Origin of the sequence: Streptomyces djakartensis (assembly GCF_014651075.1) — a bacterium.
Lineage (GTDB): Bacteria > Actinomycetota > Actinomycetes > Streptomycetales > Streptomycetaceae > Streptomyces > Streptomyces djakartensis.
Genome location: NZ_BMWE01000023.1, coordinates 1 through 100,813 on the forward strand (window position 1 = coordinate 1; position 100,813 = coordinate 100,813).

Below are 100,813 nucleotides of genomic sequence, written 5' to 3' on the forward strand. Positions count from 1 at the left end.
GGGGGCCTGGGCCGGGGCGGCCTGCGCGGCCGGCTGAGCGGTGGTGGTCCCGGCGGCCCCCGCGGCCGCGGTACCCGCCGGAGCCGGGACGGCGGCCGCCCCGGGCTTGTAGTCGGCGAAGAAGTCCCACCAGGCTCGGTCTACCGAGTTCGGGTCCTGGAGGTACTGCTGATAGATCTCGTCGACGAGCCACTCGTTGGCACCGAACGACGCTGCGGGATTCTTCCCCGCTTGGTCGGTGTCGGTCGAGATGCTCGAGTTACTGGGGGACTGTGGCGACACGGCGGCAACCGCCCTCTTCCGCTTCACAAGATGATGGACAGCGGGAATCAAGGCTACGCCTCCCTGACCGTGAAGGTCAGGTCGGGCCCGTTCATCGTCGTGTAAGTCACATCGCGAACCGCGTTTCAGGGCTTGAAATGGCGGGAAACAAGCGTAGTTCCGCTTCAGGAGGGAAGGGCGGGGCAGGGCCCGGTACGCCGATGGCGCGGGCCTGTGCCTGATCACACGTGTCCGTCAGCGCGGACGCCCGTGGATCTTGTGGCTCCGCTTCGAACTTTACGTCAACTTGGCACAGAAGGCAGTCCCGGAAGAGTGACAAGGATCCGGCAACCTCGCTCGGATTCGGCCACTCCGATCCTGCCTCCGTGCAGATCCACCGCCCAGCGGGCGATCGCCAGGCCCAGCCCCGTGCCGCCGTCGCTGCCCGGCCCCTGCGGCCGCTTGGCACTGCCGCGGTTGAACCGCTCGAAGACGCGGTGCCACTCCGACTTCGGAATGCCGGGGCCCTCGTCCAGGACCTCCAGCTCCAGTGACTCCGGCAGCGCGCCGCGCCGCGCCTTGACCGTCACCCGGCCGTGCGGCGGGCTGTGCTTGACCGCGTTGTCGATGAGGTTGGCGACGACCTGGTGGATGCGCTCCGGGTCCGCGTGCGCGGTCAACTCCGGTGGGTGGACGTCGAGGTGCAGATGAACGTCCGTACGGGTGTGACTGCCCGAGCCGGTGGCGATGCCCGCGCGCACCGAGGCGACCATGTTGGCCTCCTTCAGCACCCCCGACAGATACGGCCACACCTCGAAGCGCCGCTGTTTCAGCGGTACGACGCCGTTGTCCAGGCGGGACAGGTCCAGCAGCGTCTCCACCAGCCGGCCGAGCCGCTCGGTCTGCTTCAGCGCCGTGCGCATCGTCTCCGGGTCGGCCTGCGTGACACCGTCGACGATGTTCTCCAGCACCGCGCGCAGCCCCGCGATGGGCGTGCGCAGCTCGTGCGAGACATTCGCCACCAGTTCCTTGCGCTGCCGGTCCTGGGCCTCCAGCTCGTCGGCCATGGCGTTGATCGTCACGGCCAGTTCGCCCATCTCGTCACGGCGGTTCTCGCGCGTCCGGCGGGTGTAGTCGCCCTGCGAGATGGAACGCGCCACCGCCGTCATCTCGTCCAGCGGCGCGGTGAGCGAATGGGCCACGAACTGCGTGATGAGCAGCGTGGCGATCATCGAGAAGACCGTGATGAAGCGCAGCTCGGTCTTGGTGTGCACCGCGATCACCGACAGCCCCGTGGTGATCAGCACCGAGATGACGACCAGCGCGCCCAGCTTGGTCTTGATCGAGAAGGGACTCACTCCGCCCCAGGGTTCCGGGTCCCCGGGGCCTCGCCGTGCGGCCGGCCCGCCGCTCATGGCGTCGGGGTCTCCAGGGCGTAACCCACGCCGTGCACCGTACGGATCCGCTCGGCGCCGATCTTCCGGCGCAGCGCCTTGATGTGGCTGTCGACCGTGCGTGTGCCGGAGGCGTCGGCCCAGTCCCAGACCTCGGCGAGCAGCTGCTCGCGCGAGAGCACCGCACGCGGGGTGTTCGCCAGGCAGACCAGCAGGTCGAACTCGGTGGGCGTGAGGTGAACGTCCTCACTGCGCACCCGGACCCGGCGCTGCGCGTGGTCGATCTCCAGCTCGCCGAGGCGCAGGATGCCGCTGCGCGGCGTCGCGGCGGCGATCGCGGCCCGTTCCACCCGGCGCAGCAGCACGTGCACACGTGCCGCCAGCTCCCGCATCGAGAACGGCTTCGTCATGTAGTCGTCGGCGCCGACCCCGAGTCCGACCAGCATGTCGGTCTCGTCGTCGCGCGCGGTGAGCATCATCACCGGCACCGGCCGGGCTGCCTGCACGCGGCGGCAGACCTCCAGACCGTCGAAGCCGGGCAGCATGATGTCGAGGATCAGCAGGTCGGGCTGCCAGGCCTCGGCCGTGTCGACCGCGGCCGGACCGTCGCCCGCCGTTTGCACGAGGAATCCCTCGGCGCGCATACGGGTCGCGATGGCGTCCACGATCGTGGCGTCGTCCTCGACGACGAGAACCCGACGCTGTGCGCCCGGAGTAGCCGTCGCCGAACCGTTGTGGGAGGTGTGTGTCTGCTCCATCGCCCGCCCCTGGGGTGTGCTTTCCGGAATCAGTGGGGTGATTCCTTCTGACTGGCTGTGCCTGCGCATGGTTGCGATTGACGCTTGAATGATCGGCGTCAGAGGAGCAGCGTACGGGGAGGCAGTACGCCTTTGCTATCCAGGGCTGATAGCGAGGTGCACGACGTCGGGAGCGCCCCGGGCAACCGGGATCTCTTCGGTACGCACCTGCTGGAACCCGGCATTCCGCAAGGTTTCCTCGAATTGCGGAGAGGGCTGGGCGGACCAGACGGCGAGAACCCCTCCGGGCCTCAACACCCGTGCGCAGCTTGCCAGTCCGGCCTCACGGTAGAGATTTCCGTTGCCCTCCGTGACCGTCCATCCGGGGCCGTTGTCGATGTCGAGACACAGGGCGTCGAACGTGTCGGATGTCTCATTGACGTAGGCCACCAGATCGGCTTCGACGATATGTGCGCGCGGGTCGGCCAGGGCCCGGGCGGAGATCGCGGAGAGCGGGCCGTCCTGATGCCACTCGACGATCGCCCGCTCGCGTTCCACCACCGTGATCCGTCCCCAGCGAGGGTCCGCCGCCGCGTGTGCCAGCGAGAAGCCGACGCCGAGCCCGCCGATCAGCACGTCGGGGTCGGTCCGGCCGGCCAGGGCGTCCAGTGCCGCGTCGACCAGCCGCCGCTCCGAACGCCCGTCGGAGGTGTCCATCAGGAAGCAGCCGTTCGCGATGATCTCCAGTCGGCCGCCGTGCCGCCGCAGCACGACCTCGCCGTGCGGGCCCTCGCGACGGTCCAGTACGTGGGGAATGTCGTTCGAGGTGGGCATGGGGGCATCCTGACAGGCGTGGACGGCGCGGCGCGAAGGATTTCCGCCCGGCCATGAGGTCGCTGTGAACCGGCTTTCGTGTGGCGCCCGTCGCGGACAGCGGGACGGGCGGCGAAGGCTGTGACATGACGGAAGGAGCGCCCCGCCGTGGACCGCACCGCACCGGCCGGTGAGACGGCCGGCCCGACGCCGCCGCACGCGCCCGGGTCCGAGATGTCCGGGCTGCTGGACGGGGTGCCGGGGCCACGGACCCGCCGGGCGGACGGCTCCGGGGCCGACGCCGTTTCCACGGCCCCGGGGCCGGTGGACGGCACGCCGCGGGCGTCCCCGGTCGGGCGCCCGGGCGAGTCGGCCGGCAGGGACGTACGGGAACCGGCGGGCGCCGTCGCCCCGGCGCGGACGTCGCGGTTCCGGCACGGGCTCGATGCGTCACGGCCCTGGCTGCTGCTGCCGACCCCCACCAGCACGCCGTTCACGTTCGCATACGCGGCCCTGCTCTGTATGACCTCGCTGATCTCCGCCTACGCGGACCCCGCCCTCGTGCACGCCCTGCTGCAGGGCTCCAGCACCGATGTGGCGCACCTGGTGCGGGCGCCGGCGTTCGTGCTGGTCGGCAGTGCGCTGTGGGTGGCGGGCGGGGTGACGTCGCCGTTCGTCATCGGTTTCGTGCTCGTGTTGACCGCGCTGGAGCGTCGGATCGGGGGCCTGTCGACGGCCGGCGTCTTCCTGCTCGGTCATGTCCTGGCCACCCTGGCGACCGAGGTCCCGGTGGGGCTCGCGGTGCTGGCCGGGCACCTGCCCGACAGTTCGCTGCACCGCCTCGACTACGGCGTCAGCTTCGGTGTCGCCGCCGGCACCGGCGCGCTGGCCGGTCTGCTGCCGCTCTGGCAGCGCGTTCCGCTGCTGGCCGCCTTCGGCGGGATGCTGCTCCGGGATCTGCTCGCCCTCGGCGACCCGATGACGGACTGGGGGCATCTGATCGCCCTGGCCATCGGGGTCGCGACCTGGCCGGTGGTCCGGCGGTGGCGGGTGCCGCGGGCCGACGGGGCGTCAGGACGGGGCAGCGGTGGTGTGCCGGGCGCTGGTGAGCGGCGCCACGACCTGCCAGCCGAGTGACGCGTAGAGCCGCCGGCCCGCGGGGGTCCCGGCCAGGACGCCGGTCCGGGCGCCCTGCCGGGCGGCGGCGTCCTGCAGGGTCCGCATGACGAGCCTGCCGAGCCCTCTGCGGCGGTGCTCGGGGGTCGTCTCGATCTGGTCCGCCACCGCGGTCGCCCCCGTGGGGGCGATCTGGCCGCGCGCCGCCAGAGAGCCGTCGGGCGCGGCGATCAGTACCCGGGTCACCCCGCCGCGCGACCAGCGGCGCATCCGGTAGCCGGGTGGCACCTCGGTGACGTCCGGAGCGTCGTCCGTGGTCAGCGGGACGGTCATCAGATAACCGGGCTCGGGATCGATCCACCAGCTGTCGTCCAGCCAGCGGGCGACCACCGCCGGATCCCGGAACGCCTTCAGCCACACTCCGTCGCCGGTGACCGCGCCGGCCGTCTTGCGGACAGTGGCCTCGTCGAGCCCGTCCCCGGTCGCGCCGAACACATGCCGGGTCACATGGCCGATCGCCCCCACGTCGATCGTGCAGCCCCACGCCTCGGCCACCGGCGGAGCCGCCCCGCGGGAGACCACCCACCCGTCCACCCATGCCCGCACGGTCTCGTCCATGCCATCCCCCCGCAAAGCGCTTGTAATAACCTCATGCGGCATTCGCCCATTACTTTGAGGGACTCTACGCGCTCCTGCGCTCCCGATGTGACCCGTGATCGCTGACAGCGAACGGCCCTCGGGGAACATTCGCCGGGCCCTGCGCATTGAGTCGGCATAGCTCAACTTGACTGCCGAAGGGGAGATCATGGCTTCGACGTCCACACCGCTCACCCTGCCCGTTCTGCCGCTCGACGACGAGGTCGTGCTGCCCGGGATGGTGGTCCCGCTGGACCTGAGCGACAACGAGGTCCGGGCCGCGGTGGAGGCCGCCCAGGCCGCTGCCCGGACAACACCCGGAAAGCCCCGGGTACTCCTGGTGCCGCGCATCGACGGGACGTACGCGAACACCGGCGTGCTCGGCACCGTCGAGCAGGTGGGCCGGCTGGCCGACGGCGACCCGGGCGCGCTGATCCGCGGCCGGGGCCGAGTGAGGATCGGTGCGGGGACCACGGGCCCCGGCGCTGCCCTCTGGGTCGAGGGCACCAGCGTCGACGAGACCGTCCCGGAGCCGCTGCCCGGGCAAGTGACGGACCTGGTCAAGGAGTACAAGGCGCTCGCCACCGCCTGGCTGCGCAAGCGCGGCGCCTGGCAGGTCGTCGACCGGGTCCAGGCCATCGACGACGTGTCGGCGCTCGCCGACAACTCCGGCTACTCGCCGTTCCTCACCACCGAGCAGAAGGTGGAACTCCTGGAGACCGCCGACCCGGTGGTCCGTCTCAAGCTCGCCACCCAGCAGCTGCGCGACCACCTCGCCGAACAGGACGTGGCCGAGTCCATCGCCAAGGACGTCCAGGAGGGCGTCGACAAGCAGCAGCGCGAGTTCCTGCTGCGGCGTCAGCTGGAAGCGGTCCGCAAGGAGTTGCGCGAGCTGAACGGCGAGCAGGAGGGCGAGGAGTCCGACGACTACCGCGCCCGCGTGGAGGCCGCCGACCTGCCCGAGAAGGTCCGCGAGGCCGCGCTCAAGGAGGTCGACAAGCTGGAGCGGTCCTCCGACCAGTCACCCGAGGGCTCCTGGATCCGCACCTGGCTCGACACGGTCCTGGAGATGCCGTGGAACGAGCGCACCGAGGACGCCTACGACATCCAGGGAGCCCAGGCCGTCCTCGACGCGGAGCACGCCGGCCTGGACGACGTGAAGGAGCGGATCACCGAGTACCTGGCGGTGCGCAAGCGGCGCGGCGACCGCGGGCTCGGCGTCGTCGGCGGGCGCCGCGGAGGCGCCGTGCTCGCGCTCGTGGGGCCGCCCGGCGTCGGCAAGACCAGCCTGGGCGAGTCCGTCGCCCACGCCATGGGGCGGAAGTTCGTGCGCGTGGCCCTCGGCGGCGTCCGTGACGAGGCCGAGATCCGCGGCCACCGGCGGACCTACGTCGGTGCCATGCCCGGCCGGGTCGTCCGCGCCATCAAGGAGGCCGGGTCCATGAACCCGGTCGTCCTGCTCGACGAGATCGACAAGGTGGGCTCGGACTTCCGGGGCGACCCGGCCGCGGCCCTGCTCGAGGTGCTCGACCCGGCGCAGAACCACACCTTCCGGGACCACTACCTGGAGGTCGAGCTGGACCTGTCGGACGTGGTCTTCCTCGCCACCGCCAACGTCCTGGAGGCCATCCCCGAGGCCCTGGCCGACCGCATGGAGGTCGTCCGCCTGGACGGCTACACCGAGGACGAGAAGGTCGTCATCGCCCGCGACCACCTGCTCCCGCGGCAGCTGGAGCGGGCCGGGCTCGACCAGGACGAGGTGGCCATCGACGAGGGAGCCCTGCGCAAGCTCGCCGGTGAGTACACGCGCGAGGCGGGCGTGCGCAACCTGGAGCGGTCCGTCGCACGGCTGCTGCGCAAGGTCGCGGCCCAGCACGAGCTGGGCGAGCGGGAGCTGCCCTTCACCGTCCGCGACGAGGACCTGCGCTCTCTGATCGGCCGGCCGCACCACGTGCCCGAGTCCGCCCAGGACCCGGCCGAGCGCCGGACCTCCGTGCCGGGCGTGGCGACGGGCCTCGCGGTGACGGGCGCCGGTGGTGACGTGCTGTACGTGGAGGCGTCGCTGGCCGACCCGGAGACGGGTGCCGCGGGGCTGACCCTGACCGGTCAGCTGGGCGACGTGATGAAGGAGTCCGCGCAGATCGCGCTGAGCTTCCTGCGCTCCCACGGCGCCGAGCTCGAACTGCCGGTGGCCGACCTGAAGGACCGGGGCGTGCACATCCACTTCCCGGCGGGCGCGGTCCCCAAGGACGGCCCCAGCGCCGGCATCACGATGACCACCGCCCTGGCCTCGCTGCTCTCCGGCCGCCTGGTGCGCACGGACGTGGCGATGACCGGCGAGGTCTCGCTGACCGGCCGGGTCCTGCCGATCGGCGGCGTGAAGCAGAAGCTGCTCGCCGCGCACCGGGCGGGGGTCACCACCGTGATCATCCCCAAGCGCAACGAACCCGACCTGGACGACGTCCCGGCGGAGGTGCTGGACAAGCTCGACGTCCACGCCGTCACCGACGTCCGCCAGGTCCTGGAGCTGGCGCTCGCCCCCGCCACCGCGGGTGTGGCGCCGGAGGTTCCGGTGGCCGCGTGACGGAGGTCATCGGATGAGGAAGGCCCGGGCCCCGTGAGGGAGGCCCGGGCCTTCACCGTGTGGCCGCCCTGTGCAACGGGAACGGCCTGGCCTGCGGAATACTTGCCGAGCTGCGGCGACGGCGGCAGGTGGCGGAGAATTCCAGGTACCGGGATCGGGTACCGGGCGAGAACCGAGGCAGGGGCTGACGTGCACGAGGAAGGCAACGACGCCGGACACCGGGATGCCGGTCCGGCCGGGAGCGGGGTGGACCAGCCCGCGTTCCTCGCGTTGGAGCGGGAGCTGACCGTGCTGCTGCGGCGCGCCCGGGCCAGCCAGGGCGAGATGGCCCGGGAGGTCCATCCCGACCTCGAGTCGTCCGCGTACGGCATCCTCGTCCGGCTGGACGAGTACGGCGGGCAGCGGGCCACCGAGCTCGCCGCCTACATCGGCGTCGGCAAGGCCACGATGTCCCGCCAGTTGCGCGCCCTGGAGGAGCTCGGCCTGGTCGCCCGCGAGCCCGACCCCGCCGACGGCCGCGCCTGGCTCGTCGCCCTCACCCAGGAGGGCCACGACCGTGTCCGCCGGGTGCGTGAGGCCCGCCGCGCCCGCTACGCCGGCCGCCTCGCCGACTGGGACACCGGCGCGGTGACGGAACTGGCCCGGCTGCTGCACCAGCTCAACCGCAGCATGGAGAAGTAGTCCCGAAGCAGCTTTGAAGCAGCTTTGAAGCAGCTCTGAGCAGCTCTGAAGCAGCTCCGGAAACGCGCCCGGCGCCGGTCGTCAGAACTCTACGAAGACCACCGTCGCGTCGTCGTGCGTCTTGCTCCGGCCCAGGAAGGTCCTGGCCGTGTCCGCCCTTTCCAGTGTCCGGACCCGGTCCACCAGTGCCTGCGGTCCCTCCTTGCGGACGAGCTGGAAGCAGTCCGCCCAGTCGCCCTCCCCGAAGCGTTCCACCCAGCGCGCGGCTCCGTCCGTGAGCACGGTCAGCGCGCGGACCTCCCGGCGGGGCACGGTCCCGGTCACCGCCCGCGCGGACACCCCGGGGTCGGCGGCGGCCGTGAAGAAACCGCCTTCCCGGTTGCGGACCGTGGAGTCCACCAGCGCGTCCGTGGCCAGCGCGGAGCGGGGCAGCAGGGACAGGCGGTCGTCCAGGACCGGCGTCACCACGCCGTCCGGCGACTCCACGAGGAGAGCGGAGTCGGACAGAACCAGGTACTCGACCGTCTCGGGGGACCAGCGGGCCACGACCACCGTGGCCTGAGGCGTACGCGGGTGAGAAAGATCACAGGTTGAGGCATGCGCCTCGGCGGTACGCGCGATGGCGAGGGACAAGGCGTCGGCCAGGGGGGTATCCGGGAGTGAAACGGTCAGTTCGGTCAGGGCTCCCCCGAGGCGGGCCGTGAACCAGGGGACGGAATGCAGACACCCCGTCCCGTTCTTCGGCGGCGTGACCCCGTCCAGGACGACGACCGAACCACCCTGTCCGGAGGCCGGTAGTCCGACACTCGCGAAGTCCTCGTTGGGGCGGTCCGCGTCTCCGGGCTCCGAAACGAGTTCAGTACGCATCCAGCCAGTCTGCACGAGCCCTTCACAAAGTCCGCAAGGGGCTGGCAATGGTCGCCGGACCCGCGCAGTCGCGCAGGTCAGACGCCCCGTTTTGGGTGGAATGATTTGTTCCGGGAAGGCGTGGTGGCGAATACTGCCACCGCCCGCCCCCGGCGTCCAACCGGCGTACTGCGCAAGGCCCCTGCAAGGGCCGGCGGAACTTGCCCCTCAACTCCCCTCCGGGGTTCACTCCTTCGAGTGGCGGGTCAGGTGATGCGCGCGTGCGCTGCCCACCGGCGCTGGGAGGGTCGGGAAGCGCACCTGGAGTACGCGTCAGTTGACGGAGCGTCATCCGGGCCCATGAGTTCACGAGTCAGGAATGCGAGCACCGGTGCAGAAGACGCGGCCTCGTCGCACAGGCAAGCAGACGGCCCCCGTTCAGGGCGCTGAGCCGACGCCCCCCACCGGCAAGGGCCGCCCCACCCATGTACGCAACCGGCTCATCGTCGCGGTGGCCGTGGTCGCCGCGGCCATAGCCGGTGCCGGTACCCCGTCGGTCCTCGCCGCCTCCGGGCAACTCCACGACTCGCAGGAGCTCGTGACGCTCGCCGGGCAGACGCAGGACGCCCTCGCCCTCGCGCACTCCCTCGCCGACGAGCGCGACGACGTCACCTCCTTCATCGCGGCCGGCCGGCCCAAGTCCAAGGCGCCCTCGGAGCAGCACAGCGCCCGCGTGGACCGGCAGGTGGGGGAACTGCGGGCGGACACCGACACGCCCGCCGCGCTCCGCTCGGACCTCGACGACATAGCCGCCATCCGCCGAGCGGCGCTCACCGGCAAGAGCAGCGCCCTCGAAGCACACCAGGCGTACTCCGCCGTCATCACGGAGCTCCACCGGCTCGCCGAACAGCTGGCAGAGCAGACGCCGCCCCGCGCCGGCTCCGGCAGCCACGCCCTGGCCGAACTGGACTCCGCGGTCCAGCAGGCCGCCGCCGCCCGGGGCCTGCTGCTCGCCGCCCTCAGCGTGCCGCGCGGCACCGACACGGTCATCGACCCCGTCACCGGCCTGCCGGCCGAGACGTCCACCTCCTCGGACGCCGACGCCCGGCAGCGCGACGCCCTGAGCGCCGCCGCCCAGCAGGCCCGGCTGCGCTCGGACGCGGCCCTGGCCGACTTCCGCGCCACCGCCCCCAAGGCGGCCCGCACCTCGTTCGACAACACGGTCACCGGCACCGAGGTCAACTCCGCTGAGAAGTACCTCGCCACCCTGACCGACCAGCCGAGCCTGTCCGGCGGCGAACTCTCCACCGGCACCAAGAAGCTGGACGCGGCCCTGTCCGCCCGCGTCGACGTGATGCGCGGCGTGGAGTCCGCCCTCTACGACCGCCGCACCAACGACCTGGAGGCGCTGCGCGACGACGACGTCACCGCGCTGGAGATCCGCGTCGCCGTCCTCGGCGCCCTCATGCTGCTCGCCGTCGGCGTCGCCACGGGCATGGCGCGCAGCCTCACGCGCCCCCTCGCGGTCCTGCGCCTGGGCTCCAAGCGCCTGGCCGAGGCCGAGGAACCGGCGGCCGAGGAGCCGGTGAAGTTCACCGGCCGCAACGACGAGTTCGCCCAGGTCGTCCGCTCCGTCAACGCCCTGCACGCGCACGCCGCCGCCCTCACCGAGCGGATCACCACGCTGGAGGCAGACCGCAAGCACCTCGTCGGCCAGCGCCAGAAGATGGCCGACGCCCGCGAGGAACTGCGCGGCGAACTCGCCGAGTCCGCCGCCCAGCTGGAGCGGCTGCGCACCGCCATCGGCGGCACCTTCGTCAACCTCGCCCTGCGCACCCTCGGCCTGGTCGAGCGGCAACTGGCCGTCATCGAGAACCTGGAGGAGCGCGAGCAGGACCCGGAGCGCCTCGCCACGCTCTTCAAACTCGACCACTTCGCGACGGTCATGCGCCGGCACAGCGAGAACCTCCTGGTCCTGGCCGGCACCGAGCACGTCCAGCACGCGGCCGGGCCCGTGCCGCTCGTGGATGTCGTCCGCGCCGCGGTCAGCGAGATCGAGCGGTACGAGCGGGTGCGGATCGCCGCGCTGCCACCGCACGCGCACATCGCCGGGTTCGCCGCGGACGACCTCTCCCACCTGCTGGCCGAACTCATGGAGAACGCCACCTCGTTCTCCCCGCCGGACCTGCCCGTCGAGATCTCCGGCTGGCTGCTGGAGAACGGCGAGGTCATGCTCTCCGTCCTGGACGAGGGCATCGGCATGACCGAGGAGCGGCTGGAGCGGCTGAACACCCGCCTCACCGACTTCGACCCGGAGGCGCCGTACGACCAGGAGGGCGAGGACGGTCTCGGCCTCGGACTCTACGTCGTGGCCCGCCTCGCCCAGCGCCACGGCGTGCGGGTGCAGCTGCGCGAGCAGAAGCAGGGTGGTGTCGCGGCCGTCGTCGTCCTGCCCCGCTCCCTGCTCGCCGCCGCCCCGGCCGCCGCCGTCCCGGCGTCCGGCCCGGTCTCGGGCGCGGCGCCCGGCTTCTCCCTGCCCGGCGCCGACGCCGAGGCCAACTCCAACGTCCTGTACGGCCGCACGAGCAGCGGGGATCCCCTGGTCGCGGCCGCGGAGAAGGCGGTGCGGAGGGAAGAGACGGCTGGGGCGGCGGACTCTGCCGAGTCAGAGGGCACTGCCGTGGCTGAGGGGCTCTCGGAGCCCAGGGAGTACGCGGAGCCCGGGCAGGTCGCGGACACCACGGAGGCCGCCGGGCATCCGGAACAGACGGAGCAGGCGGGCCCCGCGGCCCCGGCAGGGACCGACCCGGCGGCCCCCTCCGGAGCCCGAACGCCGGCCGCCTGGCCGGAAGACAATCCGCCAGCCCCCGCGCAACCGGCCCCACCGGCCCCGACGAGCATCGCGCCGACCGCACCTGAGGAGTCCGGCCCGGCCGCCCCCGCGGATGCGGCCCTGGGTGGTCCGGAGGGTGTCGGGCCGATCGTGCCTGGGGTGTCGGACCCGGCTGCCCCCGCAGATTCGACCCTGGGTGGTCCGGAGGGTGTCGCGCCGACCGCACCTGGGGTGTCGGATTCGGCTGTTCCGGCGGATGCGGCCCGGAGTGGCCTGGCGGGCGTCGGGCCGATCGCGTCTGGGGAGTCCGACCCGGCTGCCCCCGCGGAACCGGCCGGGGCTGTCCCGGGGGGAATGGAACCGAGCGCACCCGAGGAATCCGGCCCGGCCGCCCCGGCGGATGCCGAAGGCCCGGCCGCCCCGGCGGAGACCCCCGCCGAGACCACGATGGAGCTGCTGATCCCGCTGCAGTCGGCGGAGTCGCCCGGGGCACCGCAGGGAGCGGCGGACATCGCGGCACCGCGGGAACCAGGCGGGGCCCCGCAGGGCGGGACGGAGCCGGCATGGCAGGCGGAGCCGCACCCTGCCCACCACGACCCCGCAGCCGCCGACGGCGAATCCGCCCCACAGGGGCCACCCGCACCCGGCGACGAAACCCGCACGGGGGGTGCGGGTGGGAACGACGACGCCGAAGGCGCAGCCGAGGCCGACGTCGAACACGAGCGCGTCACCGACAAGGGCCTGCCCAAGCGCACCCCGAAGATCACCGCTCCGACCACCGAGCCCCGCCGCCGCAGCGGCTCCGTCGACGCCGAAGCCCTCCGCCGCCGTCTGGGCGGCTTCCGCCAGGGCGCCCAGGCCGGCTACCGCGAGGTGGAGGCGGAGATCGCCGAGAAGACGGCCTCGCACAAGCGGCCGGCCACCGGCACATCTGGACCAGCTGTATCCGAAGAAGCCACGGGGGGCACAGTCGAGGAGGCAAGCAGTTGACCGCGCCCAGTACCTTCGGACTGATCGGACTGAGTAGTGAGGCCCGCAACCTGCACTGGCTGCTGACCAATCTCGTCGAGGAGGTACCCGGCATCCTCTCGGTCGCGGTCGTCTCCTCCGACGGACTGCTACTGCTGTCCTCGGACGACCACCGCAACCAGCAGGCCCGGCAGGCCCTCCACGCGGGCGGGACCCGACCGCGCGGCCCGCGCGGCTCCGCCGCCGACCTCGCCACGATCGTCTCCGGCATCGGCAGCCTCACCATCGGCGCCGCCAAGCTGATGGACTTCGGCGGCGTCAAGCACACGATGGTCGCGATGGACGAGGGCAGCCTGTTCGTGATGTCCATCAGCGACGGCTCGCTGCTCGGCGTCCACGGCTCCGCCGACTGCGACATGAGCGTGGTGGCGTACCACATGGCCCTGTTCGTCGGCCGCGCCGGACACGTCCTGACGCCCGAACTCCGCAGCGAACTCCGCAAATCCCTGGAGCATTCCCAGACGACGGGGAGGGCCCGATGAGCAGCACGCCCAAACAGCACCTCCCGGTCCGTGGCGGTGACCGCAAACCCGCCCGGGTCCGCCCCTACTCGCTCACCGGCGGCCGCACCCGCTTCGGCCACGTCCTCCTGGTGGAGACGTTCGTGGCGAGCACGGCCGCGCTGGACGCCCCGGAGGAGCGCAAGGAACTGACGAACGGCTCGCTGTCCACCCGGGTGATGCCGGAGCTGCGGGCCATCGTCGAACTGTGCCGCCGGATGCGTACGGTGGCCGAGATCGCCGCGCTGCTGAAGATGCCGCTCGGCGTGGTCCGCGTGCTCCTCAGCGACCTCGCGGACCAGGGAAAGATCCGTGTGTACGGAACGGGCACCGGCCACGGCACGGGCCGCCCGGACCGAGCTCTGCTGGAAAGGGTGCTGAGTGGACTCCGTCGTCTCTGACGCCGCTCACGGCGTCTCCGCTTCCTCCCCGTTCGTCCAGCCCGACGACGGCATGCACGCCTGGCAGACGGACCGCACCCGGGCCCCCATCGCCACGAAGATCGTGGTGGCGGGTGGCTTCGGGGTGGGCAAGACCACGCTGGTCACGGCCGTCTCGGAGATCACGCCCCTGCAGACCGAGGCGCTGATGACCGAGGCGAGCGAGGCCACCGACGACCTCACCGCCACGCCGGGCAAGTCCACCACCACCGTGGCCATGGACTTCGGGCGCATCACGCTCGACGACGACCTGGTGCTCTACCTGTTCGGCACGCCGGGCCAGCAGCGCTTCTGGTTCATGTGGGACGACATCGTGCGCGGAGCGATCGGCGCCGTCGTCCTGGCCGACACGCGCCGCCTGAAGGACTGCTTCCCGGTCCTGGACTACTTCGAGAGTTCGGGACTGCCGTACGTCGTCGCCGTGAACCACTTCGACGGCAGTGAGCGGTTCGAGCCGGAGGACGTGCGGGAGGCCCTGACCATCCCGCGGCACATACCTGTCATGATCATGGACGCGCGTCGCCGGATCTCCGTGATCGAGACCCTCCTGGCCCTGGTGGGCCACGCGCTCGACGAAACCCCCGAGTAGAGGACAACCCCGCATGCGGAAGATACTCGTCGTCGGAGCCGGTCAGTCCGGGCTCCAGATCGCTCTCGGCCTCCAGTCCCAGGGGTACGAGGTCACCCTGATGTCCAACCGGACGGCGGACGAGATCCGCACCGGCCGGGTCATGTCGACGCAGTGCATGTTCCACACGGCCCTGCAGCACGAGCGCGATCTCCAGCTGAACTTCTGGGAGTCCCAGGCCCCGAAGATCGAAGGACTCGGCGTCTCGGTCGCCGCGCCCGGCTCCTGGGCCGAGGGCCCCGCGGCCCGCGCGATCGACTGGCTGGGCCGGCTCGACGGGTACGCGCAGTCGGTCGACCAGCGCGTGAAGATGGCCGGCTGGATGGAGACGTTCGCGCAGCGCGGCGGCCAGCTCGTCATCCACGGCGCGGCCGTCGGCGACCTCGACTACTTCTCCCGTGCCTACGACCTGGTGCTCGTGGCGGCCGGCAAGGGCGAGCTGGTCCAGATGTTCGCGCGGGACCCGGAGCGGTCCCCGTACAGCGAGCCGCAGCGCGCGCTGGCCGTGTCGTACGTCCACGGCCTCGGCCCGCGCCCCGAGCACCCGGACACCGAAGGGGTCCGCTGCAACCTCGTGCCGGGTGTCGGCGAGCTGTTCGTGATGCCCACCCTGACCACGTCCGGCCGCGCGGACATCCTGTTCTGGGAGGGCATACCCGGCGGCCCGCTCGACGTCTTCAACGGCGTCAAGGACCCGGCGGAGCACCTCTCCCTGACCCTGGAACTCATGGAGCGGTACGTCCCCTGGGAGTACGCGCGGGCCACCAAGGTCGAGCTGACCGACGCGGGCGGCACGCTGGCCGGCCGCTACGCCCCCACCGTCCGCAACCCGGTCGGCCGCCTCCCCGGCGGCGGGCTCGTGCTGGGCGTGGCGGACGTCGTCGTGGCGAACGACCCGATCACCGGGCAGGGCTCCAACTCGGCGTCCAAGTGCGCCGCGGCCTACCTCTCCTCGATCGTCGAGCACGGCGACAAGCCGTTCGACGAGGAGTGGATGCGGGCCACCTTCGACCGCTACTGGAACACCGCCCAGCACGTCACCAAGTGGACCAACGCGATGCTCGCGCCGCCGCCGGAGCACATCCTGAACCTCATCGGTGCCGCCGGTGAACTCCAGCCGGTCGCCGACCGCTTCGCCAACGGCTTCAACGACCCTTCCGACTTCGAGAACTTCTTCTACGAGCCGGCGAAGGCGCAGGCCTACCTGGTCGAGGCGTCCGGCGCGGGCGCCGCGTAGCCCCCTTCCGGGTCGTACCCCTCGTCCGATCCGTCCGTGGCGCCCTCGGGGAGCTCCGGCGGCACGTACCGCCGCAGGGGCTTCCCGTCCGGGTCGGGGCGTACGGCGCCCAGGAGCGGGTTGGCCGCGATCGGTGACACCTTCACCTGCGCGCCCGGGCGGGGCGCCTGCACGACCATGCCGTCGCCGAGGTACAGCGCCACATGCGTGGCCTGAGGGAAGTACACGACCAGGTCTCCCGGGCGCAGCTCGGACAGCGGGACGGGCCTCAGCCGCTTCCACTGCTCCTGGCTGGTCCGGGGGATGGGTGTCCCGGCCTCGGCCCACGCCTGCGAGGTCAGCCCCGAGCAGTCGTACGACTTCGGGCCCTCGGCGCCCCACTCGTACGGCTTGCCGAGCTGCCGTACGGCGTAACGCACGGCCCTCTCGCCCTCGGCCGACGGCCGGCGTGCGCCGCTGAGCGCGCCGGACGCCATGAACCTCTCCTGCGCCCTTTGGGCCCCCATCCTCTCGAACTCGGCGAGGGCGGCGAGCTGGTCGCGGTTGAGGGAGGCGAGCAGTTCCTCGACCTCGCGCAGCCGCTCGCGGACCTCGTCCCGTTCCTTCTTCCGCCGCTCGGCGAGGGCGAGCTGCTCGTCGAGCGCCTCGCGGGCCTTGCGAGCCAGGTCGTGGGCCTTGCGCTCGCTGCCGGTCAGCCGGCCGATGATCGCGGCCCGCTCCCGCGCCAGCCGGCCGATCACATGGCCCTGGTCGACGGCGTGCTGCGGGTCCCGGGCCAGGAGCAGGCGCAGGTACGGGGAGAGGTCGGTGCTGCTCTGGTACTGCTGCCGGGCGAGCCGGCCGGCCGCTCCCCGGCTGTCGTGGAGGGAGAGCCGGGTGCGGGCGAGGTCGCGGTTCAGGCGGTCGGTCTCGGCCCGCTGCCTCCTCAGTGCCTCCTCGGTGGCGTTGTAGGCCTCGGTGGCCTTCTCCGCGTCCCGGTAGAATCGCTGAAGGTCCGTCAGGAGAGCGGCCATGGAGGCGGTGTCCCGTACGGGGCCGGGCCGCGGAACGGGAACGGGAACGGCCGTGGCGGGTACGGGCGCGAGGGCGGCTCCGGTCGCCGTCGCCGCGATGCAGACCAGAACCAGACGTGCGAGCCTTCCTGACATGGCGTCACCTCCGATGTGAGGGTGGCCGTTCGCCACCGGACACCGTGAGGATCGGGGGTGTGCGCGCGGTGTGCGCGCCAAGTGTGCGCGGTTCGGCGCAACGGAGTCACCCGTCGGCGTCGTCCGGCTTGCGGGGCGGCGTGGCGTCTGGCTTCGACCAGGGCCAGTTGAGCCGTCGGGTGGGGGCGCCCTCGGGGTCGTACTCGTACTTCCAGCGCTGGGTCAGTCCGACGCCGCCCTGCCGCCGGGGTACGCGGCGGTAGACCAGGACGGTGGGCGGTCCGCCCTGGGGGTCCGGGACCGGGATGCGGTACGTCTTGGGCGGGTGGCCGGTGATGCCGAGCAGGACGGGCAGGACCCTGCCGTCCATGGGGCCGCCCTCGAAGGGGATGTCTTCGCTCTTCACGCCATCAGTGTCAGACATCCTCGGTGAGCGCCTGGACCAGGGCGTCGGTCCGCGGGTCGCGGCGGGCGGTCACGCTCAGCATGGCCACGAACTGCTCGACGAGCCAGTCGCGCAGTTCCTCGGCCGGGGGCTGCTTGTCCTCGTCGAGCCAGATGAGCGACGAGGCCTCGACGGCGGTGATCCACATCCGGACGGTCATGCGCAGGCGGGGGCCGGGCTCGGTGACCTCGAGGTGCCGGAAGATGTGCTCGGCGGCGGCGCGGCGCACGCCGTCGACTATGGCGGTGGTGCGCGACGTCTCGACGACGCTGCCGCCCTGGAGGAGGGCGCTGAAGCCGGCGGCGTGCTGGTCGACGAAGGTGAGGTAGCGGTCGAGGGCCCGGGACAGGCGGGGGAGCAGGGGGCCCTCGAGGGGTTCGTCGAAGCAGTGCCGCAGCTCGTCGGCGGCCGAGCTGAGGGCTGCCTCGTACAGTTGCTGCTTGCCGCCGGGGAAGTACCGGTACACCAACGGCCGCGACACCCCGGCGGCCTCCGCCACGTCGTCCAGGGACACGTCCTCGGGGGCGCGGTGTGCGAAGAGGTCCAGCGCGGAGGTGAGGAGCTGACTGCGGCGTTCCTCGACGCTGAGTCGCCGGTAGGCGGGTGTTGGGGCGGATGGCGTCATGACCGGCAGCGTAACCGGGCCTTGGGGCCGGGTGTGCGTGCGTGCGTGCCGCTGGGTGGGGGGTCGGGGACGTGTCGGGGGGTGTCCGTCCTCGGAACGGCGCGATGGAGTCGGATACCGAGTGACTGTCCGTTGACGCGCCAACCGCTGCGGGCGGACACCCCCCGACACGTCCCCTTCCGTGCGTACGCGGCTGCCGGCCGTCCCAGCTGCGGGCAGTCGTGGCCGCCCTAGCTGCGGGCAGTCGTGCCGCTTGGGCGGCACGGGTGGGCGCAGCGGCACCTCGTCGCGCCGAGTTGCGCAACGCCCCGGCCCCAGCACCCACGCCGCGCACCCCGCAACGCCGGGCTGAGCAACCCCCGGCGTGCTTCAGAGTCGACGGCGGTGATGCCGCTATGCCAGCAGCCCCGATGACTTCCACAGTCGCCGCCCGGCACCCCTCAGTACTCCGATGTCGTCGAGGAAATCCGTCAGGCGCCTGGAGCCGTTCCGCATGACCTCGCGGCGGTGGCCGCTGGCCCGTACCTGGGCGACGGCCTCACGTTTGTCCAGGCCGACGTTGGTGTAGACCTCGGGGTTCACGAACGCCACGGAGAAGACCCGGGCGAACTCGCCGGAGGTGATGCGGGTGAACTCCTGGGACCACCGGGGGGCCGTCACCATCTGGCGGCGCAGTTCCTCGCGGGCGTAGCGCACGTGACGGGCCTCCTCGATGACGTGGATGCGGGTGACGCCCCGGATGAGGGGCTGGACCCGCTCGTCGGGGAACGTCAGGCGCTGCATCCAGTCGAGGACCTCCTCCCCGAGCAGGGTGGCCGTGAAGGAACCGGGCGTGGTGGAGATGGTCTTGAAGAGGCGGCCGAGACGGTGGTGGACGCGGCTGACCGGGTACCAGGGCGTGCCGCCGTGGGATATCAGCCGGGCGAACATCTTGGAGTGGCGGCACTCGTCCTCGATCTCGGTGAGCGCGTAGCGGACGTGGGCGCTCGTCGCCGCCTTGTCGTAGACGTGCCGGACCAGCAGCTGCATGAGGATGATCTCGAACCAGATGCCGAGGGAGGCCAGGGCCGCCGCCTCGTGCCGGGAGAGGATGATGCGCTGCTCCTCGCTCATCCGCTTCCAGAGCGGGGTGTCGTAGAGCGACACCAGCTCCGGGGGCCAGAACCACTTGCCCTCCTCGAAGGGCGCGTCCCAGTCCAGTTCCCGGTCCGGGTCGAAGGAGTGCCTGGCGGAGGAGTCGAGCAGCCGCTGGGCCACCTGTTCCCGGTCCTTGAGCAGGCCCAGGGCATCGCGCAGGCCGTCCAGCGCGTCGGCTTGTGTCGGGGTCGTCATGGCTGCCCACCTCGTTGTGCACACGTCATCGCCCCCTTATGAGACTGCTTGTCAGCAAGCCCGTCAAGCCTCCGCGCGGGACTCTCTGCGGGGCCGGCGTCTTCCACGGCAGGATCGGGCCGACGGGTTCCGCTCCCCGCCGGCACCGACATCGGCCGCCGCCGCTACACCGAACAGCCCAGCCCCTCCGGCACCTCGCCGAGCAGCGGCGTCGCCCCCTGGGGCGGGAACGAGGTGCGCAGGGTGAAGGCGTACGGGGTCGGGCCGTGGGCGCGCAGGTGGAGCAGCCGGGATTCCGCTTCGGCGACCGTGGGGCGGTGGCCCGCCGGGACCCACCAGAGGGTGGCCATGGCCTCCTGGACGCGCTCGAACCACTCACGGCGGCGGGCGAGCATCTCCCGGTGCCTGCCCTGGTACATGAACGCGGTCAGGGCGTCGGTGTCACGCCACACCGACATGTTGATGATGAGCCAGGAGTCACCGAAGACCGAGATGTCCGTGGCGTCACCGTTGTCGTCCTGCAGGCGCCAGACGAAGCCGTCGGCCGCGTCGGCGTCCGCGTTCACCGGGTCGAGGCTGTCGACGAAGTCCTTCAGCAGCGGGGTGTCCAGCGGGGCCTTGAGGCGGGCGATGTTGACCTGGGCGAGTTCGTACGCGGTGGCGGTCTGAGTCATGACCGAACGTTAGGTCGGGAGTTCGCTGTCGTGGTAGGCCCGTCTCACTGACTGGGCGTCCGTTCCCGGGAGTTGAGTACCGCCTTCATCACCGCTCGCGCGATCGGCGCCGCGTCGCCGCCGCTGATGTGTCCGCGGTCCGACCGCGCGTCCTCCAGGACCACGGCGACCGCCACCCGCGGGGCGGGCTCGTGGTCGCCCTGCGCCCAGGAGACGAACCAGGCGTACGGCGTTCCGGAGTTGCCGAGGCCGTGCTGGGCCGTGCCGGTCTTGCCTCCCACCTTGGCGCCGCGGATCGCCGCTTTGCGTCCCGTGCCGTTCCTGACCGCGTCCCGCATCAGTGCCCGCAGCCGTACGGCCGTCGAGGGGGACATCGCCTGGCGGGCCGGGCGTGAACCGGCTGCCGCGAGGGTGCTGCCGCCCGGCCGGGTCGTCCGCTCCACCAGATAGGGCTCGCGCACCTGACCGCCGTCCGCGACGGCCGCCGCGACCATCGCCATCTGCAGTGGCGTGGCGCGTGTGTTGTACTGGCCGATCGACGACAGGGCGAGCTGGGCCAGGTCGAGCGATGTGTCGAAGGTGGACCGGGCCACCGGGAAAGGGATGTGCGTCCCGCCGTTGTCGAAGCCGAAGGCGCGTGCCGTCCGCGTCATGTCCCGCGCGCCCACGTCCACGCCGAGCTTCGCGAACACCGTGTTGCAGGAGAACGTGAAGGCCTCGCGAAGCGAGGCGTCCGCGCAGCCCTTTGACTCGTTCACCAGCCGTGTCCTCGTTCCGGGCAGCGTGTAGGGGTCCGGGGAGTCGGTCGGCGCGTCCAGGTTCCTGACCACGCCGGCGTCCAGCGCGGCTGCCGCGGTGACGATCTTGAAGGTGGAGCCCGGTGGATACGTCTGCCGTACCGCCCGGTTCAGCATCGGACGGTCCGGGTCGGCGGTCAGCCGCGCCCACGCCCTGGACGCCGCGGTCCCGTTGCCGGACAGCGGCTGGGGGTCGTAGGACGGGGCGGAGAACAGGGCCAGGATCCGGCCGGTCGACGGCTCAAGCGCCGCCAGCGCGCCCTTGCGCCCGGCCAGCCCCCGGTACGCCGCCCGTTGCGCGGCCGGGTCGAGGGTCGTCACGACGTCGCCGCCCCGGTACGGCGCCCGGGCGAAGTCGCTCCACAGCGGGAACGGCGCCAGCATCGGGTGCGTGCCGGACAGTACGGCGTCCTCGGCGTCCTCCAGGAGCGTCGTCCCGTACAGCTGGGAGGCGAAGCCGGTGACCGGCGCGTACAACGGGCCGTTCGCGTAGGTCCGTTCGTAGCGGAGGTGCTCGCGGGTGTCCTCCGAGCCGGTGACGGCCCGGCCGCCGACCAGGATGTCGCCGCGCGGCTGCGCGTACCGGGCGATGTCCGGCCGCCGGTTGGCGGGGTTGCCCTCGTACGCCGGGGCCCGCACGACCTGGACGAGGGCGGCGTTCAGCAACAGGGCCGCCAGCAGCAGGGCGCAGAAGAACCCGGCGTGCCGGATGTGCCGCGTCACCGGGCGTCCTGCCCGTCGTGCTGACGGCGCGCCGAGTCGCTCACCCGGACCAGCAGCGCCACGATCGCCCAGTTGGTGACCACCGAGGAGCCGCCCTGCGCCAGGAACGGCATCGCCATGCCGGTCAGCGGGATCAGGCCGGTCACGCCACCCGCGATCACGAACACCTGGAGCGACACGAGTGAGGCGAGGCCGACCGCGAGCAGCCGGCCGAAGGGCTCGCGCAGCGCCAGGCCCGCCCGGAAGCCGCGCTCCACCAGCAGGCCGTAGAGGAGGAAGATCGCGGACAGGCCGGCGAAGCCGAGTTCCTCGCCCGCCGTGGCCAGGATGAAGTCCGACTTCACGGCGAAGCCGATGAGGACCGAGTGGCCGAGCCCCAGGCCGGTGCCGAGGACGCCGCCCTCCGCGAAGGCGAACAGTGACTGCGCGAGCTGGTTCGCGCCCTCGCCCGCCTCGATGGAGCTGAACGGGTGCCGCCACGTCTCGATCCTGCTGTGCACGTGCGGCTCCAGCCGGCCCACGGCGACCGCCCCCAGCGCGGCGAGCAGCAGGCCGACGGCGATCCAGCCGGTGCGGCCGGTCGCGACGTAGAGGAGAACCACGAACAGCCCGAAGAAGAGCAGCGACGTGCCGAGGTCGCGTTCCAGCACCAGGACGCAGACGCTCACCAGCCAGACGGCGACGATCGGGCCCAGGACCCGGCCGGTGGGCAGCTGGAGCTTCCAGACGCGGCGGCCGGTGTAGGCCAGCGCGCTGCGGTTCGCGGCCAGGTACGCGGCGAAGAACACCGCCAGCAGCACCTTCGCGAACTCGCCCGGCTGGATGGAGAATCCGGCGATCCGGATCCAGATGCGGGCGCCGTTCACCGCCGGGAACAGGATCGGAAGGGTGAGCAGCGCGAGCGCGGCGACGACGCAGACGTACGCGTAGCGCTGGAGCACCCGGTGGTCGCGCAGCAGCAGGACGACCAGGATGAACAGGGCCACGCCCAGTGTCGACCAGATCAGTTGGGCCGGTGCCGCCCGGTCGCCCGGGGTCTCCAGGTCGAGCCGGTAGATGAGCACCAGGCCGACTCCGTTGAGCAGCACGCCGATGGGCAGCGGCAGGGGGTCCGCGTACGGCGCCCGCAGGCGCACCGCCAGATGGGCCAGCAGGGCGAGCACGCCGAGCCCGGCGCCGTAGCCCGCGGCGCCGGGCGGGAGAGTGCCGTGCTGGGCGAGGCCGACGGCGCAGTAGCCGTACACGGACAGCAGTACGGCCAGGACGATGAGGGCGAGTTCGACGCCGCGGCGCCGGGGGAGGTGGCGGGCGGCGGGTGCGGGCGGGTCCGCCGTCGCCACGGTGATTCCGGCGTTACTCATGTCCGGAATCTACCTAAACGGGATGTGTGGGGTGCTGTGGTCCGCCCGAGTGTCAGCACCGGCGTGGTGTGCGGTCGACGGGCCCGGGGGCCTGGCTGGGGCGCTGGGGCCTATTGCGCCGTCAGCCTCAGCGTGGCCACGGCCCCACCGTCCGCCGCGTTCGCGAACTCCAGCCGCGCCCCCAGCACCTCCGCCTGCCCCGCCGCGATGGTCAGCCCCAGCCCATGCCCCTTCGCGCCCCCCTCCGTGCGGAACCGCTGCGGCCCGTGCGCCACGAGGTACTCCGGGAAACCGTCCCCGTGATCGCGAACGGTGACCACCGGCCCGTCCACGGTCAGCACGACCGGGCCCCGCCCGTGCCGGTGCGCGTTCACCACGAGGTTCCCCAGCACCCGCTCCAGCCGCCGCCGGTCCGTCTCCACACGCACATCCTGTACCACCCTGACCTCCGTGCCGCTCCCTGTACCCCGCACCACCCGTTCGGCCAGCGGCCCCAGCTGCTCGGTGTCCAGCTCGAGCCGCTCCCGGCCGGTGTCCAGCCGGGAGATCTCGAGCAGGTCCTCCGTGAGGGTGCGCAGCGCCGCGACCCGGTCCCGCACCAGCTCCGTCGGGCGGCCCGGCGGCAGCAGCTCGGCCGCCGCGTGCAGCCCGGTCAGGGGGGTGCGCAGCTCGTGCGCCACGTCCGCCGTGAACCGCTGCTCGGCGAGCAGCTTGCTCTGCAACGACGACGCCATGGAGTCCAGCGCCGACGCGACCGCGGCCACCTCGTCCTGGGGGCGCGAGGGGTCCTTCGCGCGCCGCCGCGCACCCGGGTCGTTCACGCGTGCGTCCAGGTCGCCCGCGCTGATCCGCCGGGCCACCCGCGCCGTGCCGTGCAGCCGTCGCGTCACCCGTGTCACCGCGAACGCGCCGACCAGCAGCGTCGCCCCGATCGCCAGCCCCGACGACCAGAGGATCGCCCGGTCCAGGCCCTCGATGGTGCGCGCCTGCTGGGAGTAGTCGACCGCCACCGCCAGTGCCCGTCGGCCGTCGGCGGGGCCGGCCGCCCACATGGTGGGGCGTCCGGCGAGGTCGGCGACCATGGTGCCGCGCTTCCCGGCGACCGCCATCTCCCGCAGCTGCCGGGGCAGGCCCGGGGGGTCCAGACCGGCACTGAGCCTGAGCGGATCCCCGGCCTCGTACCGCTCCGTCGCCGTCGCCAGCCGTTGCAGCGCCTGGTCGCGTGCCTGGTCGACGGTCTGGTTCGTCACCTGCACATGCACCAGGACGCCGAGCAGCGCGGCCAGGGCGCAGCACATCACCGTGATGAACGCGGCGGCCTTCACGGCGAGCGTCCCCGACCACCGGGGGAGGGAGGGTCTCATCCGGTGCCCGCCGAGGGGGAGACGGATGGGGCGACGGACGGGGAGGGCGAGCCGGAGGGGCGGCGGGAGTGGTGCCGCGGGCCGGTGGGCAGCATCTCGTCGTGGGTGAGGAGCATGGCCCGCTGGTCGGGGTCCCAGGTCCACTGCAGGCGGTACTCGTACCCCGCGACCTCCGAGGGCGAGCGGATGACGAGGGAGCGTCCGGCCAGCTCGACGCCGCTCAGCGCGTCCTCCCAGGCCATGACCTGCGTGAGCCGGTGTTTCTCGACGGTGTAGACGCGCACGGCGGTGGTCTTGCCGGGCAGCAGCGGGAAGCCGAGGGCCAGGTCGTCGCGCCCGTCGCCGGTCAGGTCCCGGTAGTACGGCCTGAGGACCGGGCACCGTCCGTGTCCGGGCCCCTTGCCGCAGTCGGCCACCCGCCGGGCCGTGTCGCGGTAGGGCGCCTTGTCACCCTCGTAGTCACCCGGATGCGCGGCGATCTCGGCCCGGACGATGCCGACCGGGTCCACGCCGCGGATGTCGTCGTCGCGGGGGACGGTGACGCCCTTGACCACCTCGGTGTTCACCTCGCCGATCTCGAAGGCGGGACTGGACGCCGGTGTGAGTTCCGGCCAGAGCCGGGCCGGACCGATCGCCGTAGGCGTGGCGCCGGCGCCCTCCAGCCCACCGGCGTCACCGCAGCCGGCGGCGGAGCCCAGCAGGAGGGCGAGCGCTGCGGTGCGGCGGGCGGCTCTTCCGAGGCGGCTTCGGGGGCGGCGGGCGGGCACTGGACTCCTGCTGTTCGAGGATGATCACGCCTCTCGGGCCGAGCGGCGGCCCCGCCCACCTTATTCGCGGGGAAATCCCATTTGCGCACGAGGGAGCCCTTCGCCTTCACGCGGGAGGGAGCCGGTCGCCCATGCGGGCCGGGGAGCCCGTCGCCTTCACGTGTGAGGGAGCCCGTCGCCTTCACGCGGAGGGAGCCCGTCGCCGCGCTACTCGGTGAGCTCCTCCAGCAGCCGGGCGGTGGTCAGCCCGGCCCGCAGGTACTCGACGAACAGCTCGTTGTGCAGCGCCCAGGGCGAGCGGCGGGCCCGGATCAGCCGGATCGCCTCGTCGGCGGAGCTGCCCAGGCGGACCAGCGCGTGCGCGACGACGAGACCGGAGCGGTTGTACCCGTGGTAACAGCGGACGAGGACCTTGCGGTCCTCCTCCAGCGCCTCGCACGCGGCCTCGGCCAGCCGGATCACCCCGGCGAGCTGCGTCCCGTCGAGCGGCCCGTCGGGAATGGGCCACACGTGGTGCGCGACGCCCGGGTCGGGCCCGTGGCCGGGCAGCCGCAGCAGCGTCTGCACGAGATCGAACTCGTCCCGTACGACAGCGAACGCCAGGTGGCCCAGGGTGGCCGTGTACTCGTGGCCGCCCATCCAGAGCCCGGGGACGACCTCGTTCCACGGGTTCTCCGGAGCCGGCACATCGGGTTTCCTGCGGGTACGCAACGGCGCCTCCCCACCATCACCGCCCAACTCCTTCCAAAGGTAGCCGGGTTCTTGCCCCCGCAGCACCCCGCCTGTTCCCATGGACTGGGGTGATGGTGCATGGACGGACTGCGCGTCATACCGACCTGGCGGCACGGGCAGGAGCGGCTGTACGTCTGCCTCCCGGACGGCCGGAACATCGCCTGGTACGACCCTGAGGCCGCCCGGGTCAACCTGCTCGCCGAGGACCACGAGGACGGCGTGCTCCGGGCCCTCGGGCCGTTCGTCACCGGCCCGGTGACGGTGGGACCGCCCCCGGTGCCGACCCCCGCCGAACTCGCCCGTCTGACCCTGCACCCCGACGACGACCTGGCCCCCAACCGTCCCGGCGAAGCCCTCCTCGTCGCTCTGGACCGCGATCCCGGCCCGGCCCGCCGGCTGCGCCCCGACCCCCGCCGCCGGGCCCTGGCGGCCGAACAGAGGGTCGGGGACGCCCTGGACCGCCTGGACGGCGGCGGCTGGCACGCCCTGCACTCCGTCCCGCTCCCCGGCGGCAGCCGCGTCCACCACCTGCTGATCGGCCCGGGCGGGTTGTTCGCCCTGCACACGCTGTACGCCCGCAAGCAGCGGGTGACGGTCGAGGACCCCCTGGTCACCCTGGGGCGCCGCGAAACGAACCCCCTGCTCCGCCGCGTCCGCGCCGACGCCGACCGCGCCTCGCACGCCCTGATGGCGGAGGTCCGCCCCGTCCTCGCCCTGGTGGAACCCGCGGCCCTGTCGGTCCCCACCGCCCCGGGCGAGGTCCGCGTCCTGACCGACACGGACGTACCGGCTCTGGCCCGGCAGGGCGGCGTCCTCAAGCCGGCGGACGTGGAGGCACTGCACGCCGTGGCACGGGACCGGAACACCTGGACGCGCCTGTAGGAGGTTCCTGCCTCCCGAGGGCGGGCGTGCCCCGGCCGGGCGGAGCTACGGCAGCCGCCCCGCCCGTTCCGGATCGAGCAGCGGGGCGAGCAGATCGCCGTAGTCCTGCACCCGGGGGGCGATGTCCGTCGCCCGGAGGTCCAGGCGGCCGGGCGAGCCGCACTCCTCGACCTCCTCCCAGGTCACCGGGGCCGAGACGGTCGGCTCGGGACGGGCCCGGAGGGTGTAGGGGGCCGCGGTGGTCTTGCGGGCGGCGTTCTGGCTCCAGTCGACGAAGACCTTCCCCGGCCGCAGGCTCCGGGTCATCCGGTGCAGCGCGAGCCGGGGCATGGCCTTCTCCGCCTCGACGGCCAGTTCCTTGGCGTACTCGGACACCCGCTCGGAGGACGCCCCGCGCACGGCGGCGAGCAGGTGCAGCCCCTTCGAGCCGGAGGTCTTTGCGTAGGTCTCGATGCCGTCCCGGGCGAGCCGTTCCCGCAGCCACAGCGCGACCTCGCAGCACTGCACGATGCTCGCGGGCGCCCCCGGATCGAGGTCGAAGACGATCCGGTCGGCCTCGTCCGGCGTGCCGACGAGCCACTGGTGGGTGTGGAACTCGGTCACCAGGTTGGCCGACCACATCAGGCTCGGCAGGTCCTGCACCAGCACCATCCGTGAGGGACCCTCGACCCGCGGCACCTCGGCCGTGGTGACCCACTCGGGCGTACCGGGCGGCACGTTCTTCGTGAAGAACACCTGGCCGTCCGGCCCGTCCGGATACCGCAGGAAGGACACCGCCCGGTCGCGCAGATGGGGCAGCAGGACCCCGGCGACGGTCGCGTAGTAGTGCAGCACCTCGCCCTTGGTGAAGCCGGTGGCGGGATACAGCACCTTCTCCAGATTGCTGAGCGCGAGCCGTCGCCCCTCCACCACTGTGATAGGCGCCATACGATAAGAATCCCAAAGAATCCCACGCAAACCACGACGAACACTCCCCACAGTGACCGGAAGGGTGCTGCACGTGAGATCCATCTGGAACGGCGCCATCTCCTTCGGCCTGGTCAGCATCCCGATCAAGCTGGTGAACGCCACCGAGAGCCACTCGATCTCCTTCCGCCAGATCCACACCGAGGACGGCGGCCGCATCCGCTACCGCAAGTTCTGCGAGCTGGAGGACCGCGAGGTCACCCAGGGCGAGATCGGCAAGGGCTACGAGGACGCGGACGGCACGATCATCCCGATCACCGAGGAGGACCTGTCCAGCCTGCCCATCCCGACGGCCAAGACCATCGAGATCGTCGCCTTCGTCCCGGCCGACCGGATCGATCCGCTCCAGATGGACGCCGCCTACTACCTCCAGGCCAGCGGCGCTCCGGCGGCGAAGCCGTACACCCTGCTGCGGGAGGCGCTGAAGCGCAGCAACAAGGTGGCGATCGCCAAGTTCGCCCTCCGTGGCCGGGAGCGCCTCGGCATGCTCCGGGTGGTCGGCGACGCGATCGCGATGCACGGCCTGCTGTGGCCGGACGAGGTCCGCGCCCCCGAGGGCGTGGCCCCGGACGCGAACGTCACGGTCCGCGACAAGGAACTGGACCTGGCCGACGCCCTGATGGACACCCTCGGGGAGGTCGACCTGGAGGACCTGCACGACGAGTACCGCGAGGCCGTGGAGGAGGTCATCGCCGCGAAGGCCGCCGGAGAGGCCCTGCCCCAGGCGCCGGAGCCCGCGGCGGGCGGCAAGGTCCTGGACCTGATGGCGGCCCTGGAGAGCAGCGTCCGCGCGGCACGCGAGTCCCGCGGTGAGGAGGCCGGCGAGCACGCCGAGGTGAAGTCGCTCCCCCAGGGCAAGACGGCCCCTGCCGCCCCCAAGCAGACCGGCGGCAAGAAGTCGACGGCCGCGAAGAAGACGGCGGCCAAGAAGACCGCGGCATCGGCGAGGAAGTCGACCGCCAAGTCCGGGCAGGGCACGAAGAAGACCGCGGCCAAGAGCACGGCGAAGAAGACGGCCGCGAAGAAGTCGACGTCCCGCAAGCGCTCGGCCTGACCTCGGCGGGCGCTCACGGCACACGGGTCCGTGCCGCCCGCAGGAGGTGCGGGACGTCGGTCGACAGCGGACCGCGGCTGGTGCCGCTCCGGGGGGGGAGCCTCAGGCCACGCGCCGCTCCGTCTGCTCGGACTCGTCCTGCTCGTCCGGGAGATGGACGTCGTCGACGGCGATGTTGACCTCCACGACCTCCAGGCCGGTCATCCGTTCCACCGCGTTGACGACATTGGTCCGGACGTCCGCGGCGGTGTCGGTGATGGCGGCCCCGTACTCGACGACCAGGTCCAGGTCGACGGCGGCCTGCCGCTCACCGACCTCCACCTTCACACCCTGCGTGACACCGCCGCCGCCCGGGCCCGGCACGCGCTGCCGCACGGCACCGACGGCCCTGGCCATCCCGCCGCCGAGGTTGTGCACCTCGGGAACCTCCCGGGCCGCCATGCCCGCGATCTTCGCCACCACGGCGTCCGCGATGGCGGTGTTGCCGCGGGTCTCCGCGGGAGCGCCGGCGCCTCCCCGGCCCTGCGTGGCCCCCTCCTGCTTGCCCGCCCTGGTGGCGGTTGCGGTGTTCGTGCGCTGTGTGGTCTCCGTCATGACCGTCACCTCGATGCTCGGTGCGCAGATTATGAGCGGCTCGCTCCTTTCCACCGTAGAGCAATGGTGCGTAAGGGGCGAAAGTGATGAAAAGTCCACGCGGCGCGCACAGGGTGCCGAGTCGGACGGCCTGGCCCCGGCGGGCCACCGTGCCGATCAGTCCCGAGGCAGCAGGGTTCCCAGCGGCCCGAGATCCAGGTTGAGGTCCTCCGGCCGCAGCCCGTGCTGGTCGCACAGCTCAGTCATCCGCTGCTCGAGCATCATCAGCGTCACCCCGATGCGCTCGACCTGCTCATCGCTGAGGTCGCCCTGCTCCACCCTGCGGATCGCCTGCCGCTCCATCAGCTGCCGCAGCAGTTCCACGACGGTCAGTACCAGAGCCAGCAGATCATGCCCGACGGCGTCGGGGTCGACATCGAGCCGGTGGCCCGTCACAGCGCCCCCGAGTCGGCCCAGGGAGCGGGCACCCGCTCGGAAACCGATGCCAACAGGGCGTGCAGCGACAGCCGGACCAGTGGCACGTCCGCGATGGCGATCACCAGGTCCCCGCTGATCACCACACCCGTGGCCATCAGCCTGTCCAGCAGATCCACCAGCGGCACGCCGATCGGCCCGTCCAGCGGCTCACGTTCCTGCCAGGGCACGGGTTCAACGATCCCCATGGAGCGCGTCCTCCCCTGCGAACGATGCGAACGAGTAGGGCACCCACGGCCCGGAGAGCTCGATCAGCGCACCGGTGCGCTCCCGCAGCGCGGCCACGGCTTCCCTGAACCGCGCCGTCCGGCCCTCCTCCACCAGATAGGCGCCGTTGAGGACCTGGGCGCGGTGGCCGTCCGTCAGCTGCTGGTCCTGGAGCCGGAGCCGGCGTGCGGCCACGGCCAGGCCTCGCAGCTCCGCGTCCGTCTCCTCGGCGGCGAGCAGCGCGGCCCGGCGGCTCTCCTCCCGCGCCCGGTGTGCGCCTCGTACCCGCTCGAGGTAGGCACGTCCGGCACCGGACGCCGGCGACCCGCCCGGCACGGAGGCCGGGACGGCGGTGCGGCCCGCCCCGGCCGCCGAGGACACTCCGGCCGCCGAGGGCACGTACACCTTGACGCCCCACTCGACCCGCCCGTCGACGCGCTCCAGCACGGTGTGGAAGCGGGCGGCACCGTCGCCGAGCGCCTGCCGTGCGCGCTCCTCGCTGCTGTAGATGGTGGCCAGCGCCATCGGCACGGCGGGCCCGTGCGCCGCGACGGCCGTCACGACCCGGTGGTGGGCTCGCACGCATCGCTCCAGCTCACCCGGATCGGAGAGCCGCTCGGTCCAGGACCCGCGGCCGGCCTCGGCCGCCGGCACCTCCTGTACGACAGCGCGCAGCCGCTCGAACGGCAGCGCCCGCACCGGGGCGGTGGTGATGCCCGGCAACCGGGCGAGGACGTCCTCGTCCACGCGGCGACACACGGCGAAGACGTAGGTCGCCGCAGTGGCGGACGGCACCGCCGGGACGGTCTCTGTCATGGCACCGGTCGCTCCTCCGCTCGCCGGGTCCGCGTGCCCGGCCGGCCCTCCGGGGTCTCCTCACCTGTCTCCGGTGCGGCCGTGCCGCCGCCGGGCAGCCCCGCACCCCGCGAGGACGTGGGCGCCGCGAGCTGCTCGCGCAGCCGTCGGTTCTCCTCCACCAGCTCGTGGTGCGCGGCGCGGGAGGAGAGCGCCGGATCGGTCTCCCACCAGTCGATGCCCGCCTTCTTCGCGGTGTCGACGGAGGCGACGAACAAGCGGAGCCGGATGGTGAGCAGCTCGATGTCCAGAAGGTCGATCTTGATGTCGCCCGCGATGACGATGCCCTTGTCCAGCACGCGTTCCAGGATGTCGGCGAGGTTGCCGGTGGAGGGGCCCGGCAACTGGTCGGCCCGCCGGTGGTCGACCTCGGTCACCGGGTCACCTCCGGGCCCGTTCTCGCTTCCAGCCGATCGAGCAGCCGGTCCTCTTCCCGCTCGAACGCGGCCAGGTCGATCTCCCCGTCCTCCAATGCCTGGTTCAGCGCGGTGAGCCGCGCGCGGATCGCAGCCGGATCGTTCACCTCGCGGTCGGCGGCTTCGGCGAGCTGGTCGGCGACCCAGGACACCCCTCGCACAGGGGCCAGTGGCGCGGTCAGCAGCGCGGAGAGCAACCCCATGTCAGCCCCCCGTCCGCACCGCGGCAGCCGCCGCCACCTCGGGCTCGGCGGCGAAGCTGTAACAGGGCAACGGCCCGGCCACACGCAGCTCGACCCGGTCCCGGTACCTGGCCGACAACCGGTCGACAGCCGCCCGGAACTCCACGACCTGCTCGCGGGCGACCAGGAACGACAGGTTCAGCACGGTGCCGTCGACGTGCGGCCCGGTCGAACAGGCCCCGGCCAACGCCGCCAGTTCCGGCTGGATCTCCTGTGCGGCGTCGGCCGCGCGGCGCTCCAGGGTGCGGACCACCGCCTCGCCCAGGCGCACGTTCGCCTCATATCCCGGGCGTCGGTGCGCGGCCTCCCGCAACTGCCGAACGCGGGGCTCCTCGGCGACCAGCGCTGCGAGCGCCCCGGTGGCGGGCAGCGCCTTGACGTTCATCTCCACGCGGCCGGCCAGTCGGTCCAGCGCGCGCAGATTCCGCTCCTGGCCGGCTTCCAGTTGCTCGCGGACCGCATCGGCGTCCGGGGCCACCATGCCGAAACGCATCGGCAGCACCGGCCCGTCGAGGGCCAGCGCGAGCAGCACCTCCTGATGGGCCAGCAGATCCCGCCGCCGGGCGCGCAACGGAACCGGCGCGGCACTGACCACGGCCGCGGTCGCACCCACGGTCAGCACCTCCGGAACCGCCTGCGGCATGCCCACCCCGCGCAGTCCCGACGGCACAGGGTGGCCGCACGCCACGATGCCGTAGACGTAAGTCCCCGCCGCGGTCATCGCTCACCCTCCCGCCTGCGGCGCCCTTCTGCGGACTGAGCCTTCGCGCCGCGCCGCCGCGGCCGCGCCTCCGGCTCCTCCTCTTCCGGCTGCCGGTCCTCCGGCTCCTCGTCGCCCTCCTCGGAACCGCCGACGACGTCGCGCAGCTTGTCGCCCACCGACTCGATGGTCTTCCTGACCTTGCGCTTCCCCACGCTCTTGGCCGCCGCCCCGCCGAACATCTCGGGGACGGTGGTACTGCGCGAGGTCGCCTCCAGGTCCAGCCGGTTGCACGCCTCGGCGAACTTCAGATACGTGTCCACACTGGCGACCACGATGCGCGCGTCTATCTTCAGGATCTCGATGCCGACCAGGGAGACCCGGACGAAGACATCGATGACCATGCCGCGGTCCAGGATGAGTTCCAGGGTGTCGTACAGCGTCCCGGCGCGCGGTACGTACACGACCTCGCTGCTGGAGTAGGTGGTGGTCGTGGCCATGGTCAGGTGGTTCCTCTCGGAAGGCTTCCGGTGGGCGCCGGCAGGGCGGACCGTCAGTTGTGGACGGCGCCTCGGTGGTAGCGGCAGACCCTGCGGTACTCGGCAGGCCGGCCCGCGTCATCGAGCACCACCTCGTATGTGGCGAGCAGGCTGGTCGTATCGGGGATGCGGGGCACCTCCAGCACATCGACGGCGACACACCAGCCGTCCTCGGTGCGCCGCACGGCACACACGCCCTCGACGCGGTGGACGATGAAGCCCTCCAACCAGTCGCGGGCGGTGCGGGCGGCCTTCTCGGGCCCGACCTGGGCGACCGTCCCCCGGCCGGCGTCCGCCGAGGTACCGCGGGCACGCTCGCCCTTGGAGGGTTCGTCCTTGGAGGGTTCGCCCTTGGAGGGTGGACTGCTACCGGTTCGGCGTTGCTCTGGCATGACGCCAGCGTCACCGCGCGCCCCACCGTCCGCATCTTCGCAGCGGCCGATCCGGCGAACGCGCCCATACGGAGTCCGCGGAACGGAATTCTCCGTTCTGGGCTGATTCGAAATCCAAACTCATAAATGTGCAGATCTTCGTGATTGCTCGGTTTCTCCGGAACGATCCTGCGGTCCCAGCCGTCTCCTGGGGTGTGGCGCGCGCTGAGCGCCATTCACGGGAAACACGGGGGATTCACATGAGCGATCGTCGATTTGCCGCGCGCGAGGCACGGGTCCGGGCCGCCGAAGTCGAGTTCGAGCGCGACATTCCGCTGCACAGGGCCAACGGGGAGGAGACGGACCACCCGTTCGTGGCCAACTACTCCAAGGCCCTGCCGCACAACAGGTTCGGTGAGGTCGACCCGGCCGCCTACCACCAGCTGCGCCGGGCGCTGGCCACCGGCAGTTACGAGGACTTCGAGCGGATCCCGCTCGGGGACACGCGCAAGCTGGTCAACCCGCAGGCCGGCGCCTCGTTCGACCTTCAGGGCCCGGACGCCCAGGCGCTGACCATCGCGCCGGCACCGCGCATCGACAGTGCGCAGAACTCCGCCGAGGCGGTCGAGCTGTACTGGATGGCCCTGTGCCGCGACGTGCTGTTCACACGCTTCGGTGACAGTGAGCTGGTCGCCGAGGCGGCCACCGAGCTCAGCGGCCTGTCCGACTTCCGGGCGCCCAAGCAGAACGGCCAGGTCACCCCGCAGACCATCTTCCGCGGCGACACCCGGGGCGACCTGGCCGGGCCGTACGTCTCGCAGTTCCTGCTCAAGGCCATCCCGTACGGCACGCTACTCATCCCGCAGCGGCAGGACACCCTGGTCCGCCCGGTGGACCACCTGACCACCTGGGGCGACTGGCTCGAGGTGCAGAACGGGTCGCAACCCGAGCCGGACGAGCGCGACTTCGCCACTCGGCGCCACATCCAGACGCCCCGCGATCTGGCGCACTACGTCCACTTCGACGCCCTGTACGAGGCGTACCTCAACGCGGCCCTCATCCTGCTCGGCCTGAACGCGCCGGTGGATCCGGGCAATCCGTACAACTTCTCGCGCAACCAGATCGGCTTCGGGACGTACGGAGGCCCGCACATTCTCTCGCTCGTGACCGAGGTGGCCACGCGTGCCCTGAAGGCGGTGTGGTTCCAGAAGTGGTACGTGCACCGGCGGCTGCGGCCGGAGGAGTTCGGCGGCCGGGTCCACCAGCAGCTGCGCGGGCAGCGCGAGTACCCGATCGATGGCGAGGTGCTCGACTCCGTCGCGGTCAAGCGGGTGTTCGAGAAGTACGGCAGCTACCTGCTGCCGCAGGCGTTCCCCGAGGGCAGCCCGACCCACCCCTCCTACGGCTCCGGACACGCCACGGTGGCAGGCGCGTGCGTCACGATCCTCAAGGCGTGGTTCGACGAATCGCACATCCTGCCCGACCCGGTCGTCCCCACCACCGACGGCACCGCCCTGGAGCCCTACACCGGCCCGGACGCCGACCGCCTCACCGTCGGAGGCGAGCTGAACAAGGTCGCCGCGAACATCGCCACCGGCCGCAACATGGCCGGTGTGCACTGGCGCACCGACTTCACCGAAGCGACGCGGCTGGGTGAGGAGATCGCCATCTCGGTCCTGCGCGAGACAAAGGAAGCCACCCTGGAGGACGCGGCGTTCACCCTCAGCCGGTTCGACGGCACCACCATCACCGTCTGAGGTGACCCGGGCCCTCATGGAGGAGGGCCCGCCTGTCCATGGGCATCCGGACGGCCAGCCCCACGGGCCGCGGCAGCCGGAAGACCTCATCCACCCGGCGGCCCTGAGTCAGGGCCCGGACAGGCGGGCCCTGACCACTGTCGGCGGCTCGCCGACGACGGGAGAGGGGGCGAGGCTGCTGCGGCAGCACCAGTGCCCGTGCTCCTCTGGCTGCGCGCGCAACAGGCGGCACCATCCGCTCGGCCCTGTCGCCAGGGACCGGCCGAAACTCCCGCCAAGCATGGTTGTCAGTGCCCGGCCCTAGGGTGCACACGTGACCACATTTCGATCCGGCTTCACGCTCTGGCAGATGGTCCGGACGGCACGCGAGCTCACCGCGGATGAGCGCGTCCGGGAGCGCGTTGACACGGTGCTGCACATCATGGGCGGCCTCGGTGGAACGTATGGCAAGGGCAGGTCCCTGGTGGATGCCCTGGAGGATGTGGCCCAAGAGGCAATCCTGCATGGAGACTTCGCGCTCGCTCAGCGCTTTCAGCGCTTCGCGGCCTATGCAAGAGGCGACCTGTTTCTTGAGATCCTGGAGAACTACTACGACGACGAAGCCCGGCAGCGCAGCGAGGAACACATGCGGAGGATGGCTGCCATGGGTGCTGACAGGGCGGTCGCCGCCCTGGACGTTCTGTGCCGCGACCGACCCGACGCGACCGCAGCAGACGCTCGTGACCTCTTCCGCGGCATTGCCCGGTCCGCCGACTACCTGAGCCTTGGGGACGGCGAGGGCGGGATCCGGCTGTCAACCCGGGAGGTGAGGCGACTTCAGCAGTACGGGCACATGGAGATGGTCCTCCGCAACCTGCCTCGGCCCGCCTCCGCCGAGGCCGCACGGATGATGAACGACGCCCTGGCCGATGTCGACGCAGGCATGCTGGCACAGTTGCTCGAACTGAGGGCCAGACAGGCCGGCCTGGCGGCCTTGCGTACCGTGGTCGAGGACCCTGACAGTTCCGAGAGTGCCCTCCACGCCTGCCTGAAGAACCAGGAATGGATCTTCGGCGGGGCTTACGTGGCCGAGCTGGCACGTCGGCAATACACCCCGGAAACGATCCTCGACATCCCGCTCCTGCGCGGCGACGGCTCTCTCCATGTGGTGGAGCTCAAGCGCGCCAACATCAAGGACCTGGTCATACGGCGCTCTGGTCACCTCATGCTGGGTGCCGCGGCGCACCGCGCGGTCTCCCAGGCTCAGAACTACCTCCGGGCCATGGACGAGAACCGTCCGAGCATCCTGGTCGAGCACGGCGTCGACACTCGCCGGGCCTCGGCGACGGTAGTGATCGGACACCCGCCGTACGTGACCGGCGGCGTGACCTCTCGGGAGATCGCGGAGACGCTGCGCACCTACAACGCGCACCAGGCACGCATAGAAGTCATCACATACGAGACCCTGCTGAACTCAGCCTCACGCATGCTGGCCCTGTCGTCGGCACGACAGGAAGCTGACCCGGACGAGGAGCCTGCCGCATGACTGACGCGCCGACCGCGATCGAACCGCTCCTGGCCCGCCTGTGCGGCGGTGAGATCACCGACAAGGACTACGTCGGATACTTCATGAACGAGCACGGAGAGGAACTCGTGTTCGCCCAGCGCCGGGGCGAGAAGACCGCACGCCTCTGGCACAGCGACGCGGACTGGGAGATGTTCCTTGTCGGTGACCGCTCGATTCGGCTCGACGGCCCGATGGACGGGATGATCACTGTTGCCGGCCTGATCATCAACCGCGAGGAGGCGACATGGTTGTCCTCCTGTCTTGCCGCCTCCCGCCACCTGCGGCAGGGGCGCGCCTGACTACTTCCTGTCGCTTGACGGCCGTCGACGCGGCGGCGGCATCTCCTGTGAAACCGCAGAAACCCGTCAGCGGTTGGTCACGCCGTTTTGGTGCGGTTGCGGTGGCGCAGCCGCACCACTGGCTCGCAAAACAAGGAGACCCCGGGACCCCGGGTCTTTGACCTGGGGTTGTTTACGGAGCGGGTGAAGAGAACCGAACGCGCGCTCTCAGCTTGGGAAGCTAAGGTGATCTAGGGTTCGCTGTGGTGCTGGCCTGCGGCGGAGTGCTCGCAGTATTTGGCTGGCCGTCGCTCGATACCTCGGTGTACCCCGTGATTCGCCGCTGCATCTGGCACACGTCTGGCACGTCAGTGTTGATGCTGACGGCCGCCATTGGGCCGTTCGTCGATCGTCGCGTGCGCCCACTGGGTGTCAGTTCATGTTCCGCGAAGTGGTCGCAAAGAGCGTCCCCGTCTCTGATGATGTTGGGATGTCCGACGCCTTATGGAGCAAGCTCATCGGAACGGTTCCCGCGGTACTGTGGGTGGCCTTCGCCGCCACCGTGTACTTCACTCTGCGAGGGACAATCGTTCAACGCATGGTGCCGCGGCTGACCGCTGTACGTGCACTCGGAGTTGAGGTCGAGCTCGCTGGCGAGTTGCTCGATCGCGCTCAGGATGAGAGCACGACGACTGTCACTGCGACTGCCAGGCGTACGGCGTTGGGCAGGCTAGAGCATGCCGCCGACGTCCTGAGAGGCGGCAAGTTGCTGTGGGTTGATGACCGCCCTGAGGGCAATGCCCCACTAGTCGAGCTTTTTCGCACCGCTGGCATGCATATCGATGTGGCCCTGTCGACGGAGGAGGCCACACCCCTGTTCCGCCGTAGGCCGTACGACATCATCGTGAGCGACATTGACCGGGACGGCGATCGGCAGGCAGGGATCAAGATGCTGCGCCTGCTGGAGCAACACAAGATCGACGTTCCCGTACTGATCTACACAGGGCGGTTCGATCCAGAGAGGGGCGTTGATCGCAGGATCTTCGCGGCAACTACCGCACCTGTCGAACTGGTCCATTACGTTATCGATCTCATGGAGAGGGCGCGGCTGGGGTCACTCTGACCTCGCGGTTGGTGTCTCTGGGCACTGGCGAGAAGCACCTCCTCTCGCCTGAACGCTACTCCTGGGGGCACGCAGATGGCGTGGTTCCTCTGACCTGGGGTTTCGCTGTCTGCTCTAGCTCGACCGTCAGTGCCGGTCGCGCTTGGTCCGCGTCGGGCGCCCGCGCACGGCCCAGAGACGGCCCAGACTTCGAACCCGATCGGGTCTGCCCCGCGGATCAACTCGGCGTCATCAGTGGCAGTATGCAGAGCTATGGATCAGGGGGTAGCGGCCGTTCTGGGCGCAGCCGTAGGCGTTGCAGGCGCCGTGGGAGCGGCGGCCATGACCTACCTCGGGGTGCGACATCAAGCGGCCGTCACGGCCGAGAGCGAACACCGCCGAGCTGTCAGAGCTGAAAGAGTCGAAGCGTTCTCCGCCTTCATCGAGTCAGTCCAAGGCGCATACGCCGCCCTGATCGCTGCACGCGTTGAGCTAGAGGCGCTTGGTAGTGCGTCCGATGAGACTGAGGCGCTGGAAGACGCGGAATCAGTCCTAGAGCACATCCAGACAGCGAGCTCTGCCATCGCTATTGCGGCCAAGTGGCAGGCAAAGATTCTCATTCCGGGTCCTCAGGGGCTCGTATCCGGCTCCATCGATGTGCTCCAAGCGCTACGTGCCTGAGCCTCTGCGATGGGCCACGCCACACCTATGATCACGAACGGGGTGGAAGGTGCCGACCATTGGCAGGAGCGAGAGAGCGAAGCCAGTCGTTCCTGGACCGACGCCTTCGGAGCGTTCACCGCCAGGGCGGCGCACACCTTGGAAGGACGGGAGATACCGATGCTCTGGAGCGAATAAATTCGTGTGAACGGAGACGAGAGCCAGCACACGGCTCCGGAGGCCAGGTGAGAGCAGGACTCCACCGAGACCCTGACCTGCACCGGAGGCTCTGAGCAGGCAGGCGCCGAGCAAGATCATCACGTCCCTATTACGTGGGCCACCTGTCGGCCGGAGACTCCGGGCCGTATCGTCGAAGCATGATCTCGGGCAGCGATGGGGGACCGGTCGGCGGCGGCACGGAGTTCACGGCGGAGGGCCTGGCGGCCATCCTCCATGAGGCGTGTGAGACGGCCGGACTTGACTCCCGCGGCGCCGAGTTGCTGAGGCTGGGGTCGAACGCGGTCTACCGCCTGGCTTCGTTCCCGGTCATCGTCCGCATCGCCCGAGATCCGGCGGTGCTGGCGGAGATGGAACGGGCCGTGAACGTGGCCCGGTGGCTGGAGACAGAAAACTTCCCAGCCGCCCGAGTGCCAGCCTTGGTGAGTCAGCCGATGGTCGTCGGCGGCCTGGTGGTCACCTTCTGGGAGAGCGTCCAGGAGAACGAGGAGTACGCGACGCTCGGCGAGCTGGCTGACCTGCTGCGCCGCTTGCACTGGCTGGAAGAACCTGAGTCACTCGGCCTGCCGTACTTCGATCCGATGACGAAGCTGACGGCGTCACTAGACGGGCTGGACGGCGTGGCCGAGGAAGACAGGGCCTTCCTGGAGGAGCGAGCGGCCAGGCTCTCCAAGGACTATGACCGGCTGGACTTCGTCCTTCCCTTCGGCATGATCCACGGAGATGCCAACATCGGGAACATCCTCAGGCACCGGGATGGACAAGCGGTACTCATCGACCTGGACGGCTTCGCACTGGCCCCACGAGAATGGGACCTGATCCTGACGGCGATCTACCACGACCGTTACGGGTGGCACTCGAAGACGGAGTACGCGGAGTTCGTCCACCGGTACGGCTTCGACCTCATGAACTGGCCAGGCTACGAGACCTTGGCCGACCTCCGAGAACTCATGATGGTGGCATGGGTCGGTCACCAAGTCGGAACGAGTGAACGTTCTGCCGCCGAGTTCGCCCGGCGGGTGCGGTCCCTGCGGACGGGCGAGGGACGCGAGGAGTGGAAGCCCTTCTGAGGGCGCCCTGGTCAAGTTCGCGTCAGCGCATGGTCAGCTGTACTGCTCCGAAGCGATCCACAACCTGTGGTCGCGGGCCTGCTCTGCAAGTTCATACACCGCGCTGCTTCGGCCGGCCGCGCTGAGATTACGGCGGAACTCGGCGAGATAGCTGATGCATCGGGCCGACTTGAGCTGTTCTCCGAGATCCAACGCGTCGAGCGCCACCCGACAAGCCTCCTCGATGTCCCCGGCCCGTAGGTGGGCATCGGCCAGGACCATGGTCGCGAAGAAGTCGCTCCGTACGTGGCTGCCGCTCATGGCGTTCTCGGCGTGGGCCACGGCTCGGCGGGCGCTGTTCACGTCACGGAAGCAGTGGGCGGCCTCGGCGGCAAGTTCGGCCTCGTCGAAGTAGCTGATCCACTCCGGCTCGTCCTCGTTGTTCCGGCTTTCGAGGGCCTTGGTAGCCGCGCCCAGGGCAGCCTCGCACGCAGCGACATCGCCGGTACGCGCCAGGGCTCGGGCCTCCATCGCATGGAACTGTGCGCGCAACGTCGGTGTAGCCACGGGAGAGATGCCCATGAGGGCGGCCCGCGCGAGAGTGGCGGCCTCGGTGTACCGCCCCAGGAAGGTCGCCTGGTGGCTCATCGCTGACAGGATGCTGCCCGCAAGCCGACGGTCGTTGGCGTCCTGGGCGAACCGGAGGGCCTGGAGAAGGTACCGCTGCGCGAGTCCGTGGTGACAGGCGTCGTAGGACATCCAGCCGGCGAGGAGGGTCGCTTCCGCCACGGTAGAGAAGAGGGCTCGCCCTACCTGCTCGGTGTACCGGCCGCGCAGGAGTGGGGCCACATCGTTGTTGAGGTACTGGATGACGGAGTGACGTGCGTGATCTCCGCCGAACTGGTCGTCGAGCTGGGCGAACATGTCCGCCGTGGTCTTAATTGCTGCCACGTCGCCGAGACCGACTCGGGCGCCTTCCGTACGAGGCTGGGGGATGCTGGGCTCGGGGGCGACCAACCATCGGAGGGACGCTTCGTTCCATGCGGGCTCGGACGGATCCGCGGTGAGCAACGGGTCGTACTGATTGAGGTCGGCACGCCACAGTTGGCCGACCGTCCGAATGGCGTCATCGGGGCTTGCGGGATACGCGGCGTCGAGTAGAGCGCTGTTGGCGACTTCCCCGTGACTCAAACCGAGTTCGGCCGCGCTGGTGCTGAAGGCGTCACACAGCAGCGGGCCGTAGAAGTCGTCCGGGGCGCTGTGGCCGTTCTCCCAGCTGGCAATACGGCGCTTCACGCTGGCATCCGAGGGGAGTTGGTGCCCGCGCTGGGCGGCAGCCTGCCGTAGTTCCCTTACCAATCGCGGCTGGCTCCAGCCTCGACCCGTGCGAGCTTCACGTAAGAGGACACTGCTCGGCTTCAAGGCGCCTTTCACTCCCTGCGTGATGCCGGTGCGACAACTCGGGGTTCTGTTACTGAATGTACGTGCTGGTCATCGCTTCGTGCAGGCAGTAACCGGAGTTCATCTGCAAGAGAAGAAGAGGACGGGGGATGACGCATTGCGCGTGGACGCGTCATCCCCGGTCATCTCTCGTCATCTGCCCTGGCCAGGAGCCCGACCGGAAGTCTGGAAGTGCTGCGGCACCGGGGCCGCAACGTAAGCCGACTGAAGGTGAGATCGTCATGCAGAGGATGACCAGGCGCGGTATGGAATGGCTGTCTGCGGCGGCGGACGATCCCGCGCAGTGCCGGCAGATCTGGGCGGATGATCCGCGGATGCCTTGCCTGCTCGCGACGGGGCGCCTCTTCGACGTGGTGAGCGTAGACCAGCGCCTCGGCCTGGAGATGTTCGACCGGCTCTTGCGCAGTGGCTTGCCGTTCGGCCCCTCGGTCGTCGACCGCAAAGCACAGCGCGTTGGCTTCTTCCTCGGCTCGAACAGCCGCGACACCTTCGCGCACTTCCTCGGACGAGAAACGCCCTCCCCGCCGCCGTACCGGTACCTCGGCCATGGCTCCGCCGTCGTAGTGCCCGGACCCATCCCACTTTCCGCGGACCGATACCAGTGGCTCCGCGCGCCGACGCGCCGGCCGGAGGCCAACCCGCTGCGCCCGGTCGCCCTCGCGACGGCTCTTGTGGCCTCCGCGGAACTCCTGGCGAGGATCGACCGCTTCGACGAGCAGTACCCGACTCCGTACGCGGCGGTCGCTGCACTCCCCGAGGAGACCACCACCGATGCGGGATGAGCCGACCAGCGGGCACGACTTCGCCACGTGGTCGCCCCTCGACAGCGACGGATGGTACGCGGCCCGAAACGCCACCACGGCACTACGGGACGTCCTGGTACGCGCAGGTCTGGAGAAGGACTTCCCCTACTTACGCGCGGATTTGAACGCTTTCGGGCACGGCCTCGTCGAGCTGGGCCGAGTGTCCCCCGACACGGCCGAACGCCTCGCGGAGCTCTTGCGCCTGGCGCTGGCAAGCGGCTTGGGCGCGGACCGCGACGGCTCTGAAGCTGCGCAGACCACTACCAATGAGCACAGGGAAAGGACCTGACGTCATGACCGACCGGCGAGGAGTGGTGGCCAAGCGCGCGGAGGACCTGTCGCCTGGCGTGCCCTACGTCCGCGGCTGGAACCGCGCTCGGCGAAGCGCTGGCTCTCTGGCCGATCAACTGGTGCTGCTCGGACTGGATTGCGACTTCCCCGGCCTGGTGGCTGACGTCAACGTCTCCGGGGATGGGTTGGTGCAGTTGGGAGCCGTTCGCCCTGAGGCGGCCGAACTGCTGGCACAGCTGATCACGGCAGGACTGGAAGCGGAGCGCCGTATCCCGACGGGTGAACCGGCTATGACCACTCGATGGGAAGCGCCAGCGGCCTGCTCCCGGACGCCGGTTACGCCTCATCCCTGAGGTAGCTCCGCACTCAGACGACCCGGTCCCCTTGCGACATCGTGCCTCGGCACTGCCGCAGAAGGCTCTTCGCTGCCTCGATGATCTCTGGTGCGCTCTTCGGCATGCCGCTCGGCCGGGACCGGCGCCCCAGCGCCGCAGCCCGGACGAACGGCATTCCGGTGGGTGACATCAACTTGGGAAGCTTGGGTCCTTCGGGGAAGCTCCACTGACCTGCGGCAAACAATGGTCGGCGCTGGCTAGGCGGTCGACTGCTTCCCCGGTGTTCCCCGTGGTTCCCCCAACGATCTGGCACGCTTCTCTTCGTGTCGAACTGCTGGCTGCGAGGTCACGCGGTCCAAGACGCTGGTCGTGGGGTAACCGAGGGCCGATACCCGACGATCGACATGAGCGGTCTGCTGCTCGCCGGCGTCATCAATGTCATCGGTTGTGGCGGCAAGCTACTGAACTTGATCGGGCCATATCGGATGATTGCCTGACAGGTGAAGGATGGGTCCGGTAGATGTGTGTGCGTGAATGACTCCACGCCCGAGGACGGCGAGCCCACCTCCTTCGCTGAGAAGACGAAGAACTGGTACGAGAGGCACAAGCCGAAGATCCGCATCGTCGGCGCCGTAACTCTGGCCGTGGGCCTGGCCGTGGTTGCCCATCTCGCCACGAGGCAGGACGGCGAGAGGTACGACGCCGAGGACCTCGGGGATTCCGACCCGGTCTCCGGCTGTGAAGCCACGGACGAGCCTCGTCGGTCCTCCCTTGACCCTGACCGCGACCCCTTCCTGCGGAGGCTCCCCGCCGGTCAGCAGGCCGGTGAGGCGGCCAAGGCAAGGTACAAGGAATTGACGGGCAACGACCTCCCTCCCGGTTACACCTTGGTGCGCCGGTGGTTCTATCTGAGCCCGGACGGCGAGGACCCCGGCGAAGCCGCAGCCTGAGCGTCCGGGGGAAGAGCACCGCGGCTGTCGCTCAGCCGAACGCGCCGGCATCACCCAATCAAGTTCAGTAGCCGACTAGCCATGGCATGCGGCCAAGTGCTTAGAAGATGCGGGCATGCCGTGGTGGAGGGGCCGGATCGTCCCCTGCCGCTTCCATGCCGGGCCGCCGAGCGCTACCGCCGTCCGCCGTCGTTGCCGTCAGCGTTGCCGTCACTGCCATCAGGCACGCGGTGTGTAGTCCAGACGATTCGAACGACCGGGAACAGCAGCCGCAGGAGCAGGCACAGCAGGGCGGCCAGGCCGTGACCTGACCATTAGCGGTCTTTGCCGAGTGTTGGAAGGCCGCCACGGAAGGGCCGGTATGCGGACCCGTTCGCGCGGGGTGTGATGCCGAGCTTCTTCTTGAGCGCGGCCAAGTGCTCCGCGTCCGCAGTCGCCTGCTTAGCCTCGTCCTCGGCTGCCCGCAGCCGGGCGGCCTCCGCGTCTGAGACGATCCTCTTGGCCTTCCCGGCGTCGATGTCCTTGGTCTCCAGGAGAAAGCCGAGACCCCACAGCCGGTACCGTTCGGCGGCCTCGTTGTCGTCGCGCTCGAGGGCTTCACGCTGCTGCGCTTCGAACCGTCGGGCCATGTCGATACAGAGGGCGTGCCGGCTTGTGCCGATCCACGTCTTGCCGGACATGGTGTTGCTGCTGGCTTCCATGGTCCCCCCTCGTCGCCTGTGTGATGGATCGTAGGCGTCTGACGGTGAGAGTGGGAGACTCCACGGCCCGGGAGAGCGCTCGTGTGTGAGCACCGCATTAGGAGTTCGATCACTGCTCGGCACTGCAGGGAAGCCACCCGGCCACGCTGTCCATGCCGAACTGTCCTGGATCGCTGGCGTCCAGCGTCGTTGATGTCACTTGTAGATGTCGAAACGGAGCAACCCATAGTCCGCCTGACCTGCGCAGGTATGGAGGCGTGGCCCCACTGTCAGTGGGCCCTCATACCATCCCCGCATGACGGTACGGGGTCTCCGGAGATGCGCTGTATGTAGCGCGGACATCAGCCATCGGCATGGACTAGCGAAGTACTGCTCGGGCGCTTGTGCTCTGGAGGCGCGCCGGCCGACAACGCTTATCTGCGAGGAGTGCGGTAGTGAATTCGTTCGACCGAATCGTCCTGGCGCTCCTCCCCGCTACTGCTCTGAGGAGCATAAGGCGGCCGCGAAGGTACGCAAGGCCAAGGCTCATCACGCAGCACGCATGGAGGAGTTACGCCTCCTGCGAGGCGACAGAAGGTGCGAGTCCTGTGGTGCAGACATAAACAATTTGAAGGCCTTCGCCAAGTACTGCAGCCAACGGTGCCACTACAGGGCTCAGGGGCATGTTCCGCGTCAGCCAGCCCTGTCACATGAGGAGCAGTTGCTACGGCGACGTCAGAGACGGGCTGCTAAAAGGCCGACCTCGATAACTATTGAGTGCAAGGGATGCGGTGGCGCCTTCAAAGTTCCAGGCGACAAGCCGGGACGTAAACCACAGTTTTGTGAGGAATGTAAGGCCCTCAAAGGGTCACAGGTACGCCCAGATCCAGTTGCCTGTAGAGGCTGCGGCTTGACCGTTCCGCTTGCGAGGGGAACTCTCGCACTCTACTGCTCGACTGATTGCCAGGTCGCCACGAATAATAAAGCGCAGGCAGAGCGTCGCAAGGGCCAACGCATAGAAGCGAAACAAGATCGAGAGTGTGCGGTCTGCGGGGAGCCGATCGGGACACAGGAACATGGCCTTCGCAAGTACTGCAGTCACGGTTGCTGGTACCGCGCTAACCACATACCGAATCCTAAAGATCACTCTTGTGCATGGTGCGGTGGCAGTATGTCCCATCGTCGAGTCGATGCCAAGTTCTGCGGACAACCCTGCTATTTGAAAGCACAGTACAAACGGAAGGTCGGAACTGCTCTCCGCTCGCACCCATGCGCTTACTGCGGTGAGAGAATGCCCCTCAGTACAGCAAACCGCATCTATTGTTCCAGTCGATGCTCCCGACGCGCCTACTTTGAAGCGAACCCAGAAAAGGTTCGTGCCGCAAAGCGTCGAGGGAACCATCAACGCCGGGCCATGTTGGCCAATGCTAAACGATACAGCATAACCGAGCGCGATCTCGCACGGTTGTGGAATCGGCATGCGGGTTCCTGCGCCTACTGTGGCGAGAAAACTGAATCTTTACATCAAGAGCACATTGTCCCTATTTCTCGAGGCGGAGATGACAGTATCGGGAACTTGGTACCAGCTTGCCCTGACTGCAATCTCGCTAAAGGAGACCGGACGATTACGGAATGGAGGCTTGGGAAAAAGTCGCCACGTTACTCAACCAGAGTGATCCTTGTTGATTGGAAATCATTACAGTAGCTCGTTCGTTCAAGTTGAACAGAGGGTGAGCCGGTCCGATCGCCCCATGCCGGCACCGCGAACGGCCCGCCGAATGCCGCTGCGGTCCGCCGCCGTTGCCGTCAGCGCTGCCGTCACTGAGCCTTTTCCAACTTCAGGTTGAGAGGGTGCGTGGCTCGCCCGACTACGACGTGACGTGGTCCAGCACTGGTGATCAGCTGCGGTCTTCGACGCTGCTTTCGGCGATCTCTCGGAACAGCTCGCGAGCCTGATCGCAGAATTTTCCGACATCCGCGATGTCCGGCTCGTCACCGTCCGCCAGCATCCGGGCCTGGAGTTGCTCGGAGCGCAGCCCGCCGTAACGGGCCCGCACCTCTGGGGTCGCCGGTTGGACCGCGATGTGCAGGTGCTTGCGCGCGTCGCGGCCATGCGACCACATGCAGACGTAGGGCTGCTCAGGCCGGCACAACGTCTCGACGACACGAGCGGTATCGCGCAGCAAGGGGCCGAGTTCCGCTGCTGCCGTGCCGTCGAGTTCCGCGACAGCCACGACGTGCTCCCGTGGACCGACGATCAAGGTGCCGAGATTCATCGGACCGACGACGTGGTTCACCACCCAGGCAGCGGTTTCGTGCAGGACGCCTCCGGGCAACTCCCGGCGCCCGGCCAGAAGGTCGCACCCAAGACACCCTGTCACATCCACGCGCACCAGCCTATACAGAGCCGCAGCGATGAAGTCGACTGCCAACCTGGTTGAAGAGTCTGTCGGTTGGCCTGCGCACGCGATGAAGCTCCTGGGCTGACCTCGGTGGGTGCACGCTGCTCCCACGGCATCGCGGCGAAGGCTAACCCCTTGCCTCCCGGAGTAGGGCTGCGGTTCAATGGCAGGTTTCCCACACGAGAGGCGAAGGCGAATGAAACCGGAAGACTCGGCACTCCTGCGGTACGCGGTAAACAAGATCAACGAGGATATCAGGGAAGGTTCCTTTAGTAGCCAAGACGAAGACGCGACCGGAAGCGCCTTGCTGTTAGCCATGGACGAGGCTATTGGGTTGTCCGACGAACTGGCGCCAGATGATTACAATTGGTTTCTGAGTGAGATGGACAGTAGGCGTAGAGTCCGCAAGAAGATGATGGCGAAGATCAGGCGCACTCATTTGCGCAGATGGGGGCGAGGTCTCCTCCTTTTCGATGATGTATTAACCACTGCAGAGGTGCTAAATGGGGCCGTCCAGGATGCGATTGGAAAATGGGTCCTGGATGGTGAGCCAGCGATCAAAAGGGATAGCCTCCTAGGCGTGCAGGGAATCCTGGGAGGAAAGGCACTCAAATGCCTTTTGTTGTTGTCGCTCCACTCGCGAGCATGCTCAATCTCCAACGAGATTCGGCTTCTAGCCGAGCATGGCTTCCCTGAAGCGGTAAGGGCTAGGACGAGGAGCTTGCACGAGCTCGGGGTCATCACGCTCGCGCTGTCTGCCCTCGGGCAGCTAGACACTAGCGTCTCTGATCGCTATGGGGCGTGGACACTCGCCGAGGCCCGAAAGGAGGCACGGGCTATCGCAGCGCAAGGGGGGACGCCTGATCCACTTGACGATCAGGAAGCAGAATTGGAGCGTCGGGCAGCCGCAGCATGGGGAAGCGACTTTTTCCGACAGAATGGATGGGCGGCACCACTTTTCCCTGGACGCAGGCCCCCGGTCCCCTTCAGTGACATCGAGCAGCTGGTGAATATGGAGCACATGCGCGGCTTCTACATGGCCGGAAATGACGCAATTCATGCAGGTCCAAGCGCACTCATGGACCGCCTGCGACTCCGCAATGGGTCAGCATTTACGACTGTGAGCGAGGTCCAGCATCAAACCGTTAGGCATTTCCTGGCCGCCGCTGTTATTGTGCTTTCCGACCTTGGCGCAACAGTTTGTAGAGTAGCGGCTTCAATCACGGGAGATTTCGATCTTCTTACCGGCGTAAAGCTGGTACGTGACGCCGAGGATCGTGCAGTTTCGGAGTTCAAGAACGACGGAATGAGAGCCTAGCAGCTAGGCCGGTGGAGCGGCTTTGGGCTGGAGGTTCAATGGCCGAGTAAGGCTGACGGGGCGCCGCCCACCATTTGGCGGCGCCCCGTCTAGCAGAGGTTCGAGCCTCATCCTTATCAGGTCGATCACGAGCCTCGGCGACGTTGGCGAACTAGCCCTGCGGCTTGACTGGTTTCCGTTGCGGTTCGGCATCGACCGCCGCTGTTCGTCCCTGTTGGTGTCAGGCGCTGGTGTCAGACGTCAGTGAGCACTTGACTCGAAGGGCACGCCGGTGCGGCCCTCACCGTCTGAAGCGCCCGGTAGAAGTCGAACCCGATTAGTACCGGTGTACGCCCCTGTCCATCGATGCCACCGACCGGTAAGGGCCCGATTACACGCCACGAGGGGAGCTTGATCGCGCGGGCGCCATCACAGAAGCGCTCGGCCGATGTCTCGGTCGAGCGCTTCTGTGATGGTTTGAGGCGCGAGGTCAGGCGCCCTACCAGGAAATACTCAGGCCCTTGAAAGGAAGAGAGCTGGAGTACTGCCCGCTCCTGATCACCACCGTGCTTCCGTAACAACCAGTGTCGCTGTAGACGGTGATGGTCTTGCCGGACTGGTTCGACACCGTGCGGATACCGCCGTCCTGCACCGGGTTGCAGCCGTGTCCCGGGGTCGTGCGGTCCTTGCGGTTCCCATCGAAGTCCTTCTTCACCCAGGTGCACACCTTGCCCTGGGGGCACACCGTCGCGGCGGAAGCGGGCTGCACGGAGGCGAAGGGAAGGGTGGCGGCCAGGGCCGCGCCAGCCAGCAGTAAGGAGCGCTTTCTCACGGGCACATCCATTCTCAAGTTATCGAACACCAGTTTACCGATCTTGTCATGTCCCCACTGGGAAGGCAACTCCCCAAGTGAGCCGCTGAAGAGGCCTCGGGCTACAAGCAGCAGAGCACCTCAAGGATTCGGTATCCCACGCCTGCACAACCTCACCCTCACCAGATGACAGGTAAACCAGCAGGTCAACCGGGATACTCCTCGGCGATTACGGGACACCCTCTAGCGGCCCAGTTGCTTAGCGCATCAACCACCACTCACCCCAGCTCCCATCCCGTCTGCCGTCGACCCACACACCGTGGAGCGGGCGTGGTTCCTGGCGTCCAGGTGGAGCGCGCCACTGTACGAACGACCTGGACGCCAGGGGCCGCGTCTGCTCGGCTCTGCCTGGGTCGATGGCAGACGGGATGGGAGCTCCCCGCGCACGCCACCACTCCGGCCGGCAGTCGCAGACGGCGCCCCCGCCATCTCGGAGCCTGAGCGCCCCCGCCGGAGGCATGCTTTGAGCGTTGCCGCGCTCCCGCGGTTCTCGACTCATGGCACCGGTCCTATTCACATGTGGGCGCGCGTCGGCGCAGCCCGGGCGGAGCGGGCCGAAGGCAGGAGCGGCGCCCGGAGCAGAGCCGGGAGGCGCGCCCGGCGGAGCGGAGCGCAGCCGGGGCTTGATGACGTGGAGAAAATCTGAGCCAACTCGGGCTGTGCTACAGCCGGAACGACAGCTCCAGCTCGCCCCCGGGAAGGTGGAACTCCTCCAGGGCGAGAGGCCTATCTGACGCGGTGAGGGTCACGCGGATGGTGTGGAGCAGAGGGACCCCGTCGGCAAGGCGCAGCGCTTGGGCTTGGTCCGGTAGGGGCATGCAAGTTCGGACGTACTCCGTGAAGTGGAGTTCGTGGCCCAGGTCCGTTAGCGCCGTGTAGAGCTCCGGCGCCGGCGGTGGGGCCTCCTCCTCGTACTTGGTGTCGATCAGTACCGAGAACGGGATGTAGGTGCGGTGGAGCTGGCGGAGCTGGCCGTGAGCCGCGGTCTGCAAGGCGTCGTACGTGTACATCGGCTCACCCGGCGGGATGCGGAGCAGGTCCGCCAGGGCTAGCGGGGCGTCGGTACGGGTGGCCACCGGGGACTCGGCGTCTGTCCAACGGATGCCGTCCGCCTCGACGTAGCGGCCGTCCGAGGTTCGGCGTACGCCGCGCGGGCGTGTGTGCCTGGGGCGGCTGTGAGGGGAGCGGGCAAAGGTGCCGCGGCCCATGATGGCCTCGACGAGACCCGATGCTCTTAGCTCGCTGAGGCCCTGACGGACTGTGGGGCGCGTCACGCCGAACTGCTTTGCCAGAGTCTCTTCGGAGGGGAGCGGTTGGCCGGCGGGGAAGGTGCCGTCCAAGATGCCTTCGCGCAGGTAGTCGGCAATCTGCCGGTACTTCGGCTGCGTGTTCTTCGGCGGCATTCGGGCCCTCCGTGGCCGTGGCTTGCTCGGCTGTGCGTCCTCGTAGACAGCTTGTCCACGTTCGTGGACAGCTTCGCTCATGGGTAGGTCGGTTGACAACCCGTACTACGGGTGGCCACTCTTGTCCGTGTCACCCGTAGTACGGGTGGTCTAGCAACCCGCAGGATCGGCCTGCGGGTGCCAGAGACGAGGAGATCCGAACAGTGGCAAGCCTTCCGATCGACACCGCGAAGTTCACTGGGATCATCTGTGCCGTTCCCCCTGCTCCGCGGGTCGCCAACCGTGAGACCGGTCAGCTCCGTGTGGATCGCGAGACCGGCAAGACCATGTACCAGGTCGGCCTCTGCCTGATGGCGGGCTCGTCGGCCGACGTCGTGAACGTGAGCGTGGCCGGTGAGCCCGCCGGTGTGCAGCTCGGTATGCCGGTGGCCGTGCGGGACCTGGTCGCCACGCCGTGGGAAAACGAGGGGCGGCACGGCATCGCATTCCGTGCGGCAGAGATCCGGCCTCTGAGTGCTCCCGCTGGTGCGACGGGCAAGGGGACCGCGCAGTGATGGAACTGGCCTCCGCCTCTTCGGCCGGTGAGACGACCTGGCCGAGTTGGGCTCTGGTGGTGGCCGCAGTGCTGGTGTCTGGTCTGCTCCTGGCAGGCCCGGCCCTGCGCCGCCGTTACCCCGCGGCCTGGTGGCTGTTACTCGGCTTCCCGGTCGTGGCCTTCCGGGTCGTGCAGACCTGGCGGCCCCTGATGGCCGGGTGCGGGCTCGCCGTGAGCCGTCGACCGGCGCTGACCGTGGTGTCCGGGCTCGTCGGCAAGGGGGCACCCCCGCCTCAGCCGCGCGTGCCTCGGCGGGGCCTCATACGGCCGACCTCCAGCGGATTCCTGTTGCTCGTGCGGCTGCTGCCGGGCCAGGTTCCGGAGGACTTCGTCAAGGCTGCGCCCGCCATGGCGGAGAACTGGCAGGTGCACGCAGTGAGGGTGACCTCCTGTAAGCCGGGGGTCGTGCGGGTCGTGGCCTCAGCGGTCGATCCGTTAGCCGATCCTCAGGTGCCGAAGCAACGCGGTCCTGGCCAGCTCCTACGGGTGACCGTCGGGGCTCTGGAGACCGGAGCCGCGTGGGTGGTCGACCTGCGACGGGTGCCGCACTGGCTGATCGTGGGGGCCACCCGCTCCGGGAAGTCGACGCTCATCAACGCCCTCGTGGCCGGACTCGCCCCGCAACGCGTCGCACTGGTCGGGATCGACTGCAAGGGCGGCATGGAGCTGTCCCTCTACGAGCCGCGGTTGTCCGCCCTCGCGACCAACCGAGAGCAAGCGGTCCGCCTGCTGACGGCCCTCGTGGATCTGACCCTTGACCGAATGACCCTTTGCCGGGCGGCTCGCGTCCGGAACATCTGGGGGCTGACGGACAAGGAACGCCCGGTGCCCGTCGTCGTGATCGTCGACGAGATCGCGGAACTGTTCCTCGTCGCGAGCAGGAACGAGAAGGACGAAGCGCACGCTGCCGGTACGGCACTCATCAGGCTGGCCCAGCTTGGGGCGGCTCTCGGAGTCTTCCTGGTCGTCGCCGGCCAACGTGTCGGCTCCGACCTGGGGCCCGGAGTCACCGCGCTGCGCGCGCAGTTGGGCGGTCGGGTGTGTCACCGCGTGGCCGACCCCGGTACCGCCGAGATGGCGCTCGGTGATCTCAACCCCGACGCGCTGAAGGCGGCCCAGGCCATCACCCCGGAACAGGCTGGCACGGCCGTACTCGCGTCCGGCGACGGCTGGGAACGCGCCCGGTCCCACCTGGTCACGGAGTCGGAGGCGGAAGCCGTCGCCGCCGAGTACGCGCACCTGACTCCCGTCCTGTCCGAACTGTACGTCGAACCGTGAAAGGGGCCTGCCGTGCTGGTGTCCATGTCGGCCGTGCTGCTGCTCGGCCTGCTGATCTGGTTCCTGCTGCGCATCCGGTACCTCAGGTGGGCCGACGCGCTGATCTGTGGAGCCTTCGGCTTCCTACTCGCCCGGACCGTGGCCGCGCCGGTGGTTCAGGCCTTCCTCGACGGAGTGAATGGCTTCCTCGGCCAACTCCGCTTCTGATCCGCCCCAACGAACTGAGAAGGGGACTCCCTGTGTCCGACTACGTCATCCGCTCCGGAGACCGTGCCGCCTTCCTGGCCGGCCTGCGGGAGTTGGTCGACTTTCTGACTGCCAATCCGACCGCTGTCGTCCCGCGTCACGCGTCCGTCATCGTCCTGGTCGACGCCTCCGACTCCGTCGCTTGCCTCGACGGTGTGCGGTCCGTTGCTTCTCCGCTCGGTGTGCTGGCCGAGGACATCGGTCGCGGCTACTTCGACGCACGGCGCGACTTCGGACCGATCTCGTACGGCGTCGTCGGGGTTCCTCCCGAGGAACGGCAGTGATCGCCCGTACGACGGGCTCCCGACGGGGCGCGAAGTCGCCAAACCCGACCCCGTCAGGAACCCACTCCATCCGCCACGTGAGCAGTGAAAGGAGCACTCACACTTTGTCCACCGCGCACCATTCGCGCAAATCCCCGTCCCTGGACTGCGAACTCAGGCAGCGTGACGCGCAGGTCGTGACCTGCGCCGGACGGGAACAGATCGTTCTCGTCGAACTCGACGGAACCGAGCAGTGGCTGTGTCCCGCGCACGCGGCGGCCGTCTGGCTCACGGACCCGACGCTTCGCTTCAGCGCCAAGACTCGGCCGGAGGGGATCTCGGCCGTGATGGGGCAGGCGTTCGGCGGCGGGGGTGGTCGCCGATGACCACTGCGCTTCTGCAGGGCGTTGCGGCTCTCGTAGGCAAGGCGTCGGATCCGGAGTTCACGGCGTGGCGCCGGAACATCATCCGCCTCGGTGGCTGTACCAACCCGATTCATCTGGTCGGCGCGGCAACCGTCTACGACACGACGACCGGCGCAGCCCTTCTCTCCTACGGCTCCGACGTCTATGGAGGGCGGCTGCTCACTGCGTGCGGCAACCGGCGTGCGACGGTCTGCCCGGCCTGTTCGGCTGTGTACCGGGCGGACACGTACCAACTCGTCCGGGCCGGTCTCGTGGGAGGTAAGGAGGTGCCGGAGGCGGTAGGCGGTCACCCGCAGGTGTTCGCCACGCTCACCGCTCCCGGCTTCGGCCCGGTCCACACCCGCCGGGAACGGGACGAGCATGTGCGGGTCTGCAGGCCTCGCCGGATCGAGGAGTGTTGTCCGCACGGGAACCCGGCCGGATGCCGAGACCGGCACCCGGCGGACGATCCCCGTCTCGGGGAACCGGTCTGCCCACGCTGCTATGACTACGCGGGAGCCGTGCTGTGGCACGCGCTCGCCGGTGGGCTCTGGCACCGGTTCGGGTTGGAGCTGCGGCGGGAGGTCGCCCGGCGGGCCGGTTTGACGCGCTCGGAGTTCGGGGAGGTCGCCCGGCTCTCGTACGCGAAAGTCGCCGAGTACCAGCGGCGGGGACTAATTCACTTCCATGCCGTCATCCGGCTCGACGGTCCGGACGGCCCTGGCTCGGCTCCGCCCGGCTGGGCGACCGTGCCGCTCCTGATGGCCGCGGTACGGGCTGTTGTCGGTCGGGTGCGGCTGAGCGCTCCCGGTGCGGGCGTGGTCGGTCCGCGAGTACTGCGCTTCGGCACTCAGGTCGATGTGCGGCCGGTCACCTCATACGGACGGAGCCCGGGGGAGCGGCCCGCTTCTGCGGGGGCCGTGGCGGGCTACATCGCCAAGTACGCGACCAAGGGGGCGGAGTCCGCTGGCGCGGTGGACGGCCGCATTCATCACGCGCGAGACATGGTCACGCTGCCCGTGCGCTCACACGTGCTGCGCATGATCAGCACGTGTTGGTGGCTCGGCGGCCTGCCGGAGTTCGAGCCGCTCGGGCTGCGCCGCTGGGCCCACATGCTCGGGTACGGCGGCCACTTCTCCACCAAGTCGCGTCGGTACTCGACGACGTTGACCGCGCTCCGGCAGGCCCGTGCCGACCATCGTGCGGAGCAACAGCGGGCCGCCCTCGGCCTGGCCGACTACCCCACGGTCACGATCGGCGAGTGGCGTTACGCCGGGCGCGGCTACTCACCGGAAGCGGCTCTCTTGGCTGCCTCGGTGCGGGAGGGCGGTGGTCTCCATGGCACGTGACAGCCGTGCGAAGTCGGCAGAGCTGCTCACGGTCCGCCAGGTGCTCGACGAACTGGACGGCGTCTCCCGCCGCACCTTCTACCGCTGGCGGGAACTGCGCCTCGCTCCCGTCTGTATCCGGCTGCCGAACGGGGAGCTGAGAGTTCGCCGTGACGTGCTCGACGAGTGGCTGGAGGAGCGGGCAGAGGGGGCGGCGTCGTGAAGTCGTACAAGGCTTCCGTCTGGAAGCTGTCGGTCAACAAGACCACCAAGAAGCCGACCTACCTCGTGCGCTGGGCGGTCGACGGACAACGGTTCAGCGAGTCGTACAAGACCAAGACACTGGCCGACCGTTTCCGGGCCAAGCTGGTGCGCGCGCTCGACAAGGGCGAGCCGTTCGACACCGTCACCGGTCTGCCCGACTCGCTGCGCGGCGGCAAGGCGGCGCTGTCCTTCCTCGACCTGGCGGTGAGGTACGTGGACGCCCGGTGGGCGGAGGCGTCCGCCAAGCAGCGGGACAGCATGACCGATTCGCTGGCGACGGTCGTTCCCGTTCTGGTGAAGCCGGGGCGGGGGCGGCCCGCTCCCGAGGTGCTGCGGCGTGCGCTGCGGTCGTACGTCCTGCCTGTGCCTCGTAGGAAGCGGGAGCGGCCGGAGGAGATCAGTGCGGCGGCGAAGTGGATCGAGAAGGCGTCGCTGCCGGTGGCGGAGTTGCAGGAGATCACCCGTGCGCACGACCTAATCGATGCGCTGAGTCGGCGGCTGGACGGCAAGCCTGCGGCGACGCAGACCTACCGGCGGCGGCGCGCCGTGGTCTTCAACGCGCTTGAGTACGCCGTGGAACTGGAGTACCTGCCCTCCAACCCGTTGAGCAGGGTCCGGCGTAAGCGGGGCAAGCGCGCGTTGCAGGAGGTTGACCGCCGGGTGGTCGTCAACCCTCGGCAGGCACGGGAACTGCTGACCGCGCTCACGTACGTGGGTGGCTACGACCGGGCGAGCGGCCGGCGGCTACGGGCGTTCTTCGGGTGCTTGTACTACGCGGCCATGCGACCTGGGGAGGCCCTCGGCCTTCGCCGCTCCGACTGCACGCTTCCGGCGTCAGGCTGGGGCCGCATAGAGCTGGCGGAGACCCGCCCCACGGCAGGTAAGGCGTGGACGGACTCCGGGGAGGCACACGATCGGCGCGGCCTGAAGCAGCGGTCCCACGGGGAGGTACGGACCGTGCCGATTCCGCCTCCGCTGGTGCGGCTGCTCCGCGAGCACCTGGAGGAGTTCGGCACGGCGAAGGACGGCCGGCTGTTCTCCAGTGAGCGGGGCAACGTGATCGCGGCGTCCTCGTACTCTCGAGCGTGGAAACAGGCGCGAGAACTGGCGCTCGTGCCCGATCAAGTGTCCTCGGTCCTGGCCTTCCGGCCGTACGACCTCCGGCACGCGGGCGTCTCCCAGTGGCTCAACTCCGGAGTGCCGGCGCCGGAGGTCGCCGCTCGTGCGGGCCACTCGGTGGACGTGCTGCTGAAGATCTACGCCAAGTGCATCGACGGCCAGGAGCAGGAGATGAACGACCGCATCATGCAAGGGCTGGGGGAGAGGGACGAACCTACGGACTGACAGCCGACCATGACCGACCGACCCAAGCCCCGGACCGTAAGAGGTCCGGGGCTTCGGCCTGCCCACGGGTGGTCCACAGGGCTACTCTCAAGGTCGGCGAAACGGCTTGTGACCAGCAGCGAAGCCCTCCAAGATCAACACGCTATTACAACGTGATCACTGGCAAACAGCTGCTTCCGGCGGCATTCGCCTGCACACACAACAAGACCCCGCACTCAGCAAACGCGCTGATGGCGGGGTCTTTAGGCACTTCCTGCGAAGTGCCCCCGGCAGGATTCGAACCTGCGCACACGGCTCCGGAGGCCGTTGCTCTATCCCCTGAGCTACGGGGGCGTGTCGGTCGCGTTGCTCGCGGCGACGGGTAGAACACTACCAGCTCTCCTCGGGTGGTCATGAACGGGTTTCCGCAGCCGGGGAGGGTGTGTGGGTCGCCCCCGCGGGGTGGAAGTGGGGAAAACCCGGACGCGGTGGCCGGGGTCGACCTACTCTCGAGTTGTGCCAGGCGCGTCGGGCCGGGTGCTTGTTGTGGACGACAACAAGGTCATCCGGCAGTTGATCAGGGTCAACCTCGAGCTTGAGGGGCTGGAGGTCGTGACCGCGGCCGATGGTGCCGAGTGTCTTGATGTCATCCATCAGGTGCGGCCCGATGTCGTGACCCTCGATGTCGTCATGCCCCGACTGGATGGACTCCGCACCGCCGCACGCCTGCGGGAGGATCCGCGCACCCGTGACGTGCCGCTCGCGATCGTCAGCGCGTGCAGTCGGCATGAGGTCGAGGCCGGGCTCGAGGTGGGCGTCGACGCCTTCCTCGCCAAGCCTTTCGAGCCGAGCGAACTCGTCGGTATGGTGCGGCAGTTGATCGAGCGGGAGCGGAACCCGCAGGGGCAGGGGCAGGGGAGCGAGGGTGGTGTTCCTGGCGGCGGCGCGGCCGCGTTCGGCCCCGTCGTCGGTGCGGAGGAGGCCCAGCGGGCCGGCAGTGCCGGCGGCTGACCGATCAGTCCGGTCGCTCCCTCGCCTGACGGTTCAGTCCGGTCGCTCCCTCGCCTGACGGTTCAGTCCGGTCACTCCGTCGCCTGACGGTTCAGTCCGGTCACTCCGTCGGCGGGAAGTCTCCTCCCGCCCGGCCCCGGCCGTGGAGGCATGCACGCCCCGTCCGAACCGATCACCCCGTGGGGAGAGCCGGTCAAGTCCGATCGCCCCGTGGAGGGAGCCGGTCAAGACCGATCGCCCCGTGGAGGGAGCCGGTCAAGTCCGATCACCCCGTGGAGGCGGACCCGTCCAGCCCGTCGCCGCCCCCCCGCAGGCACCGCCCCGTCCACATCCCGGACCGCCAAGAAACCGGTTCGCATACCCACCCCCTTCCTCCCATACGCTTGTCCCCGTGACCCCAGTCGAGCTCTCCCGCACCGTGCTGCATGCCGTGCGTCGCGCTGTCGACGAGGGTGAGCTGAGGGTGAGTGTGCCGGAGCGGGCCGTGGTCACTGTGCCGGGGCCCGGGGGCTGCGGGGACTACGCCACCAACATCGCCCTCCAGCTGGCCGGCGCGGCAGGGCAGCCGCCGTTGCGTGTGGCCGAGATTCTGAGGTCGCGGCTGGTGGACGAGCCGTCCGTCAGCGATGTCGTCGTCACGGGACCCGGTTTCCTCAACCTCAGTCTCCAGGGGGCGGCCTCCGCCGGGATCGTCGACGAGATCCTGCGGCGCGGGCTGCGGTACGGGCACGCCGATGCGGCCGGCGGGAGCGTGGTCCGGCTGCGGTGCGCGGCAGACGTGCGTGCCGTGGTGGTCGCGGACTCCGTGGCCCGCGTGCTGCGCAGTCAGGGCGACTCCGTGCGGATCACGTGCGACGGCCGGCCCGCGCCGGAGTGGGGATCCCTCCTCGGCGTGGACCTCGAGGACTCAGGGGCGCCCCCGGGTCCCACCGGCCTCCCGGGCCTCCCCGGCGCTCCAGGCCAAGGCGGCCTACCTGACGTCCCCGACCTGCCCCACCTCGACGTCACCGTCCGTCCCGTCCCCGCCTCCGGTGACCCCCTGCCCCTCGGCCGGGACGCCGCACGCTGGGCGCTGCTCCACCCCGCCGGTCACGACCGGCCCCACATCACCGGCGACCATCTGGTGCAGCGGGAGTCCAACCCCCTCTTCCGCGTCCGGTACGCCCACGCCCGCACCCGGGCCCTCCTGCACAATGCCGCCGACCTCGGATTCCAGTCCGAGCCCGGCCCCGTGCACGACAGCGACGCCACCGCGCTGGTCGCCGCACTCGGCGACCACCCCCGCGTCCTTGCCGCCGCCGCCTCGCACCGCACCCCCGACCGCCTGGCCCGGCACCTCGTCAGCGTCGCCGATGCCACGCTGCCCCTGCTCCCCGCCGTGCTGCCCCTCGGCGAGGAGAAACCCTCGGCCGCCCACCGTGCCCGGCTCGCCCTCGCCGAAGCGGCCGGGACGGTGCTGGCCGGCGGCCTGTCCCTGCTCGGCATCGACGCACCCCACCATCTCTGAGAGAGCACCCGAGAATGAGCCGTTCCGCACACCCCGCCGGGCCCCGTCACGCCGATGTCCTTCCCGAGGGCCACTACTCCGCCCCGCCCGCCGACCTCAACGCCTTGGACCCCAAGGTCTGGGCGCAGACCGTGACGCGCGACGAGGACGGTGCCGTCACCGTCGGCGGGCTTCCCGTCACGCGGCTCGCCGAGGAGTTCGGCACCCCCGCCTACATCCTCGACGAGGCCGACTTCCGCTCCCGGGCCCGGGCGTGGCGGAACGCCTTCGGCCAGGACGCCGACGTGTTCTACGCCGGGAAGGCGTTCCTCTCCCGTGCCGTCGTGCGCTGGCTGGACGAGGAAGGTCTGAACGTCGACGTCTGCTCCGGCGGCGAGCTGGCCACCGCCCTGTCCGCCGGCATGCCCGCCGAGCGCATCGCCTTCCACGGCAACAACAAGTCCGTCGACGAGATCACCCGGGCCGTCGAGGCCGGTGTGGGGCACATCGTGCTCGACTCCTTCCAGGAGATCGCCCGCGTCGCCCACATCGCGCAGAGCCTCGGGAAGCGCCAGAAGGTTCTGATCCGGATCACCGTGGGCGTCGAGGCCCACACCCACGAGTTCATCGCCACGGCCCACGAGGACCAGAAGTTCGGCATCCCGCTGGCCGGCGGGCAGGCCGCCGAGGCAGTGCGCCGGGCCCTGAAGCTGGACGGTCTGGAGCTCGTCGGTATCCACAGCCACATCGGGTCGCAGATCTTCGACATGTCCGGGTTCGAGGTCGCCGCCCACCGGGTGGTCGGGCTGCTCAAGGACATCCGCGACGAGCACGGCGTCGAACTGCCCGAGATCGACCTCGGTGGCGGACTGGGCATCGCGTACACGAGTGACGACGACCCGCGTGAGCCGCACGAGATCGCCAAGGCGCTCAACGAGATCGTCACCAGGGAGTGCGAGATCGCCAAGCTGCGCACGCCCCGCATCTCCGTCGAGCCCGGTCGCGCCATCGTCGGTCCCACCGCCTTCACGCTCTACGAGGTCGGCACCGTCAAGCCCCTCGACGGGCTGCGGACGTACGTCTCCGTCGACGGCGGCATGTCGGACAACATCCGCACCGCGCTGTACGACGCCGAGTACAGCGTCGCGCTGGTCTCCCGCGCCTCCGACGCCGAGCCGATGCTCGCCCGGGTCGTCGGCAAGCACTGCGAAAGCGGGGACATCGTGGTCAAGGACGCCTTCCTGCCGGCCGACCTGGCACCGGGTGACCTCATCGCCGTGCCGGCCACCGGCGCGTACTGCCGGTCCATGGCCAGCAACTACAACCACGTGCCGCGGCCCCCGGTCGTCGCCGTGCATGAGGGCGAGGCCCGGGTGATCGTTCGCCGGGAGACCGAGGAGGACCTGCTGCGTCTCGACGTCGGCTGAGCCGGACCGACGGAGGGGCCGACGGAGGGCCCGCCGGAGGGCCCAACGGAGGGGCCGACGGTGGGGCGGAAGATCTCCTGTCTTCCGCCCCCGTGCAAATGAAATAGATATCTCAGGATCCGGACGAAGGGCAGAAACTCCCGTCCGGTGAGTGAGACTGGTGCAACCGTAGACGGTATGAGGAAACGAGGTCGGATGATGCGTACGCGTCCGCTGAAGGTGGCGCTGCTGGGCTGTGGAGTGGTCGGCTCAGAGGTGGCGCGCATCATGACGACGCACGCCGACGACCTCACCGCCCGCATCGGAGCCCCGGTGGAGCTCGCGGGCGTGGCCGTACGACGGCCCGACAGGGTGCGCGAGGGCATCGCCCCCGAACTCGTCACCACCGACGCCACCGCCCTCGTCAAACGCGGTGACATCGACGTGGTGGTGGAGGTGATCGGCGGCATCGAGCCCGCTCGGACCCTCATCACCACCGCCTTCGAGCACGGCGCCTCCGTCGTCTCCGCCAACAAGGCGCTGCTCGCCCAGGACGGCGCCGCCCTGCACGCCGCGGCCGAGGAGCACGGCAGGGACCTCTACTACGAGGCCGCCGTCGCCGGTGCCATCCCGCTGATCCGGCCGCTGCGCGAGTCCCTCGCCGGCGACAAGATCAACCGGGTGATGGGCATCGTCAACGGCACGACGAACTTCATCCTCGACAAGATGGACTCGACCGGGGCCGGGTACCAGGAGGCCCTCGACGAGGCCACCGCCCTGGGGTATGCCGAGGCCGATCCGACCGCCGACGTCGAGGGCTTCGACGCCGCCGCCAAGGCCGCCATCCTCGCCGCCATCGCCTTCCACACGCGGGTGCGCCTCGACGACGTCCACCGCGAGGGCATGACCGAGGTCACCGCGGCCGACTTCGCCTCCGCGAAGGAGATGGGCTGCACCATCAAGCTGCTCGCCATCTGCGAGCGGGCCGAGGACGGCGGCTCCGTCACCGCGCGCGTGCACCCCGCCATGATCCCGCTGAGCCACCCGCTGGCCTCCGTGCGCGGCGCCTACAACGCCGTGTTCGTCGAGTCCGACGCCGCCGGGCAGCTCATGTTCTACGGGCCCGGAGCGGGCGGTTCCCCGACGGCGTCCGCCGTGCTCGGCGACATCGTCGCGGTCTGCCGCAACCGGATCGGCGGCGCGACCGGACCGGGCGAGTCCGCCTACGCGGCCCTGCCGGTGTCGCCCATGGGCGACGTGGTCACGCGCTACCACATCAGCCTCGACGTGGCCGACAAACCGGGTGTTCTCGCCCAGGTGGCGACCGTCTTCGCCGAGCACGGAGTCTCGATCGATACGGTTCGCCAGTCGGGGAAGGACGGCGAGGCCTCCCTCGTCGTCGTCACGCACCGTGCGTCCGACGCCGCCCTCACCGGGACCGTCGAGGCGTTGCGCAAGCTCGACACCGTGCGTGGTGTCGCCAGCATCATGCGGGTTGAAGGAGAGTAACCAGCAATGACCCACCAGTGGCGCGGAATCATCGAGGAGTACCGGGACCGGCTGCCGGTATCCGACACCACGCCGGTCGTGACGCTCCGCGAGGGCGGCACGCCGCTCGTGCCCGCGCAGGTGCTCTCCGAGCGCACGGGCTGCGAGGTCCACCTCAAGGTGGAGGGCGCGAACCCGACCGGTTCCTTCAAGGACCGGGGCATGACCATGGCCATCACGCGGGCCAAGGAGGAGGGCGCGAAGGCGGTCATCTGCGCCTCCACCGGCAACACGTCGGCCTCCGCCGCCGCGTACGCCGTGCGGGCCGGGATGGTCTGCGCCGTGCTCGTGCCGCAGGGCAAGATCGCGCTCGGCAAGATGGGCCAGGCCCTCGTGCACGGCGCGAAGATCCTCCAGGTCGACGGCAACTTCGACGACTGCCTCACGCTCGCGCGCGGCCTGAGCGACAACTACCCCGTGGCGCTGGTCAATTCGGTCAACCCGGTACGTATCGAGGGGCAGAAGACGGCCTCCTTCGAGATCGTCGACATGCTCGGCGACGCCCCCGACATCCACGTCCTGCCGGTGGGCAACGCGGGCAACATCACGGCCTATTGGAAGGGCTACAAGGAGTACGCCGCCGACGGCGTCGCCTCCCGGACGCCCAGGATGTGGGGTTTCCAGGCCTCCGGCAGCGCCCCGATCGTGCGCGGCGAGGTCGTCAAGGACCCGTCGACCATCGCCACCGCCATCCGCATCGGCAACCCGGCCTCGTGGCAGTACGCGCTTGCGGCGCGGGACGAATCGGGCGGTTTCATCGACGAGGTGACGGACCGTGAGATTCTGCGCGCCTACCGTCTGTTGGCCTCGCAGGAGGGCGTCTTCGTCGAGCCCGCCTCCGCCGCGTCCGTCGCCGGTCTGCTGAAGGCCGCCGAGCTGGGCAAGGTCGACCCGGGGCAGCGGATCGTGTGCACCGTCACGGGCAACGGACTGAAGGACCCCGACTGGGCCGTCGCCGGTGCCCCGCAGCCGGTCACCGTCCCGGTCGACTCGGCCGCCGCGGCGGCGCGCCTGGGCCTGGCCTGAGGTGCGCCTCGGGCCCGCCTGACCTGCGCCGACGCCCCGGGCGCCGGTGTAGCGCCCGGCACGGCCCGGCGTAAGACGGCGCTTGCCCTGGGGGCTTCCCTACGGGGGGTGCACAGGGGGCTTACGACACGCATCGTGCGCCTCCTGTGCGCCCTATGTCGTCACAGAACCTTCCTTCGATAGGCTGTACTGAACCCGCCCGCCGCATATGCCTCCGCACGGAGCGCGGTACCGCGCCGTCCCCGCGGCCGGAAACCCGCCGGCCACCCCGGCCGGCAGCGGCCCCCAGGGTTCTCGTACACCATCGGATGTCCGTCCCACGTCATTCGACCATCACGCAGCTCAAGGAGAGTCATCGAGCGATGGCCGGTCCAGCGTTCCGCGCCGCCGCCGTCCGGGTGCGCGTCCCCGCCACCAGCGCCAACCTCGGCCCGGGCTTCGACGCCCTCGGCCTCGCGCTGGGCTTGTACGACGACGTCGTCGTCCGGGTGGCCGACTCCGGGCTGCACATCGACATCGCGGGGGAGGGCAGCGAGACACTGCCGCGCGATGAGCAGCACCTCCTCGTCCGTTCCCTGCGCACCGCCTTCGACCTGCTGGGCGGACAGCCGCGCGGTCTGGAGATCGTCTGCGCCAACCGCATTCCGCACGGCCGGGGGCTCGGCTCCTCCTCGGCCGCCATCTGCGCCGGGATCGTCGCCGCCCGCGCCGTGACCATAGGCGCCGAGGCCAAGCTCGACGACACCGCGCTGCTGGAGCTCGCCACCGAGATCGAGGGCCACCCCGACAACGTCGCCGCGTGCCTGCTGGGCGGCTTCACCCTGTCGTGGATGGAGGGCGGCGCGGCCCGCGCGATCAGGATGGACCCCGCCGATTCCATCGTTCCGGTGGTTTTCGTACCCGGAAAGCCGGTACTCACCGAGACGGCGCGCGGCCTGCTCCCGCGCACCGTCCCGCACGTCGACGCAGCCACCAACGCGGGCCGGGCCGCCCTGCTCGTCGAGGCCCTCACCCGCCGCCCCGAGCTGCTGCTGCCCGCCACCGAGGACCGGCTGCACCAGGAGTACCGCGCCCCCGCCATGCCCGAGAGCACCGCGCTGGTGGAGCGGCTGCGGTCCGAGGGCGTCCCCGCGGTCATCTCCGGTGCCGGACCGACGGTCATGGCGCTGACCGACGAGGCCACCGCCGACAAGGTCGAGGCCCTGGCGGGCGCGGACTGGGCGGCGAACCGGCTGCGCCTCGATCAGCAGGGCGCGAGCGTGCTTCCGCTCGCGACGTCCGGCGAGTCCGGCGACATCTAGAAGCACACGGTTGCCGGATTTGGAGAGGGGGAATGTTTGTTGGATCCGGTAGTGTTAACCTCAAGTCTGCACCCGACCCCACCATGGCGAGGTGCCTCGTGTCCCCGTCCGGGACAGACATTCTTCCGGGAGCCCCCCAAACCGCACTGTGTTCCGTACGTCGGACCGTACGTCCTACACGGACACTGAGCGGGGCGCAGGGCACGCTCCGGAACCGGTGCTACCACGCCGCGTGACACTGACACTGGGTGCCACGACACAAGGAAGCGCCATCACCAGATTCCTCCGCCGTTTAGGCGGACCACCGCCCCGGCACGGTTCACACCAGACGAACCGAAGCCGGACAGCACAACCGGTCGCCGAGCCAGACAGGCCGACGTCCGCTCCAGGGAAGGACCCTTCGTGAGCGACACCACCGATCTGATGGGCGCACGTGTCGAGGAGACAGCTGCCGCGCCCGCCACGGACGCCTCCGCGCCTGCCGCCGGTGCCGGCTCCCGGCGGCGCCGCGGTACCGGCCTCGAGGGCATGGTGCTGGCCGAACTGCAGCAGGTCGCATCCGGCCTCGGCATCAGGGGTACCGCGCGTATGCGCAAGAGCCAGCTGATCGAGGTCATCAAGGAGGCCCAGGCGTCCGGCGGGGCCGCTCCGGCGGCGAAGGCCGACGCCCCCGCCGAGGCCAAGCCGAAGCGCCGCGCCACCTCCCGCACCCGTACGGGCGACAACGCGGAGAAGGCCGACAAGCAGGCGGACGCGAAGCAGCCCTCCGAGGCCCCCGCCGAGAAGGCCGAGAAGGCCACGGCGCAGCAGCAGATCGAGATCCCCGGCCAGCCGGCCTCCGACGACGCTCCCGCCGAGCGTCGCCGTCGCCGTGCCACCGCCGACGCCGGATCCCCGGCTTCCGCTCCCGAGACGGTCGCCGCCGAGGCGAAGAACGACTCCAAGGGCGACGCGCCGGCGCAGCAGCAGTCGCAGCAGCAGTCCCAGAACGACGCCAAGTCCGACTCCGGTGACGGCGGCGAGGGCCGTCGGCGCGACCGCCGTGACCGCGGCCGGGACCGCGACCGCGACCGCGGCCGGGGCAACAAGGGCGACGACCAGCAGGGCGGCCAGCGCGGCCAGCAGCAGAACCAGCAGGGCGGCGGCCGTCAGGACCGTGGCGGCCAGCAGGACGACGACGACTTCGAGGGCGGCCGTCGTGGCCGCCGCGGGCGTTACCGCGACCGCCGTGGCCGTCGTGGCCGCGACGACGTGCAGGAGCCGCAGATCGCCGAGGACGACGTCCTGATCCCCGTCGCGGGCATCCTGGACATCCTCGACAACTACGCCTTCATCCGCACGTCCGGCTACCTGCCCGGCCCGAACGACGTGTACGTCTCCCTCGCCCAGGTCCGCAAGAACGGCCTGCGCAAGGGCGACCACATCACCGGTGCCGTGCGCCAGCCCAAGGAAGGCGAGCGCCGCGAGAAGTTCAACGCGCTGGTGCGCCTGGACTCCGTCAACGGCATGGCCCCCGAACACGGCCGTGGCCGCCCGGAGTTCAACAAGCTGACGCCGCTGTACCCGCAGGACCGGCTCCGTCTGGAGACCGACCCGGGCGTGCTGACCACCCGCATCATCGACCTCGTGTCGCCGATCGGTAAGGGCCAGCGCGGTCTGATCGTGGCCCCGCCGAAGACCGGCAAGACCATGATCATGCAGGCGATCGCCAACGCGATCACCCACAACAACCCCGAGTGCCACCTGATGGTCGTCCTGGTCGACGAGCGTCCGGAAGAGGTCACCGACATGCAGCGGTCGGTCAAGGGCGAGGTCATCTCCTCGACCTTCGACCGCCCGGCCGAGGACCACACCACGGTCGCCGAGCTCGCCATCGAGCGCGCCAAGCGCCTGGTGGAGCTGGGCCACGACGTGGTCGTGCTGCTCGACTCGATCACGCGTCTGGGCCGCGCGTACAACCTCGCCGCCCCGGCCTCCGGCCGCATCCTGTCCGGTGGTGTCGATTCCACGGCGCTGTACCCGCCGAAGCGCTTCTTCGGTGCCGCGCGGAACATCGAGGACGGCGGCTCGCTGACCATCCTCGCCACCGCCCTGGTGGACACCGGGTCCCGCATGGACGAGGTGATCTTCGAGGAGTTCAAGGGCACCGGCAACATGGAGCTCAAGCTCGACCGGAAGCTCGCCGACAAGCGCATCTTCCCGGCGGTGGACGTCGACGCGTCCGGCACCCGTAAGGAAGAGATCCTGCTCGGCGGCGAGGAGCTCGCCGTCGTGTGGAAGCTGCGCCGGGTGCTGCACGCGCTCGACCAGCAGCAGGCGATCGAGCTGCTCCTCGACAAGATGAAGCAGACCAAGTCGAACGTCGAGTTCCTGATGCAGATCCAGAAGACGACGCCGACGCCTGGGAACGGTGACTGAGCGCCGTCGAGGTTCGGCTGTTCGTCGGCTGCGGCTTCGCCGTGGCTGGTCGCGCAGTTCCCCGCGCCCCTCAGGGACGTAAGGGCCGCCCCCCGTTCGGAAGCGAACGGGGGGCGGCCCTTTCGCGATGAGCGGGCGGGTTAGGATCACGCTCTCTTCGAACTTGTGATCCCAAGGGGGGACATACATGGGTACACCCATGCCTGGGGGCGGGCGGCACAGACGCCGCATACGGATCGCCCTGCCCGTCGCCGCCGCCGGTGCCGCGGCCGCCGTGACCGCCGCGCTGCTGACGACGTCCGCCGGTGCGGCCGCCGCGCTGCCGCAGCCGCCGGTCAGGCCCGCCACCAGCTCACCGTCGCTCGCCGAGCTGGAGAAGCGGATCGCCGGCGCCATGTCCGGCGACGACACGGCGGGCAGGACGAGCAAGGCGTCGCTCAGCGCCGACACGGGCCCGAGCCGCATCGACCCGAAGATCATCGGCGGCACCGAGACCACCATCAGCACGGCCCCCTGGATGGCGCAGCTCCACTACTACGACAAGCGGGGCACCTCCACCACGAGTGACGACATCGGCTTCTTCTGCGGTGGCGCCGTCGTCGCGCCGACGAAGATCCTCACCGCCGCGCACTGCGTCAAGGGCTACAACTGGAACGCCAACGGCGTCGTCGTCACCGGCACCTCCGAGCTGCCCTCGGACGGCGGGACGGACCTGCACGGCGGTGTCGCGAAGCCCGTCCTGCGGCAGTGGAGCCACCCGTCGTACAACGCGACGACCATCGACAACGACATCGCGCTCCTCACCCTGCCGGAGCCGGTCAGGGCCACGCCGATCCGGATGACGACGTCCGGCGACACGGCCTCGTACCAGGCCGGTACCAGCGCCAAGGTCTACGGCTGGGGCCGCACCAGCTCGACCAGCGACGACATCTCCGAGACGCTGAAGACGGCCACGCTGCCGATCCAGTCCGACACCACCTGCGCCGGCGCCTACGGCAGCGACTTCGTCAAGGGCCACATGGTCTGCGCGGGCAAGCCCGCCACCGGCAGCGACACCGGCACCACCACCGCCTGCAACGGCGACTCCGGCGGCCCGCTGGTCGTGAACAACCGGATCGTCGGAGTCGTGTCCTGGGGCGTGACGGACTGCGTCGCCAAGGGCGCCTACAGCGTCTTCAGCAAGGTCAGCACGTACGTCGGCGCCGCCTACCCGCGCGTGGACGACACCAACATCAACGGCGACCACAGGGCCGACCTGTGGGTCCGCAACGCCTCCACGAAGACCGGGTACTCCAAGAACTCCAAGGGCACGTCGTTCGACGCCCGCGAGTCCTGGGGCGACTGGGGCGGCGTCAACCTCCTCCTCCAGGCCGACCTCGACCGCGACGGCTACCAGGACGTGGTCTACCGCCGCAGCAGCGACGGCGACGTCTTCTGGGGCTCCGGCCGCACCGGGGCCACCCGGCAGATCGCCGACAACTGGAAGACCCGCACCCGCATCATCACCCCGGGTGACGTCACCGGCGACTACCTGCCCGACCTGCTCTCGGTCGACTCCGCGGGCGTGATGTGGATCTACCCGGGCAAGGGCGACGGCACCTTCGCGCCCCGCGTGCAGGTCGGCTCCGGCTGGAACCAGTACAACTCCGTCCGCGGCCACGGCGACTTCACCGGCGACGGCAAGACGGACCTGATCGCCCGCAGCTCGTCCGGCGGCTACCTCTACCTCTACAAGGGCACCGGCAAGGCCGGCTCGGGCGCCTTCTCGGCCCGGGTCAAGGTGCGCACCTGGGACGGCTACAACGCCTTCGACGCACCCGGTGACGTCACCGGCGACGGCAAGGCCGACTTCCTGGCCCGCACCCCCGGCGGCACGCTCTACCTGTACGCGGGCACCGGCAAGGCCACCAGCGAGATCTTCGCCACAAGGATGTCCGTGGGAACCGATTTCGAGCAGTACGACATCTTCGGCTGAAATCGCAGGTGAGCGGGGTACGCCCCACTACGTCCGAACACGCACTGTGCCCACCGCCGTACGCGGTGGGCACAGTCCGTTGTGCAACCCTTTCCCGAGTTTCCCCGTCTGACCAGGCGGAGTGACGATGGTGCCGGGGGAGAGTCCCCCGACCGAGGACGCCTGGCACCTGACTGCAGGGGGTAACCGACCGAAGACGAGCTGAGGAGCCCATGTCTGCCGAGAGCACGCCGGGCCCGGGCATACCGGGCGGAACCGGCACCAACGGACCACGCCACCGCGCCAAGGGCCGGCGCCGCAAGCCCCCCACGCGCCACAAGGCCCTGATGATCACGGCCTGGACCGCGGCGGGCATCGTCGTCCTCGGCGGCACCGGGGCGGGGTACCTGTACTTCAAGCTCAACGGCAACCTCAAGAGCGTCGACATCGACCAGGCCCTCGGCACCGACCGGCCCGAGAAGGCCGACAACGGCTCCGAGAACATCCTCGTCCTCGGCTCCGACACCCGCGCCGGCGGCAACAAGAAGCTCGGCGGCGGCACCGACGACGGCAGCGCCCGCTCCGACACGGCGATGATCGTGCACATCCACAAGGGCCACAAGAAGGCCAGCGTGGTCTCCATCCCGCGCGACACCCTCATCGACCGGCCGTCGTGCACGGACACCAAGGGCGACGAACACCCCGCGGCGAACGGCGTGATGTTCAACTCCGCGTACTCCACCGGCGGGGCCGCCTGCGCCGTGAAGACCGTGGAGTCGATCACCGACCTGCGCATGGACCACTACCTGGAGGTCGACTTCGCCGGCTTCCAGAAGCTCATCGACGACCTCGGCGGCGTCGAGGTCACCACGACCAAGAGCATCGACGACCCCGACAGCCACCTGAAGCTGAAGGCCGGCACCCACAGACTCGACGGAGAGCAGGCCCTCGGTCTGGTCCGCACCCGCCACGGCGTCGGCGACGGCTCCGACCTCGGCCGCATCCAGCTCCAGCAGGCCTTCATCAAGGCCCTGCTGCACCAGGTCGAGGACGTCGGCGTCTTCAGCGACCCCAAGAAGCTGCTCGACCTCGCGGAGACCGCGACCAAGACGGTGACGACCGACTCCGGCCTCGGCTCGGTCAACGACCTCGCGTCGTTCGCGAACGGCCTCAAGGGCATCAGCCCGTCCCACATGCACATGGTCACCATGCCGGTCGCCTACGACCCGGCCGACCCCAACCGCGTCCTGCTCCAGAAGAAGAAGGCCCAGCAGATCTGGGACGCCCTGGAACACGACAGGCCGATCCCGAAGTCGGCCACGGCGCACTCGGCAGCGGGCGAGGCCAAGGGCGTCGTGAGTGCGCCCTGAGGGGCACGTCCCCAGGGGCGCGGGGAACTGCGCGCGCAACCCAGGACAACCCGCAGGGAATAGATCACGACAACCCCCGGTTTTGGGAGTAGGCCCCAGTCCTGGCAGACTGGTACGTCGGCTCCGGTTCACGCTCCCGCACCCCGCGGCAGCGACCCGGCGCCCTCCCGGAACCTAGGAGACACCTTGAAGCGCGACATCCACCCCGAGTACGTCGAGACGCAGGTCAGCTGCACCTGCGGCGCGTCGTTCACCACTCGCAGCACCATCGAGTCCGGCACCATCCGTGCCGACGTCTGCTCCGAGTGCCACCCGTTCTACACGGGCAAGCAGAAGATCCTCGACACCGGTGGCCGTGTGGCCCGCTTCGAGGCCCGCTTCGGCAAGGCCGCCGGCTCCAAGAAGTAGCGAGCCCCATTTCGCCGGTCCACGGAAGTGCCCCCCGCCGGGGCGCTCCGGGACCGGCGTTTTTGGTCGCCCGCCCTTCACCCCCCGTCCGTACACAGGAGCCCAAGATGTTCGAGGCCGTCGAGGAACTCGTCGCCGAGCACGCCGACCTGGAGAAGAAGCTCGCCGACCCGTCGGTCCACGCCGACCAGGCCAACGCGCGCAAGCTGAACAAGCGTTACGCCGAGCTCACCCCCATCGTCGCCACGTACCGCTCCTGGACGCAGACGGGCGACGACATCGAGACCGCGCGCGAATTCGCCGCCGACGACCCCGACTTCGCCGCCGAGGTCAAGGACCTGGAGCAGCAGCGCGAGGAGCTGACGGAGAAGCTGCGCCTGCTGCTGGTCCCGCGCGACCCCAGCGACGACAAGGACGTCATCCTCGAGATCAAGGCGGGCGCGGGCGGCGACGAGTCGGCCCTGTTCGCCGGCGACCTGCTGCGCATGTACCTACGGTACGCCGAGCGCGTCGGCTGGAAGACCGAGATCATCGACGCCACCGAGTCCGAGCTCGGCGGTTACAAGGACGTCCAGGTCGCGGTGAAGACCAAGGGCGGTCAGGGAGCCACCGAGCCCGGTCAGGGCGTATGGGCGCGGCTGAAGTACGAGGGCGGTGTGCACCGCGTGCAGCGCGTCCCGGCGACGGAGTCCCAGGGCCGCATCCACACCTCCGCGGCCGGTGTCCTGGTGACGCCCGAGGCCGAGGAGATCGACGTCGAGATCAACCCCAACGACCTGCGCATCGACGTCTACCGCTCCTCCGGACCGGGCGGACAGTCCGTCAACACCACCGACTCCGCCGTGCGCATCACGCACATCCCGACCGGAGTCGTCGCCTCCTGCCAGAACGAGAAGAGCCAGCTGCAGAACAAGGAGCAGGCCCTGCGTATCCTGCGCTCCAGGCTGCTCGCGGCCGCGCAGGAGGAGGCGGAGAGGAACGCCGCCGACGCCCGCCGCAGCCAGGTCCGCACCGTCGACCGCTCCGAGAAGATCCGCACGTACAACTTCCCGGAGAACCGCATCTCGGACCACCGCGTCGGCTTCAAGGCGTACAACCTGGACCAGGTCCTGGACGGCGATCTCGACGCCGTGATCCAGGCGTGCGTCGACGCGGACTCGGCGGCGAAGCTGGCCGCCGCGTAAGACCGCAGGAGCAACGACTACCGGAGGACTCGCGTGAACCTGCTGCTCGCGGAGGTGGCCCAGGCCACCCAGCGGCTCGCCGACGCCGGCGTGCCCTCGCCGCGCACCGACGCGGAGGAGCTCGCCGCGTTCGTGCACGGCGTCAAGCGCGGCGAGCTGCACAACGTGAAGGACTCCGACTTCGACGCCCGCTACTGGGAGGTCATCGCCCGCCGCGAGGCCCGGGAGCCGCTCCAGCACATCACCGGGCGGGCCTACTTCCGCTACCTGGAACTCCAGGTCGGCCCCGGGGTGTTCGTGCCGCGGCCCGAGACCGAGTCCGTGGTCGGCTGGGCCATAGACGCCGTGCGGGCCATGGACGTCGTCGAGCCGTGCATCGTCGACCTGTGCACCGGATCCGGCGCCATCGCGCTCGCCCTCGCCCAGGAGGTGCCGCGCTCGCGGGTGCACGCCGTGGAGCTGTCCGAGGACGCCCTCAGGTGGACCCGCAGGAACGTCGAGGGGTCCAGGGTCGAACTGCGCCAGGGAGACGCCCTGTCGGCCTTCCCGGACCTCGACGGCCAGGTCGACCTGGTCATCTCCAACCCGCCGTACATCCCGCTCACCGAGTGGGAGTACGTCGCCCCCGAGGCGCGGGACTACGACCCCGGCATGGCCCTGTTCTCCGGCGAGGACGGACTCGACCTCATCCGCGGCCTGGAGCGCACCGCACACCGGCTGCTGCGCCCCGGGGGCGTGGTGGTCGTCGAACACGCCGACACCCAGGGCGGCCAGGTGCCGTGGATCTTCACCGAGGAGCGGGGCTGGGCCGACGCGGCCGACCACCCGGACCTCAACAACCGTCCCCGGTTCGCGACGGCCCGCAAGGCACTGCCGTGACCGTCCCGCAGACTCTTTCCCAGACATACGTGTACGAGGAGGCCCGCTAGACATGGCACGGCGATACGACACCAACGACGCGACCGACCGCACGACCGGTCTGCGCGAAGCCGCGTCCGCCGTCCGCCGAGGCGAGCTGGTCGTCCTCCCGACCGACACGGTGTACGGCATCGGCGCGGACGCGTTCTCCTCGGAGGCCGTCGGTGACCTGCTTCAGGCCAAGGGCCGGGGCCGCAACATGCCCTCGCCCGTCCTCATCGGCTCCCCGAACACGCTGCACGGGCTCGTCACGGACTTCTCCGAGCTGGCCTGGGAGCTGGTCGACGCCTTCTGGCCGGGCGCGCTGACGCTCGTCGCCAGGCACCAGCCGTCCCTGCAGTGGGACCTCGGGGACACCCGGGGCACGGTCGCCGTGCGGATGCCGCTGCACCCGGTCGCCATCGAGCTGCTCACCGAGGTCGGCCCGATGGCCGTGTCCTCCGCCAATCTCACCGGCCACCCGGCGCCGGAGGACTGCGACGCCGCGCAGGAGATGCTCGGCGACTCCGTCTCCGTCTACCTCGACGGCGGCCCGACCCCCGGCAACGTGCCGTCGTCGATCGTGGACGTGACCCGTGAGGTGCCGCTGCTGCTGCGCGCGGGCGCCATCTCGGCGGACGAGCTGCGAAAGGTCGTACCCGACCTCGAGGTGGCGAATTGACGGCCCCTGAGGCGGGGCGTGGCATAGGCAACGGGGAAAGCGCGGCGGAGATCACGACGACGTTCGTGGGGCTTCCGCGTGACAGCTTCCGCATCCTCCACGTCAGCACCGGCAACGTGTGCCGTTCGCCCATCACCGAGCGGCTGACCCGCCATTTCGTGCGGGAGCGGCTCGGCATCCTGGGCGGCGGGCTGATCGTGGAGAGCGCGGGCACCTGGGGTCACGAGGGTGCGCCCATGGAGTCCCACGCGGAGACCGTCCTGGCCGACTTCGGCGCGGACGCCTCCGGCTTCACCGGGCGCGAGCTCCTCGACGAGCACGTGATCCGCGCCGACCTGGTGCTGACCGCCACCCGGGACCACCGGGCGCAGGTCATCTCGATGGGCCACTCGGCGGGCCTGCGCACCTTCACGCTCAAGGAGTTCACCCGCCTGGTCAAAGCCATCGACCCGGCGACCCTGCCACCCCTGGAGGAGGGCGTGGTCGTCCGCGCGCGCGCCCTGGTGCGTGCCGCGGCGGCTCTACGCGGGTGGCTGCTGGCGCCGAACGCGGAGGCGGACGAGGTGTACGACCCGTACGGGGCGCCTCTGACGTTCTTCCGGTCCATCGGGGACGAGATACACCAGGCGCTCGATCCGGTCGTCACGGCCCTGACGGGCGTCCCCGCACGGACGTGACGACCGAGCGCCCCAGGGACCCCGGGCCTACATTGGACGTACGTCACCACGGCGAGTGAGCCGAAGAGGCGCGTCGGCCTCTCGAGACCGACTCAGGCGCCCCGGAGGCGAACCGCCCAGAAATGCGCCGCCCGGAGCCCACCATGACGGTCACCCCTGCCATCGAGGCCGACGTCCTGCGCCACCAGGACCCCGAGCTCGCCGACATCCTGCTCGCGGAGCGGAAGAGGCAGGCGACGACCCTCCGCCTGATCGCCGCGGAGAACTTCAGTTCGCCGGCCGTGCTGGCCGCCCTCGGCTCATCGCTCGCCGACAAGTACGCGGAGGGCTACCCGGGAGCGCGGCACCACGGCGGCTGCGAGATCGTGGACGTCGCCGAACGCCTCGCCGTGGACCGGGCCAAGGACCTGTTCGACGCCGACCACGCCAACGTCCAGGCCTACTCGGGCTCTTCGGCGGTGCTGGCCGCCTACGCCGCGCTGCTGCGCCCCGGCGACACCGTCCTCGCCCTCGGCCTGCACCACGGCGGCCACCTCACGCACGGCTCGCCCGCCAACTTCTCCGGCCGCTGGTTCGACTTCGTCGGCTACGGCGTCGAGGCCGAGTCCGGGCTCATCGACCACGAGCAGGTGCGCACGCTGGCCCGCACGCGCCGCCCCAAGGCGATCGTGTGCGGTTCGATCGCCTACCCCCGGCACCTGGACTACGCGTTCTTCCGCGAGGTCGCCGACGAGGTGGGCGCGTACCTCATCGCGGACGCCGCGCACCCGATCGGCCTGGTCGCCGGGGGAGCGGCGCCGAATCCGGTGCCGTACGCGGACATCGTCTGCGCCACCACGCACAAGGTGCTGCGGGGCCCGCGCGGCGGCATGCTCCTGTGCCGCGCGGAACTGGCCGAGCGCGTCGACCGGGCCGTGTTCCCCTTCACCCAGGGCGGTGCGCAGATGCACACCGTCGCCGCCAAGGCGGTCGCCTTCGGCGAGGCGGCGACACCGGCGTTCTCCGCGTACGCACATCAGGTGGTCGCCAACGCGAGGGTGCTCGCGGCACGGCTGGCCGCCGAGGGCCTGGTGGTCACCACCGGCGGCACGGACACCCACCTGATCACCGCCGACCCGGCGCCGCTCGGCGTCGACGGACGCACCGCCCGTGGCCGTCTCGCCGCGGCCGGCCTGGTCCTGGACTGCTGTGCGCTGCCTCACGGTGATGCCCGGGGACTGCGGCTCGGCACCGCCGCGATCACCACGCAGGGTATGGGCGAGGCGGAGATGGCGCGGATCGCCGAACTGCTCGCAGGGGTGCTCAGGGGCGTGACCGGGGCCGCGAGGGCCCGTGAAGATGTGCGGGAGCTTACAGGTGAATTTCCGCCGTACCCGGCTTGAGTCGGGGTAAGCGCACCAGGGTGCACAGCTACTCGTGCAACCATCGTCGCTACCCGGAAGTCCTCACCCGTATGCGCGCATCGCTAGGGTGTGGGGCTGTGATGGCCAGCGAGACCTGTGGGGAAGCCCGTGCGTGAATACCTCCTGACGCTCTGCATCACGGCCGCGGTGACGTATCTGCTGACAGGGCCGGTACGGAAGTTCGCGATCGTGGCCGGAGCGATGCCGGAGATCCGGGCACGTGACGTGCACCGGGAGCCCACTCCGCGCCTCGGCGGTATCGCGATGTTCTTCGGCCTGTGCGCGGGCCTGCTGGTCGCCGACCACCTGACCAACCTCAACCAGGTCTTCGAGACGTCGAACGAACCCCGGGCGCTGCTGTCCGGGGCGGCGCTGATCTGGCTGATCGGGGTGCTGGACGACAAGTTCGAGATCGACGCCCTGATCAAGCTGGGCGGGCAGATGATCGCGGCGGGCGTGATGGTCGTCCAGGGTCTGACGATCCTGTGGCTGCCCGTCCCGGGCGTCGGCTCGGTCGCGCTCACCCAGTGGCAGGGCACCCTGCTGACGGTCGCGCTGGTCGTCATCACCATCAACGCGGTGAACTTCGTCGACGGCCTGGACGGTCTCGCGGCCGGCATGGTCTGCATCGCGGCGACCGCGTTCTTCCTGTACGCCTACCGCATCTGGTACTCGTACGGCGTGGAGGCCGCCGCCCCCGCCACCCTCTTCTCGGCGATCCTGATGGGCATGTGCCTGGGCTTCCTGCCGCACAACATGCACCCGGCGCGGATCTTCATGGGTGACTCGGGCTCCATGCTGATCGGCCTGGTCCTGGCCGCCGGCGCGATCTCCGTCACGGGGCAGGTCGATCCGGACGCGCTCAACCTGTACGTCGGCTCCGAGAAGGAGGCCGTGCACCAGACGGTCCCCGTCTACATCCCGTTGCTGCTGCCGCTGACGATCATCGCGGTGCCGGCCGCCGACCTGATCCTGGCGATCGTGCGCCGCACCTGGCGGGGCCAGTCCCCGTTCGCCGCCGACCGGGGCCACCTCCACCACCGCCTGCTGGAGATCGGCCACTCGCACAGCCGCGCGGTGCTGATCATGTACTTCTGGTCGGCGCTGATCGCCTTCGGCGCGCTCGCCTACTCGGTCAACTCGGCGTCCATGTGGATCGTGCTCGGTGTCGTGTTCCTCAGTGCGATCGGTCTCATCCTGCTTCTCCTGCCGCGCTTCACACCGCGCGCCCCGCGCTGGATGGAGCACTTCGTGCCGCCGCGCTACCGCAGGCGCGGCGAGGTGGCGGCCGTGGCTCCCGAGGCCTCGACGCCGGCGGCCGCCGCCGAGCAGCCGGCCGCCGTGGCGCAGGAGAACCGCACGCCGGTGGTGTCCGGAGTCGCCGGGGTCAACGGGGCGACCGCCATCGGCTCCCGTGCACGTCTGGACGACCGGCGCAGAGCCGGGACAAGGTAAGAATCTGACTAGAGCATTGCCAAGTCGTGGGGTTGCGATGGGGGTATGAAGCACCCCAATACCAGACATCTCGGCGCGGTTCCCGCTCAGACGCGCAGTTTCACTCTCATGTGTGACTGTGCGCACACCTTCAGGTAAAGACTGCATCAAATAGTTTGTGATACGGTTCACGAGAACCCCCCGGATAGAGCCGAAGGACCGTAGTGCGACGGTCCATTGGTGTGAGGTCTCCACTCAGCCCGGGACTACGCTCGTCCATGACGACACCCCTGCCCCCTGCGAAAGCGGAGTTGCCGCCATGCCGTCCAATGACGCCCGGAACCTTCTGCAGTGCGCTGTGCCAACAGCCGCTGCCGGTGCGGTCGCGGTCGCCGTCAGCGGCGTGGTGGCCGGAGGCAAGGGCGCCGTCGGAGCGGCCGTCGGTACAGCGCTGGCCATCCTCTTCATGGGAATCGGCCTCTTCGTTCTCCAGTGGACGGCAAAAACGCTCCCGCAGTTGTTCCAGGCCATGGGGCTGATGCTGTACATGGCCCAGCTCCTGCTCCTCCTGATCTTTGTCGCCCTCTTCAAGGACACCTCTCTCTTCAACGCGAAGACGTTCGCCGCCGGGCTCGTCGTCGCGACCGTCGTGTGGATGGCTGCGCAGGCTCGTGCGCACATGAAGGCCAAGATCTTCTACATCGACCCGGACTCCGCGAAGAGTGAGAAGCCCGAGAAGACCGGGTCGTCGTCGTGACGGGTAGGGGCGCGATAAAGAGCACTGAGAAGTCCTGCTATCGTCCGGTGCCAACTGCGGCATCGCGGGCGCGGGCATCTGAGCTGACGCCTGCTCGAACGCGAGGCTCGATGCCCCCCAGCCGCCCTCACATCCGTAACACCAGTCCGGTGCCGATCCGCGGCTGCGCGCCGCGCCGACACAACGAGGTTGCCGTACCCATGCGTCACACCGAAGGAGCCCGCGGTGAGTGCTGACCAGACCCAGCTCGCCTTTGACTGGAGCTGTCGGATCATGTCCGACGGGTGTGGTTTTCCGGCACCGGGCCTGCACTCGTTCCTCTTCAAGCCGATCGCCACGGTTGGAGGGTTCGAGTTCAACAAGGTGATGCTGCTCGCCATCATCACCACCGTTCTCGTCATCGGCTTCTTCTGGGCGGCCTTCGGCAAGGCCAAGGTGGTGCCGGGCAAGCTGCAGATGGTCGGCGAGGCCGGCTACGACTTCGTCCGCCGCGGCATCGTCTACGAGACCCTCGGCAAGAAGGAGGGCGAGAAGTACGTCCCCCTGATGGTCTCGCTGTTCTTCTTCATCTGGATCATGAACATCTGGTCCGTGATCCCGCTCGCGCAGTTCCCGGTCTCTTCGATCATCGCGTTCCCGGCGGTCCTGGCCGTGATCGTCTACGTGACCTGGGTGTCGCTGACCTTTAAGCGGCACGGCTTCGTCGGGTTCTTCAAGAACATCACCGGCTACGACAAGTCGCTCGGCCCTGTGCTGCCGCTCGTGATGGTCATCGAGTTCTTCTCGAACCTGCTCGTCCGGCCGTTCACGCACGCGGTGCGACTCTTCGCCAACATGTTCGCCGGTCACCTGATGCTGGTGATGTTCACCGTCGCCTCCTGGTACCTGCTGAACAGCTGGATGATCCCGGCGGCCGGTGTCTCCTTCGTGATGACCGTCGCCATGATCGGCTTCGAGCTTTTCGTGCAGGCCGTCCAGGCGTACGTTTTCGTACTCCTCGCCTGCACGTACATCCAGGGCGCTCTGGCCGAGCACCACTGAGCCCCGCCCCCACACCATGTCGTCCGGTGGCCAACCCCCACCGGTCCGTTAAGAGAAGGAAGATTCAGCATGGCTGCCACTGAGACCCTCGCCGCTGTCTCCGGTTCGCTCGGTTCCGTCGGCTACGGCCTCTCGGCTATCGGCCCCGGCATCGGCGTCGGCATCATCTTCGGCAACGGCACCCAGGCCCTGGCCCGTCAGCCCGAGGCCGCTGGTCTGATCCGTGCCAACCAGATCCTGGGCTTCGCCTTCTGTGAGGCGCTCGCCCTCATCGGCATCGTTATGCCGTTCGTGTTCGGTCAGTAATTTCCTGCTCACCGACACGTTTCGACGAAAGGCACTGATGTGATCGCCAACCTGGTACAGCTGGCGGCCGAGGAGGAGCAGAACCCGCTCGTTCCTCCGGGCCCCGAGCTGCTCGTCGGCACCATCGCCTTCGCCATCGTGTTCTTCTTCTTCTGGAAGAAGCTGCTTCCGAACATCAACAAGGTTCTGGAGGAGCGCCGCGCGGCGATCGAAGGCGGTATCGAAGAGGCCGAGACCATGAAGGTCGAGGCCCAGAGCGTCCTTGAGCAGTACAAGGCACAGCTCGCCGAGGCCCGGCACGAGGCCGCGCGTCTGCGCCAGGAGGCGCAGGAGCAGGGTGCCGCCCTCATCGCCGAGATGCGGGCCGAGGGCCAGCGGCAGCGCGAGGAGATCGTCGCCGCCGGTCACGCCCAGATCGAGGCCGACCGCAAGGCCGCCGCGTCCACGCTGCGCCAGGACGTCGGCAAGCTGGCCACGGACCTGGCCGGCAAGCTCGTCGGCGAGTCCCTCGAGGACCACGCCCGCCAGAGCCGCGTGATCGACCGGTTCCTCGACGAGCTCGAGGAGAAGGCCGAGGCCGGGCGATGAACGGAGCGAGCCGCGAGGCCCTGGCAGCCGCACGTGAGCGTCTCGACGCGCTGACGGACTCCACGTCCGTGGACGCGGGGAAGCTCGCCGACGAGCTGGCCGCCGTCACCGCGCTGCTCGACCGCGAGGTGTCGCTGCGTCGGGTCCTCACCGACCCGGCGCAGGCCGGCGAGGCCAAGGCCGAGCTGGCCCAGCGCCTGCTCGGCACCCAGGTCAGCGGCCCGGCCGTGGACCTGGTGGCCGGGATGGTGCGCTCCCGCTGGTCGCAGTCGCGCGACCTGGTGGACGCGCTGGAGGAGCTGGCCGCGACCGCCGACCTCACCGCCGCGCAGAAGGCGGGCAAGCTCGACGACGTCGAGGACGAGCTGTTCCGGTTCGGCCGGATCGTCTCCGGCAGCACCGAGCTGCGTGCCGCGCTGACCGACCGCAAGGCCACCACCTCGGCCAAGAGCGAGCTGCTGCGCGGCCTGCTCGGCGGCCGGGCCCAGCCGGCCACCGAGCGTCTGGTGACGCGCCTTGTGACCGCGCCGCGGGGACGTAGCCTGGAGTCGGGACTGGAGTCCCTGTCCAAGCTCGCCGCCGACCGCCGGAACCGCATGGTCGCCGTCGTCACCTCGGCGGTGCCGCTGAGCGAACCGCAGAAGCAGCGCCTGGGCGCCGCCCTCGCGAAGCTCTACGGCCGTCAGATGCACCTCAACCTGGACGTGGACCCCGAGGTCCTCGGCGGGATCCGGGTGCAGGTCGGTGACGAGGTCATCAACGGCTCCCTCGCGGACCGCATCGAGGACGCCAGCCGCCGGCTCGCCGGCTGAGCAGCAACTCAATAGGCACAACGTACTTACGACGGCCCTGGTTGGGCCGTGCAGAAGAATCCTGGGGGTCGCCCCCAGACCCCCTAAGAAACTTCGGGCCCAACAAGGAGAGCAGGGAACCCAGATGGCGGAGCTCACGATCCGGCCGGAGGAGATCCGGGACGCACTGGAGAACTTCGTCCAGGCGTACAAGCCGGACGCGGCCTCGCGCGAGGAGGTCGGTACGGTCACCTTTGCCGGCGACGGCATCGCGAAGGTCGAGGGCCTGCCCTCGACCATGGCCAACGAGCTGCTGAAGTTCGAGGACGGCACCCTCGGCCTCGCCCTCAACCTCGAGGAGCGCGAGATCGGTGCCATCGTCCTCGGTGAGTTCAGCGGCGTCGAGGAGGGTCAGCCGGTCTCGCGTACCGGTGAGGTTCTCTCCGTCGCGGTCGGCGAGGGCTACCTCGGCCGCGTGGTCGACCCCCTCGGCAACCCGATCGACGGTCTCGGCGAGATCGAGACCACCGACCGCCGCGCGCTCGAGCTGCAGGCCCCCACGGTCATGCAGCGCAAGTCGGTGCACGAGCCGATGGAGACCGGCTACAAGGCCGTCGACGCGATGACCCCCGTCGGCCGCGGTCAGCGTCAGCTGATCATCGGTGACCGCCAGACCGGCAAGACCGCCCTGGCCGTCGACACGATCATCAACCAGCGCGACAACTGGCGCTCGGGCGACCCGAAGAAGCAGGTCCGCTGCATCTACGTCGCCATCGGCCAGAAGGGCTCCACCATCGCCGGCGTGCGCGGCGCTCTGGAGGAGGCCGGCGCGCTGGAGTACACGACCATCGTCGCCGCCCCGGCGTCCGACCCGGCGGGCTTCAAGTACCTGGCCCCCTACACCGGTTCGGCCATCGGTCAGCAGTGGATGTACGAGGGCAAGCACGTCCTGATCATCTTCGACGACCTGTCGAAGCAGGCCGACGCCTACCGCGCCGTGTCGCTGCTGCTGCGCCGCCCGCCGGGCCGTGAGGCCTACCCGGGTGACGTCTTCTACCTGCACTCCCGCCTGCTGGAGCGCTGCGCCAAGCTCTCCGACGAGATGGGCGCCGGCTCGATGACCGGTCTGCCGATCGTCGAGACCAAGGCCAACGACGTGTCGGCGTTCATCCCGACCAACGTCATCTCCATCACCGACGGCCAGTGCTTCCTGGAGTCGGACCTGTTCAACGCCGGTCAGCGCCCCGCGCTGAACGTCGGTATCTCCGTCTCCCGAGTCGGTGGTTCCGCTCAGCACAAGGCGATGAAGCAGGTCTCCGGCCGTCTGCGTGTGGACCTCGCCCAGTTCCGTGAGCTGGAGGCGTTCGCCGCCTTCGGTTCCGACCTGGACGCCGCGTCCAAGGCGCAGCTGGAGCGCGGTCAGCGCATGGTCGAGCTGCTGAAGCAGCCGCAGTACCAGCCGATGGCCACCGAGGACCAGGTCGTCTCCGTCTGGGCCGGCACCACCGGCAAGATGGACGACGTCCCCGTCGCCGACATCCGCCGCTTCGAGTCGGAGCTGCTGGACTACCTGCACCGCAAGGAGCAGGGTCTGATGACCTCCATCCGCGAGGGCGGCAAGATGTCCGACGACACCCTCCAGGCCGTGGCGGACGCCATCGCGGAGTTCAAGAAGCAGTTCGAGACCTCCGACGGCAAGCTGCTCGGCGAGGACGCCCCGGCTGCCGGCAAGTGACGACGGAAGGGACCTGACTCATGGGAGCCCAGCTCCGGGTCTACAAGCGTCGCATCCGATCCGTCTCCGCGACCAAGAAGATCACCAAGGCGATGGAGATGATCGCCGCCTCGCGCGTCGTCAAGGCGCAGCGCAAGGTGGCGGCCTCCACCCCGTACGCGACCGAGCTCACCCGCGCGGTCACGGCGGTCGCCACCGGCTCTAACACCAAGCACCCGCTGACGACGGAGGCCGAGAACCCGACCCGCGCCGCGGTCCTGCTCCTCACGAGCGACCGCGGTCTGGCCGGCGCCTTCAACGCCAACGCCATCAAGGCGGCGGAGAAGCTGACGGAGAAGCTGGAGGCGGAGGGCAAGGAGGTCGTCAACTTCATCGTCGGCCGCCGTGGTGTCGCCCACTACAACTTCCGCGAGCGCCGAATCGCGGAGTCGTTCACGGGCTTCACCGACGACCCTTCGTACGCGGACGCCAAGAAGGTCGCGGCCCCGCTGATCGAGGCCATCGAGACGGAGACGGCCGAGGGCGGCGTGGACGAGCTCCACATCGTCTACACCGAGTTCGTGTCGATGATGACGCAGACGGCGACCGAGGCCCGGCTGCTGCCGCTCAGCCTCGACGAGGTCGCCGAGGAGGCCAAGCCCGCCAAGGGCGAGATCCTCCCGCTGTTCGACTTCGAGCCGTCGGCTGAGGACGTCCTGGACGCCCTCCTGCCGCGCTACGTCGAGAGCCGCATCTACAACGCGCTGCTCCAGTCGGCCGCCTCCAAGCACGCCGCCACGCGGCGCGCGATGAAGTCGGCCACCGACAACGCCGGTGAGCTCATCGAGACGCTCACCCGGCTTGCCAACCAGGCCCGCCAGGCCGAAATCACCCAGGAAATCAGCGAGATCGTCGGTGGCGCGAGTGCCCTGGCCGACGCGACCGCGGGGAGTGACCGATAAATGACCACCACTGTTGAGACGGCCACGGCGACGGGCCGCGTCGCGCGGGTCATCGGCCCGGTCGTCGACGTGGAGTTCCCCGTCGACGCGATGCCGGACATCTACAACGCCCTCCACGTCGAGGTCGCCGACCCGGCGAAGGCGGGCGAGAAGAAGACGCTGACCCTGGAGGTCGCCCAGCACCTGGGTGACGGCCTGGTCCGCGCGATCTCCATGCAGCCCACCGACGGCCTGGTCCGCCAGGCCCCGGTCGTCGACACCGGCGCGGGCATCACCGTCCCGGTCGGCGACTTCACCAAGGGCAAGGTGTTCAACACCCTCGGTGAGGTGCTGAACACCGACGAGACCTACGAGGGCGAGCGCTGGTCCATCCACCGCAAGGCCCCCGCGTTCGACCAGCTCGAGTCGAAGACCGAGATGTTCGAGACGGGTCTGAAGGTCGTCGACCTGCTCACCCCGTACGTCAAGGGCGGCAAGATCGGTCTGTTCGGTGGTGCCGGTGTCGGCAAGACCGTGCTGATCCAGGAAATGATCATGCGTGTCGCCAACCTCCACGAGGGCGTCTCCGTCTTCGCGGGCGTCGGCGAGCGCACCCGTGAGGGCAACGACCTCATCGCGGAGATGGAAGAGTCCGGCGTTCTGGACAAGACCGCGCTGGTCTTCGGCCAGATGGACGAGCCCCCGGGCACGCGTCTGCGCGTGGCCCTGGCCGGCCTGACGATGGCGGAGTACTTCCGCGACGTCCAGAAGCAGGACGTGCTGTTCTTCATCGACAACATCTTCCGCTTCACCCAGGCCGGTTCCGAGGTGTCGACCCTGCTCGGCCGTATGCCCTCCGCGGTGGGCTACCAGCCGAACCTGGCCGACGAGATGGGCACCCTCCAGGAGCGCATCACCTCGACCCGTGGTCACTCGATCACCTCGATGCAGGCGATCTACGTCCCCGCGGACGACCTGACCGACCCGGCCCCGGCCACCACCTTCGCCCACCTCGACGCGACGACGGTTCTGTCCCGTCCGATCTCCGAGAAGGGCATCTACCCGGCCGTGGACCCGCTGGACTCGACGTCCCGGATCCTCGACCCGCGGTACATCTCGGCGGACCACTACAACGCCGCGATGCGCGTGAAGAACATCCTGCAGAAGTACAAGGACCTGCAGGACATCATCGCGATCCTCGGTATCGACGAGCTCGGCGAGGAGGACAAGCTCGTCGTCCACCGTGCCCGTCGCGTGGAGCGCTTCCTGTCCCAGAACACCCACGCCGCCAAGCAGTTCACCGGCGTGGACGGTTCGGACGTGCCGCTGGACGAGTCGATCGCCGCGTTCAACGCGATCTGCGACGGCGAGTACGACCACTTCCCGGAGCAGGCGTTCTTCATGTGCGGTGGTCTCGAGGACCTGAAGAAGAACGCGAAGGAGCTGGGCGTCTCCTGACCCGGGCAGCGCTCGAGTCATGAGGGGGCGGGGTTCGTCCCGCCCCCTCATTCACGACCATTAGACTTGTAACCAACACCCGGCACTCCCGCCGGGTGGTGACCCGAGGAGCCACCCTTGGCTGCTGAGCTGCACGTCGCGCTGGTCGCGGCCGACCGTGAGGTCTGGTCCGGCCAGGCCACCCTGGTCGTCGCGCGCACCACGTCCGGCGACATCGGCGTCATGCCCGGTCACCAGCCGCTGCTCGGTGTGCTGGAGTCGGGCCCCGTGACCATCCGCACGAGCGAGGGCGGGACGGTCGTCGCCGCGGTGCACGGCGGATTCATCTCGTTCGCGGACGACAAGCTCTCGCTGCTGGCGGAAGTCGCCGAGCTGTCGGACGAGATCGATGTCCAGCGTGCCGAGCGGGAGCTCGAGCGCGCGAAGGCGGAGGATGACGCGGAGGCCCAGCGCCGCGCGGACGTCCGGCTGCGCGCCGCGACGGCGGCACGCTGACTCCGTCCGCGGTGTGAAGACGTCACTCAGCCGCGGCTGGGTACCGGAGAGATCCGGACCCGGCCGCGGCTGAGCCGGATGTGGGTGATTTTTACGTTCCGTTACCTAGGAGACGAGGAGGTCGGTGCCGATGGTCCTCGCTCTGACTGTGTGCGGAACCGTGGTGGCCCTCGTGGTGGTGGGCCTCTTCGTCTTCGGGCTGCGCCGCCGGCTGATCCAGCGTTCGGGCGGAACCTTCGACGCCAGCCTGCGCTGGGACGCCCCGGAGCGGGGCGACACCAACGGCAAGGGCTGGGCGTACGGGGTGGCCCGGTACAACGGCGACCGCGTCGAGTGGTTCCGGGTCTTCTCGTACTCGCCGCGCCCGCGCCGCGTCCTGGAGCGTTCCGCGATCGAGGTGGCCGGCCGCCGGGTCCCGGAGGGCGAGGAGGAGCTGGCGCTCCTCTCCGACCATGTGATCCTGACCTGTCTGCACCGGGGCTCCCGGCTGGAGCTCGCCATGAGCGAGGACGCGCTGACCGGTTTCCTCGCGTGGCTCGAGGCCGCCCCGCCCGGTCAGCGGGTGAACGTGGCGTAGCCCCCCGTCACTCGCCGGGTTCAGGCCGGATCAGCCGAGCGCGCCATTGTGGTCGATCCCTTCTTCGTTCCCCGGACACGGCTGTCCGGCCTCCGGAGCCTGGACGTCGCCCTTGCCGACGCCGCCGTACACCGGGGGCGCGGGGCGTGAAGAAGCCGCCGTGGACAGACCCGGGGTCTGCCCACGGCGGAGGCGGGGAGCGCGGGAACGGACCGCGGGTTACCGCAGTCCGCTGTCGATGGCCGTCACCAGCTCCCCGTTGCCGGTGTCGCCGCTGAACTCCCAGAAGAACGCGCCGCCCAGGCCCTGGTTCCTGGCCCAGGTCATCTTCCCGGCGATCGTCGACGGGGTGTCGTAGGACCACCAGTTGGTGCCGCAGTGCGCGTACGCCGTGCCCGCGATGGCGCCGGTGGCCGGACAGGAGTTCTTCAGGACCTTGTAGTCCTCGATACCCGCCTCGTACGTGCCCGGAGCCGCGCCGGTCGCCGATCCGCCCGGGGCGGACTGGGTGACGCCGGTCCAGCCGCGGCCGTAGAAGCCGATGCCGAGCAGCAGCTTGGCGGACGGGACACCCTTCGCCTTCAGCTTGGCGATCGCGTCGGCCGAGTTGAAGCCGGCCTGCGGGATCCCGGGGTACGAGGTCAGCGGGGAGTGCGGGGCGGTGGGGCCGTCCTTGTCGAAGGCGCCGAAGTAGTCGTACGTCATCACGTTGTACCAGTCGAGGTACTGTGCGGCGCCGCCGTAGTCGGCCGCGTCGATCTTGCCCCCGGAGGAACCGTCGCCGGTGATGGCGGCGGTCACCAGGTAGTCCTTCCCGAACTCCGCGCGCAGGGCCTGCACGAGGTTCCTGAACGCCGCCGGGCCGGACGTGTCGCAGGTCAGACCGCAGGCGTTCGGGTACTCCCAGTCGATGTCGATGCCGTCGAACACATCGGCCCAGCGCGGATCCTCCACCACGGCCTTGCAGGACTTGGCGAACGCGGCGGCGTTCTGCGCGGCCTGGCCGAAACCGCCCGAGTAGGTCCAGCCGCCGAAGGAGTACAGCACCTTGATGTGCGGGTACTTGGCCTTGAGCTGGCGCAGCTGGTTGAAGTTGCCGCGCAGCGGCTGGTCCCAGGTGTCGGCGGTGCCGCTGACCGATTGGTCGGCGGTGTAGGCCTTGTCGTAGGCGGCGTAGGTGTCGTCGACGGTGCACTGGCCGTTCTTGACGTTGCCGAACGCGTAGTTGATGTGGGTGATCTTCGACGCGGAGCCGGAGGTCACCAGGTTCTTCACGTGGTAGTTGCGGCCGTAGACGCCCCACTCGACGAAGTAGCCCAGCTTGACCTTGTCGCCGGTGGGCGGCTCGGTGGTGCCGCCGGTGGTGCGCACGGCGCGGGCGCCGCTGACCGGGCCGGTCTGGTCGGCGGTGTCGCGGGCCTGCACCGAGTAGGAGTAGTCGGTGCCGGCGGTCAGGCCGGTGTCGGTGTACGAGGTGCCCGTCACGGTGGCGACCTTGCCGCCGTCGCGCAGGACGTCGTAGTTCTTGACGCCCTTGTCGTCGGTGGCGGCGGACCAGGACAGCTTCACCGAGGTGTTGGTGATGTCGGAGGCGGTCGGGGTGCCGGGGGCGCTCGGCGCGCTGTCGCCGGGTTCCGTCGTGCCGCCGTCGCAGCTGCCGCCGTTGAGCTTGCAGTTCGCGGGGGAGCCGGTGCCACTGCCGTTGAAGCCGAAGGAGACGGAGGCGCCGGGGGCGAGGGTGCCGTTCCAGGACTTGTTCCTGGCGGTCCAGTGGGTGCCGGAGGAGGTGACGTCGGCGTCCCAGGCGGAGGTCACGGAGGTGCCGGAGGGGAAGTCCCACTCGACGGCCCAGGAGCTGAGCGTCGTGGTTCCGGTGTTCTTCACCGTCCACTTGCCTTCGAAGCCCGAGCCCCAGTCCTGCGTCTTGGCGTAGGTAGCGGTGGCGGACGCGGCCGCCTGGGCGGGGGTGGCGAGGCCGACCATGCCGGCCAGCGGGAGCAACAGCGTCGCGAGTCCCGCAGCGGCTCTGTGTCTGAAGCGCATGCGGCGCCTCCTTGTGGGGTCGTGGGGGCGTGACTGAGCCTCACACCCCTCATGGTGCGGTGAGAGTAGAAAGGTCTGGACCACCAGTCAATAGGTCTGGACCACCGCACTTGTTCCCGTCAGATCCGCAACTCCTGCGCCAGCACCGCCGCTTGCACCCTGCTGCGCAGCTCCAGCTTCCCCAGCAACCGGCTGACATGGGTCTTCACGGTCGCCTCGGCCATCTCGAGCCGCTCGGCGATGCCCGCGTTGGACAGGCCTTCACCCAGGCAGGACAGCACCTCGCGCTCACGCCGGGTCAGCCGGTCCAGGACGGACGGATCGGCCGCCGGCTCCCGCGCGGGCCTGGCGGCGAACTCCGCGATCAGGCGGCGGGTGACCGCCGGCGAGATCAGCCCCTCACCGCGCGCCACCGTCCGTACCGCCTCCAGCAGCTCCCTGGCCTCGGCGTTCTTGAGCAGGAACCCGGACGCGCCCGCCCGCAGCGCCCCGAAGACGTACTCGTCGAGATCGAAGGTGGTCAGCACCAGCACGTCGGCGAGCCGTTCCGCGACGATCCGCCGGGTCGCCGACACGCCGTCCAGACGCGGCATCTGAACGTCCATCAGCACCAGGTCCGGCCGCAGCTCGCGGGCGAGCGCCACCGCCTGCTCACCGTCCGCGGCCTCGCCGGCCACCTCGATGTCGGGCGCGCTGCGCAGGATGAGGACCAGCCCCGCGCGGACGGCCGACTGGTCCTCGGCGACCAGGACGCGGATCATGGAGTCTCTCCTTCGACGGGGTCGTTGACGGGCAGGATGGCGCGTACGGCCCAGACCTTGCCCTCGGGTGAGTCCTCGGGGCCGGCCGTGAAGGTGCCGCCCAGCAGGGCCACACGTTCCCTCATCCCCACCAGGCCGGCGCCCGAGCCGGGGGCGCGTGGGGCGTCCCGGTCGCCGTACGGGCTGATCACCTTCACGACGAGCGAGCCGTCCCGCCGGGCGAGGGACACGGTGACCCGGCCCGGGGAGGCGTGCTTGAGCACGTTGGTCAGCGACTCCTGCGTGATGCGGTAGGCCGCGAGTTCGACGGGCGCGGGCACCTCGCCCTGTTCGGCGTCCAGGGTGACGTCGAGGCCGTTGGCGCGTGCGTTCTCCACCAGCGGGCCGATGCCGTCGAGCGTGGGAGCCGCGGCCGGTTCCACGTCGCCGCCGCTGTCGCGCAGGATGCCGATCAGCCGCCGCATCTCGGCGAGCCCCGCCACGCTGTTCTCGCGGATGACCACCAGCGCGTCCTGCGAGGTCCTCGGGTCGTCGAGGGAGAGGGCGGCGGTGGAGTGGATGGCGATCGCGGACAGGTGGTTGGCGACCATGTCATGCAGTTCGCGGGCCATCCTGGCGCGTTCGGCGGTGACCGCCTGCGTGCGGTCCATCTCGGCGAGCAGCGCGGTCTGCTCGGCGCGCAGCCGGGCCGCCTCGGCGGCCTCGCGGTGGTTGCGGACGATCAGACCGGTGGAGGCGGGCCCGAAGGTCACCAGGCCCGTGGCCACACCGATCAGCAGCGCCTCGGGCTCACGCCAGAGAGCGAGCGGCACCACGGCTCCGGCCACGGTGAGCAGGCCGGTGATCCGCGGGATGCGGTGGGCCGAGGCGGGCGGCCCGTACAGGACGGCCGCGTACATGAGGTCGGTGTACATCAGGATCGTGACCAGGTTGCCCTGGGTGACGAGGTCCAGGAAGATCGCGGGCGTGCCGATCAGCAGGGCGGTGCGGGGGGCGGTCCGGCGCAGCAGCTCGCAGCCCGCCATGATCACGAGCGGCAGCAGCAGCGGCCAGCGCCCCGGCAGGAGCACGTACACCTCGGTGTGCGGACGGGTGGCCAGGCCGACGCCCCACAGCAGCAGTCCGCCCAGCAGGCCGCCCAGCGCGACGTGGACGTCGAAACGGCGGGGGCGGGGGAGTCCTACGGCCATGGCCCCATCCAACACGGGCGTAGATCCCGGCGCGTGATCCTCGGGGAGGGTCCCCGGCTGCATCCTTCGATGTACCGCGGGTTCGTCAGTCGCGACGACGATTCCGGCCGCGCCGCACGGGAGCCTGAAGAGGTGACCGAGAGGAGCGAACCGTGATCGTCGCCTTGATCGCCGCCTGCGAGATCGGCTTCTGGGTGCTGCTGGCGGCCGGGCTGAGCGCCCGTTACCTGCTGCGCATGCCGCGGCTGGGACTGGGCCTGCTGCTGTGCGAGCCGCTGCTGGAGGTCGTCCTGCTGGTCGCCACCGCGCTGGACCTGAGGAACGGCGCCGAGCCGGACTGGACGCACGGCCTGGCCGCGCTGTACCTCGGCTACACCGTCGGGCACGGCCACCGCACGGTGAAGTGGCTCGACGGCCACGCCGCGCACCGGCTGGGCGGCGCCCCGCCCCCGCAGGGGCCCCCGCGCTACGGAATGCCCCGGGCGCGTCACGAGGGCAGGGTCTGGCTGGGCACGCTGCTGGGCGCCGTCGTCGCGACCGTGCTCCTCCAGCTCGCGATCTGGTACGTGGACGATCCGAGCCGCGTGACCTCCCTGGAGGGCTGGCGCTTCGTGGCCTGGCGTGCGGCCGGGATCCACGGCCTGATCGCGCTGAGCTACTGGATCTGGCCGCGCAAGGCTCCCGCGGGGGAGCCGGAGGAGCGGTTTGAGAAGGAGAGGGCGCACCGATGAGCAAGGCCCGCCGAAACCTGGTGGAAGGCGTCGTGACCTTCCTGGCCGGCCTGGTCCTGCGGCTGTTCACCGGCGACGTGGAGATCCCCGTCGTCACTCTCACGAAGGTGGGCGTGGTGCTGATGTGCGTCGGCGGCGCGCTGACCGCGACGGGCCTGTGGCAGGCGGTGGCGCGAAAGACCTGAGGAACCTCTACCGCTCCCCGCCCGGCACCCACAGCACGTCTCCGACCTCCCTGTTCGCCGTCCTCGCGAGGATGAAGAGGAGGTCGGAGAGACGGTTGAGGTAGGTGGCCGTCAGGGGGTTCATCGTCTCGCCGTGGGCCTCCAGGGCGGACCAGGTCGAGCGTTCCGCCCGGCGGACCACCGTGCAGGCCTGGTGGAGCAGGGCCGCGCCCGGGGTGCCGCCCGGGAGGATGAAGGAGCGGAGCTTCTCCAGCCGCTCGTTGAAGCGGTCGCAGTCCGCCTCCAGCTTGTCGATGTAGAACTGCTCGACCCGCAGCGGCGGGAACTCCGGGTTCTCCGCCACCGGCGTCGACAGGTCCGCTCCCACGTCGAACAGGTCGTTCTGGACGCGGGTGAGGACCTTGACGATCTCCTCGTCCAGGCCGCCCAGCGCGATCGCCGTGCCGATCACCGCGTTCGCCTCGTTGGCGTCGGCGTACGCGGAGATCCGCAGGTCGGTCTTGGCGACCCGGCTCATGTCACCGAGGGCGGTGGTGCCCTGGTCGCCGGTCCTGGTGTAGATGCGCGTCAGATTGACCATGTGGCCAGCGTAGTTACGCTCCGGCCGTTCGGAACACGCGTGTGCCCACTGTCACGGACACAGCCGTGAGCCCGACGGCCACCAGGACGCCGTACAGCATGTGCGCCGTCGCATAGCTGCCGACGTACGCGTCCCGCACCGCGTCCACCAGATAGCGGAACGGCATGAGGTGCGACAGCACGTCCAGCCACGCCGGCCCCAGGGTCATCGGGAGCATCAGGCCGGACAGCAGCATCGACGGCATGGTCAGCGCGTTGACCGCCGGACCGAAACCCTGGGGCGTGTCCAGTTTCATCGCCAGCGCGTACGACAGCGCGGCCAGCGACACGGTGAGCAGCGCGACGAACCCGAAGCCGATCAGTACGCCGGCCAGTGGCGCCCGCAGGCCCAAGGCCATGGCCGCCAGCACCAGCAGCACGGCCTGGAAGACGAACACGGTGGCTTCCCGCAGCACCCGGCCGAGCAGCAGGGCCAGCCGGCTGACCGGAGTCACCCGCATGCGCTCCACCACTCCCTGCCCCTTCTCGAGGATGATCGCGAAACCCGCGAAGGAAGCTCCGAACAGACCGAGTTGGCACAACAGGCCGGGGACGAGGATCTGCCAGGAACTGCCGCGTCCGCCGAGCGGCAGGCCGGTCAGCAGCGGACCGAAGAACACCAGGTACAGCAGCGGCATCAGGACGCCGAAGAGCAGTGCGAAGCGCGAGCGCAGGGACTGGCGCAGGTAGCGGCCGTAGATGAGTGCGGTGTCGTGCAAGAGCATCGGGAGTCCTTTGCGTCCTAAACGGCGACGGGGGTCTGGTCGGCCGGCGGGGCGCTGCGGCCGGTGATGGCGAGGAACGTGTCCTGGAGGGTCGCGCCGATCGAGCCGCCGTACTCCAGCTTCAGCGCGTCCGGAGTGCCCTCGGCGGCGACCACGCCCTGGTCGACGACGACCAGCCGGTCGGAGAGGGCGTCGGCCTCGTCGAGGTAGTGGGTGGTGAGGAAGACGGTCGTGCCGTGCTCGTCACGCAGCCGGCGCACCAGGTCCCACAGATCGGCGCGGCTGCCGGGGTCGAGGCCGGTGGTCGGCTCGTCGAGGAACAGCACCTTCGGGCGGTGGGTGAGCGCCATCGCGATGTCCAGCCGACGCCGCTGCCCGCCGGAGAGCGCGGCGCACTTGCGGTCGAGCAGCTCGACGAGGTCCAGCTCGCGGGCGAGTTCCTCGGCCCGCTCGACCGCCTGTGCCTTGGTCAGCCGGTACAGACGCCCCTGGGTGACGAGTTCCTCCCGCACGGAGATCCGCGGGTCGACCCCGCCGGACTGCGCCACATAGCCGCAGGACCGCCGCACCCCGGCAGGGTCCGCCGCCAGGTCGTGGCCGGCGACGGTGGCGGCACCGCCGGTCGGTGCCAGCAGCGTCGTCAGCATCCGCAGGGTCGTCGTCTTGCCGGCCCCGTTCGGGCCGAGGAAGCCGAGGATCTCGCCCTCGCGCACGGTCAGGTCGATGCCGCGCACGGCCTGCACGGGGCCGTGCTTCGTCCGGAAGGTACGGGCCAGACCGGCCGTACTGATGATTGCCATGCCGCCCAGAAAAGCAGAGTAACTTAAAGTTTGCAATGACCCCAAGTTTTATTGGACCCCAGGGAAGCTAGGATCCGGACATGGCAGAGGGGCTCAGGGAGCGGAAGAAGCGCGAGACCAGGCAGCGCATCTCGGACATCGCCACCGGGCTGTTCCTGGAGCACGGGTTCGTGACGGTGACGATCGCCGACGTGGCCGAGGCGGCCGAGGTCTCCGTCAACACCGTCTACAACTACTTCCCGGCCAAGGAGGACCTCTTCTTCGACCGCTCGCAGGGTGTCGTCGACCGGCTCTCCCGCTGGGTGCGCGGCCGGGACGCGGGGGAGTCGGCCGCCCGGGCGGTGCTGCGCGAGCTGCGCGCTGAGATCGAGGCCGTATCGCCCCGGATGGGCCTCATCGAAGGCTATGACCGTTTCATGCGCTGCATCGACGAGGCGCCGCCGCTGCGCTCCCGGCTCTGGAGCATCCAGCAGGAGGTCCAGGACAACCTGGAGGCGACCCTCCGGGAGGAGACGGGCGCCGAGGGCGGTGACCCGCTGCCGACGCTGATCGCCGGTCAGATCTGCTGGGTCCACGGCACCGTCTTCGTCGCGATCGGCCGTGAGATGGCCAAGGGGCGCAACCCGGACGAAGTGTCACGAGAGATGCTCGTCCTCCTCGACGACATCGAGGAGCTGTTGAGCGAGAACGTGCTCAACTACGCCGTCCGGGAAGCCGAGTGACCCCTGCCGGTGTGATGTCCGTCATGTGAGACGTGACGCGCATTACTTACTGGTCACACACGCCCTCACGAGCGCTAGTGTCCGCCCGAGAGGCAGACATATACAGAGCGTCAGGGGAGTCGCACAGTGGCACGGAAGCTCGCCGTCATCGGAGCCGGCCTCATGGGGTCCGGCATCGCCCAGGTCTCCGCGCAGGCGGGCTGGGACGTCGTCCTGCGAGACGTGACCGACGAGGCGCTCAGGCGGGGCACCGACGGCATCAAGGCGTCGTACGACAAGTTCGTCGCCAAGGGCAAGCTGGAGGCGCACGACGCCGACGCCGCCCTCGCGCGCATCACCGCGACCACCGACCTGGACGCCGCGGCCGACGCGGACGTGGTCGTCGAGGCCGTCTTCGAGAAGCTCGAGGTCAAGCACGAGATCTTCCGCGCGCTCGACAAGGTCGTGAAGGACGAGGCGATCCTGGCCTCGAACACCTCCGCCATCCCGATCACCAAGATCGCGGCGGCGACGGAGCGCCCGGAGCGGGTCGTCGGCACGCACTTCTTCTCGCCGGTGCCGATGATGCAGCTGTGCGAACTGGTCCGCGGATACAAGACCAGTGACGAAACCCTGGCCACCGCACGGGAGTTCGCCGAGTCGGTCGGCAAGACCTGCATCGTCGTCAACCGTGACGTCGCCGGCTTCGTGACGACCCGTCTCATCTGCGCCCTGGTCGTCGAGGCCGCCAAACTGCACGAGTCGGGCGTGGCGAGCGCCGAGGACATCGACCTGGCCTGCAAGCTGGGCTTCGGCCACGCCATGGGTCCGCTGGCGACGGCGGACCTGACCGGCGTCGACATCCTGCTGCACGCCACGAGCAACATCTACACCGAGTCCCAGGACGAGAAGTTCGCGGCTCCCGAATCGATGCGCCGGATGGTTGACGCCGGTGACATCGGTCGCAAGAGCGGGCAGGGCTTCTACAAGCACTGAAACCGCACACACCCCGGGGTCATCACACCCCGGGGTGAATTCGGTATCGGTTCGCTTACAAGAAGCAACCTCTGTCTCGTCCACGCAGTCAGAGCTTGCATCACCCACATCAGAACGCGGAGCACGATTCGCACGCACGGGGAGCGCATATGTACATCAGGGGCGACCACGCCGGGCTGGTCGTCGGGGGCCGCCTCGACGTCCGCAGCGCGGCGGACGCCCGTACGGTCCTGCACTCGGCCGTCGACGACGGCGTCGGAGACCTGGTGCTGGACCTGTCCGAACTGGACTCCTGGGACGCCACCGGACTCGGCGTGATCATGGGTGCGCACCGACGAGCCGGCCGCTGTGGCCGGCGCCTGGTCCTGCGCGGCGTGCCGCCGCAGATGCAGCGCCTGCTGGTGGCCACCCGCCTGCACCGGATCCTGGCGATCGAGGGAGGCATCGGGGTGGAGACCTTGCCCAGGGTGTGATCGTGCGGGTGTGAACCGGTCCACCGGGGAGACCCGGACGGACGAGGCCGGATCGTGCGACGAGTCATGCGACGAATCGTGCGAGACACGCAATCCTCATGAGACCGTGACGTCTCGGACGGCGCGGTACCCCGGACTGTCGTAGATACTGTGCGAAGGTTTAGGGTTCGGCTGCCCGCTGCCATGCCACCCTTCGAGCGGGCCCGGACCAGAAGCGACAGCGCGGTGTGCAGCAAGGCCGGGAGGGCTAGCAGGGCACACACACGCTTTTGGGGGGCTTGACCTATGGACCCGAACACCCCGGCACCCGAGGAGCACGGCCACGGCGGCGACGTTACCGCGCCGCGCCAGCGTCCGCCCCGGGATTCCCTCGCACCCGACTTCAGCCAGCACGCGCCGGCGCTCGCCCGCACGGTGCGGCTGGTCTCCGGCGACTTCCTGCTGACCGTCAACCCCGTCGACGGCAGCGAGATAGAGGCCTGCCCGCCCGCCGAGCGGCCCGCCCGCCCCGTCAAGCTCGGCCCGGCCGAACGCGCCGAGGCCGAACGCGCGGCCCTGCCGCCCGTCCCGCCGGGCCCCGCCCAGCCCACCCTGCCGCTGCTCGCCCGCCAGGACGAACGCGAGCAACTGGTGCGCCTGCTCGCCCGTGGCCGCACCGTCCGCCTCACCGGCCCCGCCGGTTCCGGCCGCACCCGCCTGCTCGACCTGGTCGCCGAGGACTGCTCGGACCTGGCCCCGGACGGCGTCGTCCGCCTGAACGGCTTCGGACGCACCTCCGGCGAGCTGCTGTACGACCTCTTCTACGCGGTGTACAAAGCGCCCCTGAACCGCCCGGACAGGGACGAACTGCTCACCCACGTCCGTGAGATCGGCGCGGTGGTCGTCCTCGATGACCTGGAGTTCGGTGGGGCCGCGCTCGACGAACTGCTGGAGGCGACCCCCGAGTGCGCCTTCCTGCTGGGCGCCACCCCGGACGTGCCGGCGCCCTCCGCCGGTGCCGCCGTGGAGGAGGTCGTCCTCGGCGGCCTGGAGCGCGCGGCCGGACTCGACCTGCTGGAGCACGCCGTCGGCCGGCCCCTCACCGAGGAGGAGTCCAACTGGGCGGGTGACCTCTGGTTCGAGTCGGAGGGCCTGCCACTGCGCTTCGTCCAGGCCGGCGCCCTGCTGCGGCAGCGCGACCGGCTGCGCGCCGGAGCCGGAGCCGTCGACGAGTTCGGCGTCTTCGAGGACGCGCCCCCCGCCGACGGGTACGACGCCGCCGAGGAAGACGAGGTGCCCCTGCCCTCGCTCGGTGAGGCCGCCGCCCCCGCGCCCCTGCTCGCCGCCCGGCTCAGCGCGTCCGCCCGCGCCACCCTCCGGTTCGCGGTCGCCCTGGGCGGCGAGGTGCCCCACCAGGCGCATCTGCCGGCCCTGGTCGGCGACACGCACGCTGATGCCGCGCTCGGTGAACTGGCCGCCTGCGGCCTGGTCTCCGCGGTCGGATCCCGCTACCGGCTCGCCGCGGGCGTGCCGGCCCAGCTGGAGGCCGCCGGATACGCCGACGAGGCCGAGGCCGGCGCCCGCAGCGCCGCCCAGCACTACTCCTGGTGGGCCGGGCACCCCTCGGTCACCCCCGAGCGGGTGTGCGCCGAGGCCGACGCGCTCCTCGCCGCCCTGGCGGTCCTGACCCCGCTCACCGGTCCGCCCGCCGACGGCGAGGACAGCCCGGGCCTGCGCCTGGCGCGCACCGCCGCACCCGCGTTCGCCGCCGGGCTGCACTGGAGCGCCTGGGAGCGGACCCTGCGGGCCGGCGCGGAGGCCGCCCGGCTCGCCGGGGACGTCGCCGAGCAGGCCTACTTCCATCACGAGCTCGGCATCTTCGCCCTGTGCGGTGGACAGCTCGACCGGGCCCGTGCCGAACTGGAGGCCTCCGTCGGTCTGCGCGGCGCCCTCTCCGACAAGCGCGGCACCGTCGCCGGCCGCCGTGCGCTCGCCCTGGTCGCCGACCGCTCCGGTACGCCGCTGAGTCTCGGGCCGACCGCGGGGGAGGAGGTGCCCGACGCCCGGTACGAGGAGTCGGCGTCCCCGGCCGGGGGCGTTCCGGCGGCCTTCCCGACCCTCCAGCAGCCCTCCGCCCCGGACCTGATCACCCACCGCTCCTCGTCCGGCCCCGCACACAAGGGCCGGGGCGGGCTCCAGGGCCTGGCCCGGCGCAACCTCGTGGCCGCCGGAGCCGGTGCCCTGCTCGTCGCCGTGCTCGGCACGGTGGTGACGCTCGGCGCCACCTCCGACAAGGACGCGAACCCGCCGTCCGGTCAGGTCGGCGTCAAACCCTCGGCCAGCCAGGGGCCGAGCGACGGCGGTCTGGGCGCCGACCGCCCGGTGAACGACAGCGACGGTGACCCGGGCGTGGTGACCAGCCGTCCGACCGGCCCGGGCCCGGACGGCACGCCGGACGATCCGGCACCGAGTGCCGGCGAGTCGACGGAGCCGTCGGGCTCCCCGAGCGGTACGGGGAGCCCCAGCGGCCGTCCGTCGCCGACCAAGTCCCCGACGAAGCCGCCGTCCTCGCCGACGAAGCCGCCGTCGTCCCCGACCAAGCCGCCGACGGATCCGTCGACGCCGTCCACGCCGACGCCGACCCCGACGAACACCGGGCAGCCCACGCCGACGACGACCCCGCCGACGACCAGCCCGTCCACGTCCGACTCGGCCAGCGGCCCGGCGCCGAGCAGCCCCGCCGACTCCGCGAGCGCGTCACAGAGCAGCGCGGACCCGGTGATCTGACACCCCTGCACGCGGCAGGGCCGGGTCCGTTCCACGGACCCGGCCCTCTTCGTCGTGCGGAACCTGTCAGAACAGCCGCAGCTTGTCGTCCTCGATGCCGCGCAGCGCGTCGTAGTCGAGGACCTGGCAGCCGATGCCCCGGTCGGTCGCGAGGACACGGGCCTGGGGCTTGATCTCCTGCGCGGCGAAGATGCCGCGGACGGGGGCGAGACGGGGGTCGCGGTTGAGCAGCTCCAGATAGCGCGTCAGCTGCTCCACGCCGTCGATCTCTCCGCGTCGCTTGATCTCGACGGCGACGGTCCCGCCGTCGGCGTCCCGGCACAGGATGTCGACCGGCCCGATGGCCGTCGGATACTCGCGGCGGATCAGGGTGTAGCCGTCGCCGAGCGTCTCGATACGGTCGGCGAGCAGTTCCTGCAGGTGCGCTTCCACGCCGTCCTTGATCAGGCCGGGATCGACGCCCAGTTCGTGCGAGGAGTCATGGAGGACTTCCTCCATCGTGATGATGAGCTTCTCGCCCGCCTTGTTGATGACGGTCCAGACGCCCTCGTCCTCGCCCGTTCCCTCCTTCAGTGTGCAGGGCGGCGACATCCAGTTCAGGGGCTTGTAGGCCCGGTCGTCGGCGTGGATCGAGACGCTGCCGTCCGCCTTCACCAGGATCAGGCGCGGGGCCGAGGGAAGGTGGGCGGTGAGCCGCCCGGCGTAGTCCACGGAGCAGCGGGCAATGACGAGACGCATGGTCGGCAACGCTACTCGACGGGCACCTGTCGACGCGATTCGCCCTGGAAAACACGTGTTCGGTAATGGCCGATTGTGTGCACGGTGTGCTCATTGGGAGTGTGTCATCTGCGCATTCTCCTGGTGCCGCCCCCGCCGGTTGCTTACCGTATGAACGGGAGGTCGCGACCTGTGTACGCAGCGTGTCCGGTTTCGCGAACTCCCTTGTCTGTCCGGCAACCCCTGCCCGCCGGGCGGGGGTGCGAGAGGAGTACTCATGTCGCTCGACGTCTCACCGGCCCTACTGGAACAGGCCGAGCGAGGCGAGGTCGACGAAGCCGAATTCGTCGACTGCGTCCGGACCTCCCTGCCCTACGCGTGGGAGATGATCAGCTCCCTGGTGGCCCAGCTGAAGGTGGACGGCGGTGCGTTCGCCGACAACCAGACGCCTCCGCCGGACGAGCAGGCACGCGGTCAGCTGCTGCGTGCGCTTGCGAGTGACGCGATACGCGGCGCGCTGCAACGGCACTTCGGTGTGCGGCTGGCCTTCCAGAACTGCCACCGGGTGGCCGTGTTCCCCCTTGACTCCTCGGTCGACGAGAAACTGGTCCGCTTCACCTCGGTCCGCAGTCAGGTGCTGAACCAGTCCCCCGAGTTCCGAGACTGCTGAGGCGCCGCCTGCTTGCCGCTCCGTACGCGGGAGGTGCGCTTTTGTACCGGAGCGGCAAGCCCCCAGGACTCACCGCGCCTTCAGACCAGTTGGGGGAGCACCTCGGCCCCCAGCCGCCGTACGTTCTCCTCGGTCGCCGCCAGGTCTCCGGAGCCCTCCACGAGCAGGGCGAAGCGGGAGATGCCGGTCCGCTCGCTGGTCGCCGCCAGCCGGTCGGCGCACAGCCGCGGGGTGCCCACCGGGTGCAGCCCGCAGAGCAGTTCGGTGTACGCCAGCGGGTCGCGCATCCGGCGCGCGCGCCCGTCGACCGTGACGTGCGCTTCCAGTCCCTGCTTCAGCCAGCCCGGCATCGCCTTCATCAGCGTTTCCGCCGCGTCGACCCGCCGGTCCGCGATCTGGCAGACGCCCGCCGACACATGGGACGCGCCGAGGATCTCCTCCGCCGGCCGGCCGCAGGCCCGCGCGTGCTGCCGCCACAGGGCGACCATCTCGGCCTTCTCCTCGTCTCCCACATGCATCCCGAGCAACATCGACAGGCCGCGCTCGGCGGCCAGCCGCACACTCGCCGGTGACGTGCAGGCGACGACGACCTCCGGCCCCGCGACCTCGTCCAGAGCCTCCGACGGCCGGGGCACCACCGGGACTTCCCGGAAGCGGAAACGCTCCCCGTCGGCCGCGACGGACGGATCCCGCAGCCAGCGCACCAGGAGGTCCAGGGACTCCGGGAACCCCTTCTCGTACGCCTCCAGACCGGCGCCGAACACCTCGAGATCGACCCACGGGCCGCCGCGGCCGACCCCGAGCGTGAAACGGCCGCCGCTCGTGTGGTGCAGCAGCGCCGCCTGTTCGCCGAGGGTCACGGGGTGGGCGGTGGGCAGGACGCTGACCGCCGTACCGACCCGGATGCGGCGGGTCCGGCCCAGGAGCCAGGCGGCCAGTGTGACGGCCGACGGACACGTGCCGTACGGCACGAAGTGGTGCTCGGCCAGCCAGACCGTGTCGAGCCCGGCCTCCTCCGCCACCTCGGCCGAGCGGACCGCGCGGTGCAGCGCCTCTCCCTCACCCTGACCGGGGAACTGGGCCGCCAACACGAAACTTCCAACGCGCATTGCTTTTCCTGCTTCCTTGGCTCCGACACGGAGCTCCCCCACAGCGCATAACCGTCCGACACGTGCCGAGGACACGGCCGGGCGGAGTACTTTGCGGATTGTCTGCAGAATCGGCGGTGTTCCACGCGCCACTGCCGCGGCACCATGGGGCGACCCGGCGGGGAGGCCGCCTCGCCCGACGGGGGGACTTGGGACTGTCGGTGGCGTACGTGTACCCCCGTCCGCGCCGCGTAGGCTGGACGCGGCCCGTGCTCCCTGTATAGCCCCGAGAGGTGTCCCGTGTCCCCGCGTCGCAACCGACCCAAGGGTGCCGGTTCTTCCGGCCGGAGCGCCGAGGACGACCGCCCCGGACGCTACGGCGGCTGGCAGGCCTCGGAGGACTGGCGGGGCGAGAGCTGGAACGTGCGGCACGTGGCCGGCGCGAGCGCGCAGGGCAAGGCATACCGCTGCCCCGGCTGTGACCAGATGATCCCGGACGGTGTGCCGCACGTGGTGGCCTGGTCCGAGCACACGGGCGTCGACGACCGCCGGCACTGGCACAAGGCCTGCTGGAACGCGCGGGACCGCCGCACCCCGGGGGTGCGGCGGTCCCGTAACGCGCCGAGGTTCTGAGCGGACTCAGACGTCCCGCTTCTCCAGCAGCGCGAAGGCGGCGGCGTACGCGACGGCCGTCACGCCGAGCATGATCCACAGCGGGTCCCAGCCGGACGGGCCGGACTCGCTGAGCGAGGCGGCGTAGAAGACACTGAGCTGGCTCGGGATCGAGTACTCGAACAGGGCGTCACGCACCGCCCTGAGGGACTCCGAGAACATGAACAGCGCGATCACGAGCGGAGCGAGCACGGCACCGACCATGAGGGTGATGGCGCCCGCGGAGTGCCGGATGACCGAGCCCATGGCCAGCGACAGCAGACCCAGCAGGGCGACGTACAGCGCGACCCCGACCGTGCCCTTCAGCCATTCCCCGCCGGACGGCGACTTCACGCCGTCGCCCTCCAGCATGGCCATGTGCATGAAGGCGACGAGGGACACGGACACCAGCGTCATCACGAACGCGACCAGGAAGAACACCACGGCCTTCGCCGCCAGCACCCGGCCGCGGCTCGGGCACGCGACCATCGTGGTGCGGACCATGCCCGTGCCGTACTCGGAAGCCGTGGTCAGCACGCCGAGCGTGATGATGCACATGCTGCCGAGCAGCACACCGAAGAAGCCGAGGCCGAGCGGGCTCTCGCCCTCCAGAGTTGGGTCGGAGTTCGCCACCACCACTCCGGTCAGGGTGCCGATGCCGACCACGAGCAGGACGAACACGCCGAGCGTCCACATGGTGGAGCGCACCGACCTGATCTTCGTCCACTCGGAGGCGATGGCGTGCCCGAGGTGGGTGCGCACGACCGGGATCGGCGAGGTGTAGCCGGGGTACGTCGAGCCGGCACCGGGCGCCGCCTCCCAGCTGGGTGCGGCCTGCGGCATCTGGGGCTGGGAACTGCTCATCGGGCGTCCTCGGGCTTGGTCAGATCGGAGGTCGGTGCGGAGCTCGGCGCGGCCGGCTGGGCGGGGGCGGCGGGCGCCGCGGGCGGCTGGGCCTGGCCGGCCGTGCCGGGGGCCTGGGGCGAGGGCTGCGCCGGC

Annotated in this window: 104 protein-coding genes and 1 tRNA gene; 64 read left to right on the forward strand and 41 right to left on the reverse strand. The window is 70.0% G+C overall.

Annotated elements, in window-relative coordinates; all coding sequences use genetic code 11:
* From IE212_RS29390 to IE212_RS29405, 4 genes are all read right to left on the reverse strand, one after another.
* Positions 1-282: 2-oxoglutarate dehydrogenase E1 subunit family protein (locus IE212_RS29390; protein WP_190200997.1), on the reverse strand; the 282-nt coding region annotated here is incomplete at its 3' end.
* A gap of 281 nt (positions 283-563) precedes the next feature.
* Positions 564-1,676, reverse strand: a complete 1,113-nt coding sequence (locus IE212_RS29395; protein WP_190200998.1) for a HAMP domain-containing sensor histidine kinase — start codon at positions 1,674-1,676, stop codon at positions 564-566.
* Complete coding sequence (locus tag IE212_RS29400) at positions 1,673-2,413, reverse strand: response regulator transcription factor (RefSeq protein WP_190200999.1); 741 nt, start codon at positions 2,411-2,413, stop codon at positions 1,673-1,675. The genes IE212_RS29395 and IE212_RS29400 overlap by 4 nt, the downstream gene beginning before the upstream one ends.
* A gap of 135 nt (positions 2,414-2,548) precedes the next feature.
* On the reverse strand, positions 2,549-3,226 hold the full coding sequence (locus tag IE212_RS29405; RefSeq protein WP_190201000.1) for a spermidine synthase family protein: 678 nt from the start codon (positions 3,224-3,226) through the stop codon (positions 2,549-2,551).
* 147 nt (positions 3,227-3,373) lie between these two features.
* Between IE212_RS29405 and IE212_RS29410 the strand changes: the two genes are divergently transcribed.
* Positions 3,374-4,342, forward strand: a complete 969-nt coding sequence (locus IE212_RS29410; protein ID WP_229864632.1) for a rhomboid-like protein — start codon at positions 3,374-3,376, stop codon at positions 4,340-4,342.
* Here the strand turns inward: IE212_RS29410 and IE212_RS29415 are convergent.
* Positions 4,277-4,939: a GNAT family N-acetyltransferase gene (locus IE212_RS29415; RefSeq protein WP_190201001.1), complete on the reverse strand. Its 663-nt coding sequence runs from the start codon at positions 4,937-4,939 to the stop codon at positions 4,277-4,279. The genes IE212_RS29410 and IE212_RS29415 overlap by 66 nt on opposite strands.
* 187 nt (positions 4,940-5,126) lie before the next feature.
* Here IE212_RS29415 and lon point away from each other — a divergent pair, with 187 nt between their 5' ends.
* Both lon and IE212_RS29425 read left to right on the forward strand, forming a co-directional pair.
* Positions 5,127-7,541: an endopeptidase La gene (gene lon / locus IE212_RS29420; protein WP_190201002.1), complete on the forward strand. Its 2,415-nt coding sequence runs from the start codon at positions 5,127-5,129 to the stop codon at positions 7,539-7,541.
* A 189-nt stretch (positions 7,542-7,730) separates the two neighbouring features.
* Positions 7,731-8,222 carry a MarR family winged helix-turn-helix transcriptional regulator gene (locus IE212_RS29425; protein ID WP_190201003.1) on the forward strand — a complete coding sequence of 164 codons (492 nt, stop codon included), beginning with the start codon at positions 7,731-7,733 and terminating at the stop codon, positions 8,220-8,222.
* Between the two features lie 81 nt (positions 8,223-8,303).
* On the opposite strand, the gene IE212_RS29430 is transcribed toward IE212_RS29425, so the two are convergent.
* Entirely contained in the window at positions 8,304-9,089 is a 786-nt protein-coding gene (locus IE212_RS29430; protein ID WP_190201004.1) for a protein phosphatase 2C domain-containing protein, read from the reverse strand.
* 370 nt (positions 9,090-9,459) lie between these two features.
* Here IE212_RS29430 and IE212_RS29435 point away from each other — a divergent pair, with 370 nt between their 5' ends.
* Genes IE212_RS29435 through IE212_RS29455 form a run of 5 tightly spaced genes read left to right on the forward strand, consistent with a single transcriptional unit; the run spans position 9,460 to position 15,735 of the window.
* Positions 9,460-12,891, forward strand: a complete 3,432-nt coding sequence (locus IE212_RS29435; RefSeq protein WP_190201005.1) for a sensor histidine kinase — start codon at positions 9,460-9,462, stop codon at positions 12,889-12,891.
* Positions 12,888-13,412, forward strand: a complete 525-nt coding sequence (locus tag IE212_RS29440) for a roadblock/LC7 domain-containing protein (protein ID WP_190201006.1) — start codon at positions 12,888-12,890, stop codon at positions 13,410-13,412. Before IE212_RS29435 ends, IE212_RS29440 begins: the two co-directional genes overlap by 4 nt.
* Positions 13,409-13,831, forward strand: a complete 423-nt coding sequence (locus tag IE212_RS29445; RefSeq protein ID WP_010040346.1) for a DUF742 domain-containing protein — start codon at positions 13,409-13,411, stop codon at positions 13,829-13,831. Before IE212_RS29440 ends, IE212_RS29445 begins: the two co-directional genes overlap by 4 nt.
* Complete coding sequence (locus IE212_RS29450; RefSeq protein WP_190201007.1) at positions 13,812-14,459, forward strand: GTP-binding protein; 648 nt, start codon at positions 13,812-13,814, stop codon at positions 14,457-14,459. The genes IE212_RS29445 and IE212_RS29450 overlap by 20 nt, the downstream gene beginning before the upstream one ends.
* Before the next feature lie 13 nt (positions 14,460-14,472).
* Positions 14,473-15,735 (forward strand): styrene monooxygenase/indole monooxygenase family protein, encoded by a 1,263-nt coding sequence (locus IE212_RS29455; RefSeq protein ID WP_190201008.1) that lies wholly within the window; start codon positions 14,473-14,475, stop codon positions 15,733-15,735.
* Here the strand turns inward: IE212_RS29455 and IE212_RS29460 are convergent.
* From IE212_RS29460 to IE212_RS29505, 10 genes are all read right to left on the reverse strand, one after another.
* On the reverse strand, positions 15,699-16,883 hold the full coding sequence (locus tag IE212_RS29460; RefSeq protein WP_190201009.1) for a C40 family peptidase: 1,185 nt from the start codon (positions 16,881-16,883) through the stop codon (positions 15,699-15,701). The two genes, IE212_RS29455 and IE212_RS29460, sit on opposite strands and share 37 nt — an antisense overlap.
* Positions 16,884-16,989: 106 nt before the next feature.
* Positions 16,990-17,289 carry a DUF8847 domain-containing protein gene (locus IE212_RS29465; protein WP_190201010.1) on the reverse strand — a complete coding sequence of 100 codons (300 nt, stop codon included), beginning with the start codon at positions 17,287-17,289 and terminating at the stop codon, positions 16,990-16,992.
* A gap of 10 nt (positions 17,290-17,299) precedes the next feature.
* Positions 17,300-17,953 carry a TetR/AcrR family transcriptional regulator gene (locus IE212_RS29470; protein ID WP_190201011.1) on the reverse strand — a complete coding sequence of 218 codons (654 nt, stop codon included), beginning with the start codon at positions 17,951-17,953 and terminating at the stop codon, positions 17,300-17,302.
* A 393-nt stretch (positions 17,954-18,346) separates the two neighbouring features.
* Complete coding sequence (locus tag IE212_RS29475; protein ID WP_190201012.1) at positions 18,347-19,285, reverse strand: AurF N-oxygenase family protein; 939 nt, start codon at positions 19,283-19,285, stop codon at positions 18,347-18,349.
* A gap of 164 nt (positions 19,286-19,449) precedes the next feature.
* Complete coding sequence (locus tag IE212_RS29480; protein ID WP_190201013.1) at positions 19,450-19,959, reverse strand: DUF3291 domain-containing protein; 510 nt, start codon at positions 19,957-19,959, stop codon at positions 19,450-19,452.
* A 44-nt stretch (positions 19,960-20,003) separates the two neighbouring features.
* Complete coding sequence (locus tag IE212_RS29485) at positions 20,004-21,479, reverse strand: penicillin-binding transpeptidase domain-containing protein (protein ID WP_190201014.1); 1,476 nt, start codon at positions 21,477-21,479, stop codon at positions 20,004-20,006.
* Complete coding sequence (locus IE212_RS29490; RefSeq protein WP_190201015.1) at positions 21,476-22,840, reverse strand: FtsW/RodA/SpoVE family cell cycle protein; 1,365 nt, start codon at positions 22,838-22,840, stop codon at positions 21,476-21,478. The genes IE212_RS29485 and IE212_RS29490 overlap by 4 nt, the downstream gene beginning before the upstream one ends.
* Before the next feature lie 110 nt (positions 22,841-22,950).
* Positions 22,951-24,204: an ATP-binding protein gene (locus IE212_RS29495; protein WP_190201016.1), complete on the reverse strand. Its 1,254-nt coding sequence runs from the start codon at positions 24,202-24,204 to the stop codon at positions 22,951-22,953.
* Positions 24,201-24,971, reverse strand: coding sequence for a hypothetical protein (locus tag IE212_RS29500; protein WP_190201017.1), 771 nt, complete (start codon positions 24,969-24,971; stop codon positions 24,201-24,203). Before IE212_RS29500 ends, IE212_RS29495 begins: the two co-directional genes overlap by 4 nt.
* Before the next feature lie 207 nt (positions 24,972-25,178).
* A complete protein-coding gene (locus tag IE212_RS29505) occupies positions 25,179-25,682 on the reverse strand; it encodes a protein-tyrosine phosphatase family protein (protein ID WP_190201018.1) in 504 nt (167 codons plus the stop codon).
* 99 nt (positions 25,683-25,781) lie between these two features.
* On the opposite strand from IE212_RS29505, the gene IE212_RS29510 reads away from it, so the two are divergent.
* Positions 25,782-26,585, forward strand: coding sequence for a nuclease-related domain-containing protein (locus IE212_RS29510; protein WP_190201019.1), 804 nt, complete (start codon positions 25,782-25,784; stop codon positions 26,583-26,585).
* 45 nt (positions 26,586-26,630) lie between these two features.
* Here the strand turns inward: IE212_RS29510 and ligD are convergent, their stop codons facing one another.
* On the reverse strand, positions 26,631-27,512 hold the full coding sequence (gene ligD, locus IE212_RS29515) for a non-homologous end-joining DNA ligase (RefSeq protein WP_190201020.1): 882 nt from the start codon (positions 27,510-27,512) through the stop codon (positions 26,631-26,633).
* A 73-nt stretch (positions 27,513-27,585) separates the two neighbouring features.
* On the opposite strand from ligD, the gene ku reads away from it, so the two are divergent.
* The gene (ku, locus tag IE212_RS29520; protein WP_444545061.1) at positions 27,586-28,605 is read left to right on the forward strand and encodes a non-homologous end joining protein Ku; all 1,020 of its coding nucleotides are present in this window, start codon (positions 27,586-27,588) and stop codon (positions 28,603-28,605) included.
* Between the two features lie 102 nt (positions 28,606-28,707).
* On the opposite strand, the gene IE212_RS29525 is transcribed toward ku, so the two are convergent.
* From IE212_RS29525 to IE212_RS29565, 9 genes are all read right to left on the reverse strand, one after another.
* Complete coding sequence (locus IE212_RS29525) at positions 28,708-29,199, reverse strand: Asp23/Gls24 family envelope stress response protein (protein ID WP_190201021.1); 492 nt, start codon at positions 29,197-29,199, stop codon at positions 28,708-28,710.
* 156 nt (positions 29,200-29,355) lie between these two features.
* Entirely contained in the window at positions 29,356-29,634 is a 279-nt protein-coding gene (locus IE212_RS29530; RefSeq protein WP_190201022.1) for a gas vesicle protein K, read from the reverse strand.
* Positions 29,631-29,861, reverse strand: coding sequence for a gas vesicle protein (locus IE212_RS29535; protein WP_190201023.1), 231 nt, complete (start codon positions 29,859-29,861; stop codon positions 29,631-29,633). The genes IE212_RS29530 and IE212_RS29535 overlap by 4 nt, the downstream gene beginning before the upstream one ends.
* Complete coding sequence (locus IE212_RS29540) at positions 29,848-30,696, reverse strand: GvpL/GvpF family gas vesicle protein (protein WP_190201024.1); 849 nt, start codon at positions 30,694-30,696, stop codon at positions 29,848-29,850. Before IE212_RS29540 ends, IE212_RS29535 begins: the two co-directional genes overlap by 14 nt.
* Entirely contained in the window at positions 30,693-31,112 is a 420-nt protein-coding gene (locus tag IE212_RS29545; RefSeq protein ID WP_190201025.1) for a gas vesicle protein, read from the reverse strand. Before IE212_RS29545 ends, IE212_RS29540 begins: the two co-directional genes overlap by 4 nt.
* Positions 31,109-31,354: a gas vesicle protein GvpG gene (locus IE212_RS29550; RefSeq protein ID WP_190201026.1), complete on the reverse strand. Its 246-nt coding sequence runs from the start codon at positions 31,352-31,354 to the stop codon at positions 31,109-31,111. The genes IE212_RS29545 and IE212_RS29550 overlap by 4 nt, the downstream gene beginning before the upstream one ends.
* Before the next feature lies 1 nt (position 31,355).
* Positions 31,356-32,114, reverse strand: a complete 759-nt coding sequence (locus tag IE212_RS29555) for a GvpL/GvpF family gas vesicle protein (protein WP_190201027.1) — start codon at positions 32,112-32,114, stop codon at positions 31,356-31,358.
* The gene (gene gvpJ / locus IE212_RS29560; RefSeq protein WP_190201028.1) at positions 32,111-32,593 is read right to left on the reverse strand and encodes a gas vesicle protein GvpJ; all 483 of its coding nucleotides are present in this window, start codon (positions 32,591-32,593) and stop codon (positions 32,111-32,113) included. Before gvpJ ends, IE212_RS29555 begins: the two co-directional genes overlap by 4 nt.
* A 53-nt stretch (positions 32,594-32,646) precedes the next feature.
* Positions 32,647-33,024, reverse strand: coding sequence for a gas vesicle protein GvpO (locus IE212_RS29565; RefSeq protein WP_190201029.1), 378 nt, complete (start codon positions 33,022-33,024; stop codon positions 32,647-32,649).
* Between the two features lie 239 nt (positions 33,025-33,263).
* Between IE212_RS29565 and IE212_RS29570 the strand changes: the two genes are divergently transcribed.
* The 6 genes from IE212_RS29570 to IE212_RS29595 all read left to right on the forward strand — a co-directional run bounded on the left by IE212_RS29570 (position 33,264) and on the right by IE212_RS29595 (position 39,653).
* The gene (locus tag IE212_RS29570; RefSeq protein WP_229864633.1) at positions 33,264-34,760 is read left to right on the forward strand and encodes a vanadium-dependent haloperoxidase; all 1,497 of its coding nucleotides are present in this window, start codon (positions 33,264-33,266) and stop codon (positions 34,758-34,760) included.
* 313 nt (positions 34,761-35,073) lie between these two features.
* The gene (locus IE212_RS29575) at positions 35,074-36,285 is read left to right on the forward strand and encodes a Shedu anti-phage system protein SduA domain-containing protein (RefSeq protein WP_190201030.1); all 1,212 of its coding nucleotides are present in this window, start codon (positions 35,074-35,076) and stop codon (positions 36,283-36,285) included.
* Entirely contained in the window at positions 36,282-36,605 is a 324-nt protein-coding gene (locus tag IE212_RS29580) for a hypothetical protein (RefSeq protein ID WP_190201031.1), read from the forward strand. Before IE212_RS29575 ends, IE212_RS29580 begins: the two co-directional genes overlap by 4 nt.
* A 418-nt stretch (positions 36,606-37,023) precedes the next feature.
* On the forward strand, positions 37,024-37,707 hold the full coding sequence (locus tag IE212_RS29585) for a response regulator (RefSeq protein ID WP_190201032.1): 684 nt from the start codon (positions 37,024-37,026) through the stop codon (positions 37,705-37,707).
* 321 nt (positions 37,708-38,028) lie between these two features.
* On the forward strand, positions 38,029-38,367 hold the full coding sequence (locus tag IE212_RS29590; protein WP_190201033.1) for a hypothetical protein: 339 nt from the start codon (positions 38,029-38,031) through the stop codon (positions 38,365-38,367).
* Positions 38,368-38,723: 356 nt separating this feature from the next.
* Positions 38,724-39,653 (forward strand): aminoglycoside phosphotransferase family protein, encoded by a 930-nt coding sequence (locus IE212_RS29595; RefSeq protein WP_190201034.1) that lies wholly within the window; start codon positions 38,724-38,726, stop codon positions 39,651-39,653.
* A gap of 33 nt (positions 39,654-39,686) precedes the next feature.
* Here the strand turns inward: IE212_RS29595 and IE212_RS29600 are convergent, their stop codons facing one another.
* On the reverse strand, positions 39,687-41,066 hold the full coding sequence (locus tag IE212_RS29600; RefSeq protein ID WP_506005137.1) for an NsdA family TPR-like regulatory protein: 1,380 nt from the start codon (positions 41,064-41,066) through the stop codon (positions 39,687-39,689).
* 116 nt (positions 41,067-41,182) lie between these two features.
* On the opposite strand from IE212_RS29600, the gene IE212_RS29605 reads away from it, so the two are divergent.
* The 4 genes from IE212_RS29605 (at position 41,183) to IE212_RS29620 (ending at position 43,472) form a co-directional block, all read left to right on the forward strand.
* Entirely contained in the window at positions 41,183-41,875 is a 693-nt protein-coding gene (locus tag IE212_RS29605; RefSeq protein WP_268250805.1) for a bifunctional DNA primase/polymerase, read from the forward strand.
* The gene (locus IE212_RS29610; protein WP_190201037.1) at positions 41,865-42,185 is read left to right on the forward strand and encodes a hypothetical protein; all 321 of its coding nucleotides are present in this window, start codon (positions 41,865-41,867) and stop codon (positions 42,183-42,185) included. The genes IE212_RS29605 and IE212_RS29610 overlap by 11 nt, the downstream gene beginning before the upstream one ends.
* A 4-nt stretch (positions 42,186-42,189) precedes the next feature.
* Positions 42,190-42,540, forward strand: a complete 351-nt coding sequence (locus IE212_RS29615; RefSeq protein ID WP_190201038.1) for a hypothetical protein — start codon at positions 42,190-42,192, stop codon at positions 42,538-42,540.
* 512 nt (positions 42,541-43,052) lie between these two features.
* Positions 43,053-43,472: a hypothetical protein gene (locus IE212_RS29620; protein ID WP_190201039.1), complete on the forward strand. Its 420-nt coding sequence runs from the start codon at positions 43,053-43,055 to the stop codon at positions 43,470-43,472.
* Positions 43,473-43,786: 314 nt separating this feature from the next.
* On the opposite strand, the gene IE212_RS29625 is transcribed toward IE212_RS29620, so the two are convergent.
* Positions 43,787-44,173, reverse strand: a complete 387-nt coding sequence (locus IE212_RS29625) for a hypothetical protein (protein WP_052840692.1) — start codon at positions 44,171-44,173, stop codon at positions 43,787-43,789.
* A gap of 1,393 nt (positions 44,174-45,566) precedes the next feature.
* On the opposite strand from IE212_RS29625, the gene IE212_RS35690 reads away from it, so the two are divergent.
* Positions 45,567-45,857, forward strand: coding sequence for an HNH endonuclease (locus IE212_RS35690; RefSeq protein WP_373301448.1), 291 nt, complete (start codon positions 45,567-45,569; stop codon positions 45,855-45,857).
* A gap of 193 nt (positions 45,858-46,050) precedes the next feature.
* Here the strand turns inward: IE212_RS35690 and IE212_RS29635 are convergent, their stop codons facing one another.
* Positions 46,051-46,539 carry an HIT family protein gene (locus IE212_RS29635; protein ID WP_229864634.1) on the reverse strand — a complete coding sequence of 163 codons (489 nt, stop codon included), beginning with the start codon at positions 46,537-46,539 and terminating at the stop codon, positions 46,051-46,053.
* Positions 46,540-46,750: 211 nt separating this feature from the next.
* Between IE212_RS29635 and IE212_RS29640 the strand changes: the two genes are divergently transcribed.
* The gene (locus IE212_RS29640) at positions 46,751-47,872 is read left to right on the forward strand and encodes a DUF5677 domain-containing protein (protein WP_190201041.1); all 1,122 of its coding nucleotides are present in this window, start codon (positions 46,751-46,753) and stop codon (positions 47,870-47,872) included.
* 478 nt (positions 47,873-48,350) lie between these two features.
* On the opposite strand, the gene IE212_RS29645 is transcribed toward IE212_RS29640, so the two are convergent.
* Together IE212_RS29645 and IE212_RS29650 are read right to left on the reverse strand one after the other, a co-directional pair.
* The gene (locus tag IE212_RS29645) at positions 48,351-48,683 is read right to left on the reverse strand and encodes a peptidase inhibitor family I36 protein (RefSeq protein WP_190201042.1); all 333 of its coding nucleotides are present in this window, start codon (positions 48,681-48,683) and stop codon (positions 48,351-48,353) included.
* A 701-nt stretch (positions 48,684-49,384) separates the two neighbouring features.
* Positions 49,385-50,125 carry a GntR family transcriptional regulator gene (locus IE212_RS29650; protein ID WP_190201043.1) on the reverse strand — a complete coding sequence of 247 codons (741 nt, stop codon included), beginning with the start codon at positions 50,123-50,125 and terminating at the stop codon, positions 49,385-49,387.
* Between the two features lie 203 nt (positions 50,126-50,328).
* On the opposite strand from IE212_RS29650, the gene IE212_RS29655 reads away from it, so the two are divergent.
* From IE212_RS29655 to IE212_RS29690, 8 genes are all read left to right on the forward strand, one after another.
* Positions 50,329-50,679, forward strand: coding sequence for an SCO3933 family regulatory protein (locus IE212_RS29655; RefSeq protein ID WP_052840690.1), 351 nt, complete (start codon positions 50,329-50,331; stop codon positions 50,677-50,679).
* The gene (locus IE212_RS29660) at positions 50,679-51,998 is read left to right on the forward strand and encodes an FtsK/SpoIIIE domain-containing protein (RefSeq protein WP_190201044.1); all 1,320 of its coding nucleotides are present in this window, start codon (positions 50,679-50,681) and stop codon (positions 51,996-51,998) included. Before IE212_RS29655 ends, IE212_RS29660 begins: the two co-directional genes overlap by 1 nt.
* 12 nt (positions 51,999-52,010) lie before the next feature.
* The gene (locus IE212_RS29665) at positions 52,011-52,205 is read left to right on the forward strand and encodes a hypothetical protein (protein WP_190201045.1); all 195 of its coding nucleotides are present in this window, start codon (positions 52,011-52,013) and stop codon (positions 52,203-52,205) included.
* 32 nt (positions 52,206-52,237) lie between these two features.
* Positions 52,238-52,528 carry a hypothetical protein gene (locus IE212_RS29670; RefSeq protein WP_190201046.1) on the forward strand — a complete coding sequence of 97 codons (291 nt, stop codon included), beginning with the start codon at positions 52,238-52,240 and terminating at the stop codon, positions 52,526-52,528.
* 104 nt (positions 52,529-52,632) lie between these two features.
* Positions 52,633-52,893, forward strand: a complete 261-nt coding sequence (locus tag IE212_RS29675) for a hypothetical protein (RefSeq protein ID WP_176395936.1) — start codon at positions 52,633-52,635, stop codon at positions 52,891-52,893.
* On the forward strand, positions 52,890-54,260 hold the full coding sequence (locus tag IE212_RS29680; RefSeq protein WP_190201047.1) for a replication initiator: 1,371 nt from the start codon (positions 52,890-52,892) through the stop codon (positions 54,258-54,260). The genes IE212_RS29675 and IE212_RS29680 overlap by 4 nt, the downstream gene beginning before the upstream one ends.
* A complete protein-coding gene (locus IE212_RS29685) occupies positions 54,250-54,462 on the forward strand; it encodes a helix-turn-helix transcriptional regulator (protein WP_190201048.1) in 213 nt (70 codons plus the stop codon). The genes IE212_RS29680 and IE212_RS29685 overlap by 11 nt, the downstream gene beginning before the upstream one ends.
* On the forward strand, positions 54,459-55,847 hold the full coding sequence (locus tag IE212_RS29690) for a tyrosine-type recombinase/integrase (protein ID WP_190201049.1): 1,389 nt from the start codon (positions 54,459-54,461) through the stop codon (positions 55,845-55,847). Before IE212_RS29685 ends, IE212_RS29690 begins: the two co-directional genes overlap by 4 nt.
* A 261-nt stretch (positions 55,848-56,108) precedes the next feature.
* Here the strand turns inward: IE212_RS29690 and IE212_RS29695 are convergent.
* Positions 56,109-56,180 (reverse strand) — tRNA-Arg (locus IE212_RS29695).
* 108 nt (positions 56,181-56,288) lie between these two features.
* Between IE212_RS29695 and IE212_RS29700 the strand changes: the two genes are divergently transcribed.
* The 26 genes from IE212_RS29700 to IE212_RS29825 all read left to right on the forward strand — a co-directional run bounded on the left by IE212_RS29700 (position 56,289) and on the right by IE212_RS29825 (position 84,699).
* Positions 56,289-56,837: a response regulator gene (locus IE212_RS29700; protein ID WP_190201091.1), complete on the forward strand. Its 549-nt coding sequence runs from the start codon at positions 56,289-56,291 to the stop codon at positions 56,835-56,837.
* Positions 56,838-57,228: 391 nt separating this feature from the next.
* Entirely contained in the window at positions 57,229-58,344 is a 1,116-nt protein-coding gene (gene nrtL / locus IE212_RS29705) for an ArgS-related anticodon-binding protein NrtL (RefSeq protein ID WP_190201050.1), read from the forward strand.
* A 14-nt stretch (positions 58,345-58,358) separates the two neighbouring features.
* A complete protein-coding gene (gene lysA, locus IE212_RS29710) occupies positions 58,359-59,750 on the forward strand; it encodes a diaminopimelate decarboxylase (protein WP_190201051.1) in 1,392 nt (463 codons plus the stop codon).
* A 195-nt stretch (positions 59,751-59,945) separates the two neighbouring features.
* Complete coding sequence (locus tag IE212_RS29715) at positions 59,946-61,238, forward strand: homoserine dehydrogenase (RefSeq protein WP_190201052.1); 1,293 nt, start codon at positions 59,946-59,948, stop codon at positions 61,236-61,238.
* A 6-nt stretch (positions 61,239-61,244) separates the two neighbouring features.
* Positions 61,245-62,303 carry a threonine synthase gene (gene thrC / locus IE212_RS29720; RefSeq protein ID WP_190201053.1) on the forward strand — a complete coding sequence of 353 codons (1,059 nt, stop codon included), beginning with the start codon at positions 61,245-61,247 and terminating at the stop codon, positions 62,301-62,303.
* 362 nt (positions 62,304-62,665) lie between these two features.
* Positions 62,666-63,604: a homoserine kinase gene (thrB, locus tag IE212_RS29725; RefSeq protein ID WP_190201054.1), complete on the forward strand. Its 939-nt coding sequence runs from the start codon at positions 62,666-62,668 to the stop codon at positions 63,602-63,604.
* A gap of 402 nt (positions 63,605-64,006) precedes the next feature.
* Positions 64,007-66,022: a transcription termination factor Rho gene (rho, locus tag IE212_RS29730; RefSeq protein WP_190201055.1), complete on the forward strand. Its 2,016-nt coding sequence runs from the start codon at positions 64,007-64,009 to the stop codon at positions 66,020-66,022.
* A gap of 187 nt (positions 66,023-66,209) precedes the next feature.
* On the forward strand, positions 66,210-67,997 hold the full coding sequence (locus IE212_RS29735; RefSeq protein WP_229864635.1) for a trypsin-like serine protease: 1,788 nt from the start codon (positions 66,210-66,212) through the stop codon (positions 67,995-67,997).
* 212 nt (positions 67,998-68,209) lie between these two features.
* Positions 68,210-69,346, forward strand: coding sequence for an LCP family protein (locus IE212_RS29740; RefSeq protein WP_190201056.1), 1,137 nt, complete (start codon positions 68,210-68,212; stop codon positions 69,344-69,346).
* Positions 69,347-69,532: 186 nt separating this feature from the next.
* Entirely contained in the window at positions 69,533-69,754 is a 222-nt protein-coding gene (gene rpmE / locus IE212_RS29745) for a 50S ribosomal protein L31 (RefSeq protein ID WP_003992975.1), read from the forward strand.
* Between the two features lie 107 nt (positions 69,755-69,861).
* Positions 69,862-70,938, forward strand: a complete 1,077-nt coding sequence (gene prfA, locus IE212_RS29750; RefSeq protein WP_190201057.1) for a peptide chain release factor 1 — start codon at positions 69,862-69,864, stop codon at positions 70,936-70,938.
* 33 nt (positions 70,939-70,971) lie between these two features.
* Entirely contained in the window at positions 70,972-71,817 is an 846-nt protein-coding gene (prmC, locus tag IE212_RS29755) for a peptide chain release factor N(5)-glutamine methyltransferase (RefSeq protein ID WP_190201058.1), read from the forward strand.
* Between the two features lie 52 nt (positions 71,818-71,869).
* On the forward strand, positions 71,870-72,517 hold the full coding sequence (locus tag IE212_RS29760) for an L-threonylcarbamoyladenylate synthase (RefSeq protein ID WP_190201059.1): 648 nt from the start codon (positions 71,870-71,872) through the stop codon (positions 72,515-72,517).
* On the forward strand, positions 72,514-73,194 hold the full coding sequence (locus IE212_RS29765) for an arsenate reductase/protein-tyrosine-phosphatase family protein (protein WP_190201060.1): 681 nt from the start codon (positions 72,514-72,516) through the stop codon (positions 73,192-73,194). The genes IE212_RS29760 and IE212_RS29765 overlap by 4 nt, the downstream gene beginning before the upstream one ends.
* 143 nt (positions 73,195-73,337) lie before the next feature.
* The gene (glyA, locus tag IE212_RS29770; protein WP_190201061.1) at positions 73,338-74,576 is read left to right on the forward strand and encodes a serine hydroxymethyltransferase; all 1,239 of its coding nucleotides are present in this window, start codon (positions 73,338-73,340) and stop codon (positions 74,574-74,576) included.
* A gap of 129 nt (positions 74,577-74,705) precedes the next feature.
* Positions 74,706-76,052, forward strand: a complete 1,347-nt coding sequence (locus tag IE212_RS29775) for an MraY family glycosyltransferase (protein WP_190201062.1) — start codon at positions 74,706-74,708, stop codon at positions 76,050-76,052.
* A 298-nt stretch (positions 76,053-76,350) separates the two neighbouring features.
* Positions 76,351-76,788 (forward strand): Cg1360 family ATP-synthase-associated protein, encoded by a 438-nt coding sequence (locus tag IE212_RS29780; protein WP_190201063.1) that lies wholly within the window; start codon positions 76,351-76,353, stop codon positions 76,786-76,788.
* 225 nt (positions 76,789-77,013) lie between these two features.
* Complete coding sequence (gene atpB / locus IE212_RS29785) at positions 77,014-77,829, forward strand: F0F1 ATP synthase subunit A (RefSeq protein ID WP_506005138.1); 816 nt, start codon at positions 77,014-77,016, stop codon at positions 77,827-77,829.
* A 69-nt stretch (positions 77,830-77,898) separates the two neighbouring features.
* Positions 77,899-78,135: an ATP synthase subunit C-like protein gene (locus IE212_RS29790; RefSeq protein ID WP_190201064.1), complete on the forward strand. Its 237-nt coding sequence runs from the start codon at positions 77,899-77,901 to the stop codon at positions 78,133-78,135.
* Positions 78,136-78,174: 39 nt separating this feature from the next.
* Positions 78,175-78,723: a F0F1 ATP synthase subunit B gene (locus IE212_RS29795; RefSeq protein WP_190201065.1), complete on the forward strand. Its 549-nt coding sequence runs from the start codon at positions 78,175-78,177 to the stop codon at positions 78,721-78,723.
* On the forward strand, positions 78,720-79,535 hold the full coding sequence (locus tag IE212_RS29800; protein ID WP_190201066.1) for a F0F1 ATP synthase subunit delta: 816 nt from the start codon (positions 78,720-78,722) through the stop codon (positions 79,533-79,535). The genes IE212_RS29795 and IE212_RS29800 overlap by 4 nt, the downstream gene beginning before the upstream one ends.
* A 124-nt stretch (positions 79,536-79,659) precedes the next feature.
* Positions 79,660-81,249 (forward strand): F0F1 ATP synthase subunit alpha, encoded by a 1,590-nt coding sequence (gene atpA / locus IE212_RS29805; protein WP_190201067.1) that lies wholly within the window; start codon positions 79,660-79,662, stop codon positions 81,247-81,249.
* 20 nt (positions 81,250-81,269) lie between these two features.
* On the forward strand, positions 81,270-82,190 hold the full coding sequence (locus tag IE212_RS29810; protein ID WP_190201068.1) for a F0F1 ATP synthase subunit gamma: 921 nt from the start codon (positions 81,270-81,272) through the stop codon (positions 82,188-82,190).
* A complete protein-coding gene (atpD, locus tag IE212_RS29815; protein WP_190201069.1) occupies positions 82,191-83,627 on the forward strand; it encodes a F0F1 ATP synthase subunit beta in 1,437 nt (478 codons plus the stop codon).
* A 117-nt stretch (positions 83,628-83,744) separates the two neighbouring features.
* Positions 83,745-84,122: a F0F1 ATP synthase subunit epsilon gene (locus IE212_RS29820; RefSeq protein WP_030246452.1), complete on the forward strand. Its 378-nt coding sequence runs from the start codon at positions 83,745-83,747 to the stop codon at positions 84,120-84,122.
* Between the two features lie 130 nt (positions 84,123-84,252).
* Complete coding sequence (locus IE212_RS29825) at positions 84,253-84,699, forward strand: DUF2550 domain-containing protein (protein WP_190201070.1); 447 nt, start codon at positions 84,253-84,255, stop codon at positions 84,697-84,699.
* Positions 84,700-84,918: 219 nt separating this feature from the next.
* Here the strand turns inward: IE212_RS29825 and IE212_RS29830 are convergent, their stop codons facing one another.
* The 3 genes from IE212_RS29830 to IE212_RS29840 all read right to left on the reverse strand — a co-directional run bounded on the left by IE212_RS29830 (position 84,919) and on the right by IE212_RS29840 (position 88,693).
* Positions 84,919-86,742 (reverse strand): glycoside hydrolase family 18 chitinase, encoded by a 1,824-nt coding sequence (locus tag IE212_RS29830; RefSeq protein ID WP_190201071.1) that lies wholly within the window; start codon positions 86,740-86,742, stop codon positions 84,919-84,921.
* A gap of 119 nt (positions 86,743-86,861) precedes the next feature.
* On the reverse strand, positions 86,862-87,503 hold the full coding sequence (locus IE212_RS29835) for a response regulator (protein ID WP_190201072.1): 642 nt from the start codon (positions 87,501-87,503) through the stop codon (positions 86,862-86,864).
* Entirely contained in the window at positions 87,500-88,693 is a 1,194-nt protein-coding gene (locus tag IE212_RS29840; RefSeq protein WP_190201073.1) for a sensor histidine kinase, read from the reverse strand. Before IE212_RS29840 ends, IE212_RS29835 begins: the two co-directional genes overlap by 4 nt.
* Before the next feature lie 152 nt (positions 88,694-88,845).
* Between IE212_RS29840 and IE212_RS29845 the strand changes: the two genes are divergently transcribed.
* Entirely contained in the window at positions 88,846-89,424 is a 579-nt protein-coding gene (locus IE212_RS29845) for a hypothetical protein (RefSeq protein ID WP_190201074.1), read from the forward strand.
* Positions 89,421-89,609, forward strand: coding sequence for a DUF5708 family protein (locus IE212_RS29850; protein ID WP_190201075.1), 189 nt, complete (start codon positions 89,421-89,423; stop codon positions 89,607-89,609). The genes IE212_RS29845 and IE212_RS29850 overlap by 4 nt, the downstream gene beginning before the upstream one ends.
* A gap of 7 nt (positions 89,610-89,616) precedes the next feature.
* Here IE212_RS29850 and IE212_RS29855 read toward each other — a convergent pair whose 3' ends face one another.
* From IE212_RS29855 to IE212_RS29865, 3 genes are read right to left on the reverse strand one after another with little or no spacing between them, the layout of a single operon-like run.
* The gene (locus tag IE212_RS29855; RefSeq protein WP_190201076.1) at positions 89,617-90,189 is read right to left on the reverse strand and encodes a cob(I)yrinic acid a,c-diamide adenosyltransferase; all 573 of its coding nucleotides are present in this window, start codon (positions 90,187-90,189) and stop codon (positions 89,617-89,619) included.
* A gap of 13 nt (positions 90,190-90,202) precedes the next feature.
* Positions 90,203-90,952, reverse strand: coding sequence for an ABC transporter permease (locus IE212_RS29860; protein WP_190201077.1), 750 nt, complete (start codon positions 90,950-90,952; stop codon positions 90,203-90,205).
* A 17-nt stretch (positions 90,953-90,969) separates the two neighbouring features.
* Positions 90,970-91,752 (reverse strand): ABC transporter ATP-binding protein, encoded by a 783-nt coding sequence (locus tag IE212_RS29865; RefSeq protein ID WP_190201078.1) that lies wholly within the window; start codon positions 91,750-91,752, stop codon positions 90,970-90,972.
* A gap of 80 nt (positions 91,753-91,832) precedes the next feature.
* Here IE212_RS29865 and IE212_RS29870 point away from each other — a divergent pair, with 80 nt between their 5' ends.
* The 4 genes from IE212_RS29870 to IE212_RS29885 all read left to right on the forward strand — a co-directional run bounded on the left by IE212_RS29870 (position 91,833) and on the right by IE212_RS29885 (position 96,688).
* A complete protein-coding gene (locus IE212_RS29870; protein WP_190201079.1) occupies positions 91,833-92,474 on the forward strand; it encodes a TetR/AcrR family transcriptional regulator in 642 nt (213 codons plus the stop codon).
* A gap of 126 nt (positions 92,475-92,600) precedes the next feature.
* Positions 92,601-93,449 carry a 3-hydroxyacyl-CoA dehydrogenase family protein gene (locus IE212_RS29875; protein WP_190201080.1) on the forward strand — a complete coding sequence of 283 codons (849 nt, stop codon included), beginning with the start codon at positions 92,601-92,603 and terminating at the stop codon, positions 93,447-93,449.
* A gap of 149 nt (positions 93,450-93,598) precedes the next feature.
* A complete protein-coding gene (locus tag IE212_RS29880; RefSeq protein WP_190201081.1) occupies positions 93,599-93,922 on the forward strand; it encodes an STAS domain-containing protein in 324 nt (107 codons plus the stop codon).
* A 285-nt stretch (positions 93,923-94,207) separates the two neighbouring features.
* Positions 94,208-96,688, forward strand: a complete 2,481-nt coding sequence (locus tag IE212_RS29885; RefSeq protein WP_190201082.1) for an ATP-binding protein — start codon at positions 94,208-94,210, stop codon at positions 96,686-96,688.
* Positions 96,689-96,754: 66 nt separating this feature from the next.
* Here the strand turns inward: IE212_RS29885 and nucS are convergent, their stop codons facing one another.
* A complete protein-coding gene (gene nucS, locus IE212_RS29890) occupies positions 96,755-97,426 on the reverse strand; it encodes an endonuclease NucS (RefSeq protein WP_190201083.1) in 672 nt (223 codons plus the stop codon).
* 256 nt (positions 97,427-97,682) lie between these two features.
* Between nucS and IE212_RS29895 the strand changes: the two genes are divergently transcribed.
* The gene (locus IE212_RS29895; RefSeq protein ID WP_190201084.1) at positions 97,683-98,075 is read left to right on the forward strand and encodes an SCO5389 family protein; all 393 of its coding nucleotides are present in this window, start codon (positions 97,683-97,685) and stop codon (positions 98,073-98,075) included.
* Between the two features lie 80 nt (positions 98,076-98,155).
* On the opposite strand, the gene IE212_RS29900 is transcribed toward IE212_RS29895, so the two are convergent.
* Complete coding sequence (locus IE212_RS29900) at positions 98,156-99,184, reverse strand: LLM class flavin-dependent oxidoreductase (RefSeq protein ID WP_190201085.1); 1,029 nt, start codon at positions 99,182-99,184, stop codon at positions 98,156-98,158.
* Positions 99,185-99,463: 279 nt separating this feature from the next.
* On the opposite strand from IE212_RS29900, the gene IE212_RS29905 reads away from it, so the two are divergent.
* Positions 99,464-99,796 (forward strand): Rv1322 family protein, encoded by a 333-nt coding sequence (locus IE212_RS29905; protein WP_190201086.1) that lies wholly within the window; start codon positions 99,464-99,466, stop codon positions 99,794-99,796.
* A gap of 6 nt (positions 99,797-99,802) precedes the next feature.
* Here the strand turns inward: IE212_RS29905 and IE212_RS29910 are convergent, their stop codons facing one another.
* Positions 99,803-100,678 carry an ABC-2 transporter permease family protein gene (locus IE212_RS29910; protein ID WP_190201087.1) on the reverse strand — a complete coding sequence of 292 codons (876 nt, stop codon included), beginning with the start codon at positions 100,676-100,678 and terminating at the stop codon, positions 99,803-99,805.
* Between the last annotated feature and the right edge of the window lie 135 nt (positions 100,679-100,813).

What these genes read in the sequence shown, in the direction of transcription:
- IE212_RS29395 (WP_190200998.1), bottom strand. Translation starts at nt 1,676, where the DNA reads ATGAGCGGCGGGCCGGCCGCACGGCGAGGCCCCGGGGACCCGGAACCC.
- IE212_RS29400 (WP_190200999.1), bottom strand. Translation starts at nt 2,413, where the DNA reads ATGGAGCAGACACACACCTCCCACAACGGTTCGGCGACGGCTACTCCG.
- IE212_RS29405 (WP_190201000.1), bottom strand. Translation starts at nt 3,226, where the DNA reads ATGCCCACCTCGAACGACATTCCCCACGTACTGGACCGTCGCGAGGGC.
- IE212_RS29415 (WP_190201001.1), bottom strand. Translation starts at nt 4,939, where the DNA reads ATGGACGAGACCGTGCGGGCATGGGTGGACGGGTGGGTGGTCTCCCGC.
- lon (WP_190201002.1), top strand. Translation starts at nt 5,127, where the DNA reads ATGGCTTCGACGTCCACACCGCTCACCCTGCCCGTTCTGCCGCTCGAC.
- IE212_RS29430 (WP_190201004.1), bottom strand. Translation starts at nt 9,089, where the DNA reads ATGCGTACTGAACTCGTTTCGGAGCCCGGAGACGCGGACCGCCCCAAC.
- IE212_RS29445 (WP_010040346.1), top strand. Translation starts at nt 13,409, where the DNA reads ATGAGCAGCACGCCCAAACAGCACCTCCCGGTCCGTGGCGGTGACCGC.
- IE212_RS29455 (WP_190201008.1), top strand. Translation starts at nt 14,473, where the DNA reads ATGCGGAAGATACTCGTCGTCGGAGCCGGTCAGTCCGGGCTCCAGATC.
- IE212_RS29460 (WP_190201009.1), bottom strand. Translation starts at nt 16,883, where the DNA reads ATGTCAGGAAGGCTCGCACGTCTGGTTCTGGTCTGCATCGCGGCGACG.
- IE212_RS29470 (WP_190201011.1), bottom strand. Translation starts at nt 17,953, where the DNA reads ATGACGCCATCCGCCCCAACACCCGCCTACCGGCGACTCAGCGTCGAG.
- IE212_RS29475 (WP_190201012.1), bottom strand. Translation starts at nt 19,285, where the DNA reads ATGACGACCCCGACACAAGCCGACGCGCTGGACGGCCTGCGCGATGCC.
- IE212_RS29480 (WP_190201013.1), bottom strand. Translation starts at nt 19,959, where the DNA reads ATGACTCAGACCGCCACCGCGTACGAACTCGCCCAGGTCAACATCGCC.
- IE212_RS29490 (WP_190201015.1), bottom strand. Translation starts at nt 22,840, where the DNA reads ATGAGTAACGCCGGAATCACCGTGGCGACGGCGGACCCGCCCGCACCC.
- IE212_RS29495 (WP_190201016.1), bottom strand. Translation starts at nt 24,204, where the DNA reads ATGAGACCCTCCCTCCCCCGGTGGTCGGGGACGCTCGCCGTGAAGGCC.
- IE212_RS29510 (WP_190201019.1), top strand. Translation starts at nt 25,782, where the DNA reads ATGGACGGACTGCGCGTCATACCGACCTGGCGGCACGGGCAGGAGCGG.
- ligD (WP_190201020.1), bottom strand. Translation starts at nt 27,512, where the DNA reads ATGGCGCCTATCACAGTGGTGGAGGGGCGACGGCTCGCGCTCAGCAAT.
- IE212_RS29525 (WP_190201021.1), bottom strand. Translation starts at nt 29,199, where the DNA reads ATGACGGAGACCACACAGCGCACGAACACCGCAACCGCCACCAGGGCG.
- IE212_RS29535 (WP_190201023.1), bottom strand. Translation starts at nt 29,861, where the DNA reads ATGGGGATCGTTGAACCCGTGCCCTGGCAGGAACGTGAGCCGCTGGAC.
- IE212_RS29540 (WP_190201024.1), bottom strand. Translation starts at nt 30,696, where the DNA reads ATGACAGAGACCGTCCCGGCGGTGCCGTCCGCCACTGCGGCGACCTAC.
- IE212_RS29550 (WP_190201026.1), bottom strand. Translation starts at nt 31,354, where the DNA reads ATGGGGTTGCTCTCCGCGCTGCTGACCGCGCCACTGGCCCCTGTGCGA.
- IE212_RS29555 (WP_190201027.1), bottom strand. Translation starts at nt 32,114, where the DNA reads ATGACCGCGGCGGGGACTTACGTCTACGGCATCGTGGCGTGCGGCCAC.
- gvpJ (WP_190201028.1), bottom strand. Translation starts at nt 32,593, where the DNA reads ATGGCCACGACCACCACCTACTCCAGCAGCGAGGTCGTGTACGTACCG.
- IE212_RS29565 (WP_190201029.1), bottom strand. Translation starts at nt 33,024, where the DNA reads ATGCCAGAGCAACGCCGAACCGGTAGCAGTCCACCCTCCAAGGGCGAA.
- IE212_RS29570 (WP_229864633.1), top strand. Translation starts at nt 33,264, where the DNA reads ATGAGCGATCGTCGATTTGCCGCGCGCGAGGCACGGGTCCGGGCCGCC.
- IE212_RS29580 (WP_190201031.1), top strand. Translation starts at nt 36,282, where the DNA reads ATGACTGACGCGCCGACCGCGATCGAACCGCTCCTGGCCCGCCTGTGC.
- IE212_RS29585 (WP_190201032.1), top strand. Translation starts at nt 37,024, where the DNA reads ATGTTCCGCGAAGTGGTCGCAAAGAGCGTCCCCGTCTCTGATGATGTT.
- IE212_RS29590 (WP_190201033.1), top strand. Translation starts at nt 38,029, where the DNA reads ATGACCTACCTCGGGGTGCGACATCAAGCGGCCGTCACGGCCGAGAGC.
- IE212_RS29595 (WP_190201034.1), top strand. Translation starts at nt 38,724, where the DNA reads ATGATCTCGGGCAGCGATGGGGGACCGGTCGGCGGCGGCACGGAGTTC.
- IE212_RS29605 (WP_268250805.1), top strand. Translation starts at nt 41,183, where the DNA reads ATGACGCATTGCGCGTGGACGCGTCATCCCCGGTCATCTCTCGTCATC.
- IE212_RS29610 (WP_190201037.1), top strand. Translation starts at nt 41,865, where the DNA reads ATGCGGGATGAGCCGACCAGCGGGCACGACTTCGCCACGTGGTCGCCC.
- IE212_RS29615 (WP_190201038.1), top strand. Translation starts at nt 42,190, where the DNA reads ATGACCGACCGGCGAGGAGTGGTGGCCAAGCGCGCGGAGGACCTGTCG.
- IE212_RS29625 (WP_052840692.1), bottom strand. Translation starts at nt 44,173, where the DNA reads ATGGAAGCCAGCAGCAACACCATGTCCGGCAAGACGTGGATCGGCACA.
- IE212_RS35690 (WP_373301448.1), top strand. Translation starts at nt 45,567, where the DNA reads ATGTTGGCCAATGCTAAACGATACAGCATAACCGAGCGCGATCTCGCA.
- IE212_RS29640 (WP_190201041.1), top strand. Translation starts at nt 46,751, where the DNA reads ATGAAACCGGAAGACTCGGCACTCCTGCGGTACGCGGTAAACAAGATC.
- IE212_RS29650 (WP_190201043.1), bottom strand. Translation starts at nt 50,125, where the DNA reads ATGCCGCCGAAGAACACGCAGCCGAAGTACCGGCAGATTGCCGACTAC.
- IE212_RS29660 (WP_190201044.1), top strand. Translation starts at nt 50,679, where the DNA reads ATGGAACTGGCCTCCGCCTCTTCGGCCGGTGAGACGACCTGGCCGAGT.
- IE212_RS29680 (WP_190201047.1), top strand. Translation starts at nt 52,890, where the DNA reads ATGACCACTGCGCTTCTGCAGGGCGTTGCGGCTCTCGTAGGCAAGGCG.
- IE212_RS29685 (WP_190201048.1), top strand. Translation starts at nt 54,250, where the DNA reads ATGGCACGTGACAGCCGTGCGAAGTCGGCAGAGCTGCTCACGGTCCGC.
- lysA (WP_190201051.1), top strand. Translation starts at nt 58,359, where the DNA reads ATGAGCCGTTCCGCACACCCCGCCGGGCCCCGTCACGCCGATGTCCTT.
- IE212_RS29715 (WP_190201052.1), top strand. Translation starts at nt 59,946, where the DNA reads ATGATGCGTACGCGTCCGCTGAAGGTGGCGCTGCTGGGCTGTGGAGTG.
- thrC (WP_190201053.1), top strand. Translation starts at nt 61,245, where the DNA reads ATGACCCACCAGTGGCGCGGAATCATCGAGGAGTACCGGGACCGGCTG.
- thrB (WP_190201054.1), top strand. Translation starts at nt 62,666, where the DNA reads ATGGCCGGTCCAGCGTTCCGCGCCGCCGCCGTCCGGGTGCGCGTCCCC.
- IE212_RS29735 (WP_229864635.1), top strand. Translation starts at nt 66,210, where the DNA reads ATGGGTACACCCATGCCTGGGGGCGGGCGGCACAGACGCCGCATACGG.
- IE212_RS29740 (WP_190201056.1), top strand. Translation starts at nt 68,210, where the DNA reads ATGTCTGCCGAGAGCACGCCGGGCCCGGGCATACCGGGCGGAACCGGC.
- prfA (WP_190201057.1), top strand. Translation starts at nt 69,862, where the DNA reads ATGTTCGAGGCCGTCGAGGAACTCGTCGCCGAGCACGCCGACCTGGAG.
- IE212_RS29760 (WP_190201059.1), top strand. Translation starts at nt 71,870, where the DNA reads ATGGCACGGCGATACGACACCAACGACGCGACCGACCGCACGACCGGT.
- glyA (WP_190201061.1), top strand. Translation starts at nt 73,338, where the DNA reads ATGACGGTCACCCCTGCCATCGAGGCCGACGTCCTGCGCCACCAGGAC.
- IE212_RS29780 (WP_190201063.1), top strand. Translation starts at nt 76,351, where the DNA reads ATGCCGTCCAATGACGCCCGGAACCTTCTGCAGTGCGCTGTGCCAACA.
- IE212_RS29790 (WP_190201064.1), top strand. Translation starts at nt 77,899, where the DNA reads ATGGCTGCCACTGAGACCCTCGCCGCTGTCTCCGGTTCGCTCGGTTCC.
- IE212_RS29800 (WP_190201066.1), top strand. Translation starts at nt 78,720, where the DNA reads ATGAACGGAGCGAGCCGCGAGGCCCTGGCAGCCGCACGTGAGCGTCTC.
- atpA (WP_190201067.1), top strand. Translation starts at nt 79,660, where the DNA reads ATGGCGGAGCTCACGATCCGGCCGGAGGAGATCCGGGACGCACTGGAG.
- IE212_RS29810 (WP_190201068.1), top strand. Translation starts at nt 81,270, where the DNA reads ATGGGAGCCCAGCTCCGGGTCTACAAGCGTCGCATCCGATCCGTCTCC.
- atpD (WP_190201069.1), top strand. Translation starts at nt 82,191, where the DNA reads ATGACCACCACTGTTGAGACGGCCACGGCGACGGGCCGCGTCGCGCGG.
- IE212_RS29825 (WP_190201070.1), top strand. Translation starts at nt 84,253, where the DNA reads ATGGTCCTCGCTCTGACTGTGTGCGGAACCGTGGTGGCCCTCGTGGTG.
- IE212_RS29830 (WP_190201071.1), bottom strand. Translation starts at nt 86,742, where the DNA reads ATGCGCTTCAGACACAGAGCCGCTGCGGGACTCGCGACGCTGTTGCTC.
- IE212_RS29835 (WP_190201072.1), bottom strand. Translation starts at nt 87,503, where the DNA reads ATGATCCGCGTCCTGGTCGCCGAGGACCAGTCGGCCGTCCGCGCGGGG.
- IE212_RS29840 (WP_190201073.1), bottom strand. Translation starts at nt 88,693, where the DNA reads ATGGCCGTAGGACTCCCCCGCCCCCGCCGTTTCGACGTCCACGTCGCG.
- IE212_RS29850 (WP_190201075.1), top strand. Translation starts at nt 89,421, where the DNA reads ATGAGCAAGGCCCGCCGAAACCTGGTGGAAGGCGTCGTGACCTTCCTG.
- IE212_RS29855 (WP_190201076.1), bottom strand. Translation starts at nt 90,189, where the DNA reads ATGGTCAATCTGACGCGCATCTACACCAGGACCGGCGACCAGGGCACC.
- IE212_RS29860 (WP_190201077.1), bottom strand. Translation starts at nt 90,952, where the DNA reads ATGCTCTTGCACGACACCGCACTCATCTACGGCCGCTACCTGCGCCAG.
- IE212_RS29865 (WP_190201078.1), bottom strand. Translation starts at nt 91,752, where the DNA reads ATGGCAATCATCAGTACGGCCGGTCTGGCCCGTACCTTCCGGACGAAG.
- IE212_RS29870 (WP_190201079.1), top strand. Translation starts at nt 91,833, where the DNA reads ATGGCAGAGGGGCTCAGGGAGCGGAAGAAGCGCGAGACCAGGCAGCGC.
- IE212_RS29880 (WP_190201081.1), top strand. Translation starts at nt 93,599, where the DNA reads ATGTACATCAGGGGCGACCACGCCGGGCTGGTCGTCGGGGGCCGCCTC.
- IE212_RS29885 (WP_190201082.1), top strand. Translation starts at nt 94,208, where the DNA reads ATGGACCCGAACACCCCGGCACCCGAGGAGCACGGCCACGGCGGCGAC.
- nucS (WP_190201083.1), bottom strand. Translation starts at nt 97,426, where the DNA reads ATGCGTCTCGTCATTGCCCGCTGCTCCGTGGACTACGCCGGGCGGCTC.
- IE212_RS29895 (WP_190201084.1), top strand. Translation starts at nt 97,683, where the DNA reads ATGTCGCTCGACGTCTCACCGGCCCTACTGGAACAGGCCGAGCGAGGC.
- IE212_RS29900 (WP_190201085.1), bottom strand. Translation starts at nt 99,184, where the DNA reads ATGCGCGTTGGAAGTTTCGTGTTGGCGGCCCAGTTCCCCGGTCAGGGT.
- IE212_RS29910 (WP_190201087.1), bottom strand. Translation starts at nt 100,678, where the DNA reads ATGAGCAGTTCCCAGCCCCAGATGCCGCAGGCCGCACCCAGCTGGGAG.